We start from the raw sequence: 114,116 nt of genomic DNA on the forward strand, positions 1-114,116 counted from the left end.
TCAGGCCGGACGGGACCGGTGCCCCGTTGAGTGCCCGGAGGGAACACCACCTGGAAGGACTGCGCTCCGATGGGGACGGCCACCAGGCCGGGCGGGATGCCGGCCACGGCGGTCAAGCCGATCTCCGCCTCGCCGGAGCGGATCTGCTCCACCAGCTCCGCTGGATGATCGGGGGAGGCCAGCCGAACGTCGATCTGGGGATAGAGGCGACAGAACCGACCGAGCAGCTCCGGCAGCGGGTCCGAAGACAGGGTCCGCAGCGCAGACAGCTCGAGGCGACCCCGGGCCAGACCGGTCAGCTCCGACGCCACCTGGCGGGCGGCGTCCAGGGACCGCAACACGCTGCGGGCCGGTCCGACCAGCGCCGCGCCCGCGTCGGTCAGCGACACCGACCGGCCGAGCCGGTGGAACAGCGGGCCCCCCAGCTCTGCCTCGAGCTCCGCGACCGCCTGGGACAAGGCAGGCTGGGAGAGGTGAACGGCGTGCGCCGCCTTCGAGAACCCGCCATGATCGACCACCGCCAGGAACAAGCTGAGACGACGCACGTCGAGCGCGGAGCTCCGGTAGCCCACTGCGTCCCCGTGTTCAGCGCCCATCGACTGCCCAGTGTCCCACGAACCAGGAGACGCCCCATGGCCCGAACCATCCGCCCCTCGGTGGGCATGACCGCCCTGCCGACCACAGACCGGAGGTGAGCTCGATGGACGCAGCTGCATGGGATGCGCGGTACGCGACTGCCGACTTGGTGTGGACCGGCGACGCCAACCAGTTCGTGGCCGCGGAGGCCGCCGACCTCCCTCCCGGGCGGGCCCTCGATCTAGCCGCGGGTGAAGGACGCAACGCCATCTGGCTCGCGGAGCGGGGCTGGACGGTCACCGCGGTGGACTTCTCCGCGGTCGGCCTGGCCAAAGGAGAGAAGATTGCCGACAAGCTCGGGCTCTCCGGACGGATCGAGTGGGTCTGCGCGGACGCCACGGCCTGGGACCCTACGCCGGGCACCTACGACCTCGTCATCGTCGCCTACCTGCACCTGCCGGCGCCCGACCTGGAGGCGGTCATGCGCCGCGCTGCGCTCGCTGTCGCGGGCGGCGGCCGCCTGATAGCGGTCGGCCACGACCTCGCCAACCTGGAGGGAGGGGTCGGGGGGCCACAGGACCCGGCGATCCTCTGGAGAGCGCCGAAGGTCGCCGCCTGGCTCGCTGACGCCGGGCTGTCGGTCCTCCACGCCGGAGTCGTAGCCCGCGACACGGGATCGGGTCGGGCAGTCGACACCCTCGTCACCGCCGCCGGTCCCGCCCCGGCTGATCCCGCCAGCTAGCCCCTAGCTAGCCATCCCCCGGCGCTTCGCGGCGCCGCTGCAGCGAGCCCGGAGGCAGCCAGCGACGCACCGACGTCGCCAAGTCCGCGCCGGGGCGTTAGTGTCTTGGCTGCCCGCGGGCGTAGCTCAACGGTAGAGCACCGTCCTTCCAAGTCGGCTACGCGGGTTCGACTCCCGTCGCCCGCTCCGGGAACGCTGGCGGGGTGCGCCGCTCGACCTTCTCGGTCGCAGCAGGCCGGTCCTGGTCCTCTCCGAGACCGGGCGGCAGGCGCACCCCGCCGCCCCTGCCGGGCTCGTGTGTGCCGGGCTCTCCTGTGCCGCACTGGTTCGCCCTTACTTGCGGATTTGTCCGGTTCTGGATGGACTGCGTCGTTTGCCGAGCCGTCCCTTCCCACGGGTATAGCCGGAATCTCTCGCTGCGCGGTCGATCCACCGCTATACGTATAGTTGCCTGAGTCTCGCGACCTATCCCTGGATCACGCCTGCCGAAATTCTCTTTGATGGACCTTGAAAACGCCACGGGAGATGTGTCACACTCAGTGAGCAGACGGCGACGGCGAGACTAAAACTCTCTTCGGCATCGTCAGTGGTCGTAACCACTATGAAAGTAGTGATCGGTCTTCGGAGGTCAGCAGCTCCCTTGGAAAGGGCAGGTCAGACTAGGACGATCCGCTTGGCGGCCGTCATGTTCGGACCGTATCTCTCCCCTGTGGGGCGCTGTCATTGCGGAGATCGAGATCAACTCACACGGCAGTAATTTTTGCTCCACGTTTTCCACAGTTCACGAGACCGGTCGGGTCCTACATTGAAGCCTTTGAGGGCCTCCCCCGAACCGGACACTTACGTAAGAAAGGACTCCGCCGCAATGCGCACCGTCCGTATCGTTTGATCCCCTCCCCATTTGCGTCGGCGTTCACGATCTCCGGCGCCCTCCGATAGCCCCTGCTACCGGGTATGATCGAGGGCACTTCGCGCCCCCTCGATCCCCAACTGTCGTCCGTGACACCGGATTTCCCTTCCGGCTTTGCGTGATCCCCGTGCGCCCACGTCAGTCTGACTAGACTCCCGTGGGCGGCCGCGACCTCTGTTCGGCCACGACCGAAGAGGGTCCGTTCGGGTGTCAGATGCATTGAAAAGCGGACGCGGACTGCGACGATGGACCGTCGCGGTTGTCGTGCTGGCCGTTTCCATGCTGGCACTGATAGTCCGGACCCAAGGGTCGAATGTCGCTTGGGCCACCGTGGTGCTCTTCGGAGTGCTCATCGTGCTGTCCGAGAACTTCGCGGCGGAGTTGCTGGTGCTCCGGCTAGCCGTGTCACCGAGTTCAATCTTGGTGCTCGGAGCCGTGGCAGCCATGCCCCGTCACGGGCGGCTCCTAGGCGCCATGCTCGTGGTGCTCTGCGACGGGCTGGAGTGGAAGGGGCTGCGAGCCCGCCGCTACCAGGTGGTGCTCTTCAACAGCGCCCAGCTGCTCCTCGTCAGTCTCAGCGCGGCCGCGGTCTACCAGTACGGACCGACGTGGCTGCCCCTGAGGCTCTTCCTCACCACCGCAACGTACGTGGTCGCCAACTACGCGCTGGTCTTCCCGTTCGTCTCGATGCAGTCGGGCCAGCCCATCCACCAGATCGTGCTCGATCTTCGCCTCTCGACGCTGATCGAGTTCGGGTTCGGGGTGCTGGGACTCGTCGTCGGGCGGCTCTACCAATCCCACGGATTCGTCGTGCTGGCGATCATGGTCGTGCCGGCCGTCGTCGCCAGGGTCGTGTTCCGAGCCGTGGTCCGCTTTGGCCACGCCTACGACCGACTCGAGTCGCTATACGACTTCACCCGGCAGCTGGAGACCGAGACCGACTCCGACCCGGCCGCTTCGATGCTCCGCAACGTCTGCACCCGCCTCGGCGTCCAGCAGGCAGAAGTCGTGCTGCTCGACGACGGCGGCTGGCAGCGCTCATCGGTGACCCTCGACTCCGACGGCTCGGTGTTCGAGGCCGGCGACGGTCCGCTCCCAGCCGCGCTGTTGGCCGACACCCCCCTCCTGCTGCCCGACGTGGCCGCCGGGGCCCCTCTTCCGGGAGACGCCGAGACCCAGCCCAGCGGACCCGGGATGCGGGCCCCCCTGCGGGTGCGCGGCCGGTTGATCGGGACGCTCGGCGTCAGCGGAAGCACCACGCTGCGGGCGCTCACCACCGAAGACCTACGTCTTCTCGAGACCCTCGCCAACCACGTGGCGGTGTTTCTCGAGCGGAACCGCCTGGTGGACCGCCTGCGCCACGACTCCTTCCACGACCAGCTGACCGGGCTGCCCAACCGGCGCCGTTTCAACGACCTCGTCGGGGTCGCTCCCCGACCCACGGCGATCCTCCTGGCCGACCTGGACCGGTTCAAAGAGGTCAACGACACCCTGGGCCACGACCACGGTGACCTCCTGCTCGTCTCGGTCGCCCAACGCCTGTCCTCGCAGTTCCCCGGCTCGGTCGTCGCCCGCCTAGGGGGCGACGAGTTCGGGGTGCTGCTCTCCGACACCGCCGCGGGCGACGCGGCCCAGGCCGCGGTGTCCCTGCTCACCGGGCTCGAGCAGCCCTTCTCAGTCGGCGTGCTCGAACTCGAGATCACCGCGAGCGTCGGCGTCTCGGTGGCGACCGACGAGGACAGCGCCGGCAAGCTCCTCCAGCAGGCCGACGTCGCCATGTACGCCGCGAAAGAAGCCCACAGCGGCTGGGAGATGTACTCCCCCAGCCGCGACCATTACAGCCCGTGGCGCCTGTCGCTGGCCAGCGACCTGCGCAAGGGCATCACCGCCGGGGAGCTGGAGGTCCACTACCAGCCCAAGGCCCGACTGGTCGACTCCAGCGTGTGCGGCGTCGAGGCGCTGGTCCGGTGGCGCCATCCCCGCTACGGACTGCTCAGCCCTGACCAGTTCATCGCGGTGGCCGAGCACGCCGGGCTCATCCGTCCGCTCACCCTCGCGGTGCTGTCCTCGGCCTGCGAGCAGCACACCCGTCTGCGTGCCCTCGGGTTCCCGCTGGAGATCGCCATCAACCTCTCGGTCCGCTCGGTGCTCGACGTCAACCTCCCCGACCAGATCCACGACGTCCTCGTCGATCACGGCGTCAACCCATCAGCGCTGACCCTCGAGATAACCGAGGGCAGCCTCATGGCCGACCCGGCCCGCACCATCGGCGTCCTCGGCCGGCTCTCGTCGCTCGGGATTGCCATCTCCATCGACGACTTCGGCACCGGGTACTCCTCACTCGGGTACCTGAAGCGGCTCCCAGCGACCGAGGTCAAGATCGACCGCAGCTTCGTGAGCGGCATGCTAAGCAACCCGAGCGACGACGCCATCGTCCGCTCCACGGTCGACCTGGCCCACAACCTCGGCCTGCGAGCAGTGGCCGAGGGAATCGAGGATCCCGACACCTGGAACCGCCTCGCCGAGCTCGGCTGCGACGAGGGACAGGGCTACTTCCTCTCCGCTCCCCTGCCGAGCGAGGCGCTTCTGCCGTGGCTGTTGCGGACCCGATCCGCTGATCCCCACCCCTGACCGCCTGCGCCTGCCCGGCCCCGCCAGTCGGGGAGACAGTCGTCGCTTTTGTCCCGGGACGTCCGAGCTGACCGCCGCCCGTACCGCACCCACGACTACGCTCGGTGTTGTTGTCCGGCCCTCCCTATGACGCCTCTTCCCACGCCGCCCGAGTCGCTCCCGACGAGCAGCCCGCGTCGAACGCCGGCCGCTCACGCCCGAGCGCGTCGCCCGCTCGCAGCGGTGGCCGGCCGCCTGGCGGCGGTCGTCGGCGTGGCAGGCATCGGCCTGCTCTTCTCGGGGCCGACCGCTCCCGAGGCGGCCGCGGCCGCCCCGCCCTCTCTGACCTGGACCGCGATGGCTGTCGGGAGCGGGCCGCCGACGCTGCGCGACCCGGCGGTGGCCTACGACAGCGACATCCACGCGGTGGTGCTCTTCGGCGGGACTTTGGCCAACGGCGCCCTGTCCAACCAGACCTGGTTGTTCAACGGCACCACTTGGAGCATCGCAGGAGGCGGCCCGGCGGCGCGGACGGGGGCGGCGATGGCCTTCGACGCCGCCCAGCATCAGCTCATCCTCTTCGGCGGCCTCGACAGCACCGGCGCCTACCTCGACGACACCTGGGCGTGGAACGGCGCATCGTGGTATCTGGTCACGCCGCGGACATCGCTCCCGCCCGGGCGGCAAGGCGCCGCTCTGGCCGCCGACCCTTCCGGCGACTTGGTGCTCTTCGGTGGGACAGGGGCGCCTCCGGCGGCCTCCGCGGGGCCGGAGGCGCCCCCCACGACCGCACCGGCGGCCGGCTCGAGCGCGGCCGGTGCCGGTATGGCCGCGCAGGGCACGGCCGGGGCGACGACGCTGGGCGACACCTGGACCTGGAACGGCAGCGCGTGGAGCCAGGCCAACCCGCCGGTCAGCCCCCCGGCGCGGACCGACGCCAGCGCGGCGTTCGACCCGGTCCACAACGTGTCGGTGCTCTTCGGGGGGACGACGACCCCCGACGGGTCGGGCGCCGCGACCCCGGCGCTGTCGGACACGTGGACATGGAACGGCGCCACCTGGGCCAAGGCTGATACCGCGGCGGGCCCTTCTGGCCGCACCAGCGCGACCTTTGTCGGGGATCCCGACGTCGGCGGGGTGCTGCTCTCGGGCGGGTCGGCGGGGGGGTCCTCCCTGAACGACACCTGGGCCTGGACTGGCACGGCGTGGAGCGAGCTGCACCCGAGCGGTTCGCCGCCCTCGACCGCCGCCGCGGGCGCCGCCTACGACGCTGCCACTGGGACGGTGGTGATCTACGGCGGCGACAGTACGGGCGGTCCTCCCTCCGCCATCACCTACCTCCTGGGCCGGACCTCAGCATCGCCGTCCGGTACGCCGCCGGCAGCCCCGGCGACCACGGTCGCGCCGCCGGTCACCGTCCCTACAGTGCTCGGGCGAAGCGGCGGGGCGAGAGCGACGACGACCACGACCGCAGCCGCGACCTCCCCCACCATCCCCCCTCGGGCGGCCGGCGCGCCGGCGACAACCACCGCACCGTCGTCCGGCGGGAACGTCTCAGCGCCGCCGCAGACCCCCACCGTCGAGCGGGTCCGCCCCGGCGCCCCGGTGCTGCTGATCGCCGCAGGGTTCCGCCCCGGCGCCACCATCTTGGTCACCTTCCACTCCACGCCCGAGGAGATCGGCACCTACACCGCCGACGCGGACGGGACCTTCTCCGCCACGGTCACGGTCCCTGACGGGGCGGCGGCCGGCAGCCACCACTTCGTTATGTCCGGGCCGGGCCCAGCAGGGTCGATCACCATCAGCACCCCGGTGCTTGTCGTCGCCTCCGCTCCCGCCCACCATGGCATAGGCCTGCAGACCCCGATCATGGTGACCATCGCGGTCCTGCTCCCCCTCGGCACGTGGTTGGGGCTGGGAGTCGCTAGCCGGCGCCGGGCCCGGGCCCACCCGGCCTGACTCCCGTGCCCCGCCCCGTGCGGGTCGGGCCGCACCACGCCAACCGGGCGGAGCTGTGGCTGCCGGCGCAGCACCAAACGCCGGTCCCGACCGTCGTGGTGATCCACGGCGGATACTGGCGGGCGATGTACACCAAACGTCTCATGCGCCCGATGGCCGACGCCATCACCGAGCTGGGATGGGCCGCTTGGAACATCGAATACCGCCGGACCGGACCGCTCGGCGGAGGCGGGGGATGGCCCGGGACCTTCGATGACGTCGCTCGGGCCATCGACCACCTCGCCGAGGTGGCCGAGGTCGACACCAGCCGGGTGGTGACCTGCGGGCACTCCGCCGGCGGCCACCTCGCCCTGTGGGCAGCAAGCCGGCCCGGCCTGCCGGCGGGGACGCCAGGGGCAGACCCGCGTGTGCGCGTCCGGGGTGCGGTGTCGCTGGCCGGCGTGGTCGACCTGGAGCGGGCCGCCGCCCTGTCACTCGGGAACGGAGCGGTAGAAACGCTCCTCGACGGTCCCCCGGAGCGCCGCGCCGAGCGCTACGCCCTGGCGTCGCCGGCAGCCCGGCTGCCGCTCGGGGTGCCCCAGGTGCTGCTCCACGGGCTGGCCGACGACACCGTGCCACCCGAATTGAGCGCGTCGTACCAGCGGCGAGCCGCGGCGCTCGGCGACGACGTCGGCTACGTGCCCCTCGAGGGGGTCGATCACATGGCGATCATCGACCCGGCCGCGGCGTCGTGGCCGGCGACGGTCGACGCGCTGCGGGCACTCCTAGGCTGATCAGCCCTCCGGCAGCTGGTCGCGGGCTCGCTGGGCCAGCTCGCCGATGAGCTCGAGGGTGTGGTGTTTGCGCTCCACCGGGCCCCAGTACATCGAGGTCCGAGAACCGCGGCGGTAGCCGACGGCGTCGGTGACGACCCGCTGGAAGTGGCCCGGCACGTCGTCGAGGGTCATCGAGCCGGAGCGCAGCTTGGACACTGCCTGGCCGCGGGTGGCCGCTATGTGGAGGCGGGTCACCTCGAGGAGGCTCTCGGCTAGCGCCCGCCGCCGCCACAGCTGGCCGGGGACCCGACCCGCCTTGGCCGCCCACGGGGCCCACCGGCGGGCGAGGCGGTCGGCCGCCCACGACCGAAGGTCGTCCTCGTCGTGGTGCACCGGGAAGTACTCCGGACCTCGCAGGCAGACGGCGTCCTCGGCCATGATCGTCCACGTCAGCGGGGTGGCGAACTCCGCCGGGTCGATGGTCGCGCCACCCTCGCGGCACTCCGGGCCGGGCTCCGAAGAACGCACCGCCAGGTGAGCGAATGTCACGAAGGCCACCCGGCATGGTCCGCCGCCGCTGAGCAGGCCCTGCGGCTTCATCGACGCGGCGATGGCCGCCTCGTCCCAGTGCTCGGCGACAGCCACGACATCGACGTTGCTCAGCTTCTCCTGCCAGTCACCCAGCGCGGCCGAGCCGACGAGGTAGAGGCCGGCAAGGCGGCCGGGGATGGCCAAGTCGAGCGCGTCGGCGTAGGCCTCACCCTTCCTGGTGACCGCGACGATGCTCACGGGTCCAGTCTGGCCCACCGCGGCGGCGCGCCGCCCGAACGCCTCAGTGGGCTGCTGCGGCCGCCACAGGCGCAGCGAGAGGGTTCGCGACGATGTACAGCGCCACGTCGCGGCAGTAGGCGACCAGCTCGGCCCTCGACACCGGCGCACCGGTCACGATCCAGTGCAAGACCGCCTCCTCGACCAGCGCCAGCCAGCTGCGCAGGCAGAGCCGTTGAGCCGGGCTCGGGTCGGCGATGCCCATGCCCCGAGCCAGCGCGTCGACCACCCCGCTGCGGGCGTACTCGAAGACCTCCATCAGCTGCGGGCTGAACGCGGCCCCTCGGCTCAACGCCCGGTAGGCCTGCGGTTGGGCCTCGATGTAGGCGATCCCGGCGTCCAGCGCGGCAGCCAACCGGTCGGCGGCAGCCATCTGCGGGTCGGTGTCGATGGCTCGCAGCAGGCCGTCGGCCGCGGCCTGGACCACCGCGACCTGCAGGTCCCGGTGGGTCGGGAAGTAGTAGTACACGAGCGCCTTGGACACCCCGGCGCGCCGGGCGACGGCCAACGCGTCCACCTCCTCGAGCGCCACCTCCCCGATGAGGGACAGGCCGGCGGCGACCAGCGACTCCCTCCGCTCGTTGGGGCTCCCGGTGCGGGGCGCTCGAGGCCTGCTCACCCGGCCAGTCTAGGGAGGGGGCAGGAGGCGCTGGGACGGCGGAGGTCAGTCCGCCGACGGCCGATCCCATCCGTTGCGGTGGACGGCCTCGGCGAGGGGACGGCGCGCCCGCCAGCCGGCCCGCTCCAGATCGGGTACCTCCTCCAGGTGGGTGACCGGCCCGACGCACAGCCAGGCCACCGGCCGCACGGCGGGCGGCAGCCCGACCAGACCGGAGAGGAACGGCTCCCGGTAGAAAGACACCCATCCGACGCCCCAGCCTTCGGCGGTCGCCGCCAACCAGAGGTTCTCGATGGCCAGGCACGTCGAGTACAACCCGGCGTCGGCGATGGTGTAGCGGCCGAGCACGGCCGGCGCCCCCCGCGTCGGGTCATAGGTGACCACGACCGACAGCGACGACTCCCGTATCCCCTCGATCTTGATGTGGGAGAAGGTCTGCGCCCGGTCGGGGGACAAGCTTGCGGCGAATCGGTCTCGTTCGCCGGCCACGTGCTCGGCGAACCGCTCCTTGAGGCCGGGGTCGTCGATGAGCACGAAGTCCCACGGCTGGGTGAGGCCAACGCTCGGCGCAGCGTGGGCCGCTTCGAGGATCCGCTGCAGCACGGACGGATCGGCTGGTCCGCCGGTGAACTCGCACCGGACGTCCCGGCGGCGACCTATGACCGAGTACAGGTCGATCGGGTCGGCGGTTGCTTGGGGGTGTCCATCCATGCGCCCCCGGCAGGACTCGAACCTGCGACCCGCCGCTTAGAAGGCGGCCGCTCTATCCAACTGAGCTACGGGGGCTGGGAAACTCTGCGCCGCGTGTCTACCCGTCTCGCCCACCGCCAAAGGTGGAACCAACGATGGCCACGACCGGCACGGCGCTCAGCGTAGGTGAGACGCGCGTGCCGGTTCCGGCGACGGTTCGCCGCCCCGGGCTGTCACCACGGCACGATGCCGTGACGATCGCTGAACGTGCCGGTGGGCCCGTCCCGGCCGATGACCGCCATCGCGACGATCGCGTCGGTGCCCTCGGTCACCGTCTGCGGGCCGCTGTGACCGTTGAAATCCGTCGCCGTGTAGCCCGGGTCGACCGCGTTGATCTTGATCCCTGGGTACGCCTTGGCGTACTGGGTGGTGACCATCAGCAGCGCCGCCTTGGAGGAGCAGTAGGCCAGGGCGTTGACGTGGAACTCGACCCGCTCAGGGTCGGCCACGACGGTCTGGGATCCCAACCCGCTGGCGACGTTGACGATGACCGGCGCCGAGGACTGCTCCAACAGCGGCAGGAACGCTCGAGTGACGCGCACCGGACCGAACACGTTGGTGTCGTAGACGCGGCCCATCACCTCGGCGTCGACCTCGGACACAGGTATGCGCCCCTCCTGGATCCCGGCGTTGTTGACCAAAACGTCGAGGCCGGTGGCGGTCCTCACCGTCTCGGCGGCGGCGACGACGCTCTTGTCGTCGGTGACGTCCAGGACTACGAAGCGGGCTCCGAGCGTCTCGGCGGCAGCCCGGCCTTGGGACCCGTCGCGGGCCGCGATCCACACGTCGTGGCCGTCAGCCAGCAGCCGGCGGGCCGCCTCGTACCCCAATCCCCTGTTTGCTCCGGTGATCAACATCGTTGTCATCAGCCCATCTTGCAGTGCCCCGGCCGCCGGCCCAAGAGGCCTGCGCTGCCTAGGACTGACAGGCCCACCTCGAAGCCGGCGCCGTGCGCGATCATCGATGGGATGGCGACGACGGCGACCAGCGAGCTGGCCGCATGTTTGCGGTCGTGCCGCGAGCGGGTCGGTCCGAGCGACGTGGGCCTTGTGGCCGGCGGCCAGCGCCGGGTCCGCGGCCTGCGGCGCGAGGAGCTGGCGCATCTCGCAGGCGTGTCGATGGATTACCTCACCCGCCTAGAACAGGGACGGGCTCTGCACCCGTCGGCTTCGGTGTTGGGTGCTCTGGCCAGGGCGCTGCGCCTCTCAGACATCGAGCGCGACCACCTGTTTCGTCTGGCCGACCAGCCGCCGCCTGGCCCCGGTGCGATCGCCACCCACATCCCCGCCAGCGTGCAGCGCCTCATGGACCGCCTCACCGACGTGCCGGTGTTGATCACCACCGCCGCCCGGGAGATCATCGCCGCCAACTTGCTGGCCCAGGCGCTGTTCCCGGAGGCGTCCGCCCCCTCCCGTCGGGAGCGCACGCTCGCCTGGCGACGTTTCATGGGTCTGCATTCCAGCCGGGTGCTGACCGCAGACGAGCTGGGCGACGACGAAGCGATCCTCGTCGCCGAGCTGCAGACCGCTTTGTCCCGCTACCCCGCCGACGACTACCTCGCCGCCTTGGTCTCGGACCTTCGGGGCGACAGCGTCCGCTTCGAGCAGCTGTGGACCAGCCACGAGCTGGCGGGCCGCCACGCCCACCAGAAGCGGTTCCGCCACCCTCAGGTCGGTCCGCTCACCCTCGACTGCGACGACCTGTCAGTCGACGGCAGCGACTTGCACATCGTCGTGTTCACCGCCGCCCCGCGCTCGCCTTCCGAGGAGGCGCTCGCGCTGCTCGGCGCCATCGGACTGCAACGCTTCGGGGTTGAGCACTGCAGCTGACCCTGGGCGCCCGAGCGGCCGGCACTTCGCCGAGGTCGGCGCCCCGGCGCTGAGCGCCACCCGGTTGAGGTGCCCTCGGCGAGGCCTCGCCGAGGGCACCGACCGGTGGGGTCGCGGCCGGTCAGCACGCAACCGGCCGCGGCGCCCGAGGGTCAGCGGCTGGTGCCGGTTTGGAATTGCGCCACGAGACCGGCCAGCTCGTCGGCCATCTTGGTCAACGTGACGCTGGCCGCCTCTTGCTCCGCGGCGGTCGCGGTCGTGTCGTTGGTGCTGGAGTTGAGGTGACCGAGGCTGGAGGCGACCTCCTGGCTCCTGAGGGCGACGTCTCGCAGCGTGTCCCCCATGGTGTTGGTGGTGGCGCTTTGCTCCTCGACCGCACTGGCGATCACCGTCTGGTAGGAGGAGATCTGCTCGATGATCGAGCTGATCCGGCCGACCGCAGCGACGGCGTCGGTGACATCAGCCTGGATCGTGCTGACCCGAGCCGAGATGTCGCTGGTGGCCTTCCCGGTCTCGCTGGCAAGCTCCTTGACCTCGTTGGCCACCACGGCGAACCCTCGACCGGCGTCGCCGGCGCGGGCCGCCTCGATGGTCGCGTTGAGGGCCAGAAGGTTTGTCTGGTCGGCGATGGTGGAGATCATCTTGACGACCTGTCCGATCTCCTCGGAGGACGTGCCGAGCCGGTGGATCGTGGAGACGGTGTCGCTGGCCACCGTCACCGCCGAGGCGGCGATCTCCGCTGCCTCCTGGGCGCTGGTGGCTATCTCCTTGATCGAGGCGCTCATCTCCTCCGAACCGGTGACCACGGTGTAGATGCCCTCGGCGACGGTGGAGACACCGCCGGCTGCGTGGTCGGTCTCGCTGGCCAGGTCGCGGGCGGAGAGCGCCGACCTCTCGCTGGTGGTGGAGAACTGCGACGAGGTCTGGCTGAGCTGGTGGGCCGCGCCGGAAATCGCCGAGATGACCCCGCCCAGGTGGCTGAGGGTCTGGTTGAGCGCGGCCGCCATAACGCCGATCTCGTCGGCGGAGTTGTAGTCGAGGCGAGCTGACAGGTCGCCGTCGGCCACCCGCTTGAGCACGGTGACTGTCCGGCGGAGAGGCTTGACCACGCTACCGGCGACCAGCACCGCCAGGGCCAGCGACAGGAGCACCGCGGCCACGAGCACCGCGATCACGATCTTCACGGCCGAGTCGTAGCTGCTGTTGGCGCCGGCGATGGTCGTGGCCGACGAGTCCTTGAGGGTCGACACGAGGGTGTCGAGCGAGGTGCTGAGGTTGTTGCTGGCCGCCACCGCCTGCTGCAGCCCGGCGGCGGTCGGGGCCGCCGTTGTCTTGGGATGGACGTACTGGTCGAAGGCGTCGAACGCAGTGCCAACTGCGGTCACCGCCGCCTCCACCTTCGGGGAGAGGCCCATGGCCTTGAGGGTGGCGAGGTCCTTGGGGACCTTGGCGTACAGCGCCGCCGACGCCGGGACCAGCTGGCCCTGTAGGGCCGGGTACACCTGGGCGGCCAGGCCGTCAGAGATGGCCTGGGCGTCGCTGATGCTGGCGTCGTGGGCTACCAGCAGCGGGGCAACGGCCTTGTCGGAGATGGCCCGGGCGGAGGATCGCAGCGACGCCAGCTGGGTGAAGGCCACTACACCCAGCACCACAGTCAGCACGTTGACGGCGACGAAGGCCATCAGCAAGCGGGTCAGGATTCCCCTGTTGCGGAACCAGTTGGGGCTCAGGTCCTTCATCTATCTCTCCATGGTGGAAGGGTTAAGGGCCCCCTCATGGCGAGGCGGGGCTCCTACCGCTTCGGCGGGGGAGGTAGGTGACCTGAGCTAGTTTCGCATCGCGACACCTGTGGGCGCGACGGGACGCTGACGCCTTCCGCGACCGGCTCTAGCTGGCCAGGAGGTCGTGGGCGCCGGTGTCGGCGGAGGGATGACGGAGCTTGGAGAGCGCGGTGCGTTCGATCTGGCGGATCCGTTCCCGGGTCAGCTGAAGTACGGCTCCCACCTCTTCGAGGGTCCGCGGGTCGCCGCGGTCCAGGCCGTAGCGGAGGCGAAGGATCTCCCGCTCCCGCTCGTCCAAGGGGGCGAGGAGCTTGTCGATCTCCCCGCCCAGCATGGCGTTGGCGACCACGTCGAAGGGTGAAGGGGCCGCCATGTCCGCGACGATGTCGGCCAGCTCGGTGTCCCCGTCGGTGCCGATCGGAGCCTCCAAACTGACCGGCTCGGCACCGTATTGCAGCAGCTCGGTGATCTGCTCCTCGGGCATCTGCATCGCCTCGGACAGCTCGGCGGGGGTGGGAGAACGGCCGAGCTCACCCTCCATCTGGCCTCGCATCCGCAGCAGACGCCGGATCTGGTCGCCGGCGTGGACCGGCAGGCGGATGGTGCGAGACGTGTTGTCGATCCCCCGGCCGATCGCCTGACGGATCCACCACGTCGCGTAGGTCGAGAACTTGAACCCTTTGCGCCAGTCGAACTTCTCGACGGCGTGGATCAACCCCAGGTTGCCCTCCTGGATGAGATCCAGGAGCGGCATGTCCGCCGACTGGTACTTCTTGGCGATCGACACCACAAGGCGGAGGTTGGCGTTGACGAACTCCTCGGTCGCGGCCGCTCCCTCCCCTCGGACCCGGCGCAGCTCCCGCTTCTTGGCCGCGGTCAGCTTCTCGCCGCTGTCGAGCGCCGCGGCGGCCGCCCGCCCGGCCTCCATCAGCTGAGACAGACGGACCTCGTCGTCTTTGGTCAGGAGCGGGTACTGGCCGATGCCGTCGAGGTACAAACGAACCAGGTCCTGCTCACCAGCTTCAGATCGAGCCTTCCCCATGGGTTCCCCTCTGCGTAGGTAGCTGGGGTCTACCCCCACCCGGCCAAGACGACACCTCCGATCTCCCGACGGGCGCCGCCGGTGCGGGCGGTGCGGTTGTGGCAGACTGTCTGCTCCTTGGTGGCCGTAGCTCAGTTGGTTAGAGCGCCAGGTTGTGGCCCTGGAGGTCGGGGGTTCAAGTCCCCTCGGTCACCCCACCGGGTCCACCCGCCGCGGAGGCGAGATGTCGCTCCGCTAGGGTGGTATCCCCAAGCGCCTCTAGCTCAACGGCAGAGCAACGGACTCTTAATCCGCAGGTTCTGGGTTCGAATCCCAGGGGGCGCACAAAGCGCAGGTCAGGTGGGCTGCGGAGCGTCCTCAGCGGTGGGTTGACCGCCGGTCGCCGGCGGGGAGGACCAGCTGCTGGATCCGCTGGTGTGACAGGCCGAGGACCTCTGCAGCGTCGCGAACCGACAACTGCCCGTCCCGCACCAGGGCTACGGCTGCGGCCTTGGTCGCCGCCGCCGCCTCCTCCTGCGCTGCGGTCGCCCGCAGACGCGCCTGGTGTGCCTTGGCAGTGCTGGTGCGCACCTTGGCCGGCAGGCGGACGTCGTCGACGAGCGGCAGCGCGTCGGGCTCGGTCTCGAACCACAGAGCCGCAGCATCCCGGATGTTGTCCCGGGCCTTGGCCAGGGTCCGGCCGTAGGTGTGGACGCGAGGCTCCTCGAGGAGCTCCACGAGCCACATGCCGTGGGCGTCGCGCTGGTAGACGGCGGTGTAGGTCGTGGTCGCGGTCATCGCAGCCATCCCTTTCCGAGGCAGGGCTCCAGGTCTCGTTCGATGCTCCGTAGCGTCCCGGTCGGGATGACGCCCCCGTGGATGGGGACGACGGTCCTGCACGTGCCGCATTGAACCACCAGGTGCGAGCCGCTCTGGCGGAGTTCCTCGCAGCCGAGCTGGCGAAGCCGGCGGCGAAGTTCTCGCTAGATCCCACCCACACCGTACCGTAGTAGACGATTGCTGTCTATCGCGATAGACGGGGTCGGTAGGTCGGCGGGCGCGGAGGGACGAGTCGAGCCGAACCATGCCTCCACCTGGCGACGCCGGCCGGCGGTGCGTACGACCAGACGGTTGATCCGCCCGTGGGCCTCCAGGCGCTCGAGACACCGGTCCAGGTGCGGGCGGGTACATGCCCGCTGAACGCGTGCGAAGCTCGGCGCGAGACAGGGTCCCTACGGCGGCCCGCATGGCAGCGACGACGCGGGCGGCGTCTGGGTCATCTGTGTGGTCGGCGAAAATGTGAGCTGTGGATGCCCGGCAGTAGCGCCAGAAGGCGTGCGCGGCGTTCAGGTGCTCCGCGGTGATCCATTTGGAGCTGTCGGCTAGGGCGTAGAGGACAGAGAGGCGAAGTACTTGCGCCTCGGCGCGGGCGATCAGCGAGCCAAGCATGGCGGCGGGCTCGTCCTCCGCGGGTTCGTGGTAGAGGCCCCGCCAGCGGTCGTCGGCGGCTGGGTTGCGCTGAAGTCTTTGCGGTTTCCGTGCCCGGTCGAGGCGAACTCCTTGACGAGTCCTCCGCCGGACGCCAAGCCGGTTGGATCCGTGGTTCGGGGCCCGGCGGCCCACGTGCGAAAAGGCACTCGCTCAGGCGGTAGCCGAGGGCCGGTTGCACTGGTAGACACGCATTCACTGGTCGACACGCGTCGAGGAGGTCGGGAACCGGGGCCGGGGGGTGGCGGCTCTTCACCCGCCTGAACCAGACGACCCTCGCCCTCGGCGCCTCGGCGTCAGCCAGCCGGCGGTCTGGCGCTGGTGCGATGCCGGGGGGCGCACCACAACTCCGCAGGTCAAGCTAGGCGGCGCTCCGCGGCCCACCTCGACAGCTGGTGGCGGGTCGAGAGCTGCAGTTTGCGCAGCACGGCGGAGACGTGGCTCTCGACGGTCTTGACCGAGATCGCCAGCTCCCGGGCCACTTCTTTGTAGGTGTAGCCCCGGGCGATGAGGCGCAGGACCTCACGTTCGCGCGGGGAGAGCGCGTCGAGGCCGGGCTGGTCGGGAGGCGGGGACGACGGCCCGGGGTCGGCGGCGTAGGCGTCGAGGACGAAACCGGCGAGGCGGGGCGAGAAGACCGCGTCGCCTCCCGCTACCCGGACGACCGCGTCGTGCAGGTCGGGCCCGGAGATGGCTTTGGTGACGTAACCCCGGGCTCCGGCTCGGATCACCGCGATGACGTCCTCGGGGGCGTCGGACACCGACAGGGCCAGGAAGCGGGTGCCGGGGCTGCGGTCGCCGACCAGGCGGACCACGTCGGCGCCGCTGCCGGACGGCAGGTGCACGTCGAGCAAGACCACGTCGGGGCGTCGCTCCACGACCAGCTCGACCGCCGGCCCGACGTCGTCGGCCTCCCCCACCAAGTCGACGTGCTCGCCCAGCCCGGCCCGGACACCGGCCCGCATCAACTCGTGGTCGTCGACCAGCAGAACGCGCAGCGCTCCCGCCGGGGTCTGCGGCGTCACGGGGCGTCCCCGACCCGGCTGGCCGTCGCGACGGTGAGCTCGACCTCGGTGCCCTCCCCGGGCGCGGAGCGGATCGACGCCCGGCCGCCGCATCGGGCCATGCGGCCTTCGATGGACTCGCTGATACCCCGCCGGTCGGCGCCCACGGCGCGCCGGTCGAACCCGCAGCCGCGGTCGCGGACGAACGCCGAGACTCGCTGCGGTTCCACCTCGGCGAACAGCGACACGCTGGGCGCCCCCGACCAGCGCGCCGCGTTGACCGTCGCTTCGCGCGCTGCGGCCATCAGCGCCTCGAGCCCGGAGGTCAGGGGGGCGTCGCCGACAACCACGGTGTCGACCACCACTCCATGCTCTCGTTCGACCTCGGCTTGTATCACCGCCACCGCCCCCGCCACCGTCGCCGACCTGGCCCGCACGTCGCCGGGGGAGCGCCCCTCGAACAGCCACGCCCGCAGCTCCCGCTCCTGGGCCCGGGCCAGCTGAGCCACCCGTGCGGGGTCCGCCGCCGACCGCTGGATCAGGGCCAGGGTCTGCAGCACCGAGTCGTGGACTCGCGCCGCGATCTCGGCGCGCTCCTCGGCCCGGATCCGGGCTTGGCGTTCGACCATCAGCTCCCTGGCCACCCGCAACCACCACGGGCCGAGCAGCACCACCAGTGCGGCCAGGACCAAGGCGACGCCGACGAGGGGCACCGCAATCGGCCGGTGTCGACCCGACGCCAGGATCGCGACGCCGGCCACCGCGGCGACGACGCCGGCCGCGGTCCGCCACAGAAGGCTCCGTCTGGACCCGGCGCCGACGTTGGCGGCGGCGGCGATCGGCTGGACCACCCGGCGCAGCGCGTCCCGGTCGGCGCCGGTCCCGTTGCGCCAGATCATGACCAGGCAGCCCGACGTCACCGCCGCGGGCCACGCCGGGGCTCCGAGCCATCCGGCTCCGAGCGCGGAGGCGAGGAGGAGCAGCACCCCGAGGACGGGCAGCAGCCCGCCGGTGAGCGCCAGGCCGCGCTTGTCCATGAGGGCGCTGCGGCCGATCGGCTGGGCTTGCCCCTCGGCCGGTATCACCAGCCAGGCCACCGCGTAGGCGGCGACGCCGATCCCGCTGGCCAGGCTGGCGAGGGCGAAGGCGACGCGTACGGAGGTCACGTCGAACCCGGTTTTGGCCGCCACCCCCGACGCCAACCCTCCGAGCAGGGCTTGTTCGGGTCGGCGCCGAAGCGGCCCCCCGTCGGAGCGCCCGCGTCGCCAGCGAGCCGCGGGACCCGCCCATCGGCGGCCGCGACCGTCATGCCAGTGCCGGTCGCGCCGCCCGCCGCCGGGTCCCGCCCAAGTCGGCACGGCCGGCGTCGAGGTGTCGGAGGGGCGGCCCGGCGGGGCCGGCGGGGGCCAGCGCGGCGTGGAGATGAGCACAATCGTCGCGCCTGCCCCCGCGGGGGACCAGTGGGGTTCACCCTTAGCCACCCCCTTGCGCCGGTCAGGGTGGGGTCGGGGGCATCCCCGATTGCGGGCCGCTGCCGGCAGGCGCAGCGTGGACACCGTGACCGACATGACCAACGCCGCCGCCAGCCCCGCCCCCGAACCGGGACCGCCCCCCTCCCCCCGGCGCCTGCGCCGCTGCCCCCACCACCGCATGGTCGCGGGGGTGGCGGCCGGCGTCGCCGACTACCTGGACCTCGACGTCAGCGCGGTGCGCCTGGCGTTCGTGGTGTTGACCCTGGTAGCCGGCCTCGGCGTTCCGGCCTACCTCGCGGCGTGGGTGCTGCTGCCGGAGGAGGGCCGCGACGACTCGCTGGCCGACGACCTGGCCGCCAGGTGGAGCCGAGCATGAGCCACCCTCACGACTACCACTCCCCGCCTCGCCCCCCGTGGTGGGCGCCGCGTTCGGGACCGGACGCGGCCGCGCTGCGGGTGTCAACCGCGGAGCGCGAGGAGGTCATCGCCACGCTGATCGCCCACTGGTCCGACGGGCGCCTCGACGAGCCGACCTTCGACCAGCGCGCCGCGCGGGCACGCGCCGCGGTCACCCGCGCCGACCTCGACGCTTTGCTCTACGACCTCCCGCCCCGCCACCCGGCCCCGGCGGAGCGCCCGCCGGGACCGCGCCGAGGGCGCCGAGGCTGGCGAGTAGCGGCGATCGTCGTGGCGCTGCTCATCCTGGCCTCGAGCGCGCTGCCGCACGTCGTCCACCCCCGGGTCCCTTGGCTGCTGGTCGGGCTCATCGCCTTGGCGGTGCTCGGCCGGCGCCGCCACCACCATCACCACGACCATCACGGGTAGCCGGCCCCGCCGGCGGCTCGGCTCAAAGTGCCGGTGTCACACCTTGAGGTCGCCTCTGAGGTCGGCCGAGCCGGGTACCGGCCGGGCCGGGTCGACGCCGAGGGCGACGACCCGGTTGGCCCCGTCGACGTGCACGACGGTCGGCCGGTGCCCGGCCAGCTCCTCGGGCGAGTACTCGCCGTAGCTGATGATGATGACGGTGTCGCCGGGCTGGACCAGGCGGGCGGCTGCGCCGTTGATCCCGATGGTGCCCTCACCGGCGGGGCCCTCGATCACGTAGGTGGTCAGCCGGCTGCCGTTGTCGACGTCGACGATGTCGACCTTCTCGCCGGGTAGGAGGTCCGCGGCCTCCATCAAGTCGGCGCTGACGGTCAGCGAGCCGACGTAGTGCAAGTCGGCGTGGGTGACCGTGGCGCGGTGGATCTTGGACTTCAGCATGCTGCGGTACAACGTTCCTCCTCGAGGCGTGGACGGTCGACCCAGGCTCGTCCTGTGGCCGCCGCGTGACCCCCGCCGGTTACGATCGCAAATCCGCGGCGGAGGGCACAAGCCTCCGGCGGAGCTTTTGGCGTCCACGTTGGGGGAGGAGCCGGCATGCCCCGGTTGCATCAGGTGACACGCGACGAAGTCAACGACGACCGGGTCAGGGGGATGTACGACTTCCTCTTCGGCGAGCGCGACCCGGTCCGGGAGCCGGGGACCGCCACGGGGACCAGCGGCGACTGGTGGCCGACGTTCGCCAACTCTGCGAGCGTGCTGGCCCACGCGGTGCAGGGATTCCGGTTGTACCAGAGCCCGGAGCGCCGACTGGACCCGGTGCTTCGGGAGTTGGGGCAGGCCCGGGCCGGGTGGGCCGCCCAGAGCCAGTTCGTCTTCTCCCAGCACTGCAAGTCGCTGAGAGGGCTCGGTGTCGACGAGGAGCGGATCGAGTCGGTCGGTTGCTGGCAGGCCGCCGACTGCTTCTCCCGGCCGGAGCGGCTGGTGCTGGCCTACGCCGACTGCATCGTGTACGACCACGGCCGGGTGCCCGACCGGCTCTTCGACGCCCTCCACGACCTCCTCGGCGACGAGGCGGTCCTCGAGCTGACCTACATCACCGCCATGTACCTGCAGCATGCTGTAATGTCCCGGGCGCTGCGCACCGAGTTCGACGATGTCGCGGAGCGGATCGTCGAGGTGCCCGCCCCCGGGGATGCGCCCGTCGCCGGTCTGGACATCGCCGGACCGGCCTGAGCCGCCCGGTCCTGACCGGACCAGCCGGAGCGGGTCAGCCGGCGGGGGTCAGCCGGCGCCGGCGACCGACACCGGGCGGTGCCGGACGTCGGAGGGACCGAGCGGGCGGGTCCACGCCGCGAGCTCGAGGAGGATCCCGTCGGGATCCTGGAAGTAGATCGAACGGACGAAGACACCCGGATGGTTGTCGACGCTGACGGTCGCCTCGCTGTCGTCGTGGTTGACCACCTCGGAGCACTCCACGCCCCGTTCGACCAGCCGGGCCCGGTACTCCTCGATGCGCTCCGGAGCCACGCAGAAAGCCAGGTGGTTCATCGAGCCGATCGCGGACATGGACTCTCCGTTGTCGGGGCGGGCGACGGGGGCGGCCACTCCAGGAGCGGCGGCCGGCGCCCCGTTGAACCAGAAGAAGGCCACGGTGTCCCCGTTGCCGATGTCGAAGAAGAAGTGCTGGCCCATACCGCCGGGCAGCTCGACGGTCTTCACCAGCGGGAAGCCGAGCACCCCCGAGTAGAAGTCGACGGTGCGGGCCATGTCGCTGCACACCAAAGCGACGTGGCTGACGCCGCTGACGGCGAAAGGTCGGTTGTCGGTCACGTGTCCCCCAGGATCCGTGCACCCTCGGACTGGCGCCGAGCGGCCCCCGCCGGCTGCGGAGGCTTCCTCATGGTCGCACATGGCGCCGGGCTGGCACATCCGAAGGAAGGCGTCCAAACCGTCGGTACCTGCCTCGACGGGGTAGAGACTCGACATGTACGTGCCCGCCGCCGACCGCTACCAGTCCATGACCTACCGGCGCTGCGGCCGCAGCGGCCTCCGGCTGCCGGCGGTGTCGCTCGGCCTATGGCACAACTTCGGCGACGACCGCCCGATCGACGCGCAGCGGGCGATCCTGCGCCGGGCGTTCGACCTGGGGATCACCCATTTCGACCTGGCCAACAACTACGGACCGCCCTACGGGAGCGCGGAGATCAACTTCGGCCGGATCCTGCGGGAGGACTTCGCGGGGTTGCGCGACGAACTGGTGATCTCCACCAAGGCCGGGTGGGACATGTGGCCCGGCCCGTACGGCGATCTGGGCTCACGCAAGTACCTGCTCGCCAGCTTGGACCAGAGCCTGGCGCGCATGGGCGTCGACTACGTCGACATCTTCTACCACCACCACTTCGACCCCGACACCCCCCTCGAGGAGACGCTCGGCGCGCTCGACAGCGCGGTGCGCCAGGGCAAGGCGCTGTATGTGGGGATCTCGTCGTACTCCGCCGAGCGGACCTCAGAGGCAGTCGCGGTGCTCCGGCGGCTCGGCACCCCGCTGCTCATCCACCAGCCGTCCTATTCGATGCTCAACCGGTGGATCGAGGAGCGCCTCCTCGACGTCGTCGGCGACTCCGGTGTAGGCTGCATCGCTTTCTCGCCGCTGGCTCAGGGGCTGCTCACCGACCGCTACCTCGACGGCATCCCCGAGGGGTCGCGGGCGTCGAAGGGGTCGTCGCTGTCCACCGACATGCTGAGCGACGCCAACCTCGAGCGGGTCCGGGCCCTCGACGGCATCGCCCGCGGCCGGGGCCAGCGCCTCTCGCAGATGGCCGTCGCGTGGGCGCTTCGCGACCCGCGGGTGACGTCGGTGCTGCTCGGGGCGAGCAGCGTCGGGCAGCTCGAGCAGAACGTCGCGGCCCTCGACAACCTGGCCTTCAGCGCCGAGGAACTCGCCGAGATCGACCGTTGGGCGCTCGACCAGGGCGACATCGACTTGTGGCGGGCGCCGGCCAGCGCGTGAGTCACTCGGTGACGAAGTCGATGAGGGACTCGACGGCCCCCACCAGCGCCGGCTCGAGATCGGCGTAGGTCCTCACCGACCCGAGCAGCTGCTTCCAGAGCCGGCCCGGCGACTCGACTCCGAACACCTCGCAGATCCCCTCCTTCCACGGGCGGCCCTTGGGGATCGCCGGCCACGACCCGAGGCCGACGACCGCGGGGCGGATGGCCTGCCACACGTCGACGTAGGGCGTGCCGGCGATGCGCACATGGGGACCCTCGCAGCTGGCCGCCAGGCGCTGCTCCTTGCTGCCCGGCACGAGGTGATCCACCAGGATCCCGAGGCGGGCGTCGGGGCCGGGAGCGAAGCCGGCGATCACCGACGCCAGGTCGTCGATCCCGTCCAGGCGTTCCACCACGACCCCTTCGATGCGCAGGTCGTCGCCCCACACCTTCTCGACCAGCTCGGCGTCGTGGACGCCCTCGACGAGGATCCGGCTGGCGCGCGCCACCCGGGCCGGGGCGGCTTTGACCGCGACCGATCCCGACGCGGTGCGGCCCGGGCGGGACGCTTTGGGAGGCAGCGGCCGGGTGAGGGTTACCGTCTCCTGGCCGAGCGCGAACGCGCCCGGCAGCAGCCGGAACAGGCGCTCCATGCCGGTGTTGGGCGAGCGCAGGACGATCCCGTCGGGCTCGAAGCGGGCGACCGCCCCCTTGAACCGGGAGGCCAGGTGGGTGACCAGCAACCCGGTCGTGGCCTCCACCGAGGGGATCTGGCGCCTGGCTCTCCAGTCGCCGTCGATCGGGCCTGAGAGGATCCCGCCGTTCGGGCCGCTACCGGCCCCTGAGTCGTGGCGTCTCGCCATCCTCGAGAGGTTAGGGGGATCCCGCCGCCGGCCGGGGTTTCCTAGGCTGCCGGCCCATGCCTGTCCTGACGCCCTCAGACGTGATCGCCGACGTGTGGACCGTTGACCCGGAAGGTCACGGCGACGAGCGAGGACGGTTCTACGAGACCTACCGCCGGAGCTGGTTCCCGCTCGGCCGGGAGATGGTGCAGGGCAACCGGTCCGACAAGGCGGCCGGGGCCGTGGTCGGCCTCCACTACCACCTGCACCAGGCCGACTACTGGCTGGTCCCCCGCGGGACCGCCCGAGTCGTCCTCCACGACCTGCGCCAGGGCTCCCCGACCGACCGGGCGACGGAGGTGCTCGAGCTGAGCGGCGACAACTGCCGGGGGGTGTTCATCCCGCCGGGAGTCGCCCACGGGTTCGCGTCGCTCACCGAGCTCACCGTCACCTACCTGGTGGACAGCTACTACAACCCCGAAGACGAGCTGGGGGTGGCCTGGGACGACCCGGCGATCGGAGCAGACTGGGGGGTGAGCGACCCCATCCTCTCCGCCCGCGACCAGCACAACCCGGCCCGCGACGCCCTGGACCCGGGCCGCACTCCGTACTACAAGCTGCGGACCTGACCAGCCCGGAGGGTGTGCGCCCCTGCGGGGGTCACGGCCACTAGCATCGACACGTTGTGAGCAAGGTCCTTCCTACGCCCGACGTGGCTGCTTCCGGCTCCGGGACGTCACTCGCGATCGGGTTGGTCCGCCTGGCCCGCCCGAAACAGTGGACCAAGAACGTGCTGGTCCTGGCCGCGCCCGGTGCCGCTGGGGTCTTGACCCACGGCGGTCCGCTCGGCCGGTCCCTGGCTGCGCTGGCGCTGTTTTGCGTCGTCGCGTCGGGCACCTACTTCCTGAACGACGCGCTCGACGTGGCCGCCGACCGGGCCCATCCGACCAAGCGGCTGCGCCCCATCGCGTCGGGCGTGGTGAACGTGCGCCTGGCCTACGCGCTCGGGGTGGGGCTGCTGGCGACCGGCGTTGCGCTTTCGGCGCTGATCAACTGGCACCTGGCCGTGGTCCTGGCGATCTACGTCGCCGTGCAGTTCGCCTACAGCTACTACCTGAAACACCAGCCGATCTACGACATGGCCGCGGTGGCGTCGGGGTTCGTGCTGCGGGCCATCGCCGGCGGCGTCGCCGCGGAGGTGGTCATCTCCCAGTGGTTCCTCGTCGTCGCCACCTTCGGCAGCCTTCTCATGGTCGCCGGGAAGCGGGTGGCGGAGCACGCCGAGCTCGGCCACGACCGCGGCGCGCACCGGGCCACCCTCGACGCGTACAGCTCGACGTTCCTGCGCACCGTGCTCGGCATCGCCGCCACCGGCGCCATCTTCGGTTACTGCCTGTGGGCTTTCAGCCTGCAGACGGCCCTGCAGCACCACGCCGACCCGATCTGGTACCAGCTGTCGATCGTCCCGATGATCGTGGCGCTGCTGCGCTACACGTTCCTCGTCGAAAGCGGTCAAGGCGCGAAACCCGAGGACCTGGTGCTCTCCGACCGGTCCTTGCAGGTGCTCGGCTTGGTGTGGGCCGTGCTGTTCGCCCTCGGCGTCTACGCCAGCTGACCGCGATGACGTCGGACAGAGCCTTGCTGACCGGGTGGGGCCGGACCGCGCCGACCGCCGCGAGGATCATCGACGCGACGGACCCCGCCGCGGCCCGCCAGGCCGCGGCGGGCGCCGGACCGCGCGGCGTGATCGCCCGGGGCCTCGGCCGTTCCTACGGCGACGCCGCGCAAAACGCCGGCGGCGACGTGGTGGTCACCACCGGCATGGACCGCATCCTCGACCTGGACCTGGAGACCGGCCGGGTCCGGGTCCAAGCCGGCGCCAGCCTGGACTGGCTGATGCGGACCCTGCTGCCCCTCGGCTTCTGGCCGCTGGTCACGCCCGGAACCCGCCAGGTCACGATCGGCGGCGCCATCGCGTCGGACATCCACGGCAAGAACCATCACCGCGACGGGACCTTCGGCGCCAACGTCGAGTCGATGGTGATCGACACGCCCGGGGAGGGCGTGCTGACCGTGGCGCCCGACAAGGACCCGGACGCGTTTTGGGCCACCGCCGGCGGGATGGGCCTGACCGGGGTCATCCTCGAAGCCACGATGAGGCTCCTGCCGGTCGAGACCGCGATGATGCGAGTCGACAGCGAACGCCTCCGCGACCTCGACACGCTGATGGCCCGGATGGTCGAATCCGACCGCGACCATCGCTACTCGGTGGCGTGGATCGACTGCCTGGCCCGGGGCGCCACGCTCGGTCGCTCGATCCTGGAGTTCGGTGAGCACGCCGCCCTCGACGACCTGCCGGCAGGCAAACGGTCCCCGGCCCGGGCGCTCGCGTTCGCGCCCTTCGACCGGGCGTCGGCCCCGCGGTGGGCGCCCAACGGCCTGCTCAACCGGTGGACCATCGCCGCGTTCAACGAGGTTTGGTACCGCAAGGCGCCGGCCAAGGCGGAGGGCCACCTGGTCCCGGCCAGCTTTTTCTTCCATCCCCTGGACATGGTGTCGGGATGGAACCGGATCTACGGCCGGCGGGGGTTCCTGCAGTACCAGATGGTGGTCCCCGACGGCGCCGAGTCGACCATGCGCCACGCCATCGAAGCGCTGAGCGACGCCCGCTGCGCGTCGTTCCTGGCCGTGTTGAAGCGCTTCGGGCCGTCCAACCCGGCGCCGCTGTCGTTCCCCTCCCCGGGCTGGACGCTGGCCCTCGACATCCCCGCGGCCGCCGCCGGCCTGGCTCCTTTGCTCGACCGCCTCGACGACATGGTCATCGAGGCCGGCGGACGGGTGTACCTCTCCAAGGACTCCCGCCTGCGCCCCGAGCTGCTGGAGGCGATGTACCCGAGGCTGCCGGAGTGGCGGGCCGTGCGGGACCGCCTCGACCCGGAGCGCCGCATGCAGTCGGACCTGGCCCGCCGCCTGCCGATCCTCGATCCCCTGCCGCGGGCCGGCTCGACACCCCCCAACGGAGCGTTCCCATCGTGAAAGACGCCCTCGGCGCCGTGCAGTCGGTCCTCGTCCTAGGCGGCGCGTCGGAGATCGGCGTGGCCATCGCAGCCGAGCTGGCCGGTCCCCGCCACGCGACTGTCGTCCTCGCCGGGCGCCATCCCGACGCGTTGGACGCGGCGGCCGCCCAGGTGCGCTCCGCCGGCGCCGGGCGGGTCGAGACCCTGCCGTTCGACGCGGCCGACACCGACAGCCACGAGGCGTTCGCCGAGAAGGCGTGGGCCCTCGCCGGTGACTTCGACGTGGTCGTGGTGGCGTTCGGGCTCCTCGGTGACCAGGCGGAAGCGGAGGCCGGCGGGGACAGCGCCGTGCGGGTCGCGCAGACCAACTACGTCGGGGCGGTGTCGATCTCGCTGGTGGTGTCGCGGCGGCTGCGGGCCCAAGGGCACGGCACGCTGGTCGTGCTGTCCTCGGTGGCCGGCGAGCGGGTCCGGCGGGCCAACTTCGTGTACGGCTCGACCAAGGCCGGCCTGGACGGCTTCGCCCAGGGTCTCGGGGACTCTCTGGCCGGTACCGGCGCCGGGGTCTTGATCGTCCGCCCCGGGTTCGTGACCGGCCGGATGACCGCCGGCATGGACACCGCCCCGATGGCCACCACCCCCGAAGCGGTGGCCAAGGCCACCGCATCAGCGATCGCGTCCGGCAAGGAGCTGATCTGGGTGCCAGGCACCCTGCGTTTCGTGTTCGCCGCGTTCCGTCACCTGCCGCGCCCCCTCTGGCGGCGACTGCCCGTGTGAGCGCGGTTCCCGACCGCAGCGGCGCCCGGCCCGGGGTAGCCGCGTTCGACTTCGACGGCACGCTGGTCCCCGGCGACAGCCTGGCCCCCTTTCTCCGACGTCTCCTCGGACCCCGCGCCCTGCCCGCCATCGGCGCGTCCACCCCCGCCATGGCCGGCGCCTACCGCCACGGCGGGCGCGACGCCGCCAAGGCCGCGCTGTTGTCGCGGATCCTCGCCGGCGTCCACGCCGACACGGTCGAACGTCACGGCCGCGCCTACGGCCCCGGCCTGCAGCACCGCATCCGCCCCGCCATGCGCCAGCGCCTCGACTGGCACCGCTCCCGGGGTCACCGCCTGGTCCTGGTGTCGGCGTCCCTCGCCGCCTACCTGGAGCCCTTCGGCGCCGCGGTCGGCTTCGACGAGGTCATCGCCACCCGCCTCGAGGTCAACGCGGCGGGGCACCTGACCGGGCGGCTCCTCGGCGCCAACGTGCGCGGCGAGGAGAAAGCGGTCCGCCTGCGGACGGCGATCGGCGAGGAGCCCGTCGAGCTGTGGGCCTACGGCGACAGCGCCGGCGACACCGAGATGCTGGCCATGGCCGACCACCCGATGCGCGTGGGGCGGCGGGCCAAGCCCCCGGCGTCGCCGTAGCGGGACAGGCGCCGCCGCTGTCGGCCAGACTGTGGAGATGTCCCGTCGCGCACTCATCACCGGCATCACCGGCCAGGACGGCTCCTACCTGGCCGAGCTGCTCTTGGACCAGGGCTACGAGGTCATCGGCCTGCACCGGCGCAGCAGCACGCCGACCTTCGAGCGGATCAGCCATCTGGGCACCAGCATCACCCTCGAGCCGGCGGACCTGCTCGACGAGGCGTCGATGATCAGGGTCCTGCGCAAGTACCAGCCGAGCGAGGTCTACAACCTGGCGGCGCAGTCTTTCGTGCAGACGTCGTTCAACCAGCCGGTCCTCACCGGCGAGGTCACCGCCCTCGGCGTCACCCGGCTGCTCGACGCGATCTTGCTCACCGATCCGAGCATCCGCTTCTACCAGGCCAGCTCCAGCGAGATGTTCGGCAAGGTGGTGGAGGTCCCGCAGCGGGAGCAGACGCCGTTCTACCCTCGCAGCCCGTACGGGGTGGCCAAGCTCTACGGGCACTGGATGACGGTCAACTACCGGGAGAGCTACGGCCTCCACGCCAGCAGCGGCATCCTGTTCAACCACGAGAGCCCCAGGCGGGGACTGGAGTTCGTCACCAGGAAGATCACGTTCTCGGTGGCGGCCATCAAGCTCGGCCTGCAGGAAAAGGTCAAGCTCGGCAACCTCGACGCCCAGCGGGACTGGGGCTTCGCCGGTGACTACGTCAAGGCCATGTGGCTGATGCTGCGGCAAGACCAGCCCGACGACTTCGTCGTCGCAACCGGCGAGACCCATTCGGTGCGCGAGCTGTGCCAGGTCGCGTTCGGCCACGCCGGCCTCAACTGGGAGGACCACGTCGAGGTCGACGAGGTGTACTTCCGCCCGGCCGAGGTCGACCTGCTGATCGGCGATCCGGCCAAGGCCACCAAGTCGCTCGGCTGGGAGCCCGAGGTCGGGTTCCAGGAGCTGATCACGATGATGGTCGACTCCGACATGGCGGCGCTCGAGGCGTCCACCGCCTCCTGACCCTGGCCCGGGGCCTCAGCGCCCGGCGCCGACGGGGTCAGCCCTTGTGGCCGAAGATGTCGAGCGCCCGGCCCGGCCAGCCTGGGGCGCTGTTGCCGTTGCCGTAGCTCGGGGCGTCCCCGAACGGGTAGACGGTCCCGCCGGCGCCGAGGATCAGATAGCCGCCGCCGTCCGCGGTGGGCGCGACCGCTACGACGGTGTCGCTCACGCCGATACCCGGGAGCGACCCGTAGTACTTGGCGTCGCCGAACTGGAAGATCCCGCCGTCGCGGGCCACCAGCGTGTAGCCCTTGCCGTCCGCGGTCGGGACCATCCCGACGACCGGTTGGTTGAGGTGCACGTTGCCCGTCGACCCGTAGAACCCGGCGTCTCCGAAATCGAAGATCCCGCCGTCGGAGGCGACCAGCCAGTACCCCTTGCCGTCCGGGGTGGGAGCCATCCCCACGATCGGCTGGTTGAGATGCACGTTGCCGGTCGACCCGTAGAACCCGGCGTCACCGAACTGGAACACGCCGCCGTCACCGGCGAAGAGCCAGTAGCCGGCGCTGTCGGCGGTGGCGGTCATGCCGATCACCGGCCGGTTGAGGTGCACGTTGCCGGTCGACCCGTAGAAGCGGGCGTCGCCGAACTGGAAGATCCCCCCGTCGGCCGCCACCAGCCAGTAGCCGGCTTGGTCGGCGGTGGGGGCCATGGCCAGGACCGGGGCGTTGAGGGCCGCTCCCTTCGTCGAGCCGTAGTTGACGGCCCCGCCGAAGGGGTAGACGCCGCCGTCGGAGCCGAGCAGCCAGTAACCGTCGAGCCCGCCGCTCGGGCGCCCGACGTTGGTCGGCGCGAACCAGTCGGAGCGCAGCCCCAGGTTGGCGGCGAAGCTGTCGCCGCTCACCGTCACGGAGCCGGCGGTGCCGGACACGACCAGCGACTTGACCCGGCCGCCCAGGTCACCGAGACCGTTGCGGGCGGTGACGGTGATCGACTCGAAGGTCCCGATCGACGGCCACGCCGCCTCGATGCTCGACGCCGGGACCGTCTGGGACCAGTCGTGGTTGGGGTTGCCGGCCTGCGCCACGCCATCACCGTCGTCGACCGCGGCGGAGAACGCCCCGCCGGCCGTCCAGCCGCCGGTCGAAGATGAGAACTCGGTGAACGCCACCTGCCCAGGCGTGCCGCATGCGGCGGCGGTGCAGGTGCGCACCACACCGGCGGTCGCTTGTACCGCGGCGTCGCTGTAGGTGGTGTAGGCGCTGTTGGTCGGGTTGCCCGCAGCGTCCTGGTCGCCGTCGTAGACCTGACAGTAAGTGGTGTCGCAGATCGGCCCACCGGCCGCTCGGACGTAGGAGAGGGCGTAGGAGCGGGCGGCGACCGCCTGGGCTTGGAGAGCGGCAGGGCCGTTGGTGCCCCACGACGCCGGCGACTCGGCCGGTACCACGCCGGCGACGTAGTCCTCGATACCCACGGTGTTCCAAACCTGGGCGTAACCGCCGATCGGCGCAGCCTTCACCACGATGTTGCCCTTGTAGGCCCGGGTACCCCCCGGGATGGCGAGCACGATCGGGCCGGCGCCGCTCGGCACGAGGGTGACGTCGCCGCTTTGGGCGGGGGCGCCGTTGACCGACAGCTGCGAGCCGTTGACCCGGGTGACGGTGACCGGGCCGGTCGCGACCTGGGCGCCCCCGACGTAGGCGGTGGCGCCCTGCGCGGTGATCGTCGACGCGTTGTCGAGCTCGTCGAGGCGGACATCGATGGTCTGGGCGGTGCTCACGGCGGAGGCCGCCGTGCCGCCGTAGTACTGGTTGAGGATCTGGTTGACGTTCCAGCCCGTGAGGGCGTAGCCGTACGCCCCGTACTGGCCCATCCCCCGGCCGTGGCCGTAGCCGTGGCCGACCAGCGCCAGCTCCGACGGCACGGAGGTCGCGGCGACTCCGGCGGAGGCGGCGGCAGGCGTCGCCGCGGAGGCCGGCCCGGCGGCGAGGGGGGCGGCGGCGACGAGCGCCGCGGTCAGCACAGCAGCACCAGTGACGAAACGAGGCACGCGCAAACTCCAAAGGTCCGTACTCCGCCCGGGCCAGCCGGCCCAGGGTAGAACATCGGCAGAGGCCGGCTCCGGCTTGAGCCCCGGCGGGCGCTTCGCCCGACTCGGCGCTCCCCGCGTCAGCTGATGCCGACCACCGGAGCCGGGATCGGGGAACCGCCGGCGGACCCCTGGAACTGGGCGTCACCGAAGTCGAAGATCCCGCCGTCGGACGCCGCCAACCAGTAACCGGCGCCGTCGGAGGTGCCCTCCATCGCGACGATCGGCCGGTTCAGCGCGACGTTGCCGGTCGAGCCGTGGAAGGTGGCGTCACCGAACTGGAAGATCCCGCCGTCGGAGGCCACCAACCAGTAGCCGCCGCCGTCAGGCGTGGCGGACATCCCGACCACCGGCTTGTTTAGGTGGACGTTGCCGGTCGACCCGGAGAACCGGGCGTCGCCGAAATCGAAGATCCCGCCGTCGGACGCCACCAGCCAGTAGCCCTTGCCGTCGGGGGTCGCGGCCATACCGACGATCGGCTGGTTGAGGTGCACGTTGCCGGTCGACCCGTAGAACCGGGCGTCGCCGAACTGGAAGATCCCGCCGTCGGAGGCCACCAGCCAGTAGCCGCCGCCGTCAGGCGTGGCCGCCATCCCCACGATCGGCTGGTTGAGGTGGACGTTGCCCGTCGACCCGTAGTAGCCGGCGCTGCCGAACTGGAAGACGCCTCCGTCGGTGGCGGCCATCCAATAGCCGGTGTGGTCCCGCTTGTCGGCGATTGTTACGATCGGCTTGTTGAGGTGCTGGCCGGTCAGGGAACCGAAGTCGGGTGCCGCCCCGAAGATGTACACCGACCCGTCGGATCCGGCCAGATGGTAGCCCTCGTAGACCCCTCCGGACGCCGCGGCCTGCACCGCCTTGCCGACGTTGAGCACCCCGCCGTTGATCGGGTTGCCCAGCTCCGGGCTGGCGGTCTCGCGCAAGATCGACGTCACCTGCGCCGCGGACAGGCTGGGGTTGGCCGCGATGACCAGCGCTGCCGCGGCCGCCACGTGCGGTGTGGCCATCGACGTGCCGGTGAGCGTCGAGTACGAGGCGGTCCCGGTGTTCCAGGTGGAGACGATGCCCTCGCCGGGAGCCGAGATGTTGGCCGCGGCGCCGAACTCGGAGAACGACGAGGTCACGTCGTTCGCGTTGACCGACGCCACCGACAGCACGCCGGGGTAGCTGGCCGGGTAGGTGTCACCGGTGACGCCGTCGTTGCCGGCCGCGGCGACCACGACGACGTTGTGGGCCTCCGCGTACTGCACCGCGGCCTGGGTGTCGGGATCGGGCCCGCAGTTGGTCGGGTCGGTGCTGCAGGCGCTGTTGCCGAGGGACATGTTGATCACCCGGGCGCCGGCGTTGACCGCGTCGTAGATGCCGGTCACCAGGTCCGCGGTCGAGCCGGTGCCGGTGCCGTCGAGGACCTTGTAGGTCTCGACGTGGGTGTTGATCCCGAGGCCGGCGACCCCGGTGCCGTTGTTGGTCGTGGCGCCGATCGTCCCCGTCACGTGAGTCCCGTGACCGGATTCGTTGCTGCCGGTCACCGGCGGCAGGTCGGTGTCGGGCGAGGTGGCCCCTGCGCAGAGGGTGTCGTCGCCGGCGCACAGGTTCGGGCCGACGGTGACGTTGCCGAGGTCCTGGTTGAGCCCGTCCACCCCGGTGTCGAGCACCGCGACGGTGACCGCGCTGCTGCCGTTGGTCACCGCCCACGCGGCCGGCGCCCCGATCTGGCGGAGGTCAGACTGCGTGACCTGCACCGACCCGGGGCCGCCCCCGTCGAGCGCGGTGCAACCCGACGGCTGGTAGCAGGCGTCGTTGGGGCTGGTCACGTTGGTGGCGTGCACCGTGCGGACCTGGGTGGCGTACTCGACGCCCGGGGCGGCGCGGAGCTGCGCCAGGGTGGCGGCCACCTCCCCGTCTGGGACGTGGAGGGTCCAGCGCCCGCCCGGCAACCCTGCGGGGGTGGATCCGGGCAGCCCGCCCAGCACCGACGACGAGTGGACCGCAGAAGCGCCGGCCAGCTTGACGACGAGCTGCACATCGGGGACCTTCACCGGTGTCGCCCCGGCCGCGCTGGCCGTAGCGAAGGGGGCTAGCAGGGCCAGGCCCATCACCGCCGCGACGCCCACCCGCCTGGCAGTCACCAATGGCACTCGTTGCACCCGCACATCCCCTCGTCGGAGCCGCTGCCGCCCGCAGGTGGGACGGGAGGCGCACCGGCGCGCCAGGGGAAGAGTATGGCGTGCGGGCCGGGAGGTCGTGGGCGCGCCGCCACTGATGGCGCAGGGGCGGAAGGCAGGCGGCGGCCGGCGATGGACGGTGGACGTCGACGGTGGCCGTGGGCTCGGAGGTATCCTCCGGCCATGCCTGATCAGCCGACCTTCTCCCCCACCGCCCAGATGCAGGGCGGGGACCGGTCCCTCGATATCTACGGGCGCCTCCTGCGGGAGCGGATCGTCTTCCTCGGCACCCAGGTCGACGACACCAGCGCCAACCTGATCTGCGCCCAGCTGCTGCTGCTCGCGGCCGAGGACAACAAGAAGGACATCAGCCTCTACATCAACTCCCCCGGCGGGTCGGTGACCGCCGGGCTGGCGATCTACGACACGATGCAGTTCGTCCCCTGCGACGTCTCGACGGTGTGCATGGGTCTGGCGGCGTCGATGGGACAGTTCCTGCTCTGCGCCGGCGAGCCCGGCAAGCGCTTCGCCCTCCCCCACTCCCGGATCCTCATGCACCAGCCGTCGGGCCAGGCCCAGGGCCAGGCCGCGGACATCGCCATCCAGGCGGAGCAGATCATCTACCTGAAGCGGATGATGGCCGAGCGCATCGCCTTCCACACCGGCCAGCCCATCGAGCGGATCGAAGCCGACTCCGACCGGGACCGCTGGTTCACTGCCGAGGAGGCGAAGGCCTACGGCTTCATCGACGCGGTGATCGAGAAGGCCCCCGACGTCACCGAGCCGGCCAACGCCTGAGTCTGACGGCTGACGGCTGGCGCCAGCGAGACCCCTGGTAGGGTCGCCCGGTGGTTGGCAGGCTGGCGATCGTGCCCCCGCGCTTCGGGGACACCGTGGTGGGCGGGTCCGAAGCGGTTTCGAGAGAGACCGCCCTCGGGCTGGCCTCGAGGGGCTGGGACGTCGAGGTCCTGACCACGACGGCCCTCGACCACTACGCCTGGGGCAACGACCTGCCGGAGGGCGAAGAGGAGGTTGGCGGTCTGCGGGTCCGCCGTTTCCGGATGGTCCACCATGGGGGGCGGGCGGGCGAAGCCATCCAGCGCCGCCTGACGGCGGGGATCATGCCGAGCCTGGACGAGCAGATCACATGGCTGAGCTGGCGGTTCCAGGTGCCGGGCCTGTACCACCACCTGCTGCGCTACGCCGACAGCTACGACGCCGTGGTGTTCTCGCCGTACCTGTTCTGGACCACGACCGTCTGCATGCCGGCAGTGGCCGAGAAGGCGGTGGTGGTCCCGTGCTTGCACGACGAGGTCTACGCCCGTCTCGACGTCATCCGCCCGGTCGTCGCCGATGCCGCCTCTGTGTGGTTCCTCTCCGAGCCCGAGCACCTCTTGGCCCACCGGCTGGGCCCGGTGGCGCCCCGCCACACCGTGACCGGGTCGGGGGTGGCGGTCCCGCAAGGCTACGACCCCGACGGGTTCGTGGCCCGCCACCGGCTGCGCCGCCCGTTCCTGCTCTACGCCGGTCGACGCGAGCGCGACAAAGGCTGGGACGCGCTGGTCGACATGTTCGCGGTAGCGGTACGGGAGGTGGGCGTGGACATGGACCTGGTGACCTTCGGCGTGGGCGAGGTGGACCCCCCGGCGTCGATCGCCGACCGGGTGATCGACCTGGGCTTCCTGCCCGACGAGGAGCGCGACAGCGCCTTCGCCGCCGCCACCGCCTACGCGCAGCCCAGCCGGATGGAAAGCTTCTCCCGGACGGTGATGGAGGCTTGGCTCGCCGGCTCCCCGGTGCTCTCGGTGGCCGGCAGCGAGGTCGTCAACTGGCACATCGAGCGCTCAGGTGGGGGCCTCACCTACTCCGACGGGTTCGAGCTGGGCGAGGCGTTGCACTGGGTGGCGGCAAACCCCAACGGCCGGGCCGAAATGGCCGCCGCCGGGCGGCGCTACGTGCTCGACAACTGCACCTGGCCGGTCGTGCTGGATCGGATGGAGGCCGACCTGCGTGCCTGGACATAACCCGGTGGCCGCCAGCCCCGGCGAGCCGCTCGGCCCCCAGGTGCCCGGCACCACCACGCTGGTCTACGGCAGCTACCACCCGGTGCCCGGTCCGGCTGCGTCGGCCACCCGGGCTGAGGTGCTGGCGGCGTGGACGGCGGGCGAGGTGGTCACGGTGGTGTCCCCCCGCCCGTCGGCCGCGCACCTGGCAGTGCGCATCGCCGGCCCGCTGGCCGCCCGGCGGCTCCACAACGTTCGGCGCAAGACCGGCGCCGGCGGCCTGGTGTTCTGCGCGGAAGCTGGCGTTCCGCTGGTCGCCGGGCGCGGGCCACTGGGCTTGGCCAACGCCGTTCTCACCGCCGGGCTCCTAGCCCGGGCCTTCGGCGCCTTCGAGGAGGTGACGCTGGTGGTCACCGGCGATCTGGGCGTCCCCGCATGGGTGCTGGCCCCGCTTCGGCGGGCCGCCACCGAGGTGCGCGGCCCCCATTCCGCCGCCGGGCCGCCCCCCACCCCCCGCCCCAGGGCCACCGGGGAGGACGGGGCGGTGGCCGAGGGACGACGCGCAGTACACGACTACGCAGCCGGCGACCGCCTCCGGGCCGGCGTGGCACAGGTCTCGCCCCTAGGCCCGCCCGAGATCCCGTGGAAGTTGCGGGCGCGGGGGATCGCCGGGGTGGCCGCCCGGCGGCTGCTCGGCTCCCGGGCTCCGGCGGCCCGCTCGGCTTTGCGAGCGTTGCGCTCGGCCGCCGCCGCACGCAGCCGCTGACCGCTCGGTCGGCGAAGGCCGGCTCAGCCCTCGGGCGGCCCCCCCTCCCAGGTTGTGTCCACCCCGGCCCAGCGGTCCCAAACTGCCCGAGGATCGACGGTTCGCTGCCGGCGCATCCTCCGGCGGGACCAAAGCGCCGCGGGCGCGGCGCTCAGAACTGCCCGACGGACCCCGTCGAGGGGGCCGGCGAGAGCGCGACGGCGCAGCTCCGCGGCGGCGACCGCGGCCGGGGCGTTGCGCAGCAGGCACAGGGTCCGGTTGCGCTCGGCCAGGTAGCGAACCCAGGAGGAGACCTGTCCGCCGCTGGTCGCCGACACCCGGTGCTCGACCGTTGCGCCGGCGTCATAGAGGACCCGCATCCCGAGGAGACGGGCCCGCCAGCACCAGTCACCGTCCTCGTAGTAGGCGAAGAACTCGTCGGCCAGCGGGCCGACCGCGGCCCAGGTAGCGCCCCGGGCCACCAGAGCCGTGCCGCTGGCGAAGAAGCACTCCCGGCTGGTGTCGAAGCGGCCGTCGTCGGGGGTCTCGGCACCGAAGTCGCCGAGGACGCCGTCGCGGCGCAAGTACGAACCGGCCTTATTGACCAACCGGGTCACGGGGCCGGAGGCGACGGGTCGGCCGTCGACCTCAACAGGCTCCGGGCTGGGACCGGGCACCGGGACGTAGAACGGCGCGGAGGGCACCGTCCAGCGCCACCGCTCCCCGGCTTCGCCCTCCATGGCGTGGAGGCCTCCGCCGGCGGCCTGCTCGAGCACCTCCCGGCCGCCGGCGCGCACCGAGCGCAGCCGGGTTCCCAGGACGCGGTGGTCGCCGGGCGCCGCGGTGCGGGCGTCGCCGAGGCGGACCTGCTGCCACCACCCGGCCATCAGCACCTTGGGCCCGACCGCGGCGACCCCGGGGTCCTCCAGCGCGGCAGCGGCGCTCGCCACCCAGTCCGGGCCCGCCACTGCGTCGTCGTTGAGCAGCGCCACCAGGGCGCCCCTGGCGTGGCGCAGCCCCACGTTGACGCCGCCCGCGAAGCCCAGGTTGGTCTCCGAGCGCAGGACCCGGGCGCCGATTGGCGCGGCGAGCGCCGCCGCAGCCCGCCCGGCGCTGCCGTTGTCGATGCAGAGCACCTCGACCCCGCCCGCCAGACGCTGACCCAAGGCCGACTCCAGGCACGGGGCCAGCCAGGCACCGGGCTGGTAGGACAGCACGATGACCGTGGCCGCGGGCCGGGCCGGGCCCGTCCCGGCGGCGACCTCGCGCACCGCCGACTGCCTCCCGCTCGCCGTCGCCCTGGACCGGGGGAACGCTTCAGCGGGAGGCGTCAGCGGGGGGCATCCAGGGGCAGTGCGCCCTGCGCCGGCGGCCCCGCCGCGATCCCGCCGGCGGCCGCCAGACGGTCGAGGATCGAGCGCAGCCGGGCCAGCTCCTCGCTGAGGGCGCCGACCTCGGCGGAGAGCCGGGCGAGGGTGCGCCCGAACACCTCGGCGACGTCGTCGGCGGCGTCGCCGTGGTCCCCGACGATCCGTCGCAGCTCGGCGATCTCTTCCCTGGTCACCTGCTCCGCGGCCCCGACCCGCTCGTCAACGAGCTGACGGATGGGGTCCAGCAGGTAGCGGTCACGGGCCTGCCTGGCGTCCACGGGGGCCAACACTACCCGGGGCGTCGCTAGGGTGATCCGCCGTGCGCGACGCCAGCCGACCAGACGACCGCTGGGCCGCCGGCCTGCAGGCCCTCGCCGGCGACCGCCCGGTGGTGATCGTGGAAGACCCCGACGCGACGAAGCCCGAGCCGGCGCCGGCGGGCAGCCTGGTAGTGCTGAGCGCCGCGCTCGAGCGGATGGCGGCCGAGCAGCGTCCGGCGGTGGCGCGAGCGCTCGGCGGCGCCGACGCGGTGCTGCTGTGCCCGCCGGCGGGTGCCGGAGTGCGGGCCGTCTCCCCTCAGTGCCTGCCGGAGTGGGTGGCCGCCTTCGCCGCGGAAGGCCTGTGGCGGGTGCCTGGCGCCGCCCTCGGGTGGCTGACGTCGTGGGGCGTGCTACTCGAGCGCGCCCCACTCGACCCCGCCGGCCTGGCCCTGCGCTACGAGCGGCTGCTCCTGGCCGCGACCGGCCAGCGACGGGCCGACGCCGACACCGCCCGGGTCCTGGCGCTGACCGACCGGGTCATCGGCTTGGAGGCCGAATTGGCTGAGGCCGCTTACCGGCGTGACCAGGCGCAGCTCGAACGGGATGCGACGGTGGAGGCCGAGCGGGCCACGGCGGCCGCGCTGCGCTCGGCCACGGCCGCCCTCGACGCGATGCGGGCCTCGGCGTCGTGGCGGATCGGCCAGGGCGTCGTCGGTCCGCTCCGGCGGGCCGCGGGCAGCGTGCGCCGGCGGGGCGCACCGGGAAGCTAAGGCGCCCCCGGCGCGGCCCGCGCCATCAGGCCGCCTACCATCGTCGCCCACATGCCGACGCCGACCGACGCTCCCGGCCGCACCCCCGAGGTGTCGATCCTGGTGCCGGTGTTCGACACGCCCGAGCCGTTCCTGAGGGCCATGGTCGCCTCGGTGCGGGCCCAGACCTTCGCCGACTGGGAGCTGGTACTGGTCGACGACGGCTCGAGCGCCCCGCACGTCGGCCCGGTTCTCGCGGAGCTGGCCGCCGCGGACGAGCGGATAGTCGTGGACCGCTTGGCGGCCAACGCCGGGATCGTCGCCGCGTCCGCTCGGGCTTTGGACCTGGCGTCGGGACGGTGGGTGGCACTGGTCGACCACGACGACGAGCTGGCCCCCGAAGCCCTGGCCCGCTGCATGGAGGTGATCAGCGCCGACCCTCTCGTCGACATGGTCTACACCGACGAGAATCGCCGCGGCCCGGGCGGGGACATCCCTATGCGCAAGCCGGACTGGTCCCCCGAGCGGCTACGGGCCCAGATGTACACCGGGCACCTGACGGCGTTGCGCCGCTCTCTGGTGTCGGAGGTGGGGGGGTTCCGCCCCGGGTTCGACGGATCCCAGGACTACGACCTGGTGCTGCGAGCCGGGGAGCGAGCCCGGCGGGTGGCCCACATCCCCGAGGTGCTCTACCACTGGCGGTTGGTGCCGGGCTCGGTGGGCCAAGTGGGGAGGCCGGAGGTGTTCGCGGCCGCCCGGCAGGCGGTGGCCGACCACCTGGCGCGCACCGGTGCGCCCGGCACGGTAGAGCAGGTCGACCCGACCGGCGTGTACCGGATCCGCCGGCCGGTGCTGGGCCATCCGCTGGTCAGCCTGGTCATCCCGACCCGAGGCAGCAGCGGAACGGTCGGAGGACGCGAGAGGGTGTATGTCGTGGAGCTGCTGCGGGGGCTTGTAGCCCGCTGCTCGTGGGCCCGCTGGGAGGCGGTGGTCGTCGCCGACACCGCCACCCCGCCCGCCACCGTGGACGCCCTGCGGGCGGTGGCCGGCGACCGCCTCACCCTGGTGCCCTTCGACGAGCCGTTCCACTTCGCCCGCAAGATCAACCGGGGGGCCCTGGCTGCGGCCGGCGACTACCTGGTGGCGCTCAACGACGACATGGATCTCGTCACCCCGGACTGGCTCGAGACGATGCTGGGCCTCGCCCAGCAGCCCGACGTGGGCATGGTCGGCCCGCTGCTGACCTTCGAGGACGGCACGATCCAGCACGGAGGCCTGATGTTCCGGCGCCGCACGCCCGACAACATCGGGCACGGGATGGGCGGCGACGAGCGAGGCCCGATGTTCGGTTTCGGCGTCGAGCGGGAGGTGTCGGGCTGCACGGGGGCCTGCGCGCTGCTGCCCACCGGCGTGTTCCACGAGGTCGGGGGCATGTCCGAGCGGTTCGCGGTCAACTACAACGACGTGGACCTTTCGTTCAAGGTCCGAGCCAGCGGGCGGCGGATCCTCTGGACGCCCTTTGCCCACCTCCGCCACTTCGAGTCGAAGTCCCGCACCGGCGGAGTCGGAGCATCTGAGGTGGCGGCCATCCTGGGCCGCTGGGGCCGCCGCTACGAGGGAGAGGACCCCTACTGGCCGGCGGCACCGGCCGGGCCGGACTGAACCTTCCCGACACCAGGGCCGCCGCGGCTCGCCCTCAGCTCCGCAGCCGCCGGAGCGCGCCCTGCACCAGGCGGCGCGCCAGCACCGTGGCGTCGTGCGCCCACGGCGAGCCGGCAGGCGCCGGCGGCCGGGCCACCCGGTCAGGAGCGGGGCGGGGGTCGGCGCAGAACGCGGCCAGCGGGGCCGCCACCCGATCCCAGCGGAACCGTTCCGCCACCGCAGCGAAACGCTCCGCGTCGGGGCGGTCGGGGGAGGCGAGCACCGAGCGCAGCGCCGAGCGGATGCCGTCCACGTCCCCGGGGGCGACCGCCTGCCCGAGGCCCTCGCCGGCCACCAGGTCGGCCAGCACGTCGCCTCCGGTCAGCACCATCGGCAGCCCGGCCCACAGGTAGTCGAGGACCCGGGTCCGGAACGAGAAGCGCGCCTCGATGTGGTCGAGGTGGGTGCTCACCCCCACGTCGGCGTCGAGCAGGTACGAGGCGCGCTGCTCGTAGGGCACCCAGCCCTCGTTGAAGAACACGTGCCGGTCGCGCAGCCCCAGGTCCAGGGCCAGCCGGCGGGTCTCGGCGGCCATCCGCATGGCCGGGACCGCCGGGTTGGGATGGCCCATACCCAGAAACACGAGGCGCACGTCGGGGACGTCGGAGCGCAGCAGGTCGACCGCCCGGACCAGGGAAAGCGGATCGAACCAGTTGTAGACCCCGCCGGCCCACAGCAGCACCGGGTCGCCGGCTCCGATGCCGGCGATCCGCTCCCGCAGCCTCGGCCCGGTACGCACCGCCGGAGCTGCCGACAGCCCGAAGGGCACCACTGCGATCAGGGCGTCCATCCCCGGCCCGGCGTCGTAGGTGTAGGGATTGACTCGGCCCGCAGACGCCAGCGACCCGAGCCAGAAGTCCCGCTGGCGTTCGGACGCGCAAAGAAAGAAGTCCCCGCGCCGCAGGTGGCGGTCGATGGCCGAGCGCATCGCGTCGACCCGGCGGTCCCGGCCGGCCCGGGTGGCTTCCTCGCCGCTCGCAGCAGCCGGCTCGAGGTTCTCCAGGTGGTAGGGGTCGTACAGGTCGACCACCACCGGGATCGGTGCAGCCTCGATCTCCGGCCACTCGTGGAGCACCCCGGCGGGGACGATCGCCACATCGGCCGAGGACAGAAGCCCCGCCCGACCCGGCCGGTCCGCGGCCACGACCCGCATGCCGGGGTGGCTGCGGGTGACACCGGCGGTCCCGGCAAGAGTCACGTCGTGGTCTGCGGCGAGGACCTCGGCCAGGTGCCACGCCCGGATGGCCGGCCCGGGCATCCGGTCCTGCAGCGGGTCGGTGGCGACCACCAGCACCCGCCGGCGGGTCACGCCGGTAGCGGGCCGGGCCCGCCGCCTTCCAGCCACCCCTCAATGACCTCGATGGTGCGAGCCGACGTCACGGGCAGGGCGTAGGCGGACGCCCGGGCCCGGCCGGCCTTGACCAGGCCGGCGCGCCGGGCCTCGTCGGCCAGCAGTCCGGCCACTGCGTCGGCGACTTCCAGAGGGTCCTTCGAGTCGAGGAGCACCCCCGCGTCGGCGACGGTTTCGGGGAGCGCGGCGGCCCGGTAGGCCACCACCGGCACGCCCAGCTCGAAGGCCTCGAGCACCGGGACGCAGAAGCCCTCGTGCTCGGACATGCACACGAACACGTCGGCGGTGGCAAAATGGGCCAGGAGGGCCGGGGTCGGCAAGCCGTCGAGGATCTCCACCGCGTCGGTCACGCCGAGCTGGGCGGACAGGCGGCGCAAGGAATGCAAGTAGCGCGGAGAGGTGACGCCGCCGACCAGCGTAAGGCGGGCTCGGGGGTCGTGAAACCGGCGGTACAGGGCCAGCGCCCCGATCAGGTGGTGCTGGCACTTGTTGGGCGCGATGCGCCCGACGAACAGCCACGTAGCCCCTCCACCGTCGCGCCGGCGCTGCAACCGGGCGAGCACCGCAGGGTCGGGATCGTCGTGATATCGGTCCAGGTCGACCAGGAGCGGGGCGGTGGCCGTCGAGGGGTAGCCGGCCGCGATCAGCTCCGTCTCGTTGTAGCCCGACACGGCCAGCGCCCGGGCCGCCACCGGCGCCAGCGCCGCCATCTCCTGGCGGGCGGTGACCATGCTGGCGGCCGCCTCGGGCTCCCAGCGAGCGAAATACCGGGCCGGAGTGATGTTGTGATAATTCGCCCACACCGGCTGCCCGGCCGCGGCTGCCTCGGCCAGCCAGGCGGCCATTGGGCTGCCGGTGGACAGCTGGTAGAGCAGCACCCGTCCCTCGCTGCGGGGCGGGCACTCCCGGTAGGGGCGGGCGTCGGCTCCGACGCGGGGGTCGATGTGCTCCCCCCAGATGTCAGAGGGAAAGCCCCGGGCCCGCAGCAGGCGGCGCAGCTCCAGAACGTGGGATCCGATGGCATCGAAGGGGGCGAATCCGGGGACGAACTGGTCGATGCGCTCGACAGGGACGCTCACCGGCGCTCGAGGTCCTCGACGCGGGCCCGCAGCGCCGCAAGCTCGGCGATGGTGGCGGCGCTGGTGCCCTCGAGGCGGTCGGTGCGCTCGATGAGCGCGACGCCCAGCTCGGCGGTTGCCTTGCCCAGGTCGGCCACCTGCTCGCCCAGGTACCGCAGGTACCAGCCGGCCAGACGCTTGACCCCAACCTTCAGGTACCGGGCGGCGGGCGCGACGGAGGCCACCGGCGCGTCGACGTCGACCGCGGCGGCATGCTCCACCAGGGCCAGGGCGGCCTCGGCCTCCCCGCTGTCGGTCGTGCGCGCCGAGAGCCGGTCCATGGCGGCGCGCACCTCGGCCACGTAGCGGTCGTCCTCGGCGCGGCGCTGGTTCACCCGGGCCGCCGCCGGGTGGGTCGCCGACCCACGGTCAGGAGGCGGCCGGAGCGTCGCGCCGATCATGCGGCGTGATGGTCCAGCGCGGCGCCAGCGACACGTACCCGAACTGCTCGTAGATGGATCCCCGCTCGACATCGAGGCGCTGGAGGTTCTGCCGGTGGTCGTAGGTGTGGAACTTGGTCCGGTCGCAGATCCCGACGCTCAGGTCATAGGTGCCGGGCAGGAGGAGGAGCCGGTCGAAGTCGACATCCACGTAGCCCCGGCCTTCGATGGCGTCGGGGATGCAGTCCACGTCGATGGAGTTGGGGCCGCTGATGGGCATCCCCTCGATCGTGCGGAAGGCCAGACCGAAGCCGGGCTGCACGACGCGCTCCGCCGCCTCGTAGTGCATCCGGACCTTCGCGGGGGCTCCGGTGTGGATGCCCTTGAGCGGGGCACCGTCGGGATCCAGCCACTCCACCTGGGTGATCCGGACCTCACCGCTCCCCCACCGGACCTGGCCGTCCTCGTCGATGCGGCGGTCGACCTGCACCTCGCCGGTGTAGGCCTCGATGACGTCGCGAGGAGCGCCGATCTCCTTCAGGTGGCCGTGCTCGAACCACGCCACCTCGTCGCAGAGGGTCTGGACCGAACCCATGGAGTGGGACACGACCACGATGGTCGTGCCGCGCTCCTTCAGCTCCGCAAACTTCTCCGAGCTCTTGCGCTGGAAAGCCTCGTCGCCCACCGCCAGCACCTCGTCGACGAGCAGCACGTCGGGATCCACGTTGATGGCCACGGAGAACCCGAGGCGGACATACATTCCCGACGAGTAGTTCTTCACCGGCTCGTCGATGAACTGACCGACGCCGGCGAAGTCGACGATGTCGTCGAAGCGACGCTCGAGCTCCTTGCGTCGCAGGCCGAGGATCGCCCCGTTGAGGTAGACGTTCTCCCGGCCCGACAGCTCCGGGTGGAAGCCGGCGCCCAGCTCCAGGAGCGCCGACACCTTGCCCCGCACGTCTACGGTGCCGCCATCGGGGACGAGGATGCGGGCCAGACACTTGAGCATGGTGCTCTTACCCGAACCGTTCTCCCCGATCAGACCGAAGGTCTTGCCAGCCGGCACTTCGAACGAGACGTCCCGCAGCGCCCAGAACTCCTCCGCGATCGCCCGCCGGCCGCGCATGACGGCAGCCTTGAGCGACTGGTTGCGCTCGTGGTAAAGGCGGTACTTCTTCGAGACATCCGCCACGGCTACTGCAATGTCAGCGCCCATGGCTGCCGCCAGGCTCCCTTGTTGGCGCAGTCGGGTCGCTCGAAAGCATTCCCGCGAGGGTACTACAGGCCCGGTGCGCGACCGGGGGCGAGGCCTTCTCCTAGGCTCGGTCGCTTCGCCGGAACCCTCCCCGCCCTGCGGGGGCCCATACGTTTGACACCGACCAGGAGGAACCCGATCCACATGACCGCCGGTCCGAGGGTGGTGCTCATCACCGGGGGCGCCGGGTTCATCGGCAGCCGCCTGGCCCGGGATCTGCTGGCCCGCGGCGACCGGGTGATCGTCGCCGACTACCTCCACCCCCAGGTGCACCCGGGGCGGGGGTGGCCGGCGGACCTGCCCCGGGAAGTGGAGCTGGTCCCCTTGGACGTGACCGTCGAGCAGACCTGGGGGACCCTCCTGCGACTCCACGCGCCGTCGGTGGTCGTGCACCTGGCAGCGGAGACCGGCACCGGGCAGTCGCTCACCGAGGCCAGCCGTCACGGCATGGTGAATGTCGTCGGCACCACCCGGATGCTCGACGCTTTCAGCGCCCAGGGTTACACACCCGAGCACTTCATCCTGGCCTCCTCGCGGGCGGTCTACGGAGAGGGCGAATGGACCGCCGCCGCCGGCGGCGGCAGCTGCAACCCGCCGCCCAGGCGGCACGAGGATCTGGCCGCCGGCCGCTGGGACCCCGTCGGCGCCGAGGGGGAGGCGCTGGTGCACGTGCCGGCGCGGGCGGGGCGCACCGTCCCCAACCCGTCCAACATCTACGCCGCCACCAAGCTGACCCAGGAGCTGGTCCTGCGGGCGTGGTGCGCGGCGATGAACTCGCGTCTGTCGGTGCTCCGACTGCAGAACGTCTACGGACCCGGCCAGTCGCCCACCAACTTCTACACAGGCATTCTCACCCTCTTCGCCAGGCTGGCGTCGGCCCACTCGTCCCTCGACGTGTACGAGGACGGCCTGATCCTGCGCGACTTCGTGTTCGTCGGAGACGTGGTGACGGCACTGGCCGCGGCCATCGACCGACCACCGGAACAGTCGCGGGTGCTCGACGTCGGCTCGGGTGCGCCGACCACCATCTTGGACGCCGCCGCCCGCATCGCCCGGATAGCTGGCGCCCCCGAACCCGTGGTCAGCGGCCGCTTCCGCGACGGCGACGTCAGAGCGGCGTCTTGCGACATCGAACCGACCATGCAAGAACTCGGGTGGCAGCCGAAGGTCGGGCTCGACGACGGCCTTGCACAGCTGGTCGGCTGGATGCGCGAGGTCGGGGAGTGACCCTCTCGGAGCTCGCCGCAGACGCCCCCGCCGTGGCCCTGGTCTTCGTCCCCTCCACCGGCTACGGCGACGCCGCCGAGCGCTTCGTCGGTTCAATCCGCTCGATTCAAGGAATGGGAATCCCGCTCGTGGTGGCCGCGGCCGCGGGAGAACCGGTGGACCTGCTCGCGCCCATGGCGCAAGTCACCCTCGAGGTGCCATCGCTCGCCGCCGCCGTCGACGCCCTGGCAGCGGCGGGGTTCCACGCCATCCTGGCCGTGGCGGACGGAGTGGAGTTCCCCGCCGGGCCCATCGAGTCTGCGCTCGAGGTGATGGAGTCGGACATCCGCGTGGCCAGCGTGTGCTTCTGGTCGAACGCCGCCGGCGTGCTCAGCCTCCCCAACCGCAACGTGCCCTGGCTGCAAGCGCCCCTCGGCTTCGACGCCACCACCCTGACCGCGGCGCTGCGTCGCACCAGCCCCGCACTTTCGCCGGTGCCGGTCCTCTACCCGGTCGGAGGGGCCGTGCTGCTCAGCGGCGCCGCTCTGTCCGCCGTCGGTCCCCTCGCAGAGGAGTGCAGCGTCGACGCCCGCTTCGCCGACTTCGGCCTGCGAGCACGCAGCCGAGGCCTCCTGAACTTGCTCGACCCCTCGACCTTCTTGATGCGCCATCCCGACACGACGGGGATCGGCGCCGGCGATCTCACCCCGACCGACCGGGCGTGGCTGGCACACCGCCACCGGATCTTCGGCGCGATGCTCGAGCAGGAGATCGACGATCCGCGCAGCCCGCTGCGCATCGCCCACCAGCGGGCGCGAATCCTGAGCGCGGGCCTGACCGTCACTGTCGACGGCGGCTCGGTCGGCCCGCTTGAGACCGGCACCCAGGTCCAGACCTTGGCTCTCGTCGCTGCGCTGGCCCGCCATCCGGCGGTGCGGCGGGTGGTCCTTCCCCTCCCGGGGCCGGTGCCGGGCTACGCCGCCCCGTACCTGATCGACCGCGCGATCGACGCCCGGCCCGCCACCCCTGTCACTGCATGCGCGGCGGGTAGCGACGTGGTGCACCGCCCCTTCCAGCCCGACTCCCCGATCGACCTCGACGCGCTCCGGGGAGAGGAGCGGAGGGTCCTCATCACCCTCCAGGATCTCATCGCCTACCGGACCGGCTCCTACTTCGTGAGCGAGCGGTCGTGGCTGGAGTACCGGTCCTCGGTCACCGCCGCCGTCGGCGGCGCGGACGGAGTGGTGGTCATCAGCGACGACGTCCGGCAGGCCTGCCGGGCCGAGGCGCTCCCGGTCAGCGAGGAGCGGCTATTCACGGTTCCCAACGGCACCGACCACATGCCTGCCGACGCCGCCGAGCGCCCGCCCGAGGCGCTGCTCGACCCGGCCCTCGTCGGGCGGCCCTTCGTCGTGGTGCTGGGCACGACCTACGCCCACAAGCAGCGGGACCTGGCCGTCCGGGCCCTGCAGCTGCTGCGGGACGGGAGCTACTCGGTGACCGGCATCCTGGTCGGCGCCCAGGTGCCCGTGGGCTCGTCGCGGCGCGACGAGACGCTGGCGCGCCGGTTCGACGACGGCGTCATTGAACTTCCCGACGTGGCGAGCGAGGAGCGCACCTGGCTCCTCCGCCACGCCGAGATGTTGCTCTACCCCACCGCCGCGGAAGGGTTCGGCCTGGTGCCGTTCGAGGCGGCGCGCCTGGGGACCCCCACCGTGGCGGTCAGCTTCGGGCCCCTGCGGGAGATGGGGGGTACGCCACCGGTTAGCGCCGAGTCGTGGGCCCCCGAGTACCTGGCCGCGGCGATGGCCCGGCTGCTGGCGGACCCCGCCCTGCGCACCCAGCAGACCGCGCACGTCCTGGCGGCGGGGACGCCGCTCACCTGGGATGCCACCGCTGCGGGCCTCGTCGCCGCCTACCAGGCGGTCCTGGCGCTTCCCCCGGTGGGCCGGTGACGCCCGGGGGCGTCGCCCTTCCCGGGATCGGCGACCACTAACGTTGCGCCGATGACCTCGAAGGAGCCCTCCCAGAGCGAAGCCCCATCCGGTCCGGGTGGGTCGATCGCTGACCAGCTGGACTCGGTGTCCCTCGAGCAGGCCCTTCGTGACTTCGAGATCGCCAACCGCCGGGTGATGGACCTGACCCAGCGGCTCATCGACGTGACCGAGGACCGGCGGGCGCTGAAGACGGAGCTTGAGCTGCTCCGCTTGGAGCACCGCGACCTGCTGGCCGCGAACCACCACAACGCCACCGAGCTCCAAGCGCTGCGGGCGTCGCGCGGTTACATGGTGATAAGGGCCGCCCGGGCGGCGCGGCGCCTGGCCAGCCGCTAGTGGCCGCCGCCCCGAGGGTTCTGCTCGCCATCACCCTCTACAACGGCAAGGACGTCGTTTTCCAGTGCTTGGACTCGGCGGCCCGCCTCAGCGAGCAGCCCGGTGTGGATGCGCTCGTCCTCGACGACGCCAGCCCGGCGCCGGGTTGGAGCGAGCGGGTGGAGGCGGCGTGCGCCGAGCGCCGCATCGGCTACTACCGCTCCCCCCGCAACCTCGGCATTCCCCGCAACGTCAACATGGGCATGCTCGCCGCCCAGCGCGGAGGTTACGACTACGTCGTGATCTGCAACTCCGACATCATCATGCCGGCCAACCTGATCGAGCAGCTCGTGGAGGTGGCCCGCACCGATCCGTCCATCGGGTCGGTCACTGCCTTCTCCAACAACGTGTCGGTCTACTCGCTGCCCAACACGATGCCCGACCGGTACCTGGCCGAGCCGGGCGTCGCCGACTGGGTGTCGGCGTCCCTGGCCGGCGAGTTCGGCCACGCGGCGATCGACATCCCCGCGGGCATCTCGTTTTGCATGCTGGTGCCGACCAAGGTGATGGCGACCGTCGGGCTCATGGACCCGGTCTTCGGGCGGGGTTACTGCGAGGAAACGGACTGGACGCAGCGCAGCCGGGCGGCCGGGTACCGCATCACCCTGGCGCCGGGCGTGTTCGCGTATCACAGCGGGCAGGGGTCGACGACCGACGCCGGCCTGCTCAGCCACGGCCACACCACCGTGCCCGCCAACGAGCGGATCATCGACCTGCGCTACCCGATGTTCCGCCAGCAGGTGGAGGCGTTCGTGTACTCGGGGATCCTCCAGACGCTGCACCGCAATGCCGCGCTGCGAATCATCCGCGACGGCGCCCGAGCCTACGGCTACAGCCTGCACCTCAGCTGGCTCCACGACCTGCCGGGCGACAGCCTGGTGCCTCGCTGCATCCTCCGCCCGGAGGCCCACGGCAGCGACCTCCTGCTCGAGTTCCGGGGTTTCTCCGCCGTCGTGCCCCTCGCCGGCCGGAGCGCCCCTGAGGCAATCGTCGAGGAAATGGGCGGGCCGCCGGCCAACATCGACGTGTTCGACCGCGGGTCGGCCCTGGGCCCACTGCAGGCAGCCTTCGGCGCGGCGGCGGTCCGTGACCACTACTCCTACCCGGAGCGGGTGTGATGCGGGCCTTCGCCTCCCTGCGGGCGGCCGCTCCGACCCCCGAGCCCTCGGCGGCCACGCTGCCCCGCAGCCTCACCGCCGGCCCCTACGAGAAGCTGACCGTCGACGTGGGCACCCTCTGGGTGTCGGCCGCCGACGAGGTGATGCGCGACCACCTGCGCAACCGAGGCACCTGGGAGCCGGAGGAGGGTCGCCTCCTGCGCCGGCTGCTGCGCCCCGGCAGCCGGTTCCTGGACGTGGGCGCCAACATCGGGTACTTCAGCCTGCTGGCGGCCAAGGCCCATCCCGGGATCCGGGTGGACGCGGTGGAGCCCTTTCCCCCCACTTGCGAGCTGCTGCGCATGAACCTCTGGCTGAACGGGGTGGACGCCGCCGTGTGGCCCGTCGCCCTCGACCACCGGCGGACGACGCTCAGCATCCACGCAGCGGAGCACAATGTGGGGGACGCCAGGGTCGCGGACGTCACCGCCGGCGATTCGGAACTGGTCGACATCGTGGTACCCGCCGTGCCGGGGGACGAGATCTTCGCCGGGCGCACCTTCGACGTCATCAAACTCGATGTGCAGGGATGGGAGCTCGAGGTGCTCACCGGCTTGCGCCAGACCATCCGGGCTGCGGAGCGGCTCTGCGTGGTCGCGGAGTTTTGGCCCGCGGCCCTCCGTGAGCGCGACGTCGACCCGGGCGAGCGCCTGGTCCGTTACCGGGAGCTGTTCGGCTTCCGCGTCTTGGTCAGCCAGGGGGATGACCTCGAGGAGCTGACCGACTCGGAGATCCTGCTGCGCTGCGACGCCGCCGGGCCCGACGGTCAGGTCAACCTGCTGCTGGAACGCTGACCGCAGCGCGAGGGGTGCGCTCGCTGCTGCCTAGCCGCCGGGCAATCCTCCTGCCGTAGGTCCGTGCCGGCCGCTCGATCGCTGCGTAGCTGATCGCCGCAGCAGCGACGGAGAGCACTGCCACCGCCACCACCTTCACCCAGAAGTAGCGCATGTTGGCAGGCTGGACCTCAGGGCCTCGACCGAACACCGCCAGAATGATCGGGAAGTGCCAGAGATAGAGGCTGTAGCTGCGCTCGCCCAGCCAGACCAGCGCACGCCCGCTCATCGACGGGGACGACGCAGACCACAGCGCTGCGTATACGAGCGCTGGGGCCATGACCGTGACCAGGCCAAGTTCGTAGAAGGTGAAGAAGAACGGGTGGTGGAAATCACTGGCGCGCTCAACGAAACGCAGAAGCGCCAGGCTGGGGATCAGCAATGCCACCAGTAGCAAGGGGCTCAGCCGCGCCGACGGCTGGTCATGTGCCGCCTGCCAGCGCAGGACAAGCCGGCGGAGGAGCATGCCGATCACGAACAGCGGCAGCACTCCGATGAACTGTCGTTGCATGAACAGGCGGGCGGTCGCCGAACCAACGGGAGAATGTTCGAAGTATCGATGCTCAAGCCAGTTTCCGTCGAACGTTATCCACAATCGGTAACCGATGCCGATCGCCAGCATGCACCCAGCACCGAGCCACGGTCGCCGCCGCATCGACCATGCCATCAAGGGCATCATCAGGTACAGGCACATCTCAATACTGAGCGTCCACAAAGCTCCATTGACGTTGAGGGACGAGGCGGTGTTCGGGAAGAGCCAGTGGGTAAACGTAGCGCTGGCGGCGACCTGCTTGATTCCTTGCCCCGAGAAGACCTGTGAAGTGGACGCAAAGAAGAGAAACAAGATCGCCACGTTGACGTAGTAAGCGGGAGCAATCCGGAAGACCCGCCGGATCCAAAAAACCCTGGCTGACACGGGTGGCTCGTTCCAGAAGCTGTCGACCAGGATAAACCCGGAGATGAGGAAGAAGAGCGATACTCCCCACTCTCCGAGCCCCTCTACAAGCCAATAACCCTGAAAATGGGGGCTCGTGGTGAGCGCCCAGGTGTGATCGACGACCACGGCGCTGGCAGCGACTGCCCGGAGCATCTCCAGCCCCCCGAGGAAACCGCGGGCGGGCGAGACACCGACCGGGGCGGCCGCTGGGTCCCGTGACGTCGTGTCAGTCATGCCCATCCCCCGAGCCTAGACATTGGTCGCCAGCCCACCGACATCTGCCGCGTTGAGGCAGAATGGAGCCGTCGATGTGTTTGTAAAACGCAGCTCCTGAGTGGCTACCGGTGCTAACGGTGCAAGGTACTGGTGAGTTCCGGGGAGAGCCGAGAACGACCCCTCGGGTGTCGCTGAAATAACCCGTCCCTCGCTAACCACCTGGACGACGACGTTCGCAGGCGAGGAGGCACTGTATTCGAGCAACAGGAACCGGTAGCCCGGCGATAGGGGTCTGGCGATTTTCATCGTGATCGTCCTTTCGGCGCCCTCAGCGCACATGAGACCGCCGGAGACCGTGGCACCAGCAAGCTGAGCGCTTCCGTCAGTCGTCGTTGCTTGCGGCACTATATGGGCGGCCACCACGTTGCCCTTCGGCAAGACCGCAGCATAGAGCGGAAGAGACGGGTCATCAAAACTCAGATGTTTGAATCCGATGGTCACTGTCGCAGACAGGAGATCCTCGGGAAAGTCGTAGTTCGTCGTAGCCGGGACGATCGTGTCGTATAGGCTGAACGGGCGCCCGGTCCGTTGGAGCGTGCGAATTGCTGAAGTCACATTTGACCAGTACACGTCGGAGAGGTCAGCTTTCCACGTCGTCCGGTAGCTCAAGGTCGAAGCGAGACTCGAGACGAAATAGACAATCATCACTGCTGCAGCTGCTACGACGACTCGTCTTTGCGAAACACTCGAGAGGCGCATGCCGGAAGATAACTGATGACTTCTCGACGCTGGCATAGCCTCTCGAAAGATAACCCACTCCCCGCCGTCACGGATTGGTGCAATAGCTGCGCCGATCCCCAAGAGCACAAAGGGGAGGGTGTCGGCACTGTACTTGTAGTCGAACGCGCTCACGTGTCCATATATCCTGACTCGGTCTGCGATAGCCATGGAGATGCTGAGGGCGAAGCTCACAGCAACGTAGAGCCAACCCACCCAGGATCCCGCCCGGCATACAGCGGTTATGAGCACCAGGATTGAGAGTAACAACCCAGCCAAGACGACGGCCCACAAGCGCGGCTCCGCTGTGGCAAGGCCGCCGACGAAGTACCGCCAGTGGAACGGACCGCCAATCAGGCTAACTCCGAGAGCATGTGTCCAGGCGGCGGTGTCGGCCGCCACCACTGCGGCAACAGTCGGCTTAGTGCGATTTTCATAGTACCCGTGACTGAAGTAATACCAGAAATAGAGGACGGCGGGAGCTGCGAACAAGCCGATGATCCACCAAATACGAACCACGGCCTTAGCACTCTCCAACAAGCCCCTACGCGCGCCGTAAGTCTGCACCCCGAGGAGCAGGAGTGTCAGTGGGATCAACGGCAGGATCATAACCGTCTTTTCGTAGAACCCGAAACCGAGGACGATTGCGAGCCATGCCGGAATAAGGCTCCTCTTGCGGCCAGTTCGCGCATATCGGACGAAGCCATTGAGGGCCCAGATCACACATGCCAGCGAGGAGCAGAGATGTAGGATATTTGCGAACCATAGCCAGGTCTCCGTGAAAGCTGGGGAGAAAATGAACCAACCGAGAATCAAGAGGTTGGAACGCCTGTTGCCGAACAACGCCGCGGTTAGCCGCCAGAATCCGGTTACTAGCGCGATCCCTTCAAGAATCGTAAGAACGTAGGCGGGCCAAAAAGAAAACCCCCCCCAACGCTGCAGAAAGAAGTAGACGAGTCGCCAGGCGGGGACAAAATGTCCGTAGACAGATCGCGACAGATAGGACCAGTCAAGCTTCGTCGTACTGGCTTCACTCAAACGGAAGAAGTCATCGACGAAGTAATAGTTCGACCAGCAGAACCAGCCCAGCCAGGCAATGGCAACTACCACGACGACGAGCAACTCGAGATTCTTGGGGAACCACCCGCCCGGGGTGTCGCCTGTCTCGGGCCGATCCAACGTGTTGTCTACCAGCATTTGCCCTCCGACTCTACAAGTGCACCGGTCCGCTCAGTGGCGTACCGCTAGCAGCCGCACCCCCGCCGTGGTCAACAGTGACACCGGGAGGTGCTGCAGCTCGGCGGGGATGTGCACGGGTGGGGCGTCAACCTCCACCTTGGCCAGGAAGAATCCGCTCTCGAGGATCTGGTGCCCAAGGTCATCGAGCGACACCCGGCTGCAGCTGTCGTAGAGGTCGAGCATCGCCTCCGCCAGCTCTGGTGGATGACACCTCGCTCTCACCTCCGAACGAAGCGCGACGTCGCTCAGGCGCAGGTGAGCGAAACCCTGATCGAACCATGGCCAAAGATGCGATCCGTGCTCCGAAAACCACATGGGCCAGATCTGGATGAACAGCAGGCCGTCCGGGCGGAGGACGCGGTGCAGCTCGGCCAGGACGGCGCCCGGCTCCGCCACGTGCTCGAACACGGACCAGGCGGTGACCAGATCCAGCGAGCTGTCCTCGACCGGCAGGTGTTGCGCCTCGCACTCCTCGAAGCGCAGCGTCGGAGCGTCGGCGGCGACGCCGTTGCGGCGGGCCTCGGCTGCCAACCACTCGGCATCCACCGGCTGAAGATCAAGGCCGAGCACCGATGCGGCCGCGGTCCGTTGAGCCAGGCCCAGCGTGATCGTGCCGTCCCCACAGCCCAAATCGACGAGACGCTTCCCCTCCAGCCCAATCCCGTCGCCAGCCAGGAAGTCGACGATCGAATCGACGGCACCAAGGTAGTGACTCTCCCACCACCCGGTTTGCGAGCCAAACCAACGCGCTGCGGACCGGTCGTTGCCGCTGAACGCCAGGCTTGGGGTGCCGGGGCGTCCCTCAGATGCCATTTCGGACCCGGTGCGCTGCAGTCTCCACCCAGCCGAGCGTAGCTGCACATGCGCCCGGCTTCGGACTCCGCTGCCTCACTGTCGACCGCGCAGCTCGGCCGCGTACGGGGGCCTAACTCCTATCCCAGCGGCTCGGTCGGGCACCCGTAGAGGTCGACGGAGTCACGGGTCAGCTCGTGGTACCGGGGGCCCGACACCACCTGGCGTACGCCTCGGAGGAACTGCGGGTCGCTCCACGCCCAGAGCTTGGAGGGGTGGGCGTCGACGTCGGTCGGCTCGTTGTTCCAGCACCAAGCCGAGCGCAGGGTGGCGCCTTGCACCTCCACGAACAGCGACCAGACCAGCGCCAGCCCACACAGACCGATCAGGACAGGCCGGGTCCCGGGCCGGTGACCTTCGCCACCGAGGCGGCTCCGGGCCGCGCCGTGCGCCCCGAGGCGGCGCGCCCTCCGGACCCCAGCCAGCCAGTCGACCGCCGGCAGAGCGAGGACGACCAGCAGCGGAAGCATGTCGGTGAACAGCCTCGGGCCGTAGGTGTCGCCCGCCCACCAGTGCTTGAACGCGGAGATGACCACCCAGTGGGCGACGGGGATGGCCGTCAACGCCACCCAGAACCCGTCGAGGCCGCCGCCGCGCCGGCGCAGCACCACCCCGGCCGCCGAGAGCAGCACGAGTGGGCAAAACAGCAGCAGGCCGCGGGCGGGACTGATCAGGTTGCCGGCGAGCGCGGTGGCCATCGTCCCCGACACGGCGAATCCCTGCCCCTCGGTGAAGTAAGGAGTCAGCACCTGGTGGTAGGCGACCAGATCGACGCCGACGAGGATGGCGGCGGGCACCGCCCCGCCGGCGATTACCCGCAGCGCCTGGCGGGGGTGGGCGAGCAGAACCCACAGTCCGAGGATGGCAACCACCAAGGCGTCGGTCGGCCTCATCATGTAGGCGAAGCCGAGGGCCAGTCCCATCCCGGTCCAGCCCCGCAGGCCATCGCGAGCTCGGAGGGCGCAGAGCAGAGCGATGCTCAAGCAGAGGATCGACGGGCCGTGCTGCCAGAGCGAACGGCTGGCCGTGGACCATGCCGGCGTGGCAAACGCGAAGGCCAAGGCCACGCCTGCCGCCCAGCGGGACCGTCGGGCGGCCGGCCTGATGGTGAGGGCCCGCAGAGCGATGAAATACACGACGACGGTGGTCACGGCCACAACCGCAGACATCGACACCACCTGGAGAGGCCAGTCGTGGGTGGAGTTGACCATCGCGACGCTGCCCTCGCCCACTCCCAGCTTGTGAGCGACGTCGTAGGCCACGACCCATGGCACCGCGAACAGCGAGTCGCCCCACGGAAACAGCGGATACACGTGGTGGCCGACGGTGCTCAGCCCGTAGAAGTGGGTTTTAGGAAACAGCAACCGGAAGTGGTCGAGTCCGATGGTGTGGAAATGAACGATTGCGACCGCGACCGCAACGGCGCGCATCGAGTCGGCGGTCATACCGAGGGGCGACGCCTCGTCGACCACGAAGACAACCACGAGCAGGATCGCGGCAGTAAACCAGCGCCGCCGGGCTCCCGCATCCTCGGGGGCGGCGCCAGGAAGATCCCGCCCGGCTTCCATCTGTCCTACCCCTGCATTCGTCATCTCGTGACCCCGCAGGTTAGCCGCCGGTGCTGGTGACCAACCCTGATCGGTGGACACAACACCCACGGTCACAGCGGCGGCCCGTTGGGGAGGCGCGGCCTCCGCACGCCTGACTAATCTCGCCGGGAATGCGGTGAGGGATCAGCCCAGAGGATCGCGGGGGGAAGGCAGCAAATTGTCCACCGAGGCCGCGGCGCCGACCACACGCAACCGTCCGTTGCACGCCCGGGCGACCCGACGCTCGTCGAAGGCATGGCTGATCTGGCCGGTCGCCACTCTCGCCGTCACCCGCCTGGCGGCCCTGGCCGTCATCGTCCTCGCCACGCATCGGAGGTCCGGGGTCGACCTCAAGGCTGCGATGTCGACCTGGGACGGGTCGTGGTACCTCCGGGCCGCCCAGCACGGATGGCCGTCCCACGTCCCGATGGTCGCCGGCCACGTCACGCAGAGCACCATCGCTTTCTTCCCCGGCCTGCCGCTGGCCATCCGGGCCGTCGCATGGATCCCCGGGATCAGCTTCTTCGCAGCAGCCATGATCGTCGAGGTCGCGTTCCAGATCTCGACGGTGGTGCTCGTCTGGGTCCTGGCCGCCGACCTGTGGGGCGACGAAGCGGCACGACGGGCCGTCGTTGTCCTCTGTGTCTTCCCAGGCGCCTTCATCTTTTCGCTGATCTACTCCGAGCCGCTGCTATTCACCTGCGCCCTCGGCTGCCTGCTGGCCCTCCGGAAGCACCGCTGGCTGGTCGCCGGGATCGCGGCCGGGCTGGGGACCGCAGTGACCCCGACGGGTGTCGCCCTCGTCGCCTGCTGCGCCCTCGCCTCAGCGGTCGCCATCGGCCGGCGACGGGAGTGGCGGTCAGTCATCGCCCCGGTCCTGGCGCCGGCGGGGATCGTCGGCTACCTCCTCTACCTGACCGCCTCGACCGGGGACCTCCACGCCTGGACCGCCACCGAGCGCCAGGGCTGGGGAGAGCAGATCGTGCCGTCGACGTTCCTGCAGACCCTCAGGATCGCCGTGCACCACCACGGGCAGATCGATCTCCTCGTCACCATCGCCGGCACGGGCGTGGCGGTGGTCCTCGTCGGCTTGATGCTGCTGAGCCGTCCGTCGCACTTCGACGACCTGACCGAGTGGTGGGCCCAGATGCTCCTGTGGTCGCTGGTCGTGCTGGGGCTGGCGTTCGTATCCAACATCCTCGGGCTGAGGCCACGCTTCGTCCTGACCGCCTTCCCGCTCCTGATGGTGTTGGGTTGGCGGCTGAAGGGCGTGGCGTTCGCGTTGCTGAGCGCCGGCTCCTTCGCTGGCCTGGTGTGGCTGCTTTGGACCACGGTGACCTCGCTCCGACTCGTGCCGTAGAGGCTGCTCACCCTTCATCTAGGCTTTCGGGGATGTTGCGGTCCACACTCCGTCGCTCGTCGACGGCTCGGGCGGTGTACCACCAGGTATCCGACCTCAAGCTGCGGGCCACGGACCGCGTCCTGTCGAACGTCACCTTCGCTTCCGTCCCCGCCCCGGTCGCCGTTCGCCTCCTATACGAGATCCTTCTCGGGCGCCAACCGGATGCCAGCGGTTTCGAGGACAACCTGGGGCAGCTCGTCTCGGGGGCGATGACCAGAGACGAGCTCTCCGATTTCGTGCGGGGCTCCGAGGAGTTCCAAAACCGGGGTTGGACGGCGCGCACGCTCGGCCCCTCGATCCACGCCGGGCGGTGCCAGTTCATCCGCAGCCTCCCCCCGGCCCGGCGGATCGTCGATCTCGGGGGGACCCACCTGGCGCGCGAGGACGGAGCGATGGTCGCGCTCGGCTACCCGTACGCGTTCGATGAGCTGACGATCGTTGACCTCCCGTCCAACGAGCGTCACGAGATCTACCGCTCGACCGACGGCCGCCACACCGTCGAAACGCCTCTCGGCCCGGTCCGCTACCGGTACCACTCCATGACCGACCTGTCCGGATTCGCCGCCGACAGCATCGACCTGGTGTACTCCGGGCAGTCGATCGAGCACGTCAGCCCGGACGACGGGGCATCGGTGCTCGCCCAGGTGCATCGCATCCTTCGCCCCGGCGGCCACCTTGCGATCGACACTCCAAACGGCCGGGTGACGCGCATGCAGCAGGCCGAGTTCGTCGACCCAGACCACAAGGTCGAATACACCTGGCCTGAGCTCGAGAAGAAGCTCATCTCGGCCGGTTTCGAGATCGAGTCGGCCGCCGGCCTGGGATGGGCCGGCCCCCCAGCCCAGGAAGGTCGCTTTGACCCCGACCAGGTGGCCAAGCACGCCGGCATGCACGGCGCTGTCGAGGACTGCTACATCCTGGCCGTCGTGGCCCGCAAAAGCCCGGCCGTCAGCGCCGGGTAGGAGACCGGCGCACCAGCGGCACGCCCCCCTCCGGGGACTCCTGAGCGTCCGCTGCGTCCCGGCTTCGGGTGTTTGCGTGCTTTAACGCCCGCGCTGCAGCGAGTGGTGGTAAGAATGCGCTGAGAGTCCGTAGCGGCGGCCTCGGTCGAGAGGAGCACACACGTGGCACATTCGGCGCCATCATCGATAAGGCCGGTGAGAGCCCGGCAGCCAAGCCGGCGCCTCCCCCGGAGGGCCGGTGCGGGACTGCTGGCGTTGGGATTGGTCATTCCTGGGGCTGCTGTCTCGGCCGTCGCCGGGACCCCGACCGCCAGTGCGGCGCCGTCGTTCAACTTCCAGCTGGCGTGGAGCACCGGGGAGTTCAACGACACCGGCAGCCCGATAGCGCTGTCGTCGCCGGTCGTCGCCAACCTCGACGGCACCCCGTCGGCGGTGGTCGGTGATCGCACCGGCAACCTGTACGCCTTCCACCTGCGCGACGGCAGCCCGGTAGCGGGTTGGCCATATCAGGACGGCGGCATTCCGATCGACTCGCCGCCTTCCACCTACGGCTCGACGGTCTACGTCGGCGAGGGCAACGCCGCAGTCAACAACGGCGGCTACCTGGCGGTCAACGGCAACGGCACCCGCCGGTGGCTGACCACCATCCCGCAGCTGCCCGCCCCGCTGCCCTCGTCCAACGCCGGGGTCATCTCGGGCATGAGCGTGGGGACCCTGCAAGGCGCCACCTCCGTCGTCTCCGGTTCGGAGGGCCAGCTCGAAGACGAGATGGACGCCAACAGCGGCGCGGTGCGCCCCGGGTTCCCGTGGCTGGCCACCGACAGCAATTTCACCACCCCCGCCATCGCCGACCTGTACGGCGACGGTCAAAACGAGATCATCGAGGGCGGCGACCAGACAGGCAACCCGTATACCGGGACACCAAACGGTGGCCATCTGCGGATCATGCACCAGACGGGCAACCAGGGCACCGGCTCACAGATGGGTGGCCTCTACTGCGACTACCACGCCAACCAGACGGTGCAGTCCTCGCCGGCGGTCGGCATGTTCCTCGGGGGCAATCAGGTCGGCATCGCCTTCGGCACGGGGGGCTCGTTCCCTGGTGCGTCCCAAACCGACCAGCTGCTCGCGACCAACAACAAATGCCAGCTGGCGTGGGGCACGACCCTCGACGGGTTGACGACCAGCAGCCCGGCGCTCGTCGACGCCCTCGGCAACGGAGGTTTGCAGGTGGCCGAGGGGACCGTCCGCTCCGACGGCCACGGCTCCGTCTACCTGCTAAACGGCAGCGACGGGGCGGTCATCTGGCACGCCAGCACCGCGAATGCGGTGATCGGGAGTGTCACCTCCGCCGACTTTGGGGAGGGTTATCAAGACATCGTGGTCCCGACGACGGACGGGGTGGTGATCCTCGACGGCAGGACCGGTAACCAGGTCACCACCCTCTCGGTGACCGGTCCCGACACCCTCCTGCTGCAGAGCTCGGTCCTGATCACCGACGACCCCAATGGCGCGATCGGGCTCACCCTCGCCGGCTATACCGGCAACAACCGGGGGAAGGTCGAGCACTACACCTTGCCGGGGTCCAATGGCGCCTCGGTCAACGAGGCCGGCGCCTGGCCGGAATTCCACCACGACCCGCAGCTGACCGGTAACGCGGGCACGCCCGGGCCGCCGCACTGCACCATCCCGACGGTTGCGCCGGTCGGCTACGAGATGGCGGCCAGCGACGGCGGGGTGTTCAACTTCGGCAACACGCAGTTCTGCGGCTCGACCGGCAACGTGGCCCTCAACCAGCCGGTCGTCGGCACCGCCGGCACCCCCGACGGGGGCGGCTACTGGCTGGTGGCCCGCGACGGCGGCATATTCGACTTCGGTGACGCCGGGTTCTACGGCTCGACGGGCAACATCCGACTCAACCAGCCCATCGTCGGGATGGCGCCCACGCAGAGCGGCCGGGGCTACTGGCTGGTCGCGTCCGACGGCGGCGTGTTCACCTTCGGTGACGCCAAGTTCTACGGGTCGACCGGCAACATCCGACTCAACCAACCAGTCGTCGGTGTCGCTTCCACTCCCGACGGCGGCGGCTACTGGCTGGTCGCCCGCGACGGCGGCATATTCGGGTTCGGTGACGCCGGGTTCTACGGCTCGACGGGCAACGTCCGGCTCAACCAGCCCATCGTAGGGATGGCCGCGGTGCCAGGCGGTGGCGGGTACTGGCTGGCGGCAGCCGACGGCGGGATCTTCCAGTTCGGCTCCGCGAAGTTCTACGGGTCCACCGGAAACATCCACCTCAACAAGCCGGTCTTGGCCATTGCCCCGGTGCGCGAGGGCGGCGGCTACTGGCTGTTCGCCTCCGACGGCGGGGTGTTCACCTTCGGCGACGCCAAGTTCTACGGGTCCACCGGCAACGTCCACCTCAACCAGCCGATCGTGGGCGCGGCGGGATACAACTAGCAGCCGCTGCGAGCGGCCAGATGGCGGCAGGCGGGCCCGGCGAGCAGCCGGGCGCCGTCGCTGCGCTCCAAACGGCCGCCGGCGGGGTCCGCAGTGTAGAGTGCGAAGCTGCTCAGCAGGTCAAGCGGGCGTGGCGAAATAGGCATACGCGCCAGGTTTAGGTCCTGGTCCCGAGAGGGGTGGAGGTTCGAGTCCTCTCGCCCGCACCAGCGCCCGGCTCAGACAGCGCAGGCGTAGTCGCCGTCGTAGGGGTCCGTCGGCGACCCCGACCCGCCGAGCCACTGCACCAGCCACGGCGAGCCCTGGGCGAAGCTGTACATCGGATCGGTGCAGTAGCCGGGCCATGAGGCGACGCTTGAGGGCACCGTGGCGATCCAGATCGGCAGCCCCGGGAAGTTGACGTAGTCGGTGTAGCTGCCGTCGGCGTTCTGGTGTCCGCCGGTGATGTCGGCCCACTGCACGTAGGTCGAGTAGATGCCGGCGGTGAGCCCGTTGGCGTGCAGGTCGTCGACGGCGCCGCGGATCACCGCCGCGTTGGATGCCTGGCCGGCCGTGCCGCACAACCACAGGACCGACGAGAACCCGCACGGCCCCTCGACGTCGAGCCACCACATCGTCGGCCGGTAACCGGTTGCGTAGGAGAAGGCGACGGACTGCTGGGCGCTGTTGAAGCCCCAGTTGTAGCCCTGGCAGTTGAGGTCCGACGCCGCGCAGTTGCCCGCCGGCCCGCTCATCGCGTGGGCGTCGCCCTGGGCGACCGCGTTGACGTTGATGTAGACGGTGAGGTTGGGTCCGGCGTTTGCTGCTTGGGAGGCATAGCACGGGTTGGAGCTGAACTCGCTCCCGTCGTTGACGCCCACGACCGATACCGGGTTGCCGGGAGCCGGGTAGGTCTTGTTGCACTGCGGCCAGGAGACGTCGGTGCCGATCGTGCCGGCGGGGTACTCGGCGCCGAACCCGGTGCCGGCGATCCCGATGATCGGTGCCGGCCCGGGGGCGCCGCCGGTCGACCCGAGGTACGGGGCGCCGCCGAAGTCGAATATCCCGCCGTCGGTAGCGACCAGCCAGTAGCCGCCGGTGGGCGACGCGGCCATACCGACGATCGGCTTGTTGAGGTGGACGTTGCCCGTCGAGCCGTAGAACCCGGCGTCACCGAACTCGAAGATCCCGCCGTCGGACGCCACCAGCCAGTAGCCCTTGCCGTCGGGCGTGGCGGCCATACCGACGATCGGCTTGTTCAGAGCGACGTTGCCGGTCGACCCGTAGAACGCGGCGTCGCCGAACTCGAAGATCCCGCCGTCGGACGCCACCAGCCAGTAGCCCTTGCCGTCGGGGGTCGCGGCCATACCGACGATCGGCTTGTTCAGAGCGACGTTGCCGGTCGACCCGTAGAACGCGGCGTCGCCGAACTGGAAGATCCCGCCGTCGGAGGCCACCATCCAGTACCCGCCGCCGGTGGCGTCGCCGGCGATGCCGACGATCGGCTTGTTGAGCGCCACGTTGCCCGTCGAGCCGTGGAAGCCGGCGACGCCGTAGCTGAACACGCCGCCGTCGGAGGCGGCCATCCAGTAGCCGCCCCCGCTCGGGGTTGAGGCCACACCGACGATCGGCTTGTTGAGGGGGGTGGGTCGGACCTGGCCCAGGTTGCCGGTCCCGAAGGAGTAGACCCCGCCGTCAGCGGCGGCCAGGTAGTAGCCGGGGTGCGCGGCGGGCGTCGCCTGCGCGGAGACCGATCCGCCGGCGCCGGAGGTCGACGCCGGCTGCGACGAGGCCGCCCCCACCGTGCCCGGGTTGGCGGCGGCGCAGGTCATGAGACAGCCCGGGCTCCCCGCTGACGTCGAGGCAGCTGACGCGGTGCCGGCGGAGGTGCTGACAGGCGCGGCGGCCGCCGGAGCGGCCATCAGCGCGGTGGCCGCGAGCGCCGCGACCGCGGCGAGCGCCGCCCGCCGGGCGCGACAGTTTTTGGCTTGAAACATGCGGACCTCCGCCACGTCGGGTGCTGGCGTGAACGCTAGCCGCCGGGGAGCGTCGGGTCAGGCCGTTCCGCCGGTGACCGGCGCGCTCCCGGCCGTGCCGCTGGGGTCGCCGCTGCGGCGCCGTCGGAGGTGCCGGCCGCCGCGCCGGCGTCGGCGACGGCGACGGCGACGGCGACGGCGGTGGAGGTGGAGGTGGAGGTGGAGGCGGAGGTGGTGATGCCGCGCAGGCGGCCGGTGACCGGCTCGAGGTGGAGCGACAGGTAGGCCAGCCCGCCGGCGGGAATCGGGAGCCAGAAATTGACCAGCCGGTAGCTGACCACGCCGAGCAGGGCGATGGCCCGGGGGGTGTTGAACCCGACCAGGCTGGAGGTCAAGGTGGCCTCCACCACGCCGAGCCCGCCGGGGGTGAGGGGGATGGCGGCCAGGACGTTGGCCAGGGCGAAGGAGACCAGCAGGCCGTCGGGGTTGACCCATTCCCCGAACGCCCCGACGAACACGAACAACGACGCCGCGTCGAGGAGCCAGTTGGCGGTGGCCCACACCAGCGACTTGACCAGACGGCTCCGCTGCGCCAACAGGTCCTGCAGGCGCCCGGCGACCTGGGAGAACAGCCGCTGCAGGACCGCGCCGTCGACGAAGGGGATCCGCGCCGCCAGTCGCACGAGTAGCGCGGTCGCCCACTCCTCCCCCTTGGTGAGCAGCAACGCGAGAGCCAGGAACACCCCGAGGAGCAGCACCCCGACTATCGCCGCGGTCAGATACAGCGGGGAGAAACCGAAGAACGGAATGGACACGATCAGCGCCACCCACAAGATGACGTTGAGTACCACCGCCGAGCCGAGGGCTTGGGTGCCGAGCGCGAAGCCCACGTCGGGCCCCTCCACCCCGGCGTTGGTCATCAGCCGGTAGCCGAGGCTGGAGCCGGCCGCCGTGCCGCCAGGCACGCAGTGGCTCACCGACAGGGTGGTCAGCTGGATCCGCAGCACCGTCCAGAAGTCCGGGACCTTGTGGGCGGGCAGGACGCTGCGGGTCAGCTGCGCGTACGACATGATCGCAGCGACCTCGAGGACCAGCCCGGCGAGCAGCCACAGCGGGTTGACCTGGCTCAGCTGATGCCAGGCCTTGTGGGCGCCGGCGATCTGGGGGACGACGAAGATGTCGACGATCAGGGCGATCAGCAGCAGCTTGCCGACCCGCCACACCGGGGCGGGGAGCACCCGGCGGATACCCCGGCGGCTGGAGGGGAGAACGGGAGCCAGCGGATCGGTTTCGGCGCCGTCAGCGGCGACGACCGCGCCCGCGCCGTCACTCCCGGCGGGCAGCGTCGATCGGTCGCTGCCCACCGCACCGCCGAGGGCCGTCTCGGACCCCAGGCCCGGAGTCGGTTGGGTCGGCTTCATAATTTCGCACCCATGATCGCGCTCTTGGCCCCGGATGGGGCAGACCACCCGGCGGGACGCGGGCCGGTAGCCTCCGCGGGATGCTGACGCGCGACCTGACAACCCCGGCGCTGCTGGTCGACGCGGACGTGCTCGACGCCAACCTGGCCGCCATGGCCGCGGCCCTCCCCGGCGACCGGCTCCGCCCGCACGTGAAGGCCCACAAGTGCAGCGCGCTGGCGGCCCGGCAGGCCGCGGCGGGCCACCGGGGGTTCACCTGCGCCACGATCCGCGAGGCCGAAGGCATGGCCGCGGCCGGCCTGGGCGGCGACCTCCTCGTCGCCAACGAGGTGGTCGACGCCCGCCGGTTGGGCCGCCTGGTCGAAGCCGGTCACCGCGTCACCCTGGCCGTCGACTCCCCCGCGACGGTCGTCGCGGCAGCGGCCGGCGGGGTCCGGGAGGTGCTCGTCGACGTGAACATCGGCCTGCCCCGCTGCGGCGTCCCTGCGGAGGAGGCCGGGCGGTTGGCTGACGAGGCGCGCGCCGCGGGCCTCGACGTGCGGGGGGTGATGGGCTACGAGGGCCACGCCGTGCTGCTCGAGGACCGCCGCCAGCGGATCGAGGAGGTGAAGAAATGCGTCGCCCTGCTGGCGGCCGCCGCCCGTGACGTCGGCGGCGAGGTCATCTCGGGAGGCGGCACCGGCACCTACGACCTCAACACCGTCGCCACCGAGATCCAAGCCGGCAGCTACGCGTTGATGGACACCGCCTACGCCAAGCTCGGGCTTCCCTTCGGGCAGGCCCTGACCGTCCTGGCCACGGTGATCTCGGTCAACCTGGGCGGCGGGTGGGCGGTGGCGGACTGCGGGCTCAAGGCGCTCGGCATGGACCACGGCAACCCGGCGCTGGCGGACGGGTCGAGCGTGTGGTTCTGCTCCGACGAGCACCTGGTGTTCTCCCCGCCGGAAGGAGCGGCTCTGCCCGCCGTGGGCGACGTGGTGCAGGTGGTGCCCGCGCACGTCGACCCGACCGTCGCCTACCACGAGCACCTCCACGTGGTGCGCGGCGACGAGGTCGTGGACCGCTGGGATGTCGATCTCAGGGGCTGGTAGCGCTCGGGCTCGGCCGCGCCCCGAACGTGGATGCATTCTGCATTGCAAAAGAGCGATAATGCATGCCGTGGGATCGCCGCTGCAGATCAGGGATGTACCCGACGAGGCCCGTCGCCTCCTGAAGTCACGAGCTGCGGCGCAGGGACGGTCACTCAACTCTTACCTGCTCGAGGTGATCAGCCGGGAGGTGGCCCGTCCCACAGTGGCGGAGGTGCTGGAACGAGCAGCCCGGCGCTCCGAGCGGGGATCGGAGTCATCAGTAGACGTCCTGGAGGCTGCCCGCCGCGACCGCGAGGATCAGCTGACCGATCGAGTCGCTCGGTGATCGTCGTCGACGCGGCGGCAGTGGTGGACGTGCTGACGGTTGCTGCTTCCACCGGCGCCCTGCGCTCCCGCCTGGCCGGCGAAGAGCTGCACGCTCCGTCGTTGCTCGACTTTGAGCTCGTTTCTGCGCTTCGCGGGCTCACCCTGCGCAGCCGCTTGAGTAGCGCCCGGGCCCTGGACGCTCTGGCCGACTTCGAGGACCTACCGCTCTACCGGTGGCCGGCCAGCGAAGCCCTGCGGCGACGGGCTTTCGACCTGCGCCACGCCGTCAGCGCCTACGACGCTTCCTACGTCGCGCTGGCCGAGGCGCTGGAATGCCCGCTCGTGACGCGCGACGCCCGCCTCGCTCGGTCCCGGGGTCACGACGCGCGGATCGAGGTCCACTGAGGGACCTCGGCGGTCAGGCGGGCTCAGGCGTCGGAGGGGAGAAGCCCGGCTAGGGCGCGGAGCGCCCGGCCGCGATGCGACAGGGCGTGCTTGTCCTCGGGGGTCATCTCCGCGAAGGTCGCCGTCGTGCCCTCGGGGACGAACACCGGGTCGTAGCCGAACCCGCCGGCGCCGCTCGTCGCTGTCGCGATGGCGCCCTCCACCGCGCCCTCCGCGTGGATCTCCCGCCCGTCGGGCCACGCCGCGACTGCCACGGTCCGAAAGCGCGCGGAGCGGACCTCGGAGCCCTCCAGGGCGGAGAGCAGCTTGGCCACGTTGTCGGCGTAGGTGGCGTTCTCGCCGGCGTAGCGGGCCGACCACACGCCCGGCGCGCCTCCGAGCGCGTCGACCTCCAGCCCGGTGTCGTCGGCGATGGCGGGAAGACCCGTCGCGGCAGCCAGCGCCCTGGCCTTCAGCCGGGCGTTGTCGAGCAGCGTCTGGCCCGTTTCTTCGACATCTTCGACGTCGAGGGGTCGGGGGCGCAGCGTCACCGTGTCACCCAGGATGGCTTGGATCTCCTTGGCCTTGTCCGGGTTGGCGGTGGCCAGGACGTACTCAGTCACGGCTGGGCGGCGGCGTCGCGAGCAGGCGGCCCTGGTGGCCGAGCAGCGTGGTGATGCCCGCGCCGGCCAGGTCCAGCAGCCCGTCGAGCTCGACCCGGCTGAACGTCTTGCCCTCGGCGGTGCCCTGCACCTCGACGAAATGCCCGGAGGCGGTCATGACCACGTTCATGTCGGTCTCGGCCCGGCTGTCCTCGCTGTAGGCCAGGTCCAGCATCGGGCGCCCCCCGACCACTCCCACCGAGATGGCCGCGCACGCCTCGCGCAGCGGGTTTTTGGCCAGCCGCTTGGCTTCGACCAGGCGGCTGCACGCGTCGTGGAGGGCCACGTAGGCGCCGCAGATGCTGGCGGTGCGGGTGCCGCCGTCGGCCTGCAACACGTCGCAGTCGAGGGTGATTTGCACCTCGCCCATCGCCTCGAGGTCGGTGACGGCGCGAAGTGAACGGCCGATGAGCCGCTGGATCTCCTGGGTCCGCCCGGACTGCTTGCCCTTGGCGGCCTCCCGGTCGATGCGCTCCGGGGACGCCCCGGGCAGCATCGAGTACTCCGCGGTGACCCACCCGCGGCCGGTGCCGCGCATCCACCGGGGGACGTCCTCGGCGACCGACGCGGTGCAAAGCACCCGGGTGCGGCCCATGCTGATCAGCACCGACCCGGCGGCGAAGACGGTGTAGTCCCGGAGCAGCTCGACGGGGCGCAGCTCGTCGTCGGCGCGCCCGTCGAGGCGGCCGGTCGCGCCGCTCACGGCTGGCACCGGGCGGCGATGGTGGCGCCGAGGGCGATGGTGGTGATCACGTGGCGGCCGGCGCCGGCCTCGTGGGCGGTGGCGCCGGCCTGCCGGGCGCTCAGGTGCTGCACGGTACCCTCCCGATCGGACAGGAACGTCGCCTCGCAGGGCGCCAAGTCGAGACCGGGACCGAGCGAGGGCACGGCCCGAGGCGGGCCGGAGTCGGCAGAGTAGCCGAGTGACCGGCCGCCGGCGTCCACCTGCACCGCGTGGCGTGGGCCGGCCCCGGATGGCCGGTTCGCTCAGGAGGCCAGGTACTGGCGGAGGGCCCTGCGGACGACCTCGCCCTGGGGTACTCCGTCATGTTCGGCTCGCTCGACGACCGACGCCCGCAGGTCGGGGTCCAACCGAACTGCCAGCGCGTCGGCGGCTGCCGAACCCATCGGGGGCCGGCCTCGCTCGCGGCGCTTCAGCAAATCGTCGACGTCGTAGCCGGCTTCGGCCTCGGCCTGGACCCTTTCGATGACCTCATCGGCCAGTACGGTGCCGTCGCTCGAGACGCCGTAGTCCTTCGGTTCGCTCACGGGTTGGTGTTCCTTTCCGCTCACGGCAAGAGAGGGCGGTACTTGGAGCGCATACCCATGGCGTGCACGGCCAAGAGGCTGCGATCCCTTCGGACGATGACCACCACCTCGAGGAGGTTGCCGGCGGAGTCGGGACCGAGGAAAAGCCAGCGTTCCGGGTCCTCCCCGATCTCTTGTGACACCAGCGCGTGCTCCAAGACATGACGGATGGAGTCCTCGGGCACCCCGTGCTTACCCGCACCGGGAAGGAACTCCACGCCGATTATCGTATCACGAAAGTAGGCGCGCCTCCGGGGTGGTTGAGGAGCCGGTGTCCCCTCGCTGGGCGGCATTCCAGGCATGCTCCCCCCTGGAGCCGACCGAGGTGAATCGGTAGCGCGGGGACGCATGGCTCGATCTACTCAAGGGGATGTGGACCGACGGCGGCCAGCGTCGCTGTCACAGCTGGTAGCGGGCGCCGATGGTGGCCACCTCGACGGGACCGCCGAACGCGGCTTCGGCCTCGGTCTCGGCCGCCACCCGGTCTATGCCGGGGGCGATATGGGTGATCACGAGGCGGGCGGCGCCGGCCTCGCGGGCGGTGGCGCCGGCCTGCCGGGCGCTCAGGTGCTGCACCGTGCCCTCCCGATCGGACAGGAACGTCGCCTCGCACAGCGCCAAGTCGAGACCGGGACCGAGCGATGACATGGCCCACGCCGGGCCGGAGTCGGCGGAGTAGCCGAGTGACCGGCCGCCGGCGTCCATCCGAACGGCGTGGGTCGGCACCGGATGGTCGGTGCGCGAGAAGTGGAAGGTGAGCGGGCCGATGGTCACCGCGTCGGCGGGATCGGTGGCCTGCCAGTCGAGGACCTCTGCGCCGGACGCGGCGTCGTTGATCCGCGCCGCCGCGACCTGCCGCAGGCTGGGCGGGGCGTACACCGGGACCCCGGTCCGCCCGAGGAACCACCGGCAGGCCACCACGAAGTGCTCGAGGTCGCTCCAGTGATCGGGATGCTGGTGGCTGAGCACCACCGCGTCGAGCTGCTCGAGGGGGACGTGGCGCTGCAGGTTGGACAGGGTGCCCGGCCCGGCGTCGAGCCACACCGTCACCCCCTCGCAGGTCACCAGGTAGCCGCTGCCGGCACCTCCGGGCCCCGGGTAGCTGCCGTCGCAGCCGAGCACGGTGAGCGCCAGCGGACCGTCGTGGCTGGCGGCGGCGGTCATTTCGGCACCCAGCCCTGGACGTCGCGCAGTTCGGGCCCGAGCAGGCGCCGGCCCAGACGCTCGAAGGTGGCGGTGTCCCCCGACGAGATCCACGTGCGGGTGCCCTCCTTGGTTGCCCGGCGCCCCCCGCCGGTGTCAGCCAGGATGGAAGCCACCTCGAACGCGGTCTCATCCGCGGAGTCCACCAGCACCACGTCGCGCCCGACGACATCGCTGATCGTGCGGGCCAGGAACGGGTAGTGGGTACATCCGAGCAGTAGGGTGTCCACCTCGGCGGCCCGGATCGGGGCGAGGAGCCGCTCGGCGAGGACATAGACCTGGTCGGAGCCGGTCTCGCCCCGCTCGACGAACTCGACGAAACCCGGGCACGCCGCGCAGGTCAGGTCGACGGGTCGGGCCCGCGACAGCTCAGCGGCGGCGCGCTGGTATGCGCCCGACCCGATGGTGCCGACGGTGCCGATAACGCCAACCCGGCGACTCGACGTGTTCTTCAGCGCGGCGCGCAGGCCCGGCTCGATGACCCCGACGAGAGGCACGTCGAACTCGAAGCGCAGCAGTTCGAGGGCTGCGGCGGCCGCGGTGTTGCAGGCCACCACCACCATCTTGACGTCGTGCTCGGCGACGAGCTTGGCGGTGATCTGGCGGGCGAAGCGGGCTACCTCCTCGAGGGCCCGGGGCCCGTACGGGTACCGCCCGGTGTCGCCGATGTAGACCAGGTCCTCGCCCGGCAGGAGGTCGATCAGGGCCCGGGCCACGGTGAGGCCGCCGAACCCGCTGTCGAACATCCCGATCGGCCGGTCGTCCATGGTGCCCACAGTAGGCACGGGCGCCGGGATCGGGCGTCGTCAGGTGACGTGACCTGCTGCTCACGCCGGTGGCGCCACAACCGTAGGGGTGCGCCCGCTGTGCCGCGCGGTGGGGATGCCCTCGCCATGCTGCTCGTGACGCGCTGGCGTCGGGGGAGCTCGGCGGTGACGCGGTGCAGAGCGCGGGGGATGGTGTCCAGGTAACATCAACGGGATGTATCAGCTGGCGGCCTGCTCCTGGCGCGCACCTTATGGGTCTTATGGCGTATAGCGCTGGGTCAGGCGGTCGATGACCACCGTCGCCGAATACAGGGGCTCCAGGGAGCTGCTAGTCAACCTGACGCTTCGGGAGTTGCGCTCGAAGTACAAGAGGTCGTTCCTCGGCTGGACTTGGTCGCTGGTCAACCCGCTGGTCAACACCCTCGTCTACACCGTCGTCTTCCTCGACTTCTTTCACGCTCACGCTGTAAAGGGCAGCCCGAGCGGACTGACGATCTACTCGCTGTACCTGCTGTGCGCGATGCTGCCGTTCAACTACGTGCAGAACACGGTTATGGGCTCGATCGGCAGCCTGATCGGCAACGGCAACCTCATTAAGAAGACGTACTTTCCCCGCGCCCTGCTCCCAGCTGCGACGACCCTCTCCAACCTGGTATCCCACGGCATCGAGATGGCCCTGCTCATCGTCATCCTGCTCGCCTTCGGGCAGTGGCGGGTACTCCCGTTCCTCCCCATCGTGGTGCTGCTGATGGTCGTCAACGCAATCTTTGCCCTTGGCATGGCGCTGATGTTCAGCGTCCTCAATGTCTATTTTCGTGACATCGAGCATTTCATGGGGATCTTCTTCCTTCTGTGGTTCTACGGCACGCCGATCATCTATCCCCTCACTCAGATCGGCCACCACCCTGCGATCATGACGATCCTCAAGATCAACCCGATGACCGACATGGCCGCCGCTTTCCGGGCGGTGATGTATAGCGGCACTTGGCCGCCGCTGCTTTCCACCGCCTACTTCGTGGCCTCCGCCTTCGTTATGTTCGGCATCGGCTACGCCGTGTTCTCCCGCATGGAAGGCCACCTAGCGGAGGAGCTGTGACCACCATCGGCGTCTCCGCCGACAAGGTCTCCCTCAGGGCTCCTGCTGGTCCGCGAGCAGAACAACTCGCTCGAGGCGATCGTTCTCCGGCGCCGGCGGGTCTTCGCCTAAGCTAAGACTTCTTGGCGCTCAAGGACGTGAGATTCGAGGTCGAGTAGGGCGAGACCTTTGAGTTGGTCGATGGAGTTAGCGGCCCGGTTCCGCGGGAGCTGCCCCGCCGACAGAACGTCTACCTGAACGGCGCCATCCTCGGCGTCAGCTGGAAGCATCTGCACAGCCGCTTCGACGAGATCGTCGACTTCGCCGAAATCGAGCAGTTCATCGACGAGCCGGTGAAGAACTACTCGTCGGGCGTGTACGTGCGCCTCGGCTTCTCCGTGGCGATCAACGTCGTCCCTGCGGTGCTCCTCGTCGACGAGGTCCTCGCGGTCGGCGACTAGGAGTTCCAGCGCAAGTGCAACGAGAAGCTCGCGCAGCTCTAGTCCAACGGCAAGACCATCTTACTAGTCTCCCACGAGACCATTTTACTAGTCTCCCACGAGACCATCGTCCTAGTCTCCCACGCGATGGCCAGCGTGAAGAACATCTGCGACCGGGTGGCGTGGTTTGAGCACGGCGAGCTGAAGGAGATCGGCGAGCCCCGCGACGTCATCGAGTCCTACACCGGGGCGGTGACCGTCGACCGCCACACCGACGAGGCCACCGACGTCGTGCGCTGGGGTACCGGAGAGGCCCTCATCGAGCGCGTCGAGCTGCTCGACGCCGACGACCGACCCGTCGAGCGGGTCCCGACCGGCGCCCCCGCCGCCATGCGGTTCCACTACCGCACCGAGCAGCCGGTCGAGCGTCCGGTGGTCTGTGTCAGCATCGACACCATCCAGGGCGTCCAGGTCACCGGGCCCACGATGCGCGACTCGGATTTCGTCCCCGACAAGATCGACGGGGAGGGCTACATCGACATGCGCTGGGACCGCCTGCATCTGCTGCCGGGCACCTACGACCTGAGCGTGTCGCTGCGGGACTACACGCTCATGCACATCTACGACTTCCGGCCCTACATCATGCGCTTCGACGTGGACCGGGGGATCATCCGGGAGCAGACCGGCGTCGTGTCGCTCGACCCGACGTGGGACCACCACCAGCCCTGAGCTGGGAGGATGACCTCGGACAGGGGAGTCACAAGCTTCCTCGGTCCTCGTGTCAGTCACGCCGCTCCGTTCACCTCCACCCGCTCGAGCGGGGAGCTCGACAAGGCTGCGGTGAGGGCGCCACCGCTCAACGCTCGCCGGGCCAGTTCGGAGTCGAAGAAGTCGGCGACCGCGGCGTCGAGAACGGGTGTCCAGGCCGTCCCGCCGGCTATCGGCGGGAGGTGGTCCGCTCCGATGAGCGACACGTACCAGACCGGTGCATGCACCTGTGCGAACACCGTCTCGCTGGACGTATAGGGGACCACGCTGTCGGCGGTCCCCTGCATGAGGAGGAGTGGCGGCCCGCCGGAGATCACCGGCCGGTCGATCGGGTCGGGGGCATCGGAGAACACCGCACGCACCCGGCTGTCCGACAAGCCCACCTCGTAGCCGACCTCGAGGGCCACGTCGGCCCCGTCGCTGTGCCCGGCCACCCCGACTTCGCCAGGCGCCACATGCAGCCCTGCGGGGTCAGCGGAGAGCGAGGAGATGACAAACGACACGTCGGTCGCCTCGTTGACCAGGTCGGCGCGGTCCAAACCGTTGCCTCGTGACGGGTCCTCAAGCGGGAACGACGGGGCGGCGACCACGTAACCCGACGAGGCCAGCTGCGACGCGAACCTCGCATACGTTGCAGGGCCAACGTCGTAGCCGTGCACGAACACCACCAGCGGCCACGGACCGGCCGCCGTCGGGTACCACACGGTGGTCGGCAGGCTCCTCGATGGTGCCAACACGACGCCGTTGCGAACCAACTTCCGGCTCGCGTCGTTCAAAGGCAGCATCACCGAGGTCACCGGAAGGTTGCGCACCGGCACTGTGCTGCGTGGCGACGACGAACCGGTCGAAGTGGGGCTGACACTCGGACTGGCCTCGGTGGTCGACGGTCCTGCCGGTTGGGTGGACCCCGGCGGCATGGGTGAGCCCTTCGGGCCGGGCGAGCGCGACGACACGACACGCCGGGAGGTCGGTTGAGTGGATCGCCACAGCACGCCGCCTCCGATCGCTCCGGCCACGAGCAGTCCCGTCACGAGCAACCCGGCGGCAGTTCGCCGGCGCCGGATGCTCCGCCGGCGGCCGGACGACCCGCTCAGCACGAAGGCAACTGGTTGATGTCGTATTGGGTGTTGACCCACTCGTCTGGCACGTACCCGGTCACCCCGTCGTAGGTGACCTGATCCCAATAGCTCTCGGTGCCATAGGGGCCGCTGATCGGCTGCCCGGTCACCTTGCACGCGACCGGCACCACCGGGTCTGCCGGGCCCGGGCAGCCGAAGATCCCGCCGCCGTACGAGGTGGAGACGATCTCTGCGAGCGGGGTGCTCGACGTGCTCGGCGCCGACCACACGTGCACCGTCGCGGTTACCTGGTAGACGTGATCGGGCCGGAACGGCTGCCCGTTGTCGACCGGGGTCGGGCCGCACTGGCTCGGATTGGCGACGTAGTTGGACGACATCTCCGCCGACGACGAATCGAACGTCGTCGTGGGGGGCGTCGGCGTCACTGACCCGGTGTCCCCGGTAGTCACGGTCGTGTCCGTCGTGTCCGTGGTGCCTGTCGTAGCCGTGGTGTCGGTGGAGTCCGTAGTCGGTGCCGTCGCCGCGGTGTCAGGGGCCACGTAGCTCGCCGACCCGCTCTGCGAGGCGACCAGCCCGCCCGCCGCATGACCCACCGCAGCGACGATGGCGATCGCCGAGACGATCCCCAACGCCATAGATCCCAGGCCGCCTATCGCGAACGCCCACCAATACCGGACTGACCTATATCCTCGCTCCCGGGCCAGACGCGAATGACGGATCGCAGGGATCAATCCGAAAAGCCCAAAGAACAACGTCACCAAGATGGTTGGGGCCAGGCTCGGCAGGCCTTCCCGGGCGCCGACCGGGGGCGGCGGCGGGGTCTCCTCCCTCGGGGCAACGTCGGGGAATGGCGCGCCGCAGGAGGTGCAGAATCGCTCGCTCCCCTTCCGGGGATGGCCGTTGCCACAGGCTTCGCGCATCGCCGACCCGCACCGGCGACAGAACGCCGTGTCGTCGTCCGAGTGGTGCCCCGCCTCGCAGACTCTCATCCCTGGTCGCCCTCCTTCGCCCGACGTCCGAGCATAGGCGACGAGCATCTTCGCTAGGGGCTGCATTGCGTCCTGCGCACCTGGTCCTACGTCGCAGCACGCTTGAGCCGATGAGCCCGGAGAGGCTCGTACACCGGATGCAATGGTGCAATACTCGACGCCAGATCATCATCACCGGGGAGGGGCATGATCACCGACGGGCGCTGCAATTCGTGCAGCTCGACGACGGCCACGACGGACCGGTTCTGCCCTCGATGCGGCACTTCGCTGTCTGCGGCGGGGTCCGCCTCGCGCGTCGAGCCACTTGCGGACCCGAGCGCGGCGCGAGAGGCGATCGGTGACCTGGCAACATTGTGGCTCGACCGAAGGGCGCGCCACTTCACGGCGGGGGCCCTCGAGCGTTTGGCCGATGTCCTGGCACCAGGCGCAGAGATCGAGTCGCTCGCCGTGGCCCGCAACGACGCAGGAGGAATGGGCCTGCTCGCCCTGGGAGCCGACGTGCTGTGGTGGGCACCGCTCGACGACGCGGCTCCGCAGCCTCTCCCACTCGACTCCATCACCCGCCTTCGAGCCCACGGTCCCCAGCCCACGGTCCCCAGCCCACGGCCTTCCGGCTCGCGACTTCCGGCGGGGAGGTGCATCTGACAGAGGTGAGCCACCCTCTTTTCGTTGAAAGCGTCGCAGACGCTCTGGCGGACGAGGCGTCCGCAGAGTGGTGTGACCGCCCTCTTGCAACGATCAGCGACGGATCCGCCGTGCGGCCCCCGCAGATCGACGACGCAGGACGTGCGGTCTGCCCATGGTGCGCAGAGCCCATCCGCCCCGAAGCAAAACGCTGTCCGCATTGCCGCAGCGCTCTGCACCCTGACGCGATCGACGGAACAACCAGCGCAGGCGCAAGGGGGACCAATGGGTTTGCCATCGCCGGTCTCGTGTGCGGCCTGGTCGGTGGCTGGTTGTTCGCTCTGGTGTTCGGCTACGTCGCCAAATCACAGATCGCCCGACACGACGGTCGCCAGAGCGGCTATGGAATGGCCACCGCTGCCATCATCCTCGGATGGCTGGAGGCTCTTCTTACGGTCGTTCTTCTCGGTGTCCTCATCAGCTTCACCACCAGGTAGAGACAATCGCGCTCGGCGGCTAGGATCGAGCACTGCAACGATGAGTGAAGGGGCGAGATATGGGGAACTGTTCGACCTGTGGTGCCGTTGCACCGTTGGACAGCCGTTTTTGCGGTGCCTGCGGCACAGCGATTACGCCGGCTTGTCCCAAGTGCGGAGCTGATGTGCCGGGGGGGACTCAGTTCTGCGGCTCCTGCGGCACCAGCCTTGCCAACGGCGCAGCGGCAATGCCGGCACCGATGCCTCCCCCGGCACCGATGCCTCCGCCGACACCGACTGCTGCGGCTGCGGCTGCGGCTCCACCTGCTTCGGCGGCTGCCGAGTCCATCTGGTCTCCCCCTCCGGCTACCCCGTGGGCCGGAACTGCCGCTGGGCCGACACCTAGCTACGGCTCGAACCCTGCGCCGCCTCCGCCGCTTTTCGATGCGACACCGCCCGGACCCCCACCCGGCTACAGCGCGATCGGGGCCATCCCTTCCCACCCCGCCAAGCCGGCTGCGGTGGCGGGGTCCCCCGCCGAGTGGAGCACCAGGGCCGTCGCCTACCTCATCGACTTCGCCGTCCTCGCTGTCCCAGCGCTGTTCTTCTTCATTCTGGGCTCTGCGGTGTCGGCGATCTTCCTCATCCCTTACTACCTGTACGCCATCGGTGCAGGCGTCTTCCTCGCGGTCCAGGTCGGATTCTCGGGCGCCTCGCCTGGCATGCGGGTCATGGGCTTGCGTTGCATCAGCACCCGGACCGGCGAAGTGATCGGCGGGGGAATGGGGTTCGTGCGGGCCCTGTGCCACGGACTCATGGCGATTCCTTGCGGCATCGTCTTGATCGTCGACCTTCTCTTCCCCCTCTGGGACGCACAGCGCCAGACGCTCGCCGACAAGATGGTGTCGACCACGGTCATCAACGTCGCCAAGCAGCCGTTCTCACTTCTCCCGACGTCGATGGGCAAGCCGGGCATGCCGCCGTGGATAGCCGGCCCGCCGCAGCGCTAGTCCTTGCCAGTGCCGGTACCGCCGCCCTCGTAGCGGCGGCCGTCGCCGACCCGTGGCAGCCAGGGGGACTGATGCCGCCGTGCCCGCTCCACGCGCTGACCGGCCTTTGGTGCCCCTTCTGTGGGCTGACCAGGGCGGCGTGGGCGGTGGGACATCTCCGCTGGCGGTTGGCGATGGACGCGAACCCGTTGGCGCCGGCCTATCTGGTCGGTGTCATCGTGTTCCTGTGGGTGTTGGCCGGCGGTCCGACACCGAGAGTGCGACTCGAGCTGCTACGAGCCGGCCGTTGGCTCGCCAGCGCAGGGGTGCTCGGTTTCGCCGTCGCCCGCAACCTGCCGGCGCTCGCAGTCCTCGCCCCGCACGGTCACCCCTGACCCGCCTCAACTCTCCAGGAATCGTTCGAGGCCGGCGGCGATCGCCGCGGCAGCGCGCGCTTGCCATGCCGTCGACGACACCAGAGCGGCGTCGAGAGAATTCCGCATGTTTGCACACTCGATGAACACCTTCGGGACCGTCGAAAGGTTCGTGCCGCCAAGGTCGCCGCGAGGCTGGATCCCGTCGATCCCGTCGTATGAGCTCACCTGCTCACCTGTGCCTGCGCCGAACGCATCACGCAGGTCAGAGCCAAGGACTCGGGAGGCGCTGACGATGGCGTCGTTGGGACCGTCGGCGACTGGGATGAGGATGGCGTACCCGCGCCCTGACGCAGGGCCGCCATCGGCGTGAATAGACACCGCGGCGTTGGCGTGGGCCGCATTGCCGATCGCAGCGCGTTGGGTGACGCACGGCCCGACGCCAGTGTCAGTCGACCGGGTCAGAACCACCGTCGCTCCCTCCGCTCGGAGGTCGGCCGCCAGGTAGGAGGCGACGTTGAAGTTGAACCGCGACTCGCTGTAGCCGGCGTCGGTCTCGGCCCCGGTCGTGTCACAGGACTCCTCGGACCGGCCGTTGAAGATCGGGGCGTTGATCGTGGAGGGTTCGGTGTAATTGGCACCGTTGTGGCCGGGGTCCAACACCACGACCTTGCCCGAGAGAGGCCCCGTCGCGGCGGGGGCCAGGGTCACCGGACCGCCCGCCGGCTGGACGGGTATGAGCGGCGGCGCTCCGCTGAGCACTGGGGCCGGCGTCGTCGTCGTGGGCGCAGGGGCGGGTGCACTCGGCGGCGCAGCTACTGGCGCAGTGACCGTGGCGGTGCTTGCCGAGGGACGGGGCGTGGTCAGGGGCGCGCTAGCGGTCCGAGAGCCGCCGCAACCGGCGGCCGTCCCGGCAGCGAGCAGAGCAATCACCACTAGGCGGCGGGTCAGAAGTCCCCCGGCTGGTAGGTCTGCTGGTTGTACTGGGCGGCAACGGGGTTCCACTCGTTGACAAAGGTGGTTTTGTCTGCGGTGGCTTGCGTCGAGGCCGCCAGGCCGTTCTGGTAGCTGCTGTCGACCGTCGGGTCGGTCCCGCACTGCGCTGATCCTGCGGCGATATCGGCCATCCACGCCGAGAAGTCTTGGTCGGCTTGCACCGAGTCGTTCATGGCCTGCTGCAAGTCGCTGACCATCTGCGCGCCGCCCGGTAGCTGCGATGCGTCGAGGGAGCCCAGGTCCTGCAGGACGCTCTGGCGGGTTGCGATGATGCTCGCCAGCGACGCCTGGCCAGCCGACGGCGACTCGTTGCAGGACTGGACGCCGTTGATGGCGGCTTGCACCCCTGATCTCACCTGGGCACTCCTCGACAGGTCGGCCGCGACGGACGACACCACCTGGCCGGCCGGAGGTGACGGGCTGGTGGTCGTTGTCGTCGAGTCGGCGGTGCCGATCGCCGGGTCGCCCCCGCTGGGCGTCGAGGTGCCAGCTGTCGGTGAGCTGTAGGCGCCTACCCCGGCCGGGACTTGGACGGAGTAGCTGTTGGCACTATGGGCGGCGACGACGAAAAGAGCGACCAACAACCCGACATAGAGGGCCGTCGTCGCAGCTAAGATCCCCCCGAAAGCCCACCAGTACCGCCCCGTCGGGTAGCCGCGCTCGTGAGCCATCCGGGAATGGCGGATTGCGGGAATCAGGCCGAACAGCCCGAAGAAGAACGTGATCAGAACCGTCGGCGTCAGTGACGGGCGTGAGTTGGGACTCGGCGAGAGGCCCGCTGGCGGACTGACCGCTGCTGCGAAAGGTGGCGTCGTCGGAAGTGCCGGCGGGAAAGGCGATGCCGGCGAGGGGGGCGGTGCCGGCGGGAGAAGCGGTGCCGGCGGCTCCCCGGGAGGTGCGAAGCGACGGAAGGCCGGCGACACCGTCGTCGGGAAGTCGTCCACTTCCGGTTCCATGCCTCCTACAGGCGACCACACAGCGCCGACCGGGGGCGTTGGCTGCCCGGCCGGGGACCGCCCGGTGGGCGTCCCGCAGGTGGTGCAGAAGGCTTCGCTGACGCTGAGGCGGTGACCGTTCACGCACGCCGCAGCCAGAGGCCCGCCGCAGGTGGTGCAAAAGCGGGCGTTGCTGTCGGTGGTGTGCCCGGACTCACAGACCTGCATCGCTGCTACTTCCCGGCGCCATGAGGACTCGTGCGGTGGCGGCGATACGGGTGAACCCCGCAACCAACAGGTCAGCCAGTGCCACGCTCGGCGAGGAGAAGTTGAGCAACACCACACTCACCCCGTCAATGCTCCAAACCGGAAAGGTCTGGACGAGAACTGAGATCTCTCGCTCGGAGACGAGAGGGACGCGAGGCACGACCCGGGGCGCGTACACCTCGTCGCCAGCGGGCAGTACGGCATTAGCGTCGACCATAACGGCCACCAACGCTGCCCTCATCGTGGCGAGCAGGCCGCCTGCGTCGTCGGTGAGAGGCACCGAGAGCACCGCTACGAGGTCAGGATCGAAGGACTCCACTGAAAGAAGTCGGTCGACCTGCTCTCGGGCTGCACCGACCGTCTCCCGTTCGACTTCCCGCAGCGCCGGTTCGATACCTCGGAGATCGAGGACAGCCCATCCCTCCGGGAGGGTGATCTCCAAGCGGAGCGGCTGGTACGCCGCAGTTGTTCCCGTCGTCACGATCAGTCCCCCGTGACGTTGTTGATCGCGGCTTGCAGGCCACCGGTGTTGTAGCTGTCGACCGCTGAGACTGCGTTCGAGAAACCTCCGATTTCTGACGAGATGGCCTGCCCGTCCGGTGAAGATCCCCCCGCGACTCCCGCCAACACGCCAACACCTCCACCGATTGCGTCGACATAGTCGTGGTGGGCGAGGTCCACCACCACTTGGTGGCCGCCGGTCACGAAGTCACCGACCTTCCCGGTCAGGTCCAGAGCATTGCCGGCCAGCACAACGCTGGCGTCCGAAACGTCGGGCAGGGCGGCATGGATCGCATCGCCGACCACCCCCGTGTCAGTGACATTTGCAACGACACTGATGCCGTCTTCGGCCAACGTCCATCCGCTGGGCTTCTTGGCACCGTCTGCCATCTCGAGCGCATCACCTTCGAGGACGGTTACCGACGAGGTAGCTGCTACTAGGAGCGCAATCGGTGCAGCAACTTCGCCGACGACCGGGATGACCGCCAGGATCGGCGCCGCGACTGCAGCGACGGTGCTCACCACGTGCATCACGTCGATGTAGTCCTTGAACGCCCGGCTGTTGACCACCTCGTGTTGGGCAACATTGACGTCGTGGATCGCATGGCCGGTGTCAGTGCTGACCGCCTTCCACATGCTGCCGAACCACGACCCACCCTTCTGCGGCCGGTTAGGGGTCACCGAAGCGCCAACCGCCGCAATTCCACCCGCGACCAGAGCGGTCAGGGCGTAAGACCCTCCGGCCGCCCCACTGGCCTCGCGCTGCTGGGTGGCGTTCGCTGCGAGCGTCCTGGCCGCAGCGCGAAGCGCTCCGGCGGTCGCCGCCAGCCAGGGTGAGTACTGGCTGTCCCACGCCCGCCGGAACTCGTCGGCGCGCTGCCCCTGCCAAGGCGCAGTGTGCACGTGGCTATTGAGCGCGCCGCGGAGCGTGTCTAGGCGGGTAGCACTCGAGATGGACTCGAGAGCGAGCTGGTCCAACCCATCGGCGTCTGCTCCTAGCATCGATCCCACATTCGACCCTTTCTCTCTGGGTTGGACCTGACCCCGCCGGCTCAGGAGTTGGACGCCTGCTCCTGCTGGCTCGCGTTCTGCTCGGCGGCTTGCGCCGCCTCTGTGAGGGCGTTCATCACCGCGTGGAGCTGCGACACGTGCTGGCCGTTCCACTCGCCGACGAAGCGCTCCCGGTCAGGCCCGACCCAATGGGCGTTTTGCAGCTGGGTGGTGAGCGACTGGGTGAGCTGCTGGATCTCGCTCGACGCATTGCGCATCTGGGCGGCGAGGCTGCGAACAGCGGAGGGATCGAGTCCGAGGAAACTCATCTGATTGGTGCTCCTTCATTGTTGGTTGGTTGATGGTGGTCGTTGATTGCTGATGTTGGTTGTTGACGGTAAAGGTTGGAAGGTTGGGTGACAACGGGGACCACTCCCCGCTGACCGCGGAGACGCCCGGCTACTCGGTGGTGACCACCTGGACGATCGCCGGCTGCGACCCGCGCGACACGAAAAGTCCCCGCCCGGACGGGAAGTCGCTCTTGCGGACCTTCGGGAAAGCTGCGCCGAGCAGCGCGCCGTCGAGCTGGGACGGCTGGAGGACGATGCCGGTGCGCCCGTTGCGGAGCATCGACAGCAGCGGGTAGGAGCCGTTCAGGACAGAGGTTTCCGCCTCGGCGACGACCAGGTGCCCGTCGGCGAGCACCAGCTTCAGCATCTCTTGCATGGGGTAGTCGGCGGCACCTCCGACCAGGTCGGCCAGCCCCTCGATCACTACTGCGACGGGCACTGAAGAGTCGGCGATGGCCTTCGAGACGGCCGGGGCGATCTCCGCAGCCTGGTCCGGGCCGAGGGCGCAACACTCCCAGCCCCGGTCCCCGGCCAGCGACGCCCGCCGGCCTCCGAAGTACATGAGCCGGACGTCGGGACGCCACCGTCGCAGACTGGCGACGACGGTGGCCAGGGCGGTGCTGCGACCGCTGCCCCGCGGCCCGGCGATGAGGAGCGTGCCTTCCGGCTCGAACGCCACCGGTCCGAGGGTCTCGCCGGCAACGGCGAAGACCGGCTTGCCGCCCACGTCGCTCGGCGTATCGAGTATGTGAATACGTTCGGCGAGCACCCCGACCGCCGGTGCTTTCGAGGCACCTGCCGCCTGCATCTCGGCCGCCATCTCGTGGATGGCCTGCGACTGCGCCATCACTTCGGGGCCGTCGGACAGCATCGCCACCTGCAGCTCCGTCGACCCGATCAGGCCGCGCCCGGGAGGGGACGACTCGGTGAGCACGTCGGAAGGCACGCCGAGGATCCCGTAGTCCATGGGATCGGCAAGGCGGAGGACCAGGCGCCGCTGGATGTGGGAAGCCAGCGCAGAGGGCAGCGCCCCAGCGCGATCCGCCGATACCACGACGTGCACGCCCACCTGGCGGCCGTCGGCGGCGATTCGGATCAGCACCTCGAACCAGCGGGCGTACTCCCCCACCTCGTAGGCCTGCCGGAACGCCGCCATGCCGTCGAGTAGTAGGAGCAGCCTGGGCTCGGTCCGGTCGCCCGACTGGGCTCTGTAGTCGGTGATGGTCCCGGCCCGCACCTTTCCGTAGCGGGCCGAGCGCTCCTCGATGACGTCGCGGAGCATGCCGAGGAGGCGGGCCACTCGCTCATGGTCGGTGCCGGCGATGACGCTGCCCACATGTGGGAGCTCCTCAAGCATCTGCAGCCCGCGGGCACCGAAATCAAGCCCGTAGATCTGGCACGGACCGCCTCGATGGGTCAACCCGGCAGCTATCGCCAGTGTGCGCAGGAACGTGCTCTTACCGGAGTTGCCGGTGCCGAAGACGGCCAGGTTGCCGTCGGTGTCCGGGTGGAACGCAATGACCGGCTGGTCCTGGGAGGCGGGGTCGTCGGCGACGCCGTAGACCAGTTCGTCGTCCCGCCGGCGGGTCGGCAGGCGGGCAAGGTCGTAGTGGCCGGCGAGCTCTGGGAGCCACGGGACCCGCGGGCGCTCGACCTCTGCAATGCGGCTGGCCTCGTTGATGGTCACGACGAGGCGCTCCATGTCCGTCGGGCCCGAAGTGTCCGGCCTGACCGTCAGCTCAGGCGGCAGGGACCATTGCGTCGGGCTGTCGAAGCCGAGGGTCTCGACCTGCACCTCGGGTTGGGTCGGCGCCCCCGCCGAGCGGCCACCCACGTACGCCGCCTGGAACGGCACCAACGCCATCGGACCGGTCTTCGACACGGCCCGGCCCGGGCGCGACGGGTCGAAGGTCGCGGCCATTTTGGAGCCGATGACGTCCGAGCTGTCCTCCTCGTCGGCCACCCGCAGGGCCACGCGGAGGTTGGTGTTGGCCCGGAGGTTGCCTTTGATGACGCCTGCCGGCCGCTGAGTGGCGAGGATCAGGTGCAGGCCGAGGGACCGGCCGCGCTGAGCGACGTTGACCACCCCGTCGACGAAGTCCGGGACCTCCTGCACCAGCGCGGCGAACTCGTCGACGACGATGATCAGGCTCGGCGGCGCGTCGGTTTCGCCGCGCCGCTCGAGCTCGACGAGGTCCTTGGCCCCTTTGGCGTTGAGGATGGTCTCCCGGTAACGCAACTCGGCTGACAGCGATACGAGTGCGCGGCGCACCAGGTGGGGGCTCAGGTCGGTGACCAGGCCGACGGTGTGAGGAAGGTCGACGCATTCACTGAACGCTGAGCCTCCCTTGTAGTCGACGAGGAGGAAAGTGACCCGCTGCGGGCTGTGGGTGGCGGCCATCGACAGGATCCACGACTGGAGCAGCTCGCTCTTCCCCGACCCGGTGGTGCCCCCGACGAGGGCGTGGGGTCCGTGCACCCGCAGGTCGAGCGCGTGGGGGCCGGCGGCGGACTGCCCGACGACCGCCCGCAGGGTTCCCGGTCGGGGCTCCTCGGCGACGTGTGCCCGAGGGCCTCGCACGAGCGACGCGCTCTCGTTCCACCGCCCGATGACCGCCTCCGGTGCGTGGGCCAGATCGGCGGATGCGAGTGACAGCCAGGACACGCTCCGCGGAAGGTCGCTCTGCGTGTCCTCACCGGCTGCGGCGTCGACCAGGGGAGACATGCGGCGGGCCACCTCTTCGGCCTCGGCTCCGTCGAGGGTGTCGAGCGCGAGGGGCGTCACCTCCGCGGCCTGGACGACAAAGCCGGCAGCCGCCGCTCCCTTGGAGCTCAACGCCTCGACGAATGTCCGGCACACTGCCGGCAGGCGGGACAGGTCGGCGGCGAGCCACACGACGTGGATGCCGCCAGCGCTACCCGCCTCCGCTAGAGCGACAGCGCGCGCCCGGTCGATCGGTGCGTCGTCCTCGACGAGCAGCAGCGTGTGAGCGGCGGCTCCTGGCCTGGAAGCGGCCTCGCCATCTCCAGGGGCGCAACGTTCGAGCAGTTCCGAGATCAGTGCCGCACATCCCGCCTCGGTCGTGACGAGGGAGGGGCCGTCGACGGGAGCCCGCCCCGAAAAGCAGTGCGGCAACCATTTCACCCACTCCCAATCCGCCACAGTGGACGCCGAGGCACAGACGGCGATGGATAGGTCTGCCGGCGAGTGGAGCGCGCCAGCCTGGACGAGAAGCGACCGAGCAACGCCGGCGACCTCATGCCGTGGGCCGGCGACACCGATGGCCCCGCCACTGGCGAGGTCACCAACGACGGGCACCCCGTCCACGGTGGCGAAGGGAGCGACGGCCTCGCGTAACTCCTTCCAGAGGGCTCGGTTGTTCTGGCGCCCCTGGGGCAGCTCCACCTTGGAGCGCGACGGGAGGCGACCGAGGCCGAGCCGCAGTTCCAGGTAGCCGGGCAGATCGGGATGGCGCGACCAGAGCAGTGACGAGCGGTGCTCGCCGGCAGTGACGCAGGCGGCGACCGACGGTGTCTCCTCCAGCCTCATGGCGACCTCGACGGCGGCTGCTGCGGTCGCCTCGGCGGTCAGGTCGGCGATATCGGAGCGGAACAACTCGACCAGCTCTCGGTAGGAGCGCCGACCACTGTTGCGGCCCTCCACGAAGTTGGCGATGAGAAGCAGCGGGCTGAGCGCCACGAACGCCAGTGACGCCACCGCATGGGTCGACAGGTAGATGACCAGACCCAAGATGAGCGGCGCGAAAAGGGGGAGGAGGGGGAAGCGCTGCCCTCTCGGCATGTCGGGCGGCTCCGGCCCGACGAGCTCGACACCGTCGAAGCGAGGGCTGACCCGGGGCGGCCGGTTGAACGCGATGGTGTTGGCCTCGGCCGGACGGCCGCCCGCGACGACCTCGACGGACAACGTGGTGTCCCCGACGGTGAGGGCGGTACCGGGTCGGAGGACCAGGCGGTCAACGGGCGACCCGGCCGCGACCAGACCGTTGGCCGATCCGAGATCGACCACCTCGGCGACGTCGGTGACGTGGAGCTTGGCGTGCTGGCGGGAGACCAGCGGATCGGTCAGCTGGACCTCGCATCCCCGCTCCCGGCCGATGATGCTGGTACCAGCCGGCACCGCGAACTCCCGCCCGATGTCGGGTCCTCCGACCACCCGGACGATCGCCGCTTCCCGCATCCGCTGAGACTTTGAGTCGTCCTCGGCGCGCGTCACCCGGACCACCGCACCCGAGCGAAGCCCGCTGTCGCTCACGGGCAGCGACCCCGGCAGCAGCGTGCGCCCTAGCCCCACCGCAAGGGTGTACGGGCCGCCCGGTGCGGCGCGCCCGGAAGGATCGGAGGAGGCGAGGTACTGCGCCAACGCGCCGACGGTGCTCTTCGGCTCGACGGTGACCATCAGGTCCACCGGCCTAGAGTCCCCAGCCCGCTCGAGGGTCAGCTTGAGTTTCATGCGCCGGCCGCCGGTTGCCGGGGGGGCCGCCCGAGCAGGGATGCCGGGCTCAACACTGCGACGAGCCGCCGTCGCCGGCTGAGGCCGGCGAGCAGCTCGGAACGGGCCTCGCCTACTGCAGACCAGTAGGCGACAACGGTGGAGTCGGGGGGCTCGCCGGGACCGAACACTGCTGCGTCTGCGGCGGCAGCCAGACCAGCGGCGGAGGCGCCCGCGAACTTCAGGGCCTGCTCCCGCCGGGTCACCCCGGGCGCGATCGGATGGCCTGCGTCTCGGGCGATGTCCATGAACTCCCGCCAACCACCGGATATCCGGGCACTGCCGGTCGGGGCCGAGCGGCGCCGACCCCGCCGGCGGGCCTTCAGGAAGAGGATCACACCGCACGCCAACGCGACGGCGAGCAGCAGCGGAGCGACCGTCGAGACGACCGGCGTGACCCAGGCGGGCAGTCCGCCGATCCCGTGGTGTGCGGCTTTGCGGTGCAGGAGCGACCGCCCGCTCGAGGGTGCCGCCGACGGCAGCGCGTCGTTTGGCGGCGGCAGGAGCACCGACTGCACCGGGGGCGACACGATCGGGGTGGTGTCGTTGTGGGGCTGAGGCTGGGGTACCTCCCGGGACGGAGCGCGGGTGGGGATGAAGGAGCTCGGGTCGACGGTGACCCATCCGAGACCTGACAGGGAGACCTCCACCCATGCGTGGACGTCGCGCCCGCGCACCACTCCCCCGGCTTCGGTGACCGCACCGAAGACCACCCGGGCCGGCACGCCGAGGGAGTTGGACATGAGCGCCATCGTCGCGGCGAACTGCTCGTCGTCGCCCACGATCTGGTGGCCGACGAGCGGTCCGCCGCTGACGAACTCAGTGAGGCGGCCGGTGTCGTGGCCTGGCAGGGCGAGAGGAGGGTTTTCGGTCCCGTTGGAGTAGCGGCCGTCCTCCTTCAGGTGCGAGGCCACGGCCATGACCTTGGCCCACGCTCCACCTGCGCCCGCCGCCCACTGACTAGCGGTGCGCTGCAGGAGCGTTGGAACCGTGGCGACGACCTGATCGGCACCCGCCGCCGCGTGGTCGAGCTCGGAGGCTGTGGGCGTGGGTGCCACGACTGCCCCGATCCGGTAGGTGGCGCCGGGGGTCGCACCGTTGACGTCGATGACGGTGCCCGTCGCTTCGTCGTAGCGCAGGGCCGCGGAGCGGGGCGCCGCCGTGGACTGCAGGGTGTCGAGGCTTCCGACCGCGGGCACGAACACCCCGCCGAGCGCGCCCATGGTGACGGTCAGCTCAGCGTGCTGGCCTACTGCGGCGGTGCGGATCGACGTGCCGTACTTCCTGAACAGGTCGGAGGCGGTGTCGCTGTCGACGCCGGGGGGCGCAGCGGCGAAGCCCCACACGGACCCGTCGTAGGTGTCCATGGTGGCGATGCGGACACGGGCTCCGGTGCGCAGCCCGCTCACCCGGAACAGCACGGCGTGGGCCTGGGATCCCGGGGTCCCGGCGGTGAAATGCCGGAACGAGGACAGCGGACTGGCGAGGGCGCTGGCGTCGAAGGGAGGCACCACATAACGGTTGAGCACCACCCGGCTGGTGCCCCCGCCGAGCAGCGGGCCGACGACCTGGGCCCCGAGCGCAGCGACCGCCAGCAACCCGGCACCGAACGCAACCCGGGAGCGACCTCGTGACACGCCGATGACCGCGGGAGCGAGTTGGTGGTGTCGGATGGCAGCCCAGGCGAGGCCCACCGCCGCGAAGGCCGTTCCCTGCAGGAGAAGCGACGCCGGGCGGTGCGCTCCGAAGAGGATGCTCAAGGCCAGCACCGCAGCGGGGGCGAGCAGCGGCAGGGCGGCCAGGCGGGTACGGCGCGCCGTGCTGTAGCTGGTGACCCCGGCTACGAGCCCCATCAGGTAGGGGAGAACCAGAAGGTCGCCGCTGCTGCCGACCGGGGGGGCGGTCGTCAGGAGCTGCTTCCATCCCCGCACCCCGACCGTCGCCAGCGAGTGCAGGCTCGAACCGCTCGGCACCAGGCCGCCCAGGGGGCCGCCGGGAACGGCGAACGCCCCCCCGAGCAGGAAGAACACCACCACTGCGACGGCGACCTCGGCGAGGACGGGTTGGCGGAGGCGGCCGGCGAGGAAGCTGATGGCCACTCCGAGCACCGCTCCGGTGAGGCCCACGCCCAGGTAGCCGGCGCCACCGTAGGCAGCATGGAAGCCGAGCATCCCGAGTCCGACCAGGACGATGGTGAAAGCGGCGTCGGTGGCTTCAGGCCTGGTCGGCGCCAAGGCCCCGGTGGCCTTGGCGGCCGGCGCCCCGGCGATCACTGTCACGAAGCAATCCCGAAAGCGAAGGCGGCTCGTAGGTCGCCGAGACTGCCGAGGACCATCAGGCGGCCGGTGCCGGCGTTGCTCATCGCAGGCGGGTCCCCCGGCTGGACCCGGATCAGCACCACTTGGGTGTCGGTGGGGCAGCGACGGGCCGCCTGCTGTAGCCGTTCTGCCGGCGCCGGCGAACCGCTGACGATCACCGCGAGGCTCGTGTCGTCGTTACGCGCCAGCACGCCGGTGACCAGCGCCGCGAGGTCGAGGGTGCCGGCGCCGAGCTCGGCTCGTGCGGCGGCGTCGAGGAGGACGTGGGGCGCCAGCCCGGCGCCGGCGTGGCCGCCAGCCGCGAGGACAGCCGACAGCCCGTCGCGCGTGGCCCGCTGCGCGATCGAGGCGGCTATCTCCATGGCCAGCTCGAATTCGTCGGCGTCGGCGTAGCTGCCCGGGTCGCCGTCGACCACGATCGAGATGGCGGAGCGGCGGGTCTCGAGGAACTGCCGCACGAGGAGCCGCCCGGCCCTGGCGCTGCTCCGCCAGTGCACGTGGCGCATCTCGTCGCCGGCCACGTACTCCCGCAGGCTGTGGAACGACAGGTCGCTCTGCGACACCTTGCTGGTGGTCAGCCCCTCCAGGTCGTGGAGAAGCCCTGAGCCGAGAGGCTCGAGTGCCACCGTGCGAGGGTGGACGATCAGCTCCGTCCGCTCGTCCCACATCTGGCGCCGGCGGAGCAGCCCCAGCGGGTCGCCACGCACCGAAGCAGCCGGTCCGATCGGGATCACGCCCCGGCGGCTGGTCGGGAGTATGAACAGCTCCTCGTGCTCGGCTGCGTTGCCCATCGACGGCACGTCGAAGGTGGCAACAGTGGCGCCCACCGGCAGCTCGACCCGGAGGGGCAAGGTTCTGCGGCGGGATGGATTGGTGACCACCAGCCGGGCCGCCGCCGGCGAGCCCACGGTGGTCCTCGGCGGGTTGAGTACGACCTCCGTCTTCAGCCCCATCCGTCCCAATGTCGTGCATGCGGCCAGGGCTGCCAGGAGCAGGCAGGTGGCCGCCAGAATGTCGAACTCCTTCCACCCGAGCTGCCGCCCAACGACCCACGCCAGGATCCCGATGGCGATCACCGACCACCCGAGCGTGGTGACCGCCTTCAGCACCTGCGCCTTTCGGCGTGCCGCGGCCACCACCGATAGGGCGGCGGCGCTCCCTTCAGCGCTGGGATCGGAGACGGTCGCAGTCATGGTCTTGGTGGTACCTACGCCGCCCGCTCGGCCGGCGGCTTCACGTCGGCGAACACGGTGTCGATCACGTCGGTCACGGCCATCCCGGCAAACTCCGCCTCGCTGTCGAGGAGAAGCCGGTGGGACAGCACCGGGTACGCCAGGTCCTTGACGTCATCGGGGATCACGTAGTGGCGCCCCTGCGACGCCGCCCAAGTCTTGGCCACCCGCACGTACGCCAAACAGCCCCGCACCGACAGCCCGAGCTTGAGGTGGCGGGCGCGGCGGGTCTCCTCGGCCAACCGGCTGATGTAGGCCAGCACCGCGTGGTCGACGTGCACTCCGTCGGCCACCGCGGACATGTCGGCGACGGCCTTGGCGGTGATCAGCGGGCCGACGGTCTGGGCCCGGTCGCGGGTGGCGGCGTCGGCCAGCAGCGCCACGGTCGACTCGTGGTCGGGGTATCCGAGGCTAGTTTTCATCAAGAACCGGTCCAGCTGGGCCTCCGGCAGGCGGTACGTGCCGGCCTGCTCGATGGGGTTCTGGGTGGCGATGACCATGAACGGCCGCCCGACCGGGCGGGGCGTGCCGTCGATGGTGACCCGGCCCTCTTCCATCACCTCCAGCAGCGCCGACTGGGTCTTCGGCGATGCCCGGTTGATCTCGTCGGCCAGAACGATGGTCGAGAAGATCGGTCCCGGGTGGAAGTCGAAGGTCCGGGTGCTCTGGTCGTAGATCGTCACCCCGGTAACGTCACTTGGCAGTAGGTCGGGAGTGAACTGGATCCGGGTGCTGTTGCCCTGCACGGTGTTGGCGATCGAGCGGGCCAGCGACGTCTTGCCGGTGCCCGGGAAGTCCTCCAGCAGCAAGTGGCCCTCCGCCAGCATGCACGTGAGGGCCAGGCGGACCACCGTGCGCTTGCCGAGCACGGCATGCTCGATATTGTCGACCAGCCGGTCGAATGTCTCCGCAAACCATTTGGCCTGCTCGGGGGTTAGTGACATAGCGCTGAGATCCTTCTTCATGACCATTGAATGGTGTTTGAGACGACTGCTCCTGCTGACCCATACGGCGCGTTGGCAGAGACCCACACGTGCGCCTGGGTGTAGCCGAATGCCCGACCGTTGAACGACGCATTGCCATTGGCATCCACGCTGGCAGCCTCAGACGTGTAGTTGTCTTTGCCGCCGTTGCTGCCCCCGCCTTCGCAGGCGATTACTGCACTCTGAGGCGTCGTGGCGCAGTCTGTGCTGTACCAGATCGTCACCGCCGAGTTGGGCTTGAAGCCGCTCATGGAAATGGCGATGGCATGACAATCCGACACCGTGCAGTAGCTGGTCGTTTCTCCTGCGCCTTCGCTGATCGACACGGTCTCCGGCGGGCAGGTGGGCACCGTGGCGGTGGCGGTGGCCTGGGCGCTGGTCTGGCCTTTGGCGTCGGTGACGGTGGCGGTGATGGTGTGCGGCCCGTGTCCAGTGTCGCAGGCGTAGGTGACCGACTTGCTCGCGGCGGCCGTGTCGGAGCATGTGCCATCGATACAGACGTGGTACGACTGCACCGGCTGGCCCTCGTTGCCGCCGCCGTTCCAGATGAAGTTGACCGCGTAGTTGTAGTAGGTGCCGCTCAGGTTGGCCTGGACGGTCGGCTGGTCGGGGGTGCCGTATACCGTCGCCGGCGCCTCGTTGGACCACGCCGCGCACTCGCTCAACTCGTTGCAGGCCCGGACTTGGAGGGGGTAGGTGGTCTTCGGGCTGAGGCCGCTAAGGGTGTAGGTGACCACCGTTCCCGGGGAGCCAGGGTTGGTCCAAGAGCCGGCAAGGCCTGCGCCTGGAGCCTGGTACTGAATCTCGGTGAGCGACGCCGAGTGCGAAGCCGGGAGGGTGAAGGTCGCGGTCATCGACTTGTTGCCCGCTGTGGTGCGCAAGTCGGTCACCTGGCTCGGCACGCCGACCGCCTTGACTGCCGGGGACGATTGCGGGCCCTCCGGCGAGGTCAGGTTTTCCCGGTTGGTGGTGGTGAGGGCGTAGGTGTAGCCGGACCCGTCGTTCGGCAGGCCCGGGAAGCTGGCGCACAGGCCTCCCGAGCACGCCGACACGGCGGTGGTCGAGCCGTCCGGAGCGCCGTCCTTGAACTGGGCGACGTTGTAGCGGGCGCACGCCTGGGCGTCGTCGCACAGGCTGACAGGCGGGAAGGAGACCGTGACGGTGGTGGTGGTCTGGTCGAGCGAGACCGAACCGGTCGCAGCCGGCGCAGGGGGCGCCGGTGGGGTGCCGTAGGCATACACCGGGGAGGACGTCACGCTGGGGCCGGCACCGAGAGCGTTGTGGGGGGTGACGGTAAAGGTGTACGGGCCGACGTTGTCGTCCAAGCCGGCGTAGGTGTAGCTCGTCGACGAGCCGCTGACGGTTTGGCGGGCCGGCGCAGAGGAAGGCGAGGGTGACACGGCGATCAGGTAGCTGTCGATCGGCTTGCCGTTGGCGTTGGCCGCACCCCACGTGAGGGTCACTTCCTTGTCGCCCGGCTTGGCCGTCACCGCCCCAGGGGTGCCGGGTACAGATTGGGGACTGAAGGTGGCGGGCGGGCTGGCGGCACTGCTCCCGACCTGGTTGACCGCTTTGACAGTGAAGGTGTAGGGCGTTCCGTTGGTGAGCCCAGACCACGTGTAGCTCGTACCGCTGACCTGCTGGGTGGCCGCCCCGTCGGAGAGCTGGTAGCTCTGGATCGGGGATCCGTTGGGGTTGGAGGCAGCCCAGCTGAGCGCCACCTGCTGATTGGACGGGACACCCTGGATCGCCCCCGGGGCGCTCGGCACGTCGAGGACCTGCAGGGTGACGGAATCGGTGACCACCCGGTCGGGGCGGCCCGGCACGTCGGTGAGCTGCACCTGGAACGTCATCGTGCCGTGGGTCCCGGTCTGCGGCGTGATCGACACGGTGCTGCCGGCGTGGGTGACCTGCGCCGCCCCCTGGCCGGTTTGGGTCACGGCCAGGACGTTGATCTGGGGCTGGGGCAGCGGGCTGCTCACGTACTGGCGCAGGTCGACGGTCGCGGTGTGGCCGGTCTGGATCCCGGCCACGTTGACCGGAACCGTGGTGGCCAGCGGAACCGACGTGACCTGCACGGTCAGGTCCGCAGTGGCGGTCGTGCCGGCCACCCCGACGGTCAGGTCGCCGGTCTGGCCGGGGACCGCCGCCGATCCGCCGGTGAGGGTGAGTACCCGGCGGTCACTCGACCAACCGATCGTCACTCCGGTAGGTGGGTGCTTCCATGACGCAGTGAAGGTCACGGTGGCCGCCTGCGCTGGATCGGGTGTCCATACCTGGCACACCGTGGCGACGTCGAGGGACAGCGGACTGCCGCCCTCGGCCACTGAGAATGCTGTCGCAGGGCATCGCAGCACCGGCGTCGGCGTGCCGACCTGCACTGGGATGGTCAGGAAGACGGTGTGGGCGCCCGGCGCGTTGGCGGTGGCGCCGTCGGTGACCTGGATGGTGACCGACGCCGGCCCGTTGTAGCCGGCCACGTCGCTCAGGCGGAGGCTGGTGTAACCGCTGGCCTGCCATCCGAGACCACTCGACGGGGAGGTGAAGATCTCGTTGCCCGAGGTGAGGCGCACTGTGCCCGAAGAGTCCTGGATGTAGGTGGACAGAGCGACGGTGGTCGATCCGCCGGCCGGCACCTGGATGGCCGCCACGCCGGGACGTAGCTCCGGGCCGGTGGCAGCGGCGGGGACGTGGATCACCCCGATCGCCGTTGCCCCGCCCGGGTCCTTGATCTCGTAGGGCACCGACTGCGGCTCGGGGGTCAGGGGGATGATCACCTGCTGCCCCGAGATGCGCGCGCCCGGACCGAAGGCCGCGACCAGGGTCAGGTCACCGGCCGGCCCGTCGGGGTCGTAGTCGTTGGCCAATGCGCTGACCGCCACGTAGTTCTGGCCGGCAGGAGGAGCTGTGGCGTAGTCGTCGACGGCGACCGGCGGGATGTCGTAGCCGGCCTGGGGGGTGACGGTGACCTGCGCCAGCGACGGCGGCCCGGTGCCGTCGGTGATGCCGTAGGTGATCACCTCGGGAGCAGGGCCGGCCGGGGCGACCACTTCCATCTCGTTGCTGACGAGACGAGCCCCGGGAGGGACCGTGGCGTTGGTGCGGGCCAGCGGCTCGACGGTCACGACGTCTCCCGGGGTGATGACGTCGTTGGCCAGGATGTCGACCAGCACGTGGGCGCCGGGAGCAGCGATCACCGAGTCGTTGACGGCTACGGGCGGTTGCGGCTGGCCGGGAGGGATGACCGCCACCCGCACTGACGCCGTACCGGTCTTGCCGTAGGGGTCGGCGACCTCGTAGGTGAAGGTGTCGGTCCCGCCGCTGCGCGGGTACGCCTCGTACACGATGCTCGCGGCGCTGACCGTGAGCACCCGGCCCAGGTTGGGCGAGTCGGTCACACCGACGACAGCCACTGGGTCGCCGTCGGGGTCCACGCCGGTGGTCGGGACCGGGATGGTGACGGTGCCACCCGCCACGACCCGGGCTTCGAGGGCGTGGGGCGAAGGTGGCAAGTCGTGGACCGGGTCGGCCGGATTAACGGTGATGTCGAGCTGACCGCTGGTCCGGAACCCGGAGCTGTCCTCCACCACGTAGGTGGCCTGCGCCGCCTCAGGCGCATTGACGGCGGCCGGTGCGGCGTAACGGAGCACCGAGCCGGCCACCGATGCCGCGCCGGCACCGGCCGGGGCAACCGTCACAGCGGAGGCCACCAGGTGGAGGGCCTCGCCGGCAGGGTCGCTGGCGGCGTTCAGGACCGGCACGTCGGCCTCGCTCCCGGCCCGGACGGTCACCGCAATGGTGTGGGTCACGGGCGGTCCAGCCGCGATGGGAGGTGCCCAGGTCACTATGACCTGGCCGCTGACCGGTGCGGTCACGCCGTTGGTGATCTCGTAGCTGACAACCTGCTGACCGGTGAGGCTGGCCGCCGTCGCGGCAATCCGGAGGTAGCGGAAACCGATGACCGTGGCCGACAGGCCGGGCGGAGCGTTGACGCTCACCACCGACAGCAGGCCCCCGGCCGGGTCGTAATCGTTGGCCGCGACGTCCACTGACGACGGGTTCTGCCCGTGGATCAAGACGGCGATGGGTACGGTCACCGGCTCGTCGGCAGCCGTCGAGGGATCCTTGGCCGTCACCATGATCTGACCGCCCGCCAGCGGGGCCGACCCGAACGCCGCCTGGTAGGTGAGGAGGTAGATACCGGGCCGCTGCGCGTCGACGGTCACGGTCCCGGCGGTGATGTCGGTGGTGACGGCGAGCTCGGGTACCGGAGCGACGGGACCGGCCAGCGTCAGGACTGCGCCGGGGCGGAGGGGATCGGCGCCGGGGATGTCGTTGGAGAGCGGCTTGATGACGAAGGGCTGGCCGACGGTCACCTCGGCGACGTCGGGCACGGCCCTGGCTGCGTGGGCTGTCGTGTCCCCGCGACCGAGGACCAGGACCGACAGGTGGCCGGCCACCGGTGCGCTTAGACCGTCGGTCACGTGATAGTTGATGGTCAAAGGAGTGTCGGTGGCCACCACCGGTGCGGTGAAAGTCACCACCCCGTCACCGGTACCGCTGACCTGGCCTGACGGCGCCCCGGTGTCGACCAGCGAGATCGGGTCGCCCTCGTCGTCGCGCCAGTCACTCAGGACCTGGTAGCCGGCCGTGGCGCCCGACGCGATGTCGTAGGTGGTCGGCGTATATCCGGGCCGGAGATGAGGTGGCGTGTTGCCCGTGGTCGGGACCACCGTGATCGTGCCCGACGCGCTCCGCCCGTGGGCATCGACGATGGTGTAGGGGAAGTGCACCGCAGCCTGGACGTTGCCAGCGAGGGTGGCCGCGACGGTCTGGGCGTCCGGGGTGATGGTGGCGGAGAACCCGGGGCCGCTGGCGCCGCGAAGGCTGGCGATGGACAGGACGTCGCCGCTCGGATCGGAGTCGTAGTCGAGGACGTGGAGGATGGTGGTCCGCCCGGGCCGAGCCTTGAACGTCTCGTCCACAGCCTTGGGCTTCTGGCTCTGCGCTGCGCTGTCGGCGCTGTTAATGCGGCTGTTGTCGGTCTTGGAGGACTGCGGCTGCTGCGAGGCGAGGACTTTCAGCCAGTCGCCGTTGCTGACCGCGACTGCGGGCCGGTTGGCGACATCCCAGGATGCGCCGTCGGCGACATCGTTCAGGAGCACCCTGCCGTGGTTGACACGGAAGACTGGAGTGGTGAGCGGCGGTCCTGGCAACGAGGTCGAGTACGGCGGCACGCCGACGCAGACTCGGGAGTAGCGGCCCGGGCCGCCGCTCCACGCCTCTTCCGCGCACCCGCCGATGAGCACCGGCGCCGCCGGCGTACCAGTCGGGGCGCTCGCCAGGGCCACCGGCGCGCCGCCGGCCAGCGGCGCGGCATAAAGACCAGTGTCAGTGCCGACGAGCACTGTCGGCGATGCCGGTCCGGGCTGCTGGATGACGGTCCTGCCGTTCAAGGCCGAGGCCGGAAGCTGCACGGCCACACCAGTGTCGGGCATCACCAACCGGCCACTGCTGGCGTCGAGGACGACCGGGACCGAGCCCACCGCCGTCACCTGCAGCGACGCTCCGAGAGGCTCCGAGAACGTCTTGCGCGTCGGGCGGGCGAGGCCACCGGTCGTGTCGCTGGCGGTGACCAACTGGCTGGATGACGCCGCAAAGATCGTGCCGTCCTGCGCGACGGCCACGGCGCTCAGCCCTCTGGCGGAGGCGAGCGGCGTCCCTGTCACCCGGAACGACGCCAGCGACACGGCAGAGGTGCCGACCTGTGCCCCCCACAGGTCGCCTTTCGCAGGATCGACGGCCGCCAATACCCCGTTGGCGAACGCCACGCGGGAACCCTTGCCGCCGGGGAGCAATACGCCAGCGGTGGTGAGTGTCCCGGCGGTCGGGTCGATGGCGTACACCTCGTCCCGAGTCCGGTCGAACCCGACGACCCCGCTGCCGTCTTGCAACACGTCCAGGTTGTAGCTGCTGGCAAACCCGCCGGCTGCAGGGAGTGCCCGCTGGAGTTGGCCGACCGCCCCGTCGAACTGGCCGTAGGCGCCCTGCTGGTCATTCACGAGCCACACAGAGGCGTCGTTGGCGTTCACGTGGTTGACGGGAATCCCCTGCGAGACGCTGGCCGCCACGACCAGCGCCACGACCGTCGCCGACAAGAAGGCCGTCGAGCCTACGGAGGCACGCCGGGTGCGCAGCAGTGCGCGCCATCTCATGAGCGGGCCATTTCCAGGTTGCGGGCCTCGAGGAGTGCCAGATCCTCGACGCGCACCAGGCGGGCGGAGAGGGCGTATTCGACCAGCCGGCCCTTGCGGTCAGCGGCCAGGCGGTCGGGACCGCCGTGAAGGCCGCGCACCCCTGCCCGTCCCAGCTTGGCGCACAGGTTGTCGAGCTTGCGGTTGAGCTTGGTCACCGGCCAGCCGAGACGCTGGGCGACCTCCGCCGACGGGGGCACCTCGACGCGCGACGTCTGCCGGCGAAGCATCGGTTCGGCTAGCGCGACCAGGAGGAGGCGCTGCTCGAAGCTCAGCGGGGAAGGCTTGCCGGTGGTTTCCCCTGTACCTACGGCGTGCTCGGTGAGCGCCGGCTCGAAGGGCGCGTGGGCGGTGTGGATCGTCAACTCGTAGGTCGTGGGCCCAGCGGTGAACCACACGGTGGCCTCGGCGAACACCAGCGGGATCCGCCCCCCCGGGTTGAGCCAGGCGTGGAACAGGCCGCTGGTATCCGACACCGACGCCGAGAGGGTGGCGCCGACGTTGGACACCCACCACAGGTCCATAGCGTGCTCGAGGCACAAGAAGCTGCGGTGCAGATACGGGTTGTCGTCGATGGCCAGGTCGCCCGACCGTCCGATCGTGAAGGGCACCCCGCAGTCGAGGGGATACATCTCGCCGCAGAACTCGATGGCGTTGGCCATGCTCACCCGCCGCACACGGGGTCGCTCAGCCCGGACGCCGCCGAGCCGTCCTTGCGGCCGACCTGGACCTGGACGCAGCGCTGACTACCGACCGGGTCGGCGACGATCGCCACCGGCACCGACGTGACGGTGGGCGCCTGCCCGACCACCTCCCACCGGTACTGGTCGCCGGGCAGGGGCGAATCGTAGGTCCAGGCGAACTTTACGTGCCCGGTGTCGACGCGGGTCCAGGTGACCCGAGGCGTACCTGGATCTTGGGCTTGCGCCGCGAGGGCGTCTTGTGGCCCTGCACCGAGGCTCGAAGCCGCCGCCGAACCTCTCGTCGTGGGCCGGCCGCCGCCACCGCCCGCGAGGGCCAGTGCGCCCCCCACAGCCAGCGCTACGGCGAGCACGCCTGCGCCCGCGACGACGAACTTCCTACGGCTCGCCGGTTCCGTCTGCCGCGGGGTCGTCTCCTCGGCGCTCGGCGCAACGACGGCTGGGCGCCTGACGGTGGGAGGCGCTGCGGGGACGCTGGGTCTGGCAGGGCTCTCCGCACCGGCGAGCGCCGGGGAGCAGTGGGGCATCGGGTCCAGGAGGGGCGCCGGGCTGCGAGGCACCGGGCTGCGAGACACCGAGCGAAGGGGGCCGGCCACACCGCCCTGACCGTCCGCCACGATCGCCCGGCGCCGGGTGGGGGGGGCCTCCCCGGCGAGACCACCCCGGTCCTGCGTGCGGTCGTTCCCGGCCTCGATCGCAGTGACGCCGCCGCTCTCGTGCGCAGGGGAGTCGTCCATCACGACCAACTCGGTCCGCGCCCAGCCTTGGTCGCTTTCCACACCTTGCAACATGCGGGCCAGCTCCAGCGCAGTTGCCGGGCGGCTGGCTGGGTCCTTGGCCATCGCTCGGCCGAGTACCCGCTCCAGCGAGGAGGGTACGTCTTCGCGACCCGTACGGGGGGCAGGCTGGCTGAGAATCCGGTGGGCCAGGGCCGAGGACGAGTTGTCGCCGCCGGGGACTTCGAAGGGCGAGTGCCCGGCCAGGAGATGCCAGATGGTCGCTCCTAGGGAGTACACGTCGGCGGAGCGCCCTGCCGGGGCGCTCGAGAAGATGACCTCCGGGGGGGACCAGGGTACGGACATGCCGCCGACGTCGCTGTCCTCGCCGGCTCCTGTCGTGGCGATCCCGAAGTCGGTGAGGCCCGGTGCGAGGAAGCGGCTCGTCAAGACGTTGGCCGGCTTGATGTCCCGGTGCAAGATCCCGGCCCGGTGTGCGGTCTCCACGGCGCCGGCGATCTGCACGCCGATTCGAAGCACCTCCGCAACGTCGAGCCGTTCGGTCTTGGCCCGCACTGCCAGGTTGGGGGCCGGGTAGTACTCCATGACGAGGTAGGGGCGCCCGTCGGCGGTGACGTCGGTGGAGAACACCTGCACGATGTTGGGGTGACCGGCGAGCGCTGCCATTGCGTCGGCCTCGGCGCTGAACTGGGCTCGGGCCGCCTCGGAGGTGACGTCCTCGGAGAGGACTTTGACCGCGACCTGGCGACGGGGTCGGGCCTGCAAGTAGAGGTAGACGTCGGCGTACCCCCCCGAGCCGAGCGGCCGGACGAAGGTCAGTCCCGGAATCTCGGGTGCTGCGGTCGTGGCGGTCACTGGATCGCCTCGTAGCGGAAGGACACGTCCTCTGCCAGGCTGACCGTCGTTCCCGGAGAGATGGCCGTCGGGTGGTTCGACCGGAGCCGTTCGGGGTCGCGCCCGTCGCGCAGCAGCCATGTGCCGTTGGTCGACGCGAGATCGGTGACGAGCACATGCCAGCCGTCCAAGTCGATCCTGGCGTGGTTGCGGGAGATGTCCGAGCCTGCGCCCAGCTTCACGAGGTGGGGCCCGTCGCCTCCGATCGCGGCGTTAGAACGGGGCGATCGGCCCATGACAACGCCGCGATCGAGCATGACGATGTCGCCCGTCGAGAGCCGGAGTACACCGAGCGGCGGGCGCGGGACGGCCACCGGCTCCTGCTCGGCGATGAGAGCCACGCAGGTCCTGCACCGCTCGGCTTCAGGCGGGTTGAGGTGCCCTGCCGGGCAAGTCGTGGCCAGGACCGAGGGGACTTCGCGGGCAGGTACGAGCGATGGCATGGCGTCTCGCCGGACGGTCATCTCCTCCATCGGGAAACTCACCCCAGCCAGCAGCGAGTTAGGGAGGGGTGGCGTCGGCGAGGGCAACGTCGGCGGGGGCCATGTCGGTGGGGGCAGCGTCGAGAGGTCCACTGGCCGAGGTGCCGGCACCGGTGCCGGCGGCGGCGCGTCCCCTAGGGGGGCCCACGGCAGCGCATCGATGAGGGTCGGGGCCGGCAGTTCCGCGGTGGGGGACGACGAGGGCGGAGGGACGGACACCGCCTCCTCGTCCTCCATCGGGGTGGTGGCCGCCGGCGCGCTCACGGTGTCGGGGCTGGTTGAAAGGACCTCGGGGGTGGCCGGGCGGATCGCCGCATCCTCGACGCTGCGCCGGACGGTGGCGCCGAAGAGGTGCTGGTAGCGGCGAACGCCCTCCCCCGCGAACGGCAGATCCTGGGGGTCGGCGTCCTCGACAGCCGAAGCCGACCGGTCGTCGCCGAGCACGGGCGCCGGGGGGTCGTCGTTGGACACCGGCGCTGGCACGGGGGGATCGGCCGGAAGGTGCTGGTCGGACGCCCCGCAGGCGTCGTCGAAGGCCCGCAGCGTCGCTGCGTCGGGCGTCGCGTACTGTCCGACTGCCGGGTGCCGCCCAACTGCCGGGCGCAGCCCGACCGCCAGGTGCAGCACCAAGCGGCCGGCCTGCACCACTCCTTCGACCAACGGGAGCGAGAGCGACGAGGCGCCGCCGGGAACAGCGTCGAGGACCAGCTCTTGGGGGATCGGCCGGACGCTGCGCTCGGCCCAGGTGGTCACCTCCCGACCGTCGACCTCGACCTCGCCCGACGCAAGGATGGCGACCTCCCCTCTTGCGAGAAGGCTGACGCCTGCACCGGCTGGACCGACGTGAGCGATGGCGAAGCCCGGCATCGCCCGGAGGTCCGTCGCCCCCAGGGCCTCGAGCAGCGAGGAAAGATCGGTTCCGCTGCGAACGACTTCCCACACCCGCTGCACCACGGGATCATCGATGGCCACTGCAACCATCACCCAGGTGTCGGGACCAGCGAGGGCGGCCCAGTCCCCGGGCTCGTAGGTCGAGCTGGTCATCCGCCTGCTGCGCCGCTCGTCGCAGGCGGCCGGGGCACGGTGGTCTCGTCGACGCCCGCCTCTCGGAGCGCGCTGTCGACCACGACGACGGTCACGTTGTCGGAACCTCCAGCTGCAATCGCAGCGTCCACGAGCCCTCGCGCTGCTTCGGCAGGATCGGAGAGGGAGTTGGCGATCGCTGCGATCACCTCGTCGTCGAGCTCCCCGCTCAACCCGTCAGAGCAAAGGACGAACCGCTCGCCCTGCTGCGGAGGGAACAGCCAGGAGTCCACGGTCGGGACCGGTTCGATGCCGAGCGCCCTGGTCACGATGTGGCGCCGGGAGTAGCTGCGCGCCTGGCGGCGCGAGATCCGGCCCCGCTCCACCATCTCCTCCGCCTCCGAATGGTCCACGGTGACCTGGGCGAGCATCCCGTCAGCCAGGCGGTAGAGCCGGCTGTCGCCGACGTTGAAGACCATCCAGTGGTCCTCGCCGCCCACCGTCACCGATACGAGGCCGCAAAGGGTCGTTCCCATGCCGGCGAGGGTGATGTCGGCCTGGGAGGCCGCCACAATTGCGGCATTTGCGCGCTCGATAGCGGCGCTCACGTCGGCCACCGTCAGGTCGCCGCGGCCGGCCAATTGCTGCAGCGCCTCGGCGGCCAGCCCACTGGCGACATCGCCGGCAGCGTGACCGCCCATCCCGTCGGCGACGACGAAGCAGGGGGACGCGCAAACGAATCGATCTTCGTTGACGTCACGTTGACCGATATCGGTGTGCGCCCCGCACTCGATCCCGCCAGCCATCTACTCCGTCGCCCTCCGGTAATGCCCGATGTTGCTGGCGCCGACAGTAGCCACGACATCCAGCAGCACAAGACGACAGGCCGTGAATCAGTCCTCGGTCGGCGTGCGGGCTTGTACGGACTTGGTAAAAGAGCAGGTCAGCCGGCGCCGAGGGCGGCGCCGGCCGCGCCTACTATTTGCTGCAAATCGTCACGGGAGAGGCAGGTCTTGGCCATAGTTGACCGACCCCACCCGTCCGAAATCCGCACTCGTGAGGATCTTCGGGCGGCAATGGCAGTGCTGCGGGCCCGGTCGGGGCTCTCGGTCCGCCATTTGGCGAGGGCATCGGGCGTCGAATCCGGCACGTTGAGTGGCTGGTTGACGGGGAGGCATTTGCCCAATCCGTCGCAACTGTCCTCCCTGCAATCCGTGCTCGCAGCGTTGGGACTGGACGATCCGAGAGAGGCCGCCCTCTGGGTCGACGCGTTCGGGCGGCTGCGGTCGACGACCGACGGGCGCAGCGGTCGTGGCTCATCGCCGTACCGGGGACTCGAGCCGTTTCGGGAGGAGGACGCCGACGTCTACTTCGGGCGCCGTCAGGTCACCAAGGAGGTGCTGGCGCTCGTCTCCGGGCTGCCTGGGCCCGGGATGGTGGCGCTGGTCGGGGCCTCCGGTTCGGGCAAATCGTCCCTACTCCGGGCCGGGTTGGTCCCAGCTCTACGCGCTGGTGACGCTTCTGGGGGCCAGGTGGCGGTGCATGTCATGTCCGCCGACCAGCTGGACGAGGGCGTGCTGGACCTGGGGTCGGACGGGTCCGCAGTGGTGATCGTCGATCGCATCGAGGACGTCCTCGTCGCCGCCGAGCCTCACCGGCGAGAGCGCCTCGACCGGTTGGAGGAGTTGGGGCGGCGCTGTCGCGTCGTGGTGGCCGTGCGAGCAGACTTCTACGACGATGCCGCCTCTGAGGTGGCGCTCATCGACGCCCTCCGCCACCGCCAGGTCCTGGTCACCCCGATGACGACCGAGGAACTCCGGGAGGTGATCGTCGGTCCTGCGGAGGCGGTTGGCGCCGGCGTCGAGGGGGCGCTGGTCGACCTTGTGCTCTCCGACCTGCGCACAGGGGACCCGGGAGGCTTCGCCCACGAGCCCGGCGTGCTGCCGCTGCTCTCCTATGCCCTCCTCGCCGCCTGGGAGAGCGGTTCTCGCAACCAGCTCACCGTGGCCGACTACGTCACCGTCGGGGGCATCAGCGGCGCCGTCCTCCAAGCTGCGGAGCAGCTCTACAGCGCTCTGGACAGCCCCGAGCAACAGGTAGCGCGAGCGCTGTTCTCCCGTTTGGTCAGAGTCGATGGCGGCGCCCGCCCCACCAGGGCGCGAGTTGACCGCCGCGAGATGCTCGACACTGGTCACCCGAGCCACGACGAAATCGCTGGTCGGGTCCTCGAGCGCTTCGTCGCCGCCCGGCTCGTCACCGTGGACAGCGGAGCGATACAACTCAGCCACGAAGCACTGCTCGTCGCATGGCCGCGCCTGGCCAGGTGGGTAGAGGCCGATAGGGAGTGGCTGCACCTGCACCATCAACTCGCCGACGCAGCTCGGGCCTGGGACGGCTCCGGGCGCCACGGGTCGATGCTTTGGAGGGGCCCACGCCTGGCTGGGGCCGTCGAGGCGGCCACCACGCCGGGGCGGTCGCTCAACCGGGTCGAGGAAGAGTTCGTGAGCCGCTCCCGCGAGGAGGAGCACCGCGAGCACCGAAGGGAGCGGCTCCACACCCGGCGCACCCATCGACTCCTGGCCGCTCTCGCAGCGGTCACGGCGGCGGCCCTCGCCGCAGCGGCTGTCGCCGTAGTCTCGACACGACAGGCGCAGCGGACCCGCGATCAGGCCATGTCGCGAGAAGTGGCCATCGAGGCACGGCAGCTCAGCGGGTCCGATCCCGCCGTCGCCGCCCAGCTGGCCGTAGCTGCCTACCGGTTGGCCCCGACGGTCCAAGCTCGATCTGCGCTGCTCGACGCGAGCGCCGCCGACATCCCGACCCGCATCACAGGTCCCGCTGGCCCCCAATTCGTGGCCCGCTCCGCCGACGGAAGCTTGCTTGCTATCGCCCGCACCGGGGACGACACCGTCGCCCTCCTCAATCCGTCCTCCCCGGCACACATCGCAGGACGGGTGGCCGCCCCTCCCGGCGGCAAGGATTTCGCTGTCGCCCTTCGGGCCGACGGCGCGCTGCTCGCCGTTGGAGGGGACACCGGCACCGTCGAGCTCGTCGATGTCCGCCGACCGGCGGCGCCGGCACCGGTAACGTCGATCCGGGTGGCACCCACCACCATCTACGCACTGGCGTTCTCGCCGGGCGGGGGCCACCTAGCCGCTGCCGGCGCCGACGGCAAGGTCCACCTCTACGACATCAGCGACGCTGCACTCCCCCGTGCCGTCGGGGTGCTCGCGGGACAAGGCGGTGCCTTCAAGGCTGCGGTGTGGCTGCCCGACGGCAGCCTGGCGGCGGTCGGCGCGGGCGGTAACGCCGACATCTGGCTGCACGCCGCCGGTCGGCCCTTTGCCCTCCCGGGCGCCGGCACCTCCGACCTCGAGGCTCTGGCCGTGAGCCCGGACGGTACCCGCCTCTTGGCCGGCGCATCCGACGGAAGCCTTCACCTTTGGAACCTCACCAAGGCGAACGCACCGTCCCTGGCCCCCGCCCCGGCCCGGGACGTCACTGCGCCCATCGACTCGGTCGCCTTCAGCTCCAACGGCGCGTACCTGGCAGCCGGTACCGCTGATGGAAGCCTCCGCGCCTACCACAGCAGCACGCTCACCGTGGCCTCAATCGAACAGGCGCCATACCCGGTCACCGGCGTCGCCTTCGCCGCCGGCGACTCTCGTCTGGTGGCCGTCGACTCGGGAGGTGGCGTCCAGACCTGGACGTTGCCGCTAGCCGGCATGCTCGACGAGCCAGGCAACGTCTTCGGGCTGGGGTTCGCGACTGACGGGCGCCTGGCTGCCACCTCGGACGGCGGAGCAGGAGACGTCACGCTCTGGGCACCGAGCGCCGGCATCCGGCCCGATGTTCGAAGCGAGGTCCACCTCCCTGCCGCACTCGGCCCCGTCGCCGGCGCTGGTGCGATCCGCCCCGACGGTCGCCTTTTGGCCGCCGCCAACCGGGCCGGGGCCGTGCAGCTATTCGACGTAACCGACCCGGCTCACCCCGAAGCGGTCGGTGCCCCGCTCACCGGCGGCCACCCTCTCGTCGAAGACCTTGCATTCAGCCCGACCGGGAACCGTCTCGTCGCAACCGACGACGCCGGTGACTTGCTTACCTGGGACGTCACAGATCCCGCCCACCCGCGAGCCATGCCGACCCGCCACGACACCGCCGGTGAGATCCTCAGCGCGACCTTCGACCGCGGCGGGCACCTACTCGCCACCACCAGCAGCGACAACGATGTCCGCCTCTACCGCATAGAAGGCGGGGGTACTCGCCTCCTCGCCACCCTCGGTGGCTTTACCAACTATGCCTATACCGCGGTGTTCACCCCCGGCGACAGGACCTTGATCGCCGGAAGCGCCGACGGCACCGTCCGGCTGTGGAATGTCGCCGATCCGACCCACCCCGTCCTTCTCGGCCGACCCCTCAGCGGCCCGACCGGCTATGTCTACCAGTTGGCGCTGAGCCCGGACGGGTCCACCCTTGCGGCAGCCAGCACCGATCACTCCGTCTGGCTGTGGAACGTGGCGGACCGCAGTGCACCTTCTCTGCTGGCCACCCTCTCCGCAGCCGGCGGCGCGGTGTTTGCTGTCACCTACCGGCCCGACGGCAGCGCCCTCCTCGCCAGTGGCAGCGACCAGATCGTCCACGTGTGGGCCAGCACCGCCAAGCAAGCCGCTACAGCGATCTGCGCCACCGCCGGCTCGCCCGTGTCCAGAGCCGATTGGTCCCGCTACGTGCAGGGGGAGCCGTACCATCCGCCGTGCCCAGGCACCTGACGGTCAGGGTCGACCGCCGCCACCTGAGCGTCGCGAGGATTCCCGGGGGCGAGCCGACTGCTAGGGAGAGCCCTCAGCGGATCCACAAGGCGTGTTAACCGCAGCACCGCTCGCGCCTTGCGGAACCCCATCCCTGCAGTGGCTGCCGCCAAGTAGTGGTATCGGCTCAGCGGGGCGCGTCGAGCGCGGCGGAGAAGCCGCCATGTGGGTGAGGGAGACCGGTAGTGTCACAGCGAGTGACGATATCCAATCCGGTATCATGCGCTCATGGATTTTGCGAGCGAGCTGATACGAGAGGCCCGGCTGTCAGCTGGCCTCTCCCAGCGTGAGATCGCCCGACGCGCTGGAGTTCCGCAGTCGTCGGTGGCGCGCATAGAAGCAGGTCGGCGGGATCCTGGTGCCGGCTTGCTCGACCGGCTCGTCGCAGCGGCAGGCCACCGTCTGATAACGGTGCCGACGCAAGGTCGCACCGTCGCCGAGACGGCCCGTCGGGTCGCCGCCAGCGCAGCCAGCGGCTCCGGGGCCGAGGCCTTCCGGCTGCTCATCCAGCTCTGCGACACCCTCGACGCCGAGCCGCTCGCCACCAGAGGCGCCCTCTGCGCCACGCCGGCCCAGCCGACCGGCGACTCCCGCTATGACGCGTTCATCGCCGCAGCGGTCGAGCACTTCCTCGCCGCAGCCCGCCTGCCCGTGCCCGCCTGGACAGACCAACCGTCTCGCTTCGTCACACCATTGTGGTTCGTGGCCGGCATCCCCGGCTATGAAGCCGACGCCTACCTGAGCGCCCCCGCCAGCTTCTTCCGCCACGGCGTGATGATCAACAGCTCTGAGTTGGCCAGCGCATGATCTCCGGCGGAGTGCTTTTCGAAGCTGACATCCGGCGGCTCCTGACGGCGCTGGCGACAGAGCTGTCTGCCAGGAAGGTGAAAGCCCGGATCTTCGTAGTCGGTGGTGCGGCGATGGCGCTGGCGTACTACGACCGGCCCGCCACCAGAGACGTCGACGCCATCTTCGCTCCTGCTGACCTTGTCCTCGAAGCCGCCGCGGTCGTCGGCCGCCGGGAGGGAGCACCCGCGTCGTGGCTCAACGACGCAGCCAAGCTGTTCGTCCCCGAGCACGTCGGGCTCGATTCCGGACCGACGGTTGTCGCAGTCGAGGGGATCACCGTCTCGGTCGCGCCGGCGGACCTGCTCCTGGCCATGAAGTTGCGAGCGTCGCGAGGCCGCCGGGACGTGGAGGACATGGCGGTGCTCCTCGACCGGCTCGACATCTCGACCGAAGGCCAAGCACTCGACATCTACGAGCGCTTCTTCCCCGAGGATCCGCTCCCTGACAGAGCCGGCCCGGCGCTGGCCCACGCCCTCCGCGTGACCCACCGGCCCTGACCGCGCCACGCGAGGTGTCGGCTGGGCGGTCGCCGGCTTTTCGCAAGTGCACCTGACCCTGACCCGTGCTCCAGTGCGGCTCGGGGGCACGCGCTCTCGGGCTCCGTCGTACCCCTCATTCGGCCGCCCGGTGAAGCTATGGTTCGGGGGTGTCCTCCGGTCCCGGCGCCGAGAATGAGGTCCCTTTTGCAGGGTAGGTGGACCCCTCCGAAGGCTTGGCTCGAAGCGTTCGAGGCAGCGTCGGACGAGGAGCTGGTCCGCCTGCTCGAGCGCCGGCCCGATTTGCTCCTGCCGGCGCCGTCGGACATGGCGGAGCTCGCCGCCCGCTCCCTCGGGGAGGCCAGCGCCGGGCTGTTCTACGACACCGCCGAGCGCCCCACCCGCCAGGTGCTGGAGTTGCTCTGCCTCGACCCTGGAGGGGTGCCCGACCCCGGAGCGCGGCTGGGAGCGACCGCGGAGGACATCGCGCCGGTCCTCGAGCACCTGCGGCAGTGCCGGATGATCCTGGTGCATCCCGACGGGACGGTGACGCCCAACCCCGCGCTGCAGGAGGTGATACCGCTCCCCTTCGGCCTGGGGCCGCGCGCGGAACACCTGTTCGCCACCCGCACCAACACCCAGTTGATGGCCGTGGCCACTCGCCTCGGCCTGTCGACCGCCGGCGCCAAGCCGGCGCTGGTCAAACGGCTGGTGGCGGCCCTAGCCGAGCCGGGACGAGTAGAGCGCCTTCGCCTCGACGCGCCAGGCCAGTCGGGTGCCCTCCTCGACCAAGCCGCCACCCACCCGCAGATCCGTCTGGTCAGCGGCGTCGAGCCGCACCTCCGTCGAGGCGGCCCTGCCGCCTGGTGCATCGAGCGGGGCCTTTTGGTCCAGGTGGACTGGAGTACCGTGGTCATGCCCCGAGAGGTAGGCGTCGCGCTCCGGCCCGCTGCCGCCGGCAGCCAGTTCGATCCCTCGCCGCCCGCCGTTCTGGCGCACCCGGTCGACCGGGAACAGGTCGACCAGTCAGCGGGGGAGGCTGCGCTGCATCTGGTGCAGGACGTCGAGGCTGTCGCCGAACGGTGGAGCGGCGCGCCGGTAAATCTGCTCCAGTCCGGCGGCCTCGGGATCCGCGAGGTACGCCGGCTGGCCAAGGCGCTCGAGCGCAGCGACGCCGACACCTCCCGGATCGTCGAGCTGGCAGCCGAGGCGGGCCTGGTGGGCGTCGACGAGTCAGGCGCGGTCATGCCCACACCGGCCTACGACGAGTGGCGCCGGCTTCCCACAGCCGGTCGTTGGGTGCGCCTGGCCGACGCGTGGCAGCGCATGATCGGTTCCCTGCACCAGGTCGGCGCGCACGGCGACGACGGCAAACCCGTGCCGCCCCTCCTCGGATGGCGACCGTCGGCGTTGGGGTTGATGCGCCGGATCCTGCTGCTCTCCGCCGTCGCCGACGCCGGGCCGGGCATGGCGGCCGACCCCGCCGGCGTGGCAGCCCGAGCCGAATGGCTCCGACCCGCGCTCTGGCAGGACAGCCCGGCGGCGGCGTGGGTAGAGCGCACGCTCGGCGAAGCCGCCCTGCTCGGCGTGGCGGTGGGGGGCGTTCTCAGCACGTTCGGAACAGCGCTGACGGAGTCGGACTTCCCTCGGGCCGAGGAGCTGCTCGCCCGCGTTGCCCCGCCGCTGGCCGAACGGGTGATCCTGCAGGCCGACCTCACCGCCACCGTCGCGGGGGAGCCGCCCGCTTCGCTTCGCGACGAGTTGGACCTCCTCGCTGCTGTGGAGTCGCGGGGCCAGGCGACGGTCTGGCGCTTCAGCGAGGCCAGCGTGCGACGCGGCTACGAGGCCGGCCGCAGCGCCGCGGAGATCATCGACTTCCTCGAACGTCACGCCGCCCACGGGGTCCCCCAGCCGTTGCGCTACATGATCGAGGACGTCGGCCGGCGCTTCGGCCGGCTCCGTCTCGGCAGCGCCGGATGCTACGTCGTGTGCGAGGAGCCGGCGTTGCTCGCAGAGGTGTTACGGGTCAAGAAGGTGGCTGCCCTGGGGCTACGTTCGCTGGCGCCGACGGTGGCGATCACCGCCCGCTCCCCCGAGGCGGTGCTCGAGGCGCTGCGGGCGGCCGGGTACCTGCCGGCGCTCGAGGGAGCGGACGGGGCGGTTGCGCTGCAGAGGACCCCAGCCCACCGGGTCCGCGACGGCGGCCCCGGTGACGAGTTCGACGGGCTCGCCGGCCTGGCCGAAGCGCTGCTCGCCGGCGGGCTCGACCCCGACCTCGACGACGACGAAGCAGAAGCCATAGACGGCCTGTTGGGCGACTTGGAGCTGCTGGGCGGGATCGCCGGTCTGCCGACTGGGCTGGCGCAGCTCCTCGCGGACGCCAGCTCGGCGGGGGCAGGCGACCCGCCGGTCGGCGAGGAGCTTCGCGACCTCGTCTCCCGGCTGCGAAGCGCGCCGCCGCGCAGCCAGGCGCCCCCGAGCCGAGGCGGATCGCCAGGCGCGAGGCAAGGGGGAGCGACGCTCCCCTTTCCCCAGCCGGAGCTGTTCGACGGGCGGCCGACCACGATCGTCAAGGACCAGCGGGCCATGCCCGACCTCCTCATGGCCGCCTACCAGGCCGGGTGGGCGGTGCGCATGAGTTACGTCAACACCAAGGGCATGGCCGGCGAGTTCTTCGCAGAGATCCTCGGCGTCGGTCGGGGCAAGGTCCGGCTGCGCTACCTGAGCGACCGTCACGGCGGAGGGGAGCTGGCGATCTACCGGATCGAATGGGTCCGGGTGGCCACCGAAGCCGAGGAAGAGGCGTTGGGCTGGTGAGCGACGGACCGTTGATCGTCCAATCGGACCGGACCCTGCTGCTCGAGACCGACCACCCCGACGCCGCGGCGTGCCGCGCCGCCATCGCCGCTTTTGCCGAACTGGAGCGGTCGCCCGAGCACGTCCACACCTACCGGGTCACGTCGCTGGCGCTCTGGAACGCTCGGGCTGCGGGCCACGACGCCGAGGAGGTCGTCGACGCCCTCCTGCACTGGTCGCGCTACAGCGTGCCGCAGTCGCTGCTCGTCGACGTGGCCGAGACCATGGCCAGGTACGGCCGGGTGGTGCTCGACGTCGACGCCGTGCACGGGCTGGTGCTGCGCAGCCAGGACCGACCGGTGCTCGAGGAGATCGTCCGGACCAAGGCCGTCGCCGGCCTGATCGGCCCCCGCATCGACGGCGAGACCGTCGCCGTGTCGCGCTCCGAACGCGGCCGTCTCAAGCAGGCGCTACTCAAGATCGGCTGGCCGGCCGAGGACCGGGCCGGCTACGTGGACGGCGCCGCCCACCCGATCGCCCTGCGAAGCGACGCGTTCGAGCTGCGCGGCTACCAGCTCCAGGCGGTCGACGCCTTCTCCGCGGCCGGCAGCGGCGTCGTCGTCCTGCCCTGCGGCTCCGGCAAGACCCTCGTGGGAGCGGCCGCCATGGCCGCGACCGGGGCCCGCACCCTGATCCTCGTCACCAACGTCGTGGCGGGGCGCCAGTGGCGCACCGAGCTTTTGGCCCGCACCACCCTCACCGACGCAGAGATCGGGGAGTACTCCGGTCAGCGCAAGGAGATCCGGCCGGTCACCATCGCCACCTACCAGATCCTGAGCGCCCGGCGAGGCGGGCTGTACCCGCACCTGGAGGTCTTCTCGGCCGAGGACTGGGGACTGATCGTCTACGACGAGGTCCACCTGCTGCCCGCACCGGTGTTCCGCATGACCGCCGAGATCCAGAGCCGGCGCCGCCTCGGGCTCACCGCCACCCTCGTGCGCGAGGACGGCCGGGAGGGGGACGTGTTCAGCCTCATCGGACCGAAGCGCTTCGACGCGCCGTGGCGCGACATCGAGGCGCAGGGATGGATCGCACCGGCCTCGTGCACCGAGATCCGCGTGACCCTCACCGACGAGGAGCGCATGGCCTACGCCCTGGCCGAGGCCGAGGACCGTTACCGTGTCGGCGCCACCGCCGGCTCCAAGCTGCACGTCGTCAGCCGCCTATGCGAACAGGCCGCGGCCCGACACGAGCCGGTCCTGGTGATCGGCCAGTACCTCGACCAGCTCGACCAGCTCGGCCGGCGGCTGGACGCGCCGGTGCTCACCGGCAAGACCCCGGTGCGCCAACGCGAAGCGCTTTTCGAGGCGTTCCGGCGAGGCGAGATCCCGGTGCTCGTGGTTTCGAAGGTGGCCAACTTCAGCGTCGATTTGCCCGACGCATCCATCGCCATCCAGGTGTCAGGCACCTTCGGGAGCCGCCAGGAAGAGGCCCAGCGCCTCGGGCGGGTCCTACGGCCCAAGGCAGACGGGCGCCAGGCGCACTTCTTCACCGTCGTGGCGCGCGACACCAACGACCAGGAGTTCGCGGCCCGCCGTCAACGGTTCTTGGCCGAGCAGGGCTACGCCTACCGCATAGCCGACGCGGACGCCGACGTGGAGTGGCTGGACCGCCAGGGCGGCTGAGCCCACCGGGAGACTGCATCCCAGCAGCAGTGCAGCTATTATGCAGGCATGGCGGTGGCGATCACCATCCGGGACGTGCCCGACGAGGTCAGGGACGAGCTGGCGGCTCGCGCTGCTCGAGCCGGCAAGTCCCTGCAGGAGTACCTCCGAGGCATGCTCATCGACACCGTCGAACGTCCACCGGCCGCCGACGTCATCGCCAGAGCGAGGGCTCGCGTCGGGGTGACCGGGACCCGGGCCGGCGCCGAATCCATCCTCGCCGCCCGGGACGCCGAGCGCCGGTGAGCGGACGGGTCGTCTGCGACGCGTCCGCGCTCGCGGCTTTGTTGATGGACGCCGGGCCTGACGGCACGTGGGTGACCGCTGCGCTCAGCGGCATGGATCTCGCCGCCCCGAGCCTCGTCGGCTCCGAGACGGCCAACGTCGTGCGCCGCCACGAGCTGGCCGGTCTGATCGGCGCCGACCAGGCCGCGCAGGTCCACGCCGACCTGCTCGACCTCACCGTCGAGCATTGGCCCTACGAGCTCGTCGCCGCACGGGCCTGGCAGCTGCGCCACAACCTGTCGGTCTACGACGCCGCCTATGTGGCGTTGGCGGAACTGCTCGAGACATCCCTCGTCACCCTCGACCGCAGGATCGCCGCTGCGCCCGGCCTGCGCTGCCGGGTGTCGACGCCTTGAGCGACCCTCAACCGCCACGCTGATGGCTCATCTCGTCGCGTGCGGCCGCTGGCTGGCGCGGAGGTTCAGGCGCCCGGCGCCCTTTCCCCGACCCCGAGCTGTCAGAAGTAGATGACCGACCGGGCCCGCTCGGTGACCTCGTCGATGTCACCGGTCCACGCTTCGGTCGAGAGGTACTTCCAGCCGCCGTCGCAGACCATCGTGACGATGGTCCCCTCGTCGATCTCCGCCGCGCACTTGGCGGCCGCGGCCATGATCGCCCCCGACGAGATGCCGGCGAACACGCCGACCTCGGCCAGGCGGCGGGTCCACTCGATCGACTCGCGGGGCCCCACGATCTTGGAGCGGTCGAGCAGGTCGAAGCCGTCGTTGTCGGTGAACACCGGCGGGATGAACCCCTCGTCGAGGTTCTTCAAGCCGTCGACCATCTCCCCCGCCGGCGGCTGCACCGCCCACACCTGCACTTCGGGGTTGCGCTCCTTCAGGTACCGGCCGACGCCCATCAGCGTGCCGGCGGTGCCGAGCCCGGCCACGAAGTGGGTGATCTCCGGGCAGTCCCGCCAGATCTCCGGGCCGGTGCCCTCGTAGTGGGCGCGGGGGTTGGACGGGTTGGCGTACTGGTAGGGGAACCACCAGTCGCGATGCTCCGCGGCCAGTTGCTGGGCCCGGCGCATCGCGCCGTTGGACCCCTCGGAGCCGGGCGAGGCGATGATCTCCGCGCCCCACACCCCGAGCAGCTGGCGCCGCTCCACCGACACGTTGTCGGGCAGCACCACCTTGAGCGGGTAGCCCTTGACCTTGGCGATCATCGCCAGAGCGATGCCGGTGTTGCCCGAGGAGGACTCGAGGATCTGCTGGCCCGGCTTCAAGCTGCCGTCCTTCTCCGCCTCCTCGACCATCGCCTTGGCGGCCCGGTCCTTCACCGACCCGCCCGGGTTGGCGCCCTCCAGCTTGGCCAGGATCGTCACCCGCGGGTTGGGGCTGAGTTCGCTGATGTCGAGCATCGGCGTGTCGCCGATGAGCTCGAGGATGCTCGTGTAGCGGGACATGTCAGCCCCCGGCCACGGCCGGCATCAACGTGAGGGTGTCGGTCTCGGCGACCTTGGCGTCGAGCTTGCCCAGATAGCGGATGTCGTCGTCGTTGAGGAACACGTTGAGGTGGCGGTGGAGGTCGCCTTCGGGGGTCAGCAGCTGGTCCTTGAGGCCGGGGTGCTTGGCGACGAGGTCGTCGAACACCTCGCCGACCGTCGCTCCTTCGGCTTGGACCGTGGCCTCACCACCCGCGGACGGACGGAGGATGGCGGGCAGGCGAACGGCGACAGACACGGTGGAGCTCCCTGGGAGTGCGGGCGGTGACCGGAGACGAATTGTCGACCGGTCGTGTCGTCATTGTAGGGCGATCGGCCGTTCTACGACCGCCCCGTCGCGGATCCTGTAGGCCCGCACCACCGGTTCGACGTCGCGCAGCGACACGAGCACGTACCACCAGTCCGGGTCGGGCGCCTGGCCGATGTCGGTCGGGGACGGGTACGCGTCGGTGTGGGTGTGGGAGTGCCACACCCCGAGCACGCTCAGCCCGGCGTCCTCCGCGGCCCGGTCGGCGCGCAGCATGGCGCGCGGCTCGACGGTGTAGACCCGCGACGACGCCGCCACGTTGGGCGCCGGGTAGCACGCCGTCGCCAGGGCCGACTCGCCGTCGGGGTGGCCTCCGAGGAGCCCGCACGCCTCGAGGGGATAGCCGGCCAGGCAGGCGGCGACCATCTCCGCGTGCACGCTGGCGGCGAGGGTCAAGGTGGGGAAAGGGGACGCCGCGGTGGTCGGCACGGCGGTGACGGTACCTTGGGTGGACTGTGTCGTCGAAGTCCGGTGGTCAGAAGAAGGTCAAGGCAGGCGGGCCGCGCCCGGTCGCCCAGAACCGCCGCGCCCGTCACGAGTACGACATCCTCGACACCTACGAGGCGGGCATCGTCCTGGTCGGCTCCGAGGTCAAGTCGCTGCGGGAGGGCAACGTGGCCCTCCGCGACAGCTACGCCCGGGTGCAAAACGGCGAGGTGTGGGTGCACGGGGTGCACGTCGCGCCGTACTCCTACGCCAACGGTTTCGGTGCGGTCGACTCAGACCGCAGCCGCAAGCTGCTTTTGCACCGCCGTCAGATCGACGAGCTCACGGTCCGCACCGGCCAGGAGCAGCTGACCCTGATCCCGCTGTCGATCTACTTCAAAGACGGCCGGGCCAAGGTCGACCTGGCCCTGGCCCGGGGGCGGCGGTCCTACGACAAGCGCCACGCCATCGCGGAGCGCGACGCCGCGCTCGAGGCCCGCCGGGCGGCCGCCATCAGCCGGCGGGGGCTGGAGCCGGAGTGACCGGCGAAGTGGTCGTCGGGGGGACAAACCGGGCGCCGAAAGCGCCCGGGGGTAAAAGTTCGTTGAGAACCGGCGGCCGGCTCTTGCATTCACCCCCCGGCGGGGTACAAGGGATCTCATGAGGGACAGCCTCCGGCTCGGCCGCATCGGCGGCGTGGGCATCGGGATCCACTGGAGCCTGATCGCCATCGTCGTGCTCGTCGGCGCCGGGCTGGCCCGCAACCGGCTTCCTTTCGACGCCCCCGGCTACAGCGCCGCGACCTACGACCTGGTCGGGGCGGCCACCGCCGTCGGCCTGATCGGCGCGGTGCTGCTCCACGAGTTCGGCCACGCGATCGTCGCCCGCCGGGCGGGGATGCGCGTCGACGGGATCACGCTGTCGTGGATGGGCGGGATCACGAGGATCGACGGTGACACCCGCAGCCCGGCGTGGGAGGCGGCCATCGCCGGTATCGGCCCGGCGGTCAGCTTGGCCGTCGGCGGCCTCTTCGCCATCGCCCGGATCGTGGTGGAGCAGGGCGGCACGAGCCGCCTGGCGGTGTCGGCCCTCGGGTGGCTGGCGGTCATCAACGTGTCCCTCGCGGTGTTCAATCTGATCCCCGCGTCCCCCCTCGACGGTGGCAGGGTCCTGCACGCCGGGTTGTGGAAGCTGACCCACGACCAGTGGCGGGCGACGCGGATCACCAGCCGAATCGGGATCGGGTTCGGTGCGCTGGTCGTGGCGTTCTCCTTCCTGCTGCTGCTCCGAGGCCAGGGCGGGTTCCAGGCGCTGGTCCTGGCGTTCCTCGGCTACTGGCTGATGGCCGCCGCCCGCAGCGAGGAGCAGGCCGGCACGGTCCGGCGGGTCCTCGACGGGGCCACCGTCAGCGACATCATGCGACCGGTCGGGGGCGCCCCGGGGTGGATCACCGTCCAGGCGTTCGTCGACGCCTACGACTCTCCCCGTCCGGGCTGGGTGTGGCTGCTCGAGGGATGGGGCGGCGGCTACCAGGCGGTGGTGTCCGGAGACCGGGTCCGCAGCGTCCCGCTCCACGAGTGGGGGGTGCGCCGCCCGATCGACCTGGCCGTACCGGTGAACGCCGTCGCCGGCGCCTCACCGGGAGACGACGCCCTCGCCACTCTCAGCCGGACCGGGGGCAGCCAGATCATCCTGGTAGTCGACGGCGGTCACACGATCGGGGCGGTCCTGCCCTCCGACGTGGAAGCGATGCTCAGCTCCGGACGCCGGACGGTGCCCGGTCGGGCCGCAGCCGGCGCCCGGGCCCACTAGGCCTGACGGCGGCCGGTCGGCGCCGCCCGCCGCTGGGTGGCGGCACGGGAGTACCATGGCGATGCTGCACATTGACATGGGGGTGAAGGGCTTCGACTTCGGTCGTCAACTCGGGTGAAGCGAGCCGTGGTCTCCGGATCCACGTTAAAGAGTCGGAACCAACAACAAACGCCGAGCCTCAGCTCAGCATCGCTGCCTAACTAGCAGCGCGTCCGCCCGGTCTCAGCCCTATGGGCCGGATACGGATGTCATCAAGTAGGGCTCACCTGGTGGTCGCGTCGGCAGGCCATCGGGGACATCTAGCCGACTGAGGTCTCCCGCCGGTGCCGGTGGCGAGCGGGAGACCCGAGAATCAGATCACCGGCTGCGCTCGGAGAAGCCCCGATGCGAAGCTGAAGGACGCGGGTTCGATTCCCGCCACCTCCACTGTGGGGTCCTCGCAGAAATGCGGGGACGCCTACGCACAATGAAGCACGAGGCCCGCCCCGCCAGGGCGGGCCT

At 70.5% G+C, this 114,116-nt stretch carries 100 protein-coding genes, 5 tRNA genes, 1 other RNA gene and 3 pseudogenes (1 of these 109 cut by a window edge); 54 read left to right on the forward strand and 55 right to left on the reverse strand.

Going from position 1 to position 114,116, the window contains the following annotated elements:
• On the reverse strand, positions 1-596 hold the 5' portion of the coding sequence (locus K6U06_RS14180; RefSeq protein ID WP_262322604.1) for a LysR family transcriptional regulator. It extends 355 nt beyond the left edge of the window; only the first 596 of its 951 coding nucleotides appear in the window; it begins with the start codon at positions 594-596; the stop codon falls past the left edge of the window.
• A gap of 104 nt (positions 597-700) precedes the next feature.
• Between K6U06_RS14180 and K6U06_RS14185 the strand changes: the two genes are divergently transcribed.
• The 5 genes from K6U06_RS14185 (at position 701) to K6U06_RS14205 (ending at position 7,570) form a co-directional block, all read left to right on the forward strand.
• Complete coding sequence (locus K6U06_RS14185; protein WP_262322605.1) at positions 701-1,318, forward strand: class I SAM-dependent methyltransferase; 618 nt, start codon at positions 701-703, stop codon at positions 1,316-1,318.
• Between the two features lie 115 nt (positions 1,319-1,433).
• Positions 1,434-1,504, forward strand: a tRNA-Gly gene (locus tag K6U06_RS14190).
• A 931-nt stretch (positions 1,505-2,435) separates the two neighbouring features.
• Positions 2,436-4,859, forward strand: a complete 2,424-nt coding sequence (locus tag K6U06_RS14195) for a putative bifunctional diguanylate cyclase/phosphodiesterase (protein ID WP_262322606.1) — start codon at positions 2,436-2,438, stop codon at positions 4,857-4,859.
• A gap of 222 nt (positions 4,860-5,081) precedes the next feature.
• A complete protein-coding gene (locus K6U06_RS14200) occupies positions 5,082-6,797 on the forward strand; it encodes a kelch repeat-containing protein (protein WP_262322607.1) in 1,716 nt (571 codons plus the stop codon).
• A gap of 5 nt (positions 6,798-6,802) precedes the next feature.
• Positions 6,803-7,570, forward strand: coding sequence for an alpha/beta hydrolase family protein (locus K6U06_RS14205; protein ID WP_262322608.1), 768 nt, complete (start codon positions 6,803-6,805; stop codon positions 7,568-7,570).
• Here the strand turns inward: K6U06_RS14205 and K6U06_RS14210 are convergent, their stop codons facing one another.
• The 5 genes from K6U06_RS14210 to K6U06_RS14230 all read right to left on the reverse strand — a co-directional run bounded on the left by K6U06_RS14210 (position 7,571) and on the right by K6U06_RS14230 (position 10,615).
• The gene (locus K6U06_RS14210) at positions 7,571-8,341 is read right to left on the reverse strand and encodes a hypothetical protein (RefSeq protein ID WP_262322609.1); all 771 of its coding nucleotides are present in this window, start codon (positions 8,339-8,341) and stop codon (positions 7,571-7,573) included. It lies immediately after the preceding gene.
• Positions 8,342-8,384: 43 nt separating this feature from the next.
• Entirely contained in the window at positions 8,385-8,999 is a 615-nt protein-coding gene (locus K6U06_RS14215; RefSeq protein ID WP_262322610.1) for a TetR/AcrR family transcriptional regulator, read from the reverse strand.
• A gap of 45 nt (positions 9,000-9,044) precedes the next feature.
• The gene (gene bluB, locus K6U06_RS14220) at positions 9,045-9,677 is read right to left on the reverse strand and encodes a 5,6-dimethylbenzimidazole synthase (protein ID WP_410051051.1); all 633 of its coding nucleotides are present in this window, start codon (positions 9,675-9,677) and stop codon (positions 9,045-9,047) included.
• Between the two features lie 34 nt (positions 9,678-9,711).
• A tRNA-Arg gene (locus K6U06_RS14225) sits at positions 9,712-9,785 on the reverse strand.
• A 137-nt stretch (positions 9,786-9,922) separates the two neighbouring features.
• Positions 9,923-10,615 (reverse strand): SDR family NAD(P)-dependent oxidoreductase, encoded by a 693-nt coding sequence (locus tag K6U06_RS14230; RefSeq protein ID WP_262322612.1) that lies wholly within the window; start codon positions 10,613-10,615, stop codon positions 9,923-9,925.
• A 102-nt stretch (positions 10,616-10,717) separates the two neighbouring features.
• Here K6U06_RS14230 and K6U06_RS14235 point away from each other — a divergent pair, with 102 nt between their 5' ends.
• On the forward strand, positions 10,718-11,578 hold the full coding sequence (locus K6U06_RS14235; RefSeq protein WP_262322613.1) for a helix-turn-helix transcriptional regulator: 861 nt from the start codon (positions 10,718-10,720) through the stop codon (positions 11,576-11,578).
• A 152-nt stretch (positions 11,579-11,730) separates the two neighbouring features.
• Here K6U06_RS14235 and K6U06_RS14240 read toward each other — a convergent pair whose 3' ends face one another.
• Positions 11,731-13,317 carry a methyl-accepting chemotaxis protein gene (locus K6U06_RS14240; protein WP_262322614.1) on the reverse strand — a complete coding sequence of 529 codons (1,587 nt, stop codon included), beginning with the start codon at positions 13,315-13,317 and terminating at the stop codon, positions 11,731-11,733.
• 148 nt (positions 13,318-13,465) lie between these two features.
• Positions 13,466-14,401, reverse strand: a complete 936-nt coding sequence (locus K6U06_RS14245) for an RNA polymerase sigma factor RpoD/SigA (RefSeq protein ID WP_262322615.1) — start codon at positions 14,399-14,401, stop codon at positions 13,466-13,468.
• Between the two features lie 120 nt (positions 14,402-14,521).
• Between K6U06_RS14245 and K6U06_RS14250 the strand changes: the two genes are divergently transcribed.
• Both K6U06_RS14250 and K6U06_RS14255 read left to right on the forward strand, forming a co-directional pair.
• Positions 14,522-14,598, forward strand: a tRNA-His gene (locus K6U06_RS14250).
• Between the two features lie 55 nt (positions 14,599-14,653).
• Positions 14,654-14,725, forward strand: a tRNA-Lys gene (locus K6U06_RS14255).
• 33 nt (positions 14,726-14,758) lie between these two features.
• Here K6U06_RS14255 and K6U06_RS14260 read toward each other — a convergent pair.
• From K6U06_RS14260 to K6U06_RS14270, 4 genes and pseudogenes are all read right to left on the reverse strand, one after another.
• Complete coding sequence (locus tag K6U06_RS14260; RefSeq protein WP_262322616.1) at positions 14,759-15,178, reverse strand: type II toxin-antitoxin system HicB family antitoxin; 420 nt, start codon at positions 15,176-15,178, stop codon at positions 14,759-14,761.
• Positions 15,175-15,351 (reverse strand): annotated as a pseudogene (locus K6U06_RS24720) (type II toxin-antitoxin system HicA family toxin); the annotation flags it as partial. The gene K6U06_RS14260 and the pseudogene K6U06_RS24720, both read right to left, overlap by 4 nt.
• Before the next feature lie 873 nt (positions 15,352-16,224).
• On the reverse strand, positions 16,225-16,833 hold the full coding sequence (locus K6U06_RS14265; RefSeq protein ID WP_410051052.1) for a LuxR C-terminal-related transcriptional regulator: 609 nt from the start codon (positions 16,831-16,833) through the stop codon (positions 16,225-16,227).
• 56 nt (positions 16,834-16,889) lie between these two features.
• Positions 16,890-18,524: a PspC domain-containing protein gene (locus K6U06_RS14270; RefSeq protein ID WP_316044721.1), complete on the reverse strand. Its 1,635-nt coding sequence runs from the start codon at positions 18,522-18,524 to the stop codon at positions 16,890-16,892.
• Here K6U06_RS14270 and K6U06_RS14275 point away from each other — a divergent pair.
• Positions 18,439-18,720 (forward strand): PspC domain-containing protein, encoded by a 282-nt coding sequence (locus K6U06_RS14275; RefSeq protein WP_262322793.1) that lies wholly within the window; start codon positions 18,439-18,441, stop codon positions 18,718-18,720. The genes K6U06_RS14270 and K6U06_RS14275 overlap by 86 nt on opposite strands.
• Positions 18,717-19,169 (forward strand): DUF1707 domain-containing protein, encoded by a 453-nt coding sequence (locus K6U06_RS14280; protein WP_262322619.1) that lies wholly within the window; start codon positions 18,717-18,719, stop codon positions 19,167-19,169. Before K6U06_RS14275 ends, K6U06_RS14280 begins: the two co-directional genes overlap by 4 nt.
• A gap of 36 nt (positions 19,170-19,205) precedes the next feature.
• Here the strand turns inward: K6U06_RS14280 and panD are convergent, their stop codons facing one another.
• Positions 19,206-19,619, reverse strand: a complete 414-nt coding sequence (gene panD / locus K6U06_RS14285; protein WP_262322620.1) for an aspartate 1-decarboxylase — start codon at positions 19,617-19,619, stop codon at positions 19,206-19,208.
• Positions 19,620-19,763: 144 nt separating this feature from the next.
• On the opposite strand from panD, the gene K6U06_RS14290 reads away from it, so the two are divergent.
• Positions 19,764-20,402, forward strand: coding sequence for a carboxymuconolactone decarboxylase family protein (locus K6U06_RS14290; protein ID WP_262322621.1), 639 nt, complete (start codon positions 19,764-19,766; stop codon positions 20,400-20,402).
• A gap of 48 nt (positions 20,403-20,450) precedes the next feature.
• On the opposite strand, the gene K6U06_RS14295 is transcribed toward K6U06_RS14290, so the two are convergent.
• On the reverse strand, positions 20,451-20,999 hold the full coding sequence (locus K6U06_RS14295; RefSeq protein WP_262322622.1) for a VOC family protein: 549 nt from the start codon (positions 20,997-20,999) through the stop codon (positions 20,451-20,453).
• A 154-nt stretch (positions 21,000-21,153) separates the two neighbouring features.
• On the opposite strand from K6U06_RS14295, the gene mgrA reads away from it, so the two are divergent.
• Complete coding sequence (gene mgrA, locus K6U06_RS14300; RefSeq protein WP_262322623.1) at positions 21,154-22,179, forward strand: L-glyceraldehyde 3-phosphate reductase; 1,026 nt, start codon at positions 21,154-21,156, stop codon at positions 22,177-22,179.
• A gap of 1 nt (position 22,180) precedes the next feature.
• Here mgrA and K6U06_RS14305 read toward each other — a convergent pair whose 3' ends face one another.
• Positions 22,181-23,023, reverse strand: coding sequence for a DUF3097 domain-containing protein (locus tag K6U06_RS14305; protein WP_262322624.1), 843 nt, complete (start codon positions 23,021-23,023; stop codon positions 22,181-22,183).
• A 56-nt stretch (positions 23,024-23,079) separates the two neighbouring features.
• Here K6U06_RS14305 and K6U06_RS14310 point away from each other — a divergent pair, with 56 nt between their 5' ends.
• Genes K6U06_RS14310 through gmd form a run of 6 tightly spaced genes read left to right on the forward strand, consistent with a single transcriptional unit; the run spans position 23,080 to position 28,440 of the window.
• Positions 23,080-23,631, forward strand: a complete 552-nt coding sequence (locus tag K6U06_RS14310) for a dTDP-4-dehydrorhamnose 3,5-epimerase family protein (RefSeq protein WP_262322625.1) — start codon at positions 23,080-23,082, stop codon at positions 23,629-23,631.
• 56 nt (positions 23,632-23,687) lie between these two features.
• The gene (locus K6U06_RS14315) at positions 23,688-24,617 is read left to right on the forward strand and encodes a decaprenyl-phosphate phosphoribosyltransferase (RefSeq protein WP_262322626.1); all 930 of its coding nucleotides are present in this window, start codon (positions 23,688-23,690) and stop codon (positions 24,615-24,617) included.
• Positions 24,618-24,622: 5 nt separating this feature from the next.
• Positions 24,623-26,038, forward strand: a complete 1,416-nt coding sequence (locus tag K6U06_RS14320; protein ID WP_262322627.1) for an FAD-binding oxidoreductase — start codon at positions 24,623-24,625, stop codon at positions 26,036-26,038.
• Positions 26,035-26,796 carry a decaprenylphospho-beta-D-erythro-pentofuranosid-2-ulose 2-reductase gene (locus tag K6U06_RS14325; RefSeq protein WP_262322628.1) on the forward strand — a complete coding sequence of 254 codons (762 nt, stop codon included), beginning with the start codon at positions 26,035-26,037 and terminating at the stop codon, positions 26,794-26,796. The genes K6U06_RS14320 and K6U06_RS14325 overlap by 4 nt, the downstream gene beginning before the upstream one ends.
• Complete coding sequence (locus tag K6U06_RS14330) at positions 26,793-27,428, forward strand: HAD-IB family hydrolase (protein ID WP_262322629.1); 636 nt, start codon at positions 26,793-26,795, stop codon at positions 27,426-27,428. Before K6U06_RS14325 ends, K6U06_RS14330 begins: the two co-directional genes overlap by 4 nt.
• Positions 27,429-27,465: 37 nt before the next feature.
• Positions 27,466-28,440: a GDP-mannose 4,6-dehydratase gene (gene gmd, locus K6U06_RS14335; protein ID WP_262322630.1), complete on the forward strand. Its 975-nt coding sequence runs from the start codon at positions 27,466-27,468 to the stop codon at positions 28,438-28,440.
• 37 nt (positions 28,441-28,477) lie between these two features.
• Here gmd and K6U06_RS14340 read toward each other — a convergent pair whose 3' ends face one another.
• Positions 28,478-30,469, reverse strand: coding sequence for a SpoIID/LytB domain-containing protein (locus K6U06_RS14340; RefSeq protein WP_262322631.1), 1,992 nt, complete (start codon positions 30,467-30,469; stop codon positions 28,478-28,480).
• Positions 30,470-30,588: 119 nt separating this feature from the next.
• Positions 30,589-32,637: a S8 family serine peptidase gene (locus tag K6U06_RS14345; RefSeq protein WP_262322632.1), complete on the reverse strand. Its 2,049-nt coding sequence runs from the start codon at positions 32,635-32,637 to the stop codon at positions 30,589-30,591.
• 255 nt (positions 32,638-32,892) lie between these two features.
• On the opposite strand from K6U06_RS14345, the gene K6U06_RS14350 reads away from it, so the two are divergent.
• Genes K6U06_RS14350 through K6U06_RS14360 form a run of 3 tightly spaced genes read left to right on the forward strand, consistent with a single transcriptional unit; the run spans position 32,893 to position 35,442 of the window.
• A complete protein-coding gene (locus K6U06_RS14350; protein WP_262322794.1) occupies positions 32,893-33,471 on the forward strand; it encodes an ATP-dependent Clp protease proteolytic subunit in 579 nt (192 codons plus the stop codon).
• A gap of 50 nt (positions 33,472-33,521) precedes the next feature.
• The gene (locus K6U06_RS14355) at positions 33,522-34,697 is read left to right on the forward strand and encodes a glycosyltransferase family 4 protein (protein WP_262322633.1); all 1,176 of its coding nucleotides are present in this window, start codon (positions 33,522-33,524) and stop codon (positions 34,695-34,697) included.
• Between the two features lie 4 nt (positions 34,698-34,701).
• Positions 34,702-35,442 (forward strand): hypothetical protein, encoded by a 741-nt coding sequence (locus K6U06_RS14360; protein ID WP_262322634.1) that lies wholly within the window; start codon positions 34,702-34,704, stop codon positions 35,440-35,442.
• Between the two features lie 23 nt (positions 35,443-35,465).
• Here the strand turns inward: K6U06_RS14360 and K6U06_RS14365 are convergent, their stop codons facing one another.
• Entirely contained in the window at positions 35,466-36,692 is a 1,227-nt protein-coding gene (locus K6U06_RS14365; RefSeq protein ID WP_262322635.1) for a glycosyltransferase family 2 protein, read from the reverse strand.
• 59 nt (positions 36,693-36,751) lie between these two features.
• Positions 36,752-37,069: a hypothetical protein gene (locus K6U06_RS14370; RefSeq protein ID WP_262322636.1), complete on the reverse strand. Its 318-nt coding sequence runs from the start codon at positions 37,067-37,069 to the stop codon at positions 36,752-36,754.
• 41 nt (positions 37,070-37,110) lie between these two features.
• On the opposite strand from K6U06_RS14370, the gene K6U06_RS14375 reads away from it, so the two are divergent.
• Both K6U06_RS14375 and K6U06_RS14380 read left to right on the forward strand, forming a co-directional pair.
• A complete protein-coding gene (locus K6U06_RS14375) occupies positions 37,111-37,821 on the forward strand; it encodes a hypothetical protein (RefSeq protein ID WP_262322637.1) in 711 nt (236 codons plus the stop codon).
• Positions 37,822-37,872: 51 nt separating this feature from the next.
• Positions 37,873-39,462, forward strand: coding sequence for a glycosyltransferase family 2 protein (locus K6U06_RS14380; protein WP_262322638.1), 1,590 nt, complete (start codon positions 37,873-37,875; stop codon positions 39,460-39,462).
• Between the two features lie 34 nt (positions 39,463-39,496).
• Here the strand turns inward: K6U06_RS14380 and K6U06_RS14385 are convergent, their stop codons facing one another.
• From K6U06_RS14385 to K6U06_RS14400, 4 genes are read right to left on the reverse strand one after another with little or no spacing between them, the layout of a single operon-like run.
• Positions 39,497-40,810, reverse strand: a complete 1,314-nt coding sequence (locus K6U06_RS14385) for a glycosyltransferase family 4 protein (RefSeq protein ID WP_262322639.1) — start codon at positions 40,808-40,810, stop codon at positions 39,497-39,499.
• A complete protein-coding gene (locus K6U06_RS14390) occupies positions 40,807-41,931 on the reverse strand; it encodes a glycosyltransferase family 4 protein (protein WP_262322640.1) in 1,125 nt (374 codons plus the stop codon). Before K6U06_RS14390 ends, K6U06_RS14385 begins: the two co-directional genes overlap by 4 nt.
• Entirely contained in the window at positions 41,928-42,371 is a 444-nt protein-coding gene (locus K6U06_RS14395; protein WP_262322641.1) for a hypothetical protein, read from the reverse strand. Before K6U06_RS14395 ends, K6U06_RS14390 begins: the two co-directional genes overlap by 4 nt.
• Positions 42,340-43,566: an ABC transporter ATP-binding protein gene (locus K6U06_RS14400; RefSeq protein ID WP_262322642.1), complete on the reverse strand. Its 1,227-nt coding sequence runs from the start codon at positions 43,564-43,566 to the stop codon at positions 42,340-42,342. The genes K6U06_RS14395 and K6U06_RS14400 overlap by 32 nt, the downstream gene beginning before the upstream one ends.
• Before the next feature lie 204 nt (positions 43,567-43,770).
• On the opposite strand from K6U06_RS14400, the gene K6U06_RS14405 reads away from it, so the two are divergent.
• Genes K6U06_RS14405 through K6U06_RS14425 form a run of 5 tightly spaced genes read left to right on the forward strand, consistent with a single transcriptional unit; the run spans position 43,771 to position 49,134 of the window.
• Entirely contained in the window at positions 43,771-44,832 is a 1,062-nt protein-coding gene (locus tag K6U06_RS14405) for an NAD-dependent epimerase/dehydratase family protein (RefSeq protein ID WP_410051053.1), read from the forward strand.
• Positions 44,829-46,766: a glycosyltransferase gene (locus K6U06_RS14410; protein WP_262322644.1), complete on the forward strand. Its 1,938-nt coding sequence runs from the start codon at positions 44,829-44,831 to the stop codon at positions 46,764-46,766. The genes K6U06_RS14405 and K6U06_RS14410 overlap by 4 nt, the downstream gene beginning before the upstream one ends.
• A gap of 51 nt (positions 46,767-46,817) precedes the next feature.
• The gene (locus K6U06_RS14415; protein WP_262322645.1) at positions 46,818-47,144 is read left to right on the forward strand and encodes a hypothetical protein; all 327 of its coding nucleotides are present in this window, start codon (positions 46,818-46,820) and stop codon (positions 47,142-47,144) included.
• A complete protein-coding gene (locus tag K6U06_RS14420; protein WP_262322646.1) occupies positions 47,144-48,301 on the forward strand; it encodes a glycosyltransferase family 2 protein in 1,158 nt (385 codons plus the stop codon). The genes K6U06_RS14415 and K6U06_RS14420 overlap by 1 nt, the downstream gene beginning before the upstream one ends.
• Positions 48,301-49,134, forward strand: coding sequence for an FkbM family methyltransferase (locus K6U06_RS14425; protein WP_262322647.1), 834 nt, complete (start codon positions 48,301-48,303; stop codon positions 49,132-49,134). Before K6U06_RS14420 ends, K6U06_RS14425 begins: the two co-directional genes overlap by 1 nt.
• Here K6U06_RS14425 and K6U06_RS14430 read toward each other — a convergent pair.
• The 4 genes from K6U06_RS14430 to K6U06_RS14445 form a co-directional block, all read right to left on the reverse strand.
• A complete protein-coding gene (locus tag K6U06_RS14430) occupies positions 49,112-50,350 on the reverse strand; it encodes an acyltransferase family protein (protein WP_262322648.1) in 1,239 nt (412 codons plus the stop codon). The genes K6U06_RS14425 and K6U06_RS14430 overlap by 23 nt on opposite strands.
• Positions 50,351-50,359: 9 nt before the next feature.
• Positions 50,360-52,300 (reverse strand): hypothetical protein, encoded by a 1,941-nt coding sequence (locus K6U06_RS14435; protein ID WP_262322649.1) that lies wholly within the window; start codon positions 52,298-52,300, stop codon positions 50,360-50,362.
• Positions 52,301-52,333: 33 nt separating this feature from the next.
• Entirely contained in the window at positions 52,334-53,155 is an 822-nt protein-coding gene (locus tag K6U06_RS14440) for a class I SAM-dependent methyltransferase (RefSeq protein ID WP_262322650.1), read from the reverse strand.
• A 119-nt stretch (positions 53,156-53,274) separates the two neighbouring features.
• Positions 53,275-54,786 (reverse strand): glycosyltransferase family 39 protein, encoded by a 1,512-nt coding sequence (locus K6U06_RS14445; RefSeq protein ID WP_262322651.1) that lies wholly within the window; start codon positions 54,784-54,786, stop codon positions 53,275-53,277.
• A gap of 175 nt (positions 54,787-54,961) precedes the next feature.
• Here K6U06_RS14445 and K6U06_RS14450 point away from each other — a divergent pair, with 175 nt between their 5' ends.
• The 4 genes from K6U06_RS14450 to K6U06_RS14465 all read left to right on the forward strand — a co-directional run bounded on the left by K6U06_RS14450 (position 54,962) and on the right by K6U06_RS14465 (position 59,813).
• Complete coding sequence (locus K6U06_RS14450) at positions 54,962-56,143, forward strand: mannosyltransferase family protein (protein WP_262322652.1); 1,182 nt, start codon at positions 54,962-54,964, stop codon at positions 56,141-56,143.
• Positions 56,144-56,175: 32 nt separating this feature from the next.
• Entirely contained in the window at positions 56,176-57,147 is a 972-nt protein-coding gene (locus K6U06_RS14455; RefSeq protein WP_262322653.1) for a methyltransferase domain-containing protein, read from the forward strand.
• 195 nt (positions 57,148-57,342) lie between these two features.
• On the forward strand, positions 57,343-59,604 hold the full coding sequence (locus K6U06_RS14460) for a hypothetical protein (RefSeq protein WP_262322654.1): 2,262 nt from the start codon (positions 57,343-57,345) through the stop codon (positions 59,602-59,604).
• A gap of 124 nt (positions 59,605-59,728) precedes the next feature.
• Positions 59,729-59,813 (forward strand) — tRNA-Leu (locus tag K6U06_RS14465).
• Between the two features lie 9 nt (positions 59,814-59,822).
• On the opposite strand, the gene K6U06_RS14470 is transcribed toward K6U06_RS14465, so the two are convergent.
• The gene (locus K6U06_RS14470; RefSeq protein ID WP_262322655.1) at positions 59,823-61,580 is read right to left on the reverse strand and encodes a hypothetical protein; all 1,758 of its coding nucleotides are present in this window, start codon (positions 61,578-61,580) and stop codon (positions 59,823-59,825) included.
• A 35-nt stretch (positions 61,581-61,615) separates the two neighbouring features.
• On the reverse strand, positions 61,616-62,980 hold the full coding sequence (locus K6U06_RS14475) for a YbhN family protein (protein WP_262322656.1): 1,365 nt from the start codon (positions 62,978-62,980) through the stop codon (positions 61,616-61,618).
• An 80-nt stretch (positions 62,981-63,060) separates the two neighbouring features.
• Here K6U06_RS14475 and K6U06_RS14480 point away from each other — a divergent pair, with 80 nt between their 5' ends.
• From K6U06_RS14480 to K6U06_RS14490, 3 genes are all read left to right on the forward strand, one after another.
• A complete protein-coding gene (locus K6U06_RS14480; protein ID WP_262322657.1) occupies positions 63,061-64,071 on the forward strand; it encodes an alanine racemase in 1,011 nt (336 codons plus the stop codon).
• Positions 64,072-64,138: 67 nt separating this feature from the next.
• A complete protein-coding gene (locus tag K6U06_RS14485; RefSeq protein WP_262322658.1) occupies positions 64,139-64,396 on the forward strand; it encodes a FitA-like ribbon-helix-helix domain-containing protein in 258 nt (85 codons plus the stop codon).
• Entirely contained in the window at positions 64,393-64,782 is a 390-nt protein-coding gene (locus tag K6U06_RS14490) for a type II toxin-antitoxin system VapC family toxin (protein WP_262322659.1), read from the forward strand. Before K6U06_RS14485 ends, K6U06_RS14490 begins: the two co-directional genes overlap by 4 nt.
• A gap of 23 nt (positions 64,783-64,805) precedes the next feature.
• On the opposite strand, the gene rdgB is transcribed toward K6U06_RS14490, so the two are convergent.
• The 7 genes from rdgB to murI form a co-directional block, all read right to left on the reverse strand.
• Complete coding sequence (gene rdgB, locus K6U06_RS14495) at positions 64,806-65,384, reverse strand: RdgB/HAM1 family non-canonical purine NTP pyrophosphatase (RefSeq protein WP_262322660.1); 579 nt, start codon at positions 65,382-65,384, stop codon at positions 64,806-64,808.
• A complete protein-coding gene (gene rph / locus K6U06_RS14500; protein ID WP_262322795.1) occupies positions 65,377-66,126 on the reverse strand; it encodes a ribonuclease PH in 750 nt (249 codons plus the stop codon). The genes rdgB and rph overlap by 8 nt, the downstream gene beginning before the upstream one ends.
• Positions 66,123-66,311, reverse strand: a complete 189-nt coding sequence (locus tag K6U06_RS14505; RefSeq protein WP_262322661.1) for a hypothetical protein — start codon at positions 66,309-66,311, stop codon at positions 66,123-66,125. Before K6U06_RS14505 ends, rph begins: the two co-directional genes overlap by 4 nt.
• Positions 66,312-66,410: 99 nt before the next feature.
• Positions 66,411-66,692: a CopG family transcriptional regulator gene (locus tag K6U06_RS14510; RefSeq protein WP_262322662.1), complete on the reverse strand. Its 282-nt coding sequence runs from the start codon at positions 66,690-66,692 to the stop codon at positions 66,411-66,413.
• Between the two features lie 20 nt (positions 66,693-66,712).
• On the reverse strand, positions 66,713-66,949 hold the full coding sequence (locus K6U06_RS14515) for a hypothetical protein (RefSeq protein WP_262322663.1): 237 nt from the start codon (positions 66,947-66,949) through the stop codon (positions 66,713-66,715).
• A gap of 181 nt (positions 66,950-67,130) precedes the next feature.
• On the reverse strand, positions 67,131-67,895 hold the full coding sequence (locus K6U06_RS14520) for an MBL fold metallo-hydrolase (protein ID WP_262322664.1): 765 nt from the start codon (positions 67,893-67,895) through the stop codon (positions 67,131-67,133).
• Positions 67,892-68,701 (reverse strand): glutamate racemase, encoded by an 810-nt coding sequence (gene murI, locus K6U06_RS14525; RefSeq protein ID WP_262322665.1) that lies wholly within the window; start codon positions 68,699-68,701, stop codon positions 67,892-67,894. The genes K6U06_RS14520 and murI overlap by 4 nt, the downstream gene beginning before the upstream one ends.
• Before the next feature lie 289 nt (positions 68,702-68,990).
• Between murI and K6U06_RS14530 the strand changes: the two genes are divergently transcribed.
• From K6U06_RS14530 to K6U06_RS14540, 3 genes are all read left to right on the forward strand, one after another.
• Positions 68,991-69,797 (forward strand): ABC transporter permease, encoded by an 807-nt coding sequence (locus tag K6U06_RS14530; protein WP_262322666.1) that lies wholly within the window; start codon positions 68,991-68,993, stop codon positions 69,795-69,797.
• 173 nt (positions 69,798-69,970) lie between these two features.
• Positions 69,971-70,237 carry a hypothetical protein gene (locus K6U06_RS14535; protein WP_262322667.1) on the forward strand — a complete coding sequence of 89 codons (267 nt, stop codon included), beginning with the start codon at positions 69,971-69,973 and terminating at the stop codon, positions 70,235-70,237.
• A 126-nt stretch (positions 70,238-70,363) separates the two neighbouring features.
• Positions 70,364-70,945: a Wzt carbohydrate-binding domain-containing protein gene (locus K6U06_RS14540; protein ID WP_262322668.1), complete on the forward strand. Its 582-nt coding sequence runs from the start codon at positions 70,364-70,366 to the stop codon at positions 70,943-70,945.
• Between the two features lie 56 nt (positions 70,946-71,001).
• On the opposite strand, the gene K6U06_RS14545 is transcribed toward K6U06_RS14540, so the two are convergent.
• Positions 71,002-71,688: a chlorophyllase/cutinase-like alpha/beta fold protein gene (locus K6U06_RS14545; RefSeq protein WP_262322669.1), complete on the reverse strand. Its 687-nt coding sequence runs from the start codon at positions 71,686-71,688 to the stop codon at positions 71,002-71,004.
• Between the two features lies 1 nt (position 71,689).
• Between K6U06_RS14545 and K6U06_RS14550 the strand changes: the two genes are divergently transcribed.
• Positions 71,690-71,959 (forward strand): hypothetical protein, encoded by a 270-nt coding sequence (locus tag K6U06_RS14550; protein ID WP_262322670.1) that lies wholly within the window; start codon positions 71,690-71,692, stop codon positions 71,957-71,959.
• A gap of 115 nt (positions 71,960-72,074) precedes the next feature.
• Here the strand turns inward: K6U06_RS14550 and K6U06_RS14555 are convergent, their stop codons facing one another.
• A complete protein-coding gene (locus tag K6U06_RS14555) occupies positions 72,075-72,698 on the reverse strand; it encodes a hypothetical protein (RefSeq protein ID WP_262322671.1) in 624 nt (207 codons plus the stop codon).
• Positions 72,699-73,807: 1,109 nt separating this feature from the next.
• Between K6U06_RS14555 and K6U06_RS14560 the strand changes: the two genes are divergently transcribed.
• From K6U06_RS14560 to K6U06_RS14570, 4 genes and pseudogenes are all read left to right on the forward strand, one after another.
• Positions 73,808-74,173 carry a DUF4190 domain-containing protein gene (locus tag K6U06_RS14560; protein WP_262322796.1) on the forward strand — a complete coding sequence of 122 codons (366 nt, stop codon included), beginning with the start codon at positions 73,808-73,810 and terminating at the stop codon, positions 74,171-74,173.
• Between the two features lie 59 nt (positions 74,174-74,232).
• A pseudogene (locus K6U06_RS24725) lies at positions 74,233-74,376 on the forward strand (double zinc ribbon domain-containing protein); the annotation flags it as partial.
• Positions 74,377-74,673: 297 nt separating this feature from the next.
• Positions 74,674-75,162 carry an RDD family protein gene (locus tag K6U06_RS14565; protein ID WP_262322672.1) on the forward strand — a complete coding sequence of 163 codons (489 nt, stop codon included), beginning with the start codon at positions 74,674-74,676 and terminating at the stop codon, positions 75,160-75,162.
• Positions 75,135-75,536, forward strand: a complete 402-nt coding sequence (locus K6U06_RS14570) for a DUF2752 domain-containing protein (protein WP_262322673.1) — start codon at positions 75,135-75,137, stop codon at positions 75,534-75,536. The genes K6U06_RS14565 and K6U06_RS14570 overlap by 28 nt, the downstream gene beginning before the upstream one ends.
• Before the next feature lie 6 nt (positions 75,537-75,542).
• Here K6U06_RS14570 and K6U06_RS14575 read toward each other — a convergent pair whose 3' ends face one another.
• The 14 genes from K6U06_RS14575 to K6U06_RS14650 form a co-directional block, all read right to left on the reverse strand.
• Positions 75,543-76,226: an N-acetylmuramoyl-L-alanine amidase gene (locus K6U06_RS14575; protein ID WP_262322674.1), complete on the reverse strand. Its 684-nt coding sequence runs from the start codon at positions 76,224-76,226 to the stop codon at positions 75,543-75,545.
• Between the two features lie 236 nt (positions 76,227-76,462).
• The gene (locus K6U06_RS14580; RefSeq protein WP_262322675.1) at positions 76,463-77,182 is read right to left on the reverse strand and encodes a hypothetical protein; all 720 of its coding nucleotides are present in this window, start codon (positions 77,180-77,182) and stop codon (positions 76,463-76,465) included.
• A 478-nt stretch (positions 77,183-77,660) separates the two neighbouring features.
• The gene (locus K6U06_RS14585; RefSeq protein ID WP_262322676.1) at positions 77,661-78,155 is read right to left on the reverse strand and encodes a hypothetical protein; all 495 of its coding nucleotides are present in this window, start codon (positions 78,153-78,155) and stop codon (positions 77,661-77,663) included.
• A 41-nt stretch (positions 78,156-78,196) separates the two neighbouring features.
• Positions 78,197-78,850 (reverse strand): hypothetical protein, encoded by a 654-nt coding sequence (locus K6U06_RS14590; protein WP_262322677.1) that lies wholly within the window; start codon positions 78,848-78,850, stop codon positions 78,197-78,199.
• Between the two features lie 416 nt (positions 78,851-79,266).
• Positions 79,267-79,533 carry a WXG100 family type VII secretion target gene (locus tag K6U06_RS14595; protein WP_262322678.1) on the reverse strand — a complete coding sequence of 89 codons (267 nt, stop codon included), beginning with the start codon at positions 79,531-79,533 and terminating at the stop codon, positions 79,267-79,269.
• A 130-nt stretch (positions 79,534-79,663) separates the two neighbouring features.
• On the reverse strand, positions 79,664-84,025 hold the full coding sequence (locus tag K6U06_RS14600; RefSeq protein WP_262322679.1) for an FtsK/SpoIIIE domain-containing protein: 4,362 nt from the start codon (positions 84,023-84,025) through the stop codon (positions 79,664-79,666).
• The gene (locus K6U06_RS14605) at positions 84,022-86,343 is read right to left on the reverse strand and encodes a transglutaminase-like domain-containing protein (RefSeq protein ID WP_262322680.1); all 2,322 of its coding nucleotides are present in this window, start codon (positions 86,341-86,343) and stop codon (positions 84,022-84,024) included. Before K6U06_RS14605 ends, K6U06_RS14600 begins: the two co-directional genes overlap by 4 nt.
• A complete protein-coding gene (locus tag K6U06_RS14610; protein WP_262322681.1) occupies positions 86,340-87,575 on the reverse strand; it encodes a DUF58 domain-containing protein in 1,236 nt (411 codons plus the stop codon). The genes K6U06_RS14605 and K6U06_RS14610 overlap by 4 nt, the downstream gene beginning before the upstream one ends.
• A 14-nt stretch (positions 87,576-87,589) precedes the next feature.
• On the reverse strand, positions 87,590-88,558 hold the full coding sequence (locus K6U06_RS14615) for an AAA family ATPase (RefSeq protein WP_410051054.1): 969 nt from the start codon (positions 88,556-88,558) through the stop codon (positions 87,590-87,592).
• 17 nt (positions 88,559-88,575) lie between these two features.
• Positions 88,576-94,812, reverse strand: a complete 6,237-nt coding sequence (locus K6U06_RS24535; RefSeq protein ID WP_316044723.1) for an Ig-like domain-containing protein — start codon at positions 94,810-94,812, stop codon at positions 88,576-88,578.
• Positions 94,809-95,513 (reverse strand): hypothetical protein, encoded by a 705-nt coding sequence (locus tag K6U06_RS14635; RefSeq protein WP_262322683.1) that lies wholly within the window; start codon positions 95,511-95,513, stop codon positions 94,809-94,811. The genes K6U06_RS24535 and K6U06_RS14635 overlap by 4 nt, the downstream gene beginning before the upstream one ends.
• Positions 95,514-95,515: 2 nt before the next feature.
• Positions 95,516-97,144, reverse strand: a complete 1,629-nt coding sequence (locus K6U06_RS14640; protein WP_262322684.1) for a serine/threonine-protein kinase — start codon at positions 97,142-97,144, stop codon at positions 95,516-95,518.
• Positions 97,141-98,709, reverse strand: coding sequence for an FHA domain-containing protein (locus K6U06_RS14645; RefSeq protein WP_262322685.1), 1,569 nt, complete (start codon positions 98,707-98,709; stop codon positions 97,141-97,143). Before K6U06_RS14645 ends, K6U06_RS14640 begins: the two co-directional genes overlap by 4 nt.
• On the reverse strand, positions 98,706-99,494 hold the full coding sequence (locus K6U06_RS14650; RefSeq protein ID WP_262322686.1) for a PP2C family protein-serine/threonine phosphatase: 789 nt from the start codon (positions 99,492-99,494) through the stop codon (positions 98,706-98,708). The genes K6U06_RS14645 and K6U06_RS14650 overlap by 4 nt, the downstream gene beginning before the upstream one ends.
• A 270-nt stretch (positions 99,495-99,764) precedes the next feature.
• On the opposite strand from K6U06_RS14650, the gene K6U06_RS14655 reads away from it, so the two are divergent.
• The 8 genes and pseudogenes from K6U06_RS14655 (at position 99,765) to K6U06_RS14685 (ending at position 109,982) form a co-directional block, all read left to right on the forward strand.
• Entirely contained in the window at positions 99,765-103,457 is a 3,693-nt protein-coding gene (locus K6U06_RS14655) for a helix-turn-helix domain-containing protein (protein ID WP_262322687.1), read from the forward strand.
• Between the two features lie 267 nt (positions 103,458-103,724).
• A pseudogene (locus tag K6U06_RS24730) lies at positions 103,725-103,880 on the forward strand (helix-turn-helix domain-containing protein); the annotation flags it as partial.
• 27 nt (positions 103,881-103,907) lie between these two features.
• Positions 103,908-104,303, forward strand: coding sequence for a hypothetical protein (locus tag K6U06_RS14660; RefSeq protein WP_262322688.1), 396 nt, complete (start codon positions 103,908-103,910; stop codon positions 104,301-104,303).
• An 11-nt stretch (positions 104,304-104,314) separates the two neighbouring features.
• Positions 104,315-104,842, forward strand: coding sequence for a DUF6036 family nucleotidyltransferase (locus K6U06_RS14665; RefSeq protein ID WP_262322689.1), 528 nt, complete (start codon positions 104,315-104,317; stop codon positions 104,840-104,842).
• Positions 104,843-105,028: 186 nt separating this feature from the next.
• Positions 105,029-107,638 (forward strand): helicase-associated domain-containing protein, encoded by a 2,610-nt coding sequence (locus K6U06_RS14670; RefSeq protein WP_262322690.1) that lies wholly within the window; start codon positions 105,029-105,031, stop codon positions 107,636-107,638.
• Entirely contained in the window at positions 107,635-109,302 is a 1,668-nt protein-coding gene (locus K6U06_RS14675) for a DNA repair helicase XPB (RefSeq protein WP_262322691.1), read from the forward strand. Before K6U06_RS14670 ends, K6U06_RS14675 begins: the two co-directional genes overlap by 4 nt.
• Before the next feature lie 48 nt (positions 109,303-109,350).
• Positions 109,351-109,587 carry a FitA-like ribbon-helix-helix domain-containing protein gene (locus tag K6U06_RS14680; protein ID WP_262322692.1) on the forward strand — a complete coding sequence of 79 codons (237 nt, stop codon included), beginning with the start codon at positions 109,351-109,353 and terminating at the stop codon, positions 109,585-109,587.
• The gene (locus K6U06_RS14685; protein WP_262322693.1) at positions 109,584-109,982 is read left to right on the forward strand and encodes a type II toxin-antitoxin system VapC family toxin; all 399 of its coding nucleotides are present in this window, start codon (positions 109,584-109,586) and stop codon (positions 109,980-109,982) included. The genes K6U06_RS14680 and K6U06_RS14685 overlap by 4 nt, the downstream gene beginning before the upstream one ends.
• A gap of 101 nt (positions 109,983-110,083) precedes the next feature.
• Here the strand turns inward: K6U06_RS14685 and K6U06_RS14690 are convergent, their stop codons facing one another.
• Genes K6U06_RS14690 through K6U06_RS14700 form a run of 3 tightly spaced genes read right to left on the reverse strand, consistent with a single transcriptional unit; the run spans position 110,084 to position 111,806 of the window.
• Positions 110,084-111,031, reverse strand: coding sequence for a PLP-dependent cysteine synthase family protein (locus tag K6U06_RS14690; protein ID WP_262322694.1), 948 nt, complete (start codon positions 111,029-111,031; stop codon positions 110,084-110,086).
• A gap of 1 nt (position 111,032) precedes the next feature.
• On the reverse strand, positions 111,033-111,308 hold the full coding sequence (locus tag K6U06_RS14695; protein ID WP_262322695.1) for a ubiquitin-like small modifier protein 1: 276 nt from the start codon (positions 111,306-111,308) through the stop codon (positions 111,033-111,035).
• Between the two features lie 60 nt (positions 111,309-111,368).
• Complete coding sequence (locus tag K6U06_RS14700; RefSeq protein ID WP_262322696.1) at positions 111,369-111,806, reverse strand: M67 family metallopeptidase; 438 nt, start codon at positions 111,804-111,806, stop codon at positions 111,369-111,371.
• 26 nt (positions 111,807-111,832) lie between these two features.
• Here K6U06_RS14700 and smpB point away from each other — a divergent pair, with 26 nt between their 5' ends.
• The 3 genes from smpB to ssrA all read left to right on the forward strand — a co-directional run bounded on the left by smpB (position 111,833) and on the right by ssrA (position 114,044).
• Positions 111,833-112,345, forward strand: a complete 513-nt coding sequence (gene smpB / locus K6U06_RS14705) for an SsrA-binding protein SmpB (protein ID WP_262322697.1) — start codon at positions 111,833-111,835, stop codon at positions 112,343-112,345.
• A gap of 118 nt (positions 112,346-112,463) precedes the next feature.
• Complete coding sequence (locus K6U06_RS14710) at positions 112,464-113,615, forward strand: site-2 protease family protein (RefSeq protein ID WP_262322698.1); 1,152 nt, start codon at positions 112,464-112,466, stop codon at positions 113,613-113,615.
• A 78-nt stretch (positions 113,616-113,693) separates the two neighbouring features.
• Positions 113,694-114,044, forward strand: a transfer-messenger RNA (tmRNA) gene (gene ssrA, locus K6U06_RS14715).
• The last annotated feature ends 72 nt before the right edge of the window (positions 114,045-114,116 follow it).

The sequence above is a fragment of the Acidiferrimicrobium sp. IK genome (genome assembly GCF_025499425.1).
Classification (GTDB): domain Bacteria; phylum Actinomycetota; class Acidimicrobiia; order Acidimicrobiales; family Palsa-688; genus Acidiferrimicrobium.

What these genes read in the sequence shown, in the direction of transcription:
- K6U06_RS14185 (WP_262322605.1), top strand. Translation starts at nt 701, where the DNA reads ATGGACGCAGCTGCATGGGATGCGCGGTACGCGACTGCCGACTTGGTG.
- K6U06_RS14230 (WP_262322612.1), bottom strand. Translation starts at nt 10,615, where the DNA reads ATGACAACGATGTTGATCACCGGAGCAAACAGGGGATTGGGGTACGAG.
- K6U06_RS14235 (WP_262322613.1), top strand. Translation starts at nt 10,718, where the DNA reads ATGGCGACGACGGCGACCAGCGAGCTGGCCGCATGTTTGCGGTCGTGC.
- K6U06_RS14240 (WP_262322614.1), bottom strand. Translation starts at nt 13,317, where the DNA reads ATGAAGGACCTGAGCCCCAACTGGTTCCGCAACAGGGGAATCCTGACC.
- K6U06_RS14245 (WP_262322615.1), bottom strand. Translation starts at nt 14,401, where the DNA reads ATGGGGAAGGCTCGATCTGAAGCTGGTGAGCAGGACCTGGTTCGTTTG.
- K6U06_RS14260 (WP_262322616.1), bottom strand. Translation starts at nt 15,178, where the DNA reads ATGACCGCGACCACGACCTACACCGCCGTCTACCAGCGCGACGCCCAC.
- K6U06_RS14265 (WP_410051052.1), bottom strand. Translation starts at nt 16,833, where the DNA reads ATGCGGGCCGGTGTCCGGGCCGGGCTGGGCGAGCACGTCGACTTGGTG.
- K6U06_RS14275 (WP_262322793.1), top strand. Translation starts at nt 18,439, where the DNA reads ATGACCAACGCCGCCGCCAGCCCCGCCCCCGAACCGGGACCGCCCCCC.
- K6U06_RS14270 (WP_316044721.1), bottom strand. Translation starts at nt 18,524, where the DNA reads ATGCGGTGGTGGGGGCAGCGGCGCAGGCGCCGGGGGGAGGGGGGCGGT.
- K6U06_RS14280 (WP_262322619.1), top strand. Translation starts at nt 18,717, where the DNA reads ATGAGCCACCCTCACGACTACCACTCCCCGCCTCGCCCCCCGTGGTGG.
- K6U06_RS14290 (WP_262322621.1), top strand. Translation starts at nt 19,764, where the DNA reads ATGCCCCGGTTGCATCAGGTGACACGCGACGAAGTCAACGACGACCGG.
- mgrA (WP_262322623.1), top strand. Translation starts at nt 21,154, where the DNA reads ATGTACGTGCCCGCCGCCGACCGCTACCAGTCCATGACCTACCGGCGC.
- K6U06_RS14305 (WP_262322624.1), bottom strand. Translation starts at nt 23,023, where the DNA reads ATGGCGAGACGCCACGACTCAGGGGCCGGTAGCGGCCCGAACGGCGGG.
- K6U06_RS14310 (WP_262322625.1), top strand. Translation starts at nt 23,080, where the DNA reads ATGCCTGTCCTGACGCCCTCAGACGTGATCGCCGACGTGTGGACCGTT.
- K6U06_RS14320 (WP_262322627.1), top strand. Translation starts at nt 24,623, where the DNA reads ATGACGTCGGACAGAGCCTTGCTGACCGGGTGGGGCCGGACCGCGCCG.
- gmd (WP_262322630.1), top strand. Translation starts at nt 27,466, where the DNA reads ATGTCCCGTCGCGCACTCATCACCGGCATCACCGGCCAGGACGGCTCC.
- K6U06_RS14350 (WP_262322794.1), top strand. Translation starts at nt 32,893, where the DNA reads ATGCAGGGCGGGGACCGGTCCCTCGATATCTACGGGCGCCTCCTGCGG.
- K6U06_RS14380 (WP_262322638.1), top strand. Translation starts at nt 37,873, where the DNA reads ATGCCGACGCCGACCGACGCTCCCGGCCGCACCCCCGAGGTGTCGATC.
- K6U06_RS14395 (WP_262322641.1), bottom strand. Translation starts at nt 42,371, where the DNA reads ATGATCGGCGCGACGCTCCGGCCGCCTCCTGACCGTGGGTCGGCGACC.
- K6U06_RS14400 (WP_262322642.1), bottom strand. Translation starts at nt 43,566, where the DNA reads ATGGGCGCTGACATTGCAGTAGCCGTGGCGGATGTCTCGAAGAAGTAC.
- K6U06_RS14415 (WP_262322645.1), top strand. Translation starts at nt 46,818, where the DNA reads ATGACCTCGAAGGAGCCCTCCCAGAGCGAAGCCCCATCCGGTCCGGGT.
- K6U06_RS14425 (WP_262322647.1), top strand. Translation starts at nt 48,301, where the DNA reads ATGCGGGCCTTCGCCTCCCTGCGGGCGGCCGCTCCGACCCCCGAGCCC.
- K6U06_RS14430 (WP_262322648.1), bottom strand. Translation starts at nt 50,350, where the DNA reads ATGGGCATGACTGACACGACGTCACGGGACCCAGCGGCCGCCCCGGTC.
- K6U06_RS14435 (WP_262322649.1), bottom strand. Translation starts at nt 52,300, where the DNA reads ATGCTGGTAGACAACACGTTGGATCGGCCCGAGACAGGCGACACCCCG.
- K6U06_RS14440 (WP_262322650.1), bottom strand. Translation starts at nt 53,155, where the DNA reads ATGGCATCTGAGGGACGCCCCGGCACCCCAAGCCTGGCGTTCAGCGGC.
- K6U06_RS14445 (WP_262322651.1), bottom strand. Translation starts at nt 54,786, where the DNA reads ATGACGAATGCAGGGGTAGGACAGATGGAAGCCGGGCGGGATCTTCCT.
- K6U06_RS14455 (WP_262322653.1), top strand. Translation starts at nt 56,176, where the DNA reads ATGTTGCGGTCCACACTCCGTCGCTCGTCGACGGCTCGGGCGGTGTAC.
- K6U06_RS14470 (WP_262322655.1), bottom strand. Translation starts at nt 61,580, where the DNA reads ATGTTTCAAGCCAAAAACTGTCGCGCCCGGCGGGCGGCGCTCGCCGCG.
- K6U06_RS14475 (WP_262322656.1), bottom strand. Translation starts at nt 62,980, where the DNA reads ATGAAGCCGACCCAACCGACTCCGGGCCTGGGGTCCGAGACGGCCCTC.
- K6U06_RS14480 (WP_262322657.1), top strand. Translation starts at nt 63,061, where the DNA reads ATGCTGACGCGCGACCTGACAACCCCGGCGCTGCTGGTCGACGCGGAC.
- K6U06_RS14520 (WP_262322664.1), bottom strand. Translation starts at nt 67,895, where the DNA reads ATGACCGCCGCCGCCAGCCACGACGGTCCGCTGGCGCTCACCGTGCTC.
- murI (WP_262322665.1), bottom strand. Translation starts at nt 68,701, where the DNA reads ATGGACGACCGGCCGATCGGGATGTTCGACAGCGGGTTCGGCGGCCTC.
- K6U06_RS14530 (WP_262322666.1), top strand. Translation starts at nt 68,991, where the DNA reads ATGACCACCGTCGCCGAATACAGGGGCTCCAGGGAGCTGCTAGTCAAC.
- K6U06_RS14540 (WP_262322668.1), top strand. Translation starts at nt 70,364, where the DNA reads ATGGCCAGCGTGAAGAACATCTGCGACCGGGTGGCGTGGTTTGAGCAC.
- K6U06_RS14555 (WP_262322671.1), bottom strand. Translation starts at nt 72,698, where the DNA reads ATGGCGTTGGGGATCGTCTCGGCGATCGCCATCGTCGCTGCGGTGGGT.
- K6U06_RS14580 (WP_262322675.1), bottom strand. Translation starts at nt 77,182, where the DNA reads ATGGCTCACGAGCGCGGCTACCCGACGGGGCGGTACTGGTGGGCTTTC.
- K6U06_RS14590 (WP_262322677.1), bottom strand. Translation starts at nt 78,850, where the DNA reads ATGTGGAAGGCGGTCAGCACTGACACCGGCCATGCGATCCACGACGTC.
- K6U06_RS14595 (WP_262322678.1), bottom strand. Translation starts at nt 79,533, where the DNA reads ATGAGTTTCCTCGGACTCGATCCCTCCGCTGTTCGCAGCCTCGCCGCC.
- K6U06_RS14600 (WP_262322679.1), bottom strand. Translation starts at nt 84,025, where the DNA reads ATGAAACTCAAGCTGACCCTCGAGCGGGCTGGGGACTCTAGGCCGGTG.
- K6U06_RS14610 (WP_262322681.1), bottom strand. Translation starts at nt 87,575, where the DNA reads ATGACTGCGACCGTCTCCGATCCCAGCGCTGAAGGGAGCGCCGCCGCC.
- K6U06_RS14615 (WP_410051054.1), bottom strand. Translation starts at nt 88,558, where the DNA reads ATGTCACTAACCCCCGAGCAGGCCAAATGGTTTGCGGAGACATTCGAC.
- K6U06_RS24535 (WP_316044723.1), bottom strand. Translation starts at nt 94,812, where the DNA reads ATGAGATGGCGCGCACTGCTGCGCACCCGGCGTGCCTCCGTAGGCTCG.
- K6U06_RS14635 (WP_262322683.1), bottom strand. Translation starts at nt 95,513, where the DNA reads ATGGCCAACGCCATCGAGTTCTGCGGCGAGATGTATCCCCTCGACTGC.
- K6U06_RS14645 (WP_262322685.1), bottom strand. Translation starts at nt 98,709, where the DNA reads ATGACCAGCTCGACCTACGAGCCCGGGGACTGGGCCGCCCTCGCTGGT.
- K6U06_RS14650 (WP_262322686.1), bottom strand. Translation starts at nt 99,494, where the DNA reads ATGGCTGGCGGGATCGAGTGCGGGGCGCACACCGATATCGGTCAACGT.
- K6U06_RS14655 (WP_262322687.1), top strand. Translation starts at nt 99,765, where the DNA reads ATGGCAGTGCTGCGGGCCCGGTCGGGGCTCTCGGTCCGCCATTTGGCG.
- K6U06_RS14680 (WP_262322692.1), top strand. Translation starts at nt 109,351, where the DNA reads ATGGCGGTGGCGATCACCATCCGGGACGTGCCCGACGAGGTCAGGGAC.
- K6U06_RS14690 (WP_262322694.1), bottom strand. Translation starts at nt 111,031, where the DNA reads ATGTCCCGCTACACGAGCATCCTCGAGCTCATCGGCGACACGCCGATG.
- K6U06_RS14710 (WP_262322698.1), top strand. Translation starts at nt 112,464, where the DNA reads ATGAGGGACAGCCTCCGGCTCGGCCGCATCGGCGGCGTGGGCATCGGG.